94 protein-coding genes and 1 pseudogene are annotated in these 114,585 nt (G+C 71.3%); 46 read left to right on the forward strand and 49 right to left on the reverse strand.

Annotated elements, in window-relative coordinates:
* Positions 1–39 precede the first annotated feature (39 nt).
* From ACFWZ2_RS23715 to ACFWZ2_RS23735, 5 genes are all read right to left on the reverse strand, one after another.
* On the reverse strand, positions 40–597 hold the full coding sequence (locus tag ACFWZ2_RS23715) for a CGNR zinc finger domain-containing protein (protein ID WP_384548727.1): 558 nt from the start codon (positions 595–597) through the stop codon (positions 40–42).
* A 101-nt stretch (positions 598–698) separates the two neighbouring features.
* A complete protein-coding gene (locus tag ACFWZ2_RS23720) occupies positions 699–1,838 on the reverse strand; it encodes a 12-oxophytodienoate reductase (RefSeq protein WP_384548728.1) in 1,140 nt (379 codons plus the stop codon).
* Positions 1,839–1,977: 139 nt separating this feature from the next.
* Positions 1,978–3,036, reverse strand: coding sequence for an LLM class flavin-dependent oxidoreductase (locus tag ACFWZ2_RS23725; protein ID WP_384548730.1), 1,059 nt, complete (start codon positions 3,034–3,036; stop codon positions 1,978–1,980).
* Entirely contained in the window at positions 3,036–3,572 is a 537-nt protein-coding gene (locus ACFWZ2_RS23730) for an SRPBCC family protein (RefSeq protein WP_384548732.1), read from the reverse strand. The genes ACFWZ2_RS23725 and ACFWZ2_RS23730 overlap by 1 nt, the downstream gene beginning before the upstream one ends.
* Before the next feature lie 105 nt (positions 3,573–3,677).
* Positions 3,678–4,175, reverse strand: a complete 498-nt coding sequence (locus ACFWZ2_RS23735; protein ID WP_384548734.1) for a winged helix-turn-helix transcriptional regulator — start codon at positions 4,173–4,175, stop codon at positions 3,678–3,680.
* 160 nt (positions 4,176–4,335) lie between these two features.
* Between ACFWZ2_RS23735 and ACFWZ2_RS23740 the strand changes: the two genes are divergently transcribed.
* The 3 genes from ACFWZ2_RS23740 to ACFWZ2_RS23750 all read left to right on the forward strand — a co-directional run bounded on the left by ACFWZ2_RS23740 (position 4,336) and on the right by ACFWZ2_RS23750 (position 7,624).
* Complete coding sequence (locus ACFWZ2_RS23740) at positions 4,336–5,205, forward strand: AAA family ATPase (protein WP_384548736.1); 870 nt, start codon at positions 4,336–4,338, stop codon at positions 5,203–5,205.
* The gene (locus tag ACFWZ2_RS23745) at positions 5,202–6,581 is read left to right on the forward strand and encodes a VWA domain-containing protein (RefSeq protein ID WP_384548738.1); all 1,380 of its coding nucleotides are present in this window, start codon (positions 5,202–5,204) and stop codon (positions 6,579–6,581) included. The genes ACFWZ2_RS23740 and ACFWZ2_RS23745 overlap by 4 nt, the downstream gene beginning before the upstream one ends.
* Before the next feature lie 164 nt (positions 6,582–6,745).
* Positions 6,746–7,624 (forward strand): family 16 glycosylhydrolase, encoded by an 879-nt coding sequence (locus ACFWZ2_RS23750; protein WP_384548739.1) that lies wholly within the window; start codon positions 6,746–6,748, stop codon positions 7,622–7,624.
* 7 nt (positions 7,625–7,631) lie between these two features.
* Here the strand turns inward: ACFWZ2_RS23750 and ACFWZ2_RS23755 are convergent, their stop codons facing one another.
* The 4 genes from ACFWZ2_RS23755 to ACFWZ2_RS23770 all read right to left on the reverse strand — a co-directional run bounded on the left by ACFWZ2_RS23755 (position 7,632) and on the right by ACFWZ2_RS23770 (position 11,811).
* Positions 7,632–8,588 (reverse strand): tellurite resistance/C4-dicarboxylate transporter family protein, encoded by a 957-nt coding sequence (locus tag ACFWZ2_RS23755; RefSeq protein ID WP_384548741.1) that lies wholly within the window; start codon positions 8,586–8,588, stop codon positions 7,632–7,634.
* 91 nt (positions 8,589–8,679) lie between these two features.
* The gene (locus ACFWZ2_RS23760; RefSeq protein WP_384548742.1) at positions 8,680–9,882 is read right to left on the reverse strand and encodes a carboxylesterase family protein; all 1,203 of its coding nucleotides are present in this window, start codon (positions 9,880–9,882) and stop codon (positions 8,680–8,682) included.
* Positions 9,883–9,961: 79 nt separating this feature from the next.
* On the reverse strand, positions 9,962–10,921 hold the full coding sequence (locus ACFWZ2_RS23765) for an anti-sigma factor RsbA family regulatory protein (RefSeq protein ID WP_384548744.1): 960 nt from the start codon (positions 10,919–10,921) through the stop codon (positions 9,962–9,964).
* Positions 10,918–11,811: an MEDS domain-containing protein gene (locus tag ACFWZ2_RS23770; protein ID WP_384548746.1), complete on the reverse strand. Its 894-nt coding sequence runs from the start codon at positions 11,809–11,811 to the stop codon at positions 10,918–10,920. Before ACFWZ2_RS23770 ends, ACFWZ2_RS23765 begins: the two co-directional genes overlap by 4 nt.
* Positions 11,812–11,945: 134 nt before the next feature.
* On the opposite strand from ACFWZ2_RS23770, the gene ACFWZ2_RS23775 reads away from it, so the two are divergent.
* Positions 11,946–14,045, forward strand: a complete 2,100-nt coding sequence (locus ACFWZ2_RS23775) for an ATP-binding protein (protein ID WP_384548747.1) — start codon at positions 11,946–11,948, stop codon at positions 14,043–14,045.
* Here the strand turns inward: ACFWZ2_RS23775 and ACFWZ2_RS23780 are convergent.
* The 4 genes from ACFWZ2_RS23780 to ACFWZ2_RS23795 are packed head-to-tail and all read right to left on the reverse strand — an operon-like array spanning position 13,994 to position 18,828.
* The gene (locus ACFWZ2_RS23780) at positions 13,994–15,145 is read right to left on the reverse strand and encodes an XdhC family protein (RefSeq protein ID WP_384548749.1); all 1,152 of its coding nucleotides are present in this window, start codon (positions 15,143–15,145) and stop codon (positions 13,994–13,996) included. The two genes, ACFWZ2_RS23775 and ACFWZ2_RS23780, sit on opposite strands and share 52 nt — an antisense overlap.
* Before the next feature lie 13 nt (positions 15,146–15,158).
* A complete protein-coding gene (locus ACFWZ2_RS23785) occupies positions 15,159–17,300 on the reverse strand; it encodes a xanthine dehydrogenase family protein molybdopterin-binding subunit (protein ID WP_384548751.1) in 2,142 nt (713 codons plus the stop codon).
* Complete coding sequence (locus ACFWZ2_RS23790) at positions 17,297–18,289, reverse strand: FAD binding domain-containing protein (RefSeq protein ID WP_384548752.1); 993 nt, start codon at positions 18,287–18,289, stop codon at positions 17,297–17,299. The genes ACFWZ2_RS23785 and ACFWZ2_RS23790 overlap by 4 nt, the downstream gene beginning before the upstream one ends.
* Complete coding sequence (locus tag ACFWZ2_RS23795) at positions 18,286–18,828, reverse strand: (2Fe-2S)-binding protein (protein WP_384548754.1); 543 nt, start codon at positions 18,826–18,828, stop codon at positions 18,286–18,288. Before ACFWZ2_RS23795 ends, ACFWZ2_RS23790 begins: the two co-directional genes overlap by 4 nt.
* 358 nt (positions 18,829–19,186) lie before the next feature.
* Between ACFWZ2_RS23795 and ACFWZ2_RS23800 the strand changes: the two genes are divergently transcribed.
* The gene (locus ACFWZ2_RS23800; protein ID WP_384548755.1) at positions 19,187–19,765 is read left to right on the forward strand and encodes a TetR/AcrR family transcriptional regulator; all 579 of its coding nucleotides are present in this window, start codon (positions 19,187–19,189) and stop codon (positions 19,763–19,765) included.
* A gap of 26 nt (positions 19,766–19,791) precedes the next feature.
* On the opposite strand, the gene ACFWZ2_RS23805 is transcribed toward ACFWZ2_RS23800, so the two are convergent.
* A complete protein-coding gene (locus ACFWZ2_RS23805) occupies positions 19,792–20,718 on the reverse strand; it encodes a DNA-binding protein (protein WP_384548757.1) in 927 nt (308 codons plus the stop codon).
* 94 nt (positions 20,719–20,812) lie between these two features.
* On the opposite strand from ACFWZ2_RS23805, the gene ACFWZ2_RS23810 reads away from it, so the two are divergent.
* Together ACFWZ2_RS23810 and ACFWZ2_RS23815 are read left to right on the forward strand one after the other, a co-directional pair.
* Entirely contained in the window at positions 20,813–21,760 is a 948-nt protein-coding gene (locus tag ACFWZ2_RS23810; RefSeq protein ID WP_384548759.1) for a LysR family transcriptional regulator, read from the forward strand.
* Between the two features lie 177 nt (positions 21,761–21,937).
* Positions 21,938–22,633 carry a type 1 glutamine amidotransferase domain-containing protein gene (locus ACFWZ2_RS23815; protein ID WP_384548761.1) on the forward strand — a complete coding sequence of 232 codons (696 nt, stop codon included), beginning with the start codon at positions 21,938–21,940 and terminating at the stop codon, positions 22,631–22,633.
* A gap of 9 nt (positions 22,634–22,642) precedes the next feature.
* Here ACFWZ2_RS23815 and ACFWZ2_RS23820 read toward each other — a convergent pair whose 3' ends face one another.
* Positions 22,643–23,329, reverse strand: a complete 687-nt coding sequence (locus ACFWZ2_RS23820) for a M15 family metallopeptidase (RefSeq protein WP_384548762.1) — start codon at positions 23,327–23,329, stop codon at positions 22,643–22,645.
* A gap of 272 nt (positions 23,330–23,601) precedes the next feature.
* On the reverse strand, positions 23,602–26,652 hold the full coding sequence (locus tag ACFWZ2_RS23825) for a BTAD domain-containing putative transcriptional regulator (RefSeq protein ID WP_384548764.1): 3,051 nt from the start codon (positions 26,650–26,652) through the stop codon (positions 23,602–23,604).
* 189 nt (positions 26,653–26,841) lie between these two features.
* Here ACFWZ2_RS23825 and ACFWZ2_RS23830 point away from each other — a divergent pair, with 189 nt between their 5' ends.
* Positions 26,842–27,462, forward strand: a complete 621-nt coding sequence (locus ACFWZ2_RS23830; protein ID WP_384548766.1) for an L-threonylcarbamoyladenylate synthase — start codon at positions 26,842–26,844, stop codon at positions 27,460–27,462.
* 69 nt (positions 27,463–27,531) lie between these two features.
* On the opposite strand, the gene ACFWZ2_RS23835 is transcribed toward ACFWZ2_RS23830, so the two are convergent.
* The 4 genes from ACFWZ2_RS23835 to ACFWZ2_RS23850 form a co-directional block, all read right to left on the reverse strand.
* Positions 27,532–28,896 (reverse strand): FAD-dependent oxidoreductase, encoded by a 1,365-nt coding sequence (locus ACFWZ2_RS23835; protein ID WP_384548768.1) that lies wholly within the window; start codon positions 28,894–28,896, stop codon positions 27,532–27,534.
* Between the two features lie 209 nt (positions 28,897–29,105).
* Positions 29,106–31,343, reverse strand: coding sequence for a penicillin acylase family protein (locus tag ACFWZ2_RS23840; RefSeq protein WP_384548770.1), 2,238 nt, complete (start codon positions 31,341–31,343; stop codon positions 29,106–29,108).
* 24 nt (positions 31,344–31,367) lie between these two features.
* On the reverse strand, positions 31,368–32,228 hold the full coding sequence (locus ACFWZ2_RS23845) for a geranyl diphosphate 2-C-methyltransferase (RefSeq protein ID WP_384548772.1): 861 nt from the start codon (positions 32,226–32,228) through the stop codon (positions 31,368–31,370).
* A 63-nt stretch (positions 32,229–32,291) separates the two neighbouring features.
* A complete protein-coding gene (locus ACFWZ2_RS23850; protein WP_384548773.1) occupies positions 32,292–33,719 on the reverse strand; it encodes a family 2B encapsulin nanocompartment shell protein in 1,428 nt (475 codons plus the stop codon).
* Positions 33,720–34,159: 440 nt separating this feature from the next.
* On the opposite strand from ACFWZ2_RS23850, the gene ACFWZ2_RS23855 reads away from it, so the two are divergent.
* The 8 genes from ACFWZ2_RS23855 to ACFWZ2_RS23890 all read left to right on the forward strand — a co-directional run bounded on the left by ACFWZ2_RS23855 (position 34,160) and on the right by ACFWZ2_RS23890 (position 44,028).
* Positions 34,160–35,341, forward strand: a complete 1,182-nt coding sequence (locus tag ACFWZ2_RS23855) for a family 2 encapsulin nanocompartment cargo protein terpene cyclase (RefSeq protein ID WP_384548775.1) — start codon at positions 34,160–34,162, stop codon at positions 35,339–35,341.
* Positions 35,342–35,552: 211 nt separating this feature from the next.
* Positions 35,553–36,986 carry an MFS transporter gene (locus tag ACFWZ2_RS23860; protein WP_384548777.1) on the forward strand — a complete coding sequence of 478 codons (1,434 nt, stop codon included), beginning with the start codon at positions 35,553–35,555 and terminating at the stop codon, positions 36,984–36,986.
* 22 nt (positions 36,987–37,008) lie between these two features.
* Positions 37,009–38,580 (forward strand): FGGY family carbohydrate kinase, encoded by a 1,572-nt coding sequence (locus ACFWZ2_RS23865; protein WP_384548779.1) that lies wholly within the window; start codon positions 37,009–37,011, stop codon positions 38,578–38,580.
* Positions 38,581–38,652: 72 nt separating this feature from the next.
* Positions 38,653–40,326, forward strand: a complete 1,674-nt coding sequence (locus tag ACFWZ2_RS23870; RefSeq protein WP_384548781.1) for an FAD-dependent oxidoreductase — start codon at positions 38,653–38,655, stop codon at positions 40,324–40,326.
* On the forward strand, positions 40,323–41,876 hold the full coding sequence (locus ACFWZ2_RS23875; protein WP_384548782.1) for an FAD-binding oxidoreductase: 1,554 nt from the start codon (positions 40,323–40,325) through the stop codon (positions 41,874–41,876). The genes ACFWZ2_RS23870 and ACFWZ2_RS23875 overlap by 4 nt, the downstream gene beginning before the upstream one ends.
* 52 nt (positions 41,877–41,928) lie before the next feature.
* On the forward strand, positions 41,929–42,585 hold the full coding sequence (locus ACFWZ2_RS23880) for a glycerol-3-phosphate responsive antiterminator (RefSeq protein WP_384548784.1): 657 nt from the start codon (positions 41,929–41,931) through the stop codon (positions 42,583–42,585).
* A gap of 4 nt (positions 42,586–42,589) precedes the next feature.
* Positions 42,590–42,892 (forward strand): putative quinol monooxygenase, encoded by a 303-nt coding sequence (locus ACFWZ2_RS23885; protein WP_384548786.1) that lies wholly within the window; start codon positions 42,590–42,592, stop codon positions 42,890–42,892.
* Positions 42,889–44,028 (forward strand): zinc-binding dehydrogenase, encoded by a 1,140-nt coding sequence (locus tag ACFWZ2_RS23890; protein ID WP_384548788.1) that lies wholly within the window; start codon positions 42,889–42,891, stop codon positions 44,026–44,028. Before ACFWZ2_RS23885 ends, ACFWZ2_RS23890 begins: the two co-directional genes overlap by 4 nt.
* Here ACFWZ2_RS23890 and ACFWZ2_RS23895 read toward each other — a convergent pair.
* The 7 genes and pseudogenes from ACFWZ2_RS23895 to ACFWZ2_RS23925 form a co-directional block, all read right to left on the reverse strand.
* Positions 44,018–44,593, reverse strand: coding sequence for a hypothetical protein (locus tag ACFWZ2_RS23895; protein ID WP_384548790.1), 576 nt, complete (start codon positions 44,591–44,593; stop codon positions 44,018–44,020). The genes ACFWZ2_RS23890 and ACFWZ2_RS23895 overlap by 11 nt on opposite strands.
* Positions 44,587–44,787 carry a hypothetical protein gene (locus ACFWZ2_RS23900; RefSeq protein WP_384548792.1) on the reverse strand — a complete coding sequence of 67 codons (201 nt, stop codon included), beginning with the start codon at positions 44,785–44,787 and terminating at the stop codon, positions 44,587–44,589. The genes ACFWZ2_RS23895 and ACFWZ2_RS23900 overlap by 7 nt, the downstream gene beginning before the upstream one ends.
* Positions 44,784–46,062 (reverse strand): annotated as a pseudogene (locus tag ACFWZ2_RS23905) (MFS transporter). Before ACFWZ2_RS23905 ends, ACFWZ2_RS23900 begins: the two are co-directional and overlap by 4 nt.
* 4 nt (positions 46,063–46,066) lie before the next feature.
* Complete coding sequence (locus ACFWZ2_RS23910; protein WP_384548794.1) at positions 46,067–46,942, reverse strand: TauD/TfdA dioxygenase family protein; 876 nt, start codon at positions 46,940–46,942, stop codon at positions 46,067–46,069.
* A gap of 42 nt (positions 46,943–46,984) precedes the next feature.
* Complete coding sequence (locus ACFWZ2_RS23915; RefSeq protein WP_384548796.1) at positions 46,985–47,956, reverse strand: quinone oxidoreductase family protein; 972 nt, start codon at positions 47,954–47,956, stop codon at positions 46,985–46,987.
* A gap of 63 nt (positions 47,957–48,019) precedes the next feature.
* Complete coding sequence (locus ACFWZ2_RS23920) at positions 48,020–49,078, reverse strand: 3-keto-5-aminohexanoate cleavage protein (protein ID WP_384548798.1); 1,059 nt, start codon at positions 49,076–49,078, stop codon at positions 48,020–48,022.
* 171 nt (positions 49,079–49,249) lie between these two features.
* Positions 49,250–50,269: an AraC family transcriptional regulator gene (locus tag ACFWZ2_RS23925; protein ID WP_384548800.1), complete on the reverse strand. Its 1,020-nt coding sequence runs from the start codon at positions 50,267–50,269 to the stop codon at positions 49,250–49,252.
* A gap of 200 nt (positions 50,270–50,469) precedes the next feature.
* On the opposite strand from ACFWZ2_RS23925, the gene ACFWZ2_RS23930 reads away from it, so the two are divergent.
* Complete coding sequence (locus ACFWZ2_RS23930) at positions 50,470–51,957, forward strand: long-chain fatty acid--CoA ligase (protein ID WP_384548802.1); 1,488 nt, start codon at positions 50,470–50,472, stop codon at positions 51,955–51,957.
* A gap of 1 nt (position 51,958) precedes the next feature.
* Here the strand turns inward: ACFWZ2_RS23930 and ACFWZ2_RS23935 are convergent, their stop codons facing one another.
* Together ACFWZ2_RS23935 and cqsA are read right to left on the reverse strand one after the other, a co-directional pair.
* Entirely contained in the window at positions 51,959–53,170 is a 1,212-nt protein-coding gene (locus ACFWZ2_RS23935; RefSeq protein WP_384548804.1) for a glutamate ABC transporter substrate-binding protein, read from the reverse strand.
* A gap of 49 nt (positions 53,171–53,219) precedes the next feature.
* On the reverse strand, positions 53,220–54,464 hold the full coding sequence (gene cqsA / locus ACFWZ2_RS23940; RefSeq protein ID WP_384548806.1) for an alpha-hydroxyketone-type quorum-sensing autoinducer synthase: 1,245 nt from the start codon (positions 54,462–54,464) through the stop codon (positions 53,220–53,222).
* A 240-nt stretch (positions 54,465–54,704) separates the two neighbouring features.
* On the opposite strand from cqsA, the gene ACFWZ2_RS23945 reads away from it, so the two are divergent.
* Positions 54,705–56,018, forward strand: a complete 1,314-nt coding sequence (locus ACFWZ2_RS23945; protein WP_384548808.1) for an urea ABC transporter substrate-binding protein — start codon at positions 54,705–54,707, stop codon at positions 56,016–56,018.
* A 1-nt stretch (position 56,019) separates the two neighbouring features.
* Positions 56,020–56,787 carry a hypothetical protein gene (locus ACFWZ2_RS23950; RefSeq protein WP_384548810.1) on the forward strand — a complete coding sequence of 256 codons (768 nt, stop codon included), beginning with the start codon at positions 56,020–56,022 and terminating at the stop codon, positions 56,785–56,787.
* A 34-nt stretch (positions 56,788–56,821) separates the two neighbouring features.
* On the opposite strand, the gene ACFWZ2_RS23955 is transcribed toward ACFWZ2_RS23950, so the two are convergent.
* Complete coding sequence (locus ACFWZ2_RS23955) at positions 56,822–57,244, reverse strand: YjbQ family protein (RefSeq protein ID WP_384548812.1); 423 nt, start codon at positions 57,242–57,244, stop codon at positions 56,822–56,824.
* A gap of 102 nt (positions 57,245–57,346) precedes the next feature.
* On the opposite strand from ACFWZ2_RS23955, the gene ACFWZ2_RS23960 reads away from it, so the two are divergent.
* From ACFWZ2_RS23960 to ACFWZ2_RS24010, 11 genes are all read left to right on the forward strand, one after another.
* Positions 57,347–57,430: a putative leader peptide gene (locus tag ACFWZ2_RS23960; protein WP_355809829.1), complete on the forward strand. Its 84-nt coding sequence runs from the start codon at positions 57,347–57,349 to the stop codon at positions 57,428–57,430.
* 149 nt (positions 57,431–57,579) lie between these two features.
* Positions 57,580–58,479 carry an ABC transporter permease gene (locus tag ACFWZ2_RS23965; RefSeq protein WP_384548814.1) on the forward strand — a complete coding sequence of 300 codons (900 nt, stop codon included), beginning with the start codon at positions 57,580–57,582 and terminating at the stop codon, positions 58,477–58,479.
* Positions 58,452–59,321, forward strand: a complete 870-nt coding sequence (locus ACFWZ2_RS23970; RefSeq protein WP_384548816.1) for an ABC transporter ATP-binding protein — start codon at positions 58,452–58,454, stop codon at positions 59,319–59,321. The genes ACFWZ2_RS23965 and ACFWZ2_RS23970 overlap by 28 nt, the downstream gene beginning before the upstream one ends.
* A gap of 61 nt (positions 59,322–59,382) precedes the next feature.
* Positions 59,383–60,426 (forward strand): ABC transporter substrate-binding protein, encoded by a 1,044-nt coding sequence (locus tag ACFWZ2_RS23975; protein WP_384548818.1) that lies wholly within the window; start codon positions 59,383–59,385, stop codon positions 60,424–60,426.
* Positions 60,427–60,428: 2 nt separating this feature from the next.
* Positions 60,429–61,637, forward strand: coding sequence for an LLM class flavin-dependent oxidoreductase (locus tag ACFWZ2_RS23980; RefSeq protein WP_384548820.1), 1,209 nt, complete (start codon positions 60,429–60,431; stop codon positions 61,635–61,637).
* Positions 61,638–61,961: 324 nt separating this feature from the next.
* Positions 61,962–63,122, forward strand: coding sequence for an acetyl-CoA carboxylase biotin carboxylase subunit family protein (locus ACFWZ2_RS23985; RefSeq protein WP_384548822.1), 1,161 nt, complete (start codon positions 61,962–61,964; stop codon positions 63,120–63,122).
* Positions 63,123–63,468: 346 nt separating this feature from the next.
* The gene (locus ACFWZ2_RS23990) at positions 63,469–66,210 is read left to right on the forward strand and encodes an alpha/beta fold hydrolase (protein ID WP_384548824.1); all 2,742 of its coding nucleotides are present in this window, start codon (positions 63,469–63,471) and stop codon (positions 66,208–66,210) included.
* 55 nt (positions 66,211–66,265) lie between these two features.
* Entirely contained in the window at positions 66,266–67,246 is a 981-nt protein-coding gene (locus ACFWZ2_RS23995) for an NAD-dependent epimerase/dehydratase family protein (RefSeq protein ID WP_384548826.1), read from the forward strand.
* A 1-nt stretch (position 67,247) separates the two neighbouring features.
* On the forward strand, positions 67,248–69,203 hold the full coding sequence (locus tag ACFWZ2_RS24000) for an aminotransferase class I/II-fold pyridoxal phosphate-dependent enzyme (protein WP_384548828.1): 1,956 nt from the start codon (positions 67,248–67,250) through the stop codon (positions 69,201–69,203).
* Positions 69,204–69,253: 50 nt separating this feature from the next.
* The gene (locus ACFWZ2_RS24005) at positions 69,254–69,715 is read left to right on the forward strand and encodes a hypothetical protein (protein WP_384548830.1); all 462 of its coding nucleotides are present in this window, start codon (positions 69,254–69,256) and stop codon (positions 69,713–69,715) included.
* A 53-nt stretch (positions 69,716–69,768) separates the two neighbouring features.
* Positions 69,769–70,878 carry an NAD(P)-binding domain-containing protein gene (locus ACFWZ2_RS24010; protein WP_384548832.1) on the forward strand — a complete coding sequence of 370 codons (1,110 nt, stop codon included), beginning with the start codon at positions 69,769–69,771 and terminating at the stop codon, positions 70,876–70,878.
* Positions 70,879–70,885: 7 nt separating this feature from the next.
* Here ACFWZ2_RS24010 and ACFWZ2_RS24015 read toward each other — a convergent pair whose 3' ends face one another.
* The 3 genes from ACFWZ2_RS24015 to ACFWZ2_RS24025 all read right to left on the reverse strand — a co-directional run bounded on the left by ACFWZ2_RS24015 (position 70,886) and on the right by ACFWZ2_RS24025 (position 74,982).
* Complete coding sequence (locus ACFWZ2_RS24015) at positions 70,886–72,133, reverse strand: S8 family peptidase (RefSeq protein WP_384548834.1); 1,248 nt, start codon at positions 72,131–72,133, stop codon at positions 70,886–70,888.
* 178 nt (positions 72,134–72,311) lie between these two features.
* The gene (gene mltG, locus ACFWZ2_RS24020) at positions 72,312–73,130 is read right to left on the reverse strand and encodes an endolytic transglycosylase MltG (RefSeq protein ID WP_384548836.1); all 819 of its coding nucleotides are present in this window, start codon (positions 73,128–73,130) and stop codon (positions 72,312–72,314) included.
* A 43-nt stretch (positions 73,131–73,173) separates the two neighbouring features.
* The gene (locus ACFWZ2_RS24025; protein ID WP_384548838.1) at positions 73,174–74,982 is read right to left on the reverse strand and encodes an ABC transporter ATP-binding protein; all 1,809 of its coding nucleotides are present in this window, start codon (positions 74,980–74,982) and stop codon (positions 73,174–73,176) included.
* A gap of 94 nt (positions 74,983–75,076) precedes the next feature.
* On the opposite strand from ACFWZ2_RS24025, the gene ACFWZ2_RS24030 reads away from it, so the two are divergent.
* The 3 genes from ACFWZ2_RS24030 to ACFWZ2_RS24040 all read left to right on the forward strand — a co-directional run bounded on the left by ACFWZ2_RS24030 (position 75,077) and on the right by ACFWZ2_RS24040 (position 80,083).
* The gene (locus tag ACFWZ2_RS24030; protein ID WP_384548840.1) at positions 75,077–75,520 is read left to right on the forward strand and encodes a MarR family winged helix-turn-helix transcriptional regulator; all 444 of its coding nucleotides are present in this window, start codon (positions 75,077–75,079) and stop codon (positions 75,518–75,520) included.
* 46 nt (positions 75,521–75,566) lie between these two features.
* The gene (locus ACFWZ2_RS24035; protein WP_384548842.1) at positions 75,567–78,491 is read left to right on the forward strand and encodes an FAD-binding and (Fe-S)-binding domain-containing protein; all 2,925 of its coding nucleotides are present in this window, start codon (positions 75,567–75,569) and stop codon (positions 78,489–78,491) included.
* 128 nt (positions 78,492–78,619) lie between these two features.
* A complete protein-coding gene (locus ACFWZ2_RS24040) occupies positions 78,620–80,083 on the forward strand; it encodes a Gfo/Idh/MocA family protein (protein WP_384548844.1) in 1,464 nt (487 codons plus the stop codon).
* Here the strand turns inward: ACFWZ2_RS24040 and ACFWZ2_RS24045 are convergent.
* The 3 genes from ACFWZ2_RS24045 to ACFWZ2_RS24055 all read right to left on the reverse strand — a co-directional run bounded on the left by ACFWZ2_RS24045 (position 80,022) and on the right by ACFWZ2_RS24055 (position 84,104).
* A complete protein-coding gene (locus ACFWZ2_RS24045; protein WP_384548846.1) occupies positions 80,022–81,461 on the reverse strand; it encodes a cation:dicarboxylate symporter family transporter in 1,440 nt (479 codons plus the stop codon). The genes ACFWZ2_RS24040 and ACFWZ2_RS24045 overlap by 62 nt on opposite strands.
* A gap of 160 nt (positions 81,462–81,621) precedes the next feature.
* Positions 81,622–83,280 (reverse strand): peptide-N4-asparagine amidase, encoded by a 1,659-nt coding sequence (locus ACFWZ2_RS24050; protein ID WP_384548848.1) that lies wholly within the window; start codon positions 83,278–83,280, stop codon positions 81,622–81,624.
* Positions 83,281–83,360: 80 nt separating this feature from the next.
* Positions 83,361–84,104, reverse strand: coding sequence for a L,D-transpeptidase family protein (locus ACFWZ2_RS24055; RefSeq protein ID WP_384548850.1), 744 nt, complete (start codon positions 84,102–84,104; stop codon positions 83,361–83,363).
* A 254-nt stretch (positions 84,105–84,358) separates the two neighbouring features.
* On the opposite strand from ACFWZ2_RS24055, the gene ACFWZ2_RS24060 reads away from it, so the two are divergent.
* From ACFWZ2_RS24060 to ACFWZ2_RS24075, 4 genes are all read left to right on the forward strand, one after another.
* Complete coding sequence (locus ACFWZ2_RS24060; protein WP_384548852.1) at positions 84,359–86,182, forward strand: ABC transporter transmembrane domain-containing protein; 1,824 nt, start codon at positions 84,359–84,361, stop codon at positions 86,180–86,182.
* Positions 86,179–87,960: an ABC transporter ATP-binding protein gene (locus ACFWZ2_RS24065; protein ID WP_384548854.1), complete on the forward strand. Its 1,782-nt coding sequence runs from the start codon at positions 86,179–86,181 to the stop codon at positions 87,958–87,960. The genes ACFWZ2_RS24060 and ACFWZ2_RS24065 overlap by 4 nt, the downstream gene beginning before the upstream one ends.
* A gap of 60 nt (positions 87,961–88,020) precedes the next feature.
* Positions 88,021–89,913, forward strand: coding sequence for an ABC transporter transmembrane domain-containing protein (locus tag ACFWZ2_RS24070; protein ID WP_384548856.1), 1,893 nt, complete (start codon positions 88,021–88,023; stop codon positions 89,911–89,913).
* A 257-nt stretch (positions 89,914–90,170) separates the two neighbouring features.
* Positions 90,171–91,868, forward strand: a complete 1,698-nt coding sequence (locus ACFWZ2_RS24075; RefSeq protein WP_384548858.1) for an ABC transporter ATP-binding protein — start codon at positions 90,171–90,173, stop codon at positions 91,866–91,868.
* Positions 91,869–91,891: 23 nt separating this feature from the next.
* Here ACFWZ2_RS24075 and ACFWZ2_RS24080 read toward each other — a convergent pair whose 3' ends face one another.
* A complete protein-coding gene (locus ACFWZ2_RS24080) occupies positions 91,892–92,686 on the reverse strand; it encodes a metal-dependent hydrolase (RefSeq protein WP_384548860.1) in 795 nt (264 codons plus the stop codon).
* Between the two features lie 121 nt (positions 92,687–92,807).
* Here ACFWZ2_RS24080 and ACFWZ2_RS24085 point away from each other — a divergent pair, with 121 nt between their 5' ends.
* The 4 genes from ACFWZ2_RS24085 (at position 92,808) to ACFWZ2_RS24100 (ending at position 98,141) form a co-directional block, all read left to right on the forward strand.
* Positions 92,808–95,321 (forward strand): DEAD/DEAH box helicase, encoded by a 2,514-nt coding sequence (locus ACFWZ2_RS24085; protein WP_384548862.1) that lies wholly within the window; start codon positions 92,808–92,810, stop codon positions 95,319–95,321.
* A gap of 46 nt (positions 95,322–95,367) precedes the next feature.
* Positions 95,368–96,270, forward strand: a complete 903-nt coding sequence (locus ACFWZ2_RS24090) for an acyl-CoA thioesterase (protein WP_384548864.1) — start codon at positions 95,368–95,370, stop codon at positions 96,268–96,270.
* 37 nt (positions 96,271–96,307) lie between these two features.
* A complete protein-coding gene (locus tag ACFWZ2_RS24095) occupies positions 96,308–97,489 on the forward strand; it encodes a winged helix DNA-binding domain-containing protein (protein WP_384548906.1) in 1,182 nt (393 codons plus the stop codon).
* A 160-nt stretch (positions 97,490–97,649) separates the two neighbouring features.
* Positions 97,650–98,141 (forward strand): tetratricopeptide repeat protein, encoded by a 492-nt coding sequence (locus ACFWZ2_RS24100; RefSeq protein ID WP_384548866.1) that lies wholly within the window; start codon positions 97,650–97,652, stop codon positions 98,139–98,141.
* Between the two features lie 12 nt (positions 98,142–98,153).
* On the opposite strand, the gene ACFWZ2_RS24105 is transcribed toward ACFWZ2_RS24100, so the two are convergent.
* Together ACFWZ2_RS24105 and ACFWZ2_RS24110 are read right to left on the reverse strand one after the other, a co-directional pair.
* The gene (locus ACFWZ2_RS24105; protein ID WP_384548868.1) at positions 98,154–99,089 is read right to left on the reverse strand and encodes a DUF6397 family protein; all 936 of its coding nucleotides are present in this window, start codon (positions 99,087–99,089) and stop codon (positions 98,154–98,156) included.
* A 109-nt stretch (positions 99,090–99,198) separates the two neighbouring features.
* On the reverse strand, positions 99,199–99,612 hold the full coding sequence (locus ACFWZ2_RS24110; RefSeq protein ID WP_384548870.1) for a roadblock/LC7 domain-containing protein: 414 nt from the start codon (positions 99,610–99,612) through the stop codon (positions 99,199–99,201).
* A gap of 92 nt (positions 99,613–99,704) precedes the next feature.
* On the opposite strand from ACFWZ2_RS24110, the gene ACFWZ2_RS24115 reads away from it, so the two are divergent.
* Entirely contained in the window at positions 99,705–100,133 is a 429-nt protein-coding gene (locus ACFWZ2_RS24115) for a PPOX class F420-dependent oxidoreductase (RefSeq protein WP_384548872.1), read from the forward strand.
* Between the two features lie 4 nt (positions 100,134–100,137).
* On the opposite strand, the gene ACFWZ2_RS24120 is transcribed toward ACFWZ2_RS24115, so the two are convergent.
* The 5 genes from ACFWZ2_RS24120 to ACFWZ2_RS24140 form a co-directional block, all read right to left on the reverse strand.
* Positions 100,138–100,743, reverse strand: a complete 606-nt coding sequence (locus ACFWZ2_RS24120) for an ATP/GTP-binding protein (protein ID WP_384548874.1) — start codon at positions 100,741–100,743, stop codon at positions 100,138–100,140.
* Positions 100,724–101,137, reverse strand: coding sequence for a DUF742 domain-containing protein (locus tag ACFWZ2_RS24125; RefSeq protein ID WP_384548876.1), 414 nt, complete (start codon positions 101,135–101,137; stop codon positions 100,724–100,726). Before ACFWZ2_RS24125 ends, ACFWZ2_RS24120 begins: the two co-directional genes overlap by 20 nt.
* A gap of 19 nt (positions 101,138–101,156) precedes the next feature.
* Positions 101,157–101,591, reverse strand: a complete 435-nt coding sequence (locus ACFWZ2_RS24130) for a roadblock/LC7 domain-containing protein (protein ID WP_384548878.1) — start codon at positions 101,589–101,591, stop codon at positions 101,157–101,159.
* Positions 101,588–104,251 carry a nitrate- and nitrite sensing domain-containing protein gene (locus ACFWZ2_RS24135; protein ID WP_384548880.1) on the reverse strand — a complete coding sequence of 888 codons (2,664 nt, stop codon included), beginning with the start codon at positions 104,249–104,251 and terminating at the stop codon, positions 101,588–101,590. The genes ACFWZ2_RS24130 and ACFWZ2_RS24135 overlap by 4 nt, the downstream gene beginning before the upstream one ends.
* Positions 104,252–104,314: 63 nt before the next feature.
* Positions 104,315–105,088 carry an MHYT domain-containing protein gene (locus ACFWZ2_RS24140; RefSeq protein WP_384548882.1) on the reverse strand — a complete coding sequence of 258 codons (774 nt, stop codon included), beginning with the start codon at positions 105,086–105,088 and terminating at the stop codon, positions 104,315–104,317.
* A gap of 151 nt (positions 105,089–105,239) precedes the next feature.
* Here ACFWZ2_RS24140 and ACFWZ2_RS24145 point away from each other — a divergent pair, with 151 nt between their 5' ends.
* Positions 105,240–105,839, forward strand: a complete 600-nt coding sequence (locus ACFWZ2_RS24145; RefSeq protein ID WP_384548884.1) for a class I SAM-dependent methyltransferase — start codon at positions 105,240–105,242, stop codon at positions 105,837–105,839.
* A gap of 19 nt (positions 105,840–105,858) precedes the next feature.
* Here the strand turns inward: ACFWZ2_RS24145 and ACFWZ2_RS24150 are convergent, their stop codons facing one another.
* Positions 105,859–106,629, reverse strand: coding sequence for an alpha/beta fold hydrolase (locus tag ACFWZ2_RS24150; RefSeq protein ID WP_384548886.1), 771 nt, complete (start codon positions 106,627–106,629; stop codon positions 105,859–105,861).
* A gap of 131 nt (positions 106,630–106,760) precedes the next feature.
* On the opposite strand from ACFWZ2_RS24150, the gene ACFWZ2_RS24155 reads away from it, so the two are divergent.
* Complete coding sequence (locus ACFWZ2_RS24155; protein WP_384548888.1) at positions 106,761–107,297, forward strand: PadR family transcriptional regulator; 537 nt, start codon at positions 106,761–106,763, stop codon at positions 107,295–107,297.
* Here the strand turns inward: ACFWZ2_RS24155 and ACFWZ2_RS24160 are convergent.
* Positions 107,274–108,179, reverse strand: coding sequence for an oxygenase MpaB family protein (locus ACFWZ2_RS24160; RefSeq protein ID WP_384548890.1), 906 nt, complete (start codon positions 108,177–108,179; stop codon positions 107,274–107,276). The genes ACFWZ2_RS24155 and ACFWZ2_RS24160 overlap by 24 nt on opposite strands.
* A 99-nt stretch (positions 108,180–108,278) precedes the next feature.
* Between ACFWZ2_RS24160 and ACFWZ2_RS24165 the strand changes: the two genes are divergently transcribed.
* Positions 108,279–108,575: a hypothetical protein gene (locus ACFWZ2_RS24165; RefSeq protein WP_384548892.1), complete on the forward strand. Its 297-nt coding sequence runs from the start codon at positions 108,279–108,281 to the stop codon at positions 108,573–108,575.
* 128 nt (positions 108,576–108,703) lie between these two features.
* On the forward strand, positions 108,704–109,531 hold the full coding sequence (locus ACFWZ2_RS24170; protein ID WP_384548894.1) for a hypothetical protein: 828 nt from the start codon (positions 108,704–108,706) through the stop codon (positions 109,529–109,531).
* 30 nt (positions 109,532–109,561) lie between these two features.
* Here the strand turns inward: ACFWZ2_RS24170 and ACFWZ2_RS24175 are convergent, their stop codons facing one another.
* From ACFWZ2_RS24175 to ACFWZ2_RS24185, 3 genes are all read right to left on the reverse strand, one after another.
* Positions 109,562–113,026: a hypothetical protein gene (locus ACFWZ2_RS24175; protein ID WP_384548896.1), complete on the reverse strand. Its 3,465-nt coding sequence runs from the start codon at positions 113,024–113,026 to the stop codon at positions 109,562–109,564.
* A gap of 156 nt (positions 113,027–113,182) precedes the next feature.
* Entirely contained in the window at positions 113,183–113,365 is a 183-nt protein-coding gene (locus tag ACFWZ2_RS24180; RefSeq protein WP_384548897.1) for a hypothetical protein, read from the reverse strand.
* Positions 113,366–113,504: 139 nt separating this feature from the next.
* Positions 113,505–114,557, reverse strand: a complete 1,053-nt coding sequence (locus ACFWZ2_RS24185; RefSeq protein WP_384548899.1) for a fatty acid desaturase family protein — start codon at positions 114,555–114,557, stop codon at positions 113,505–113,507.
* Between the last annotated feature and the right edge of the window lie 28 nt (positions 114,558–114,585).

Genomic DNA, 114,585 nt, shown 5'->3' on the forward strand with positions numbered 1-114,585 from the left:
CGCGTCATCTCCTCGCGCCCCTCCCCACGGCCCCGCTCCTCACGCGTCGCGCCCGCGCTGCCGCGCCCGGTACGCCCGCAGGTTCGCGGCGTTCCCACAGGTCTTGACGTCGTGCCAGACGCCGCTGTTGTTCCGCGAGCGGTCGTAGAAGGCGACACGGCAGACCGGGTTGCGGCAGGTCTTGAGGCGGCGCCTGGTGTCGTCCCGCTGCGCCTCGTACACCGCCGCGAGGATCAGGGCGACGAGAAGGTGCGGGCCTGTGCCGCCGCGCGGTTCCAGGCGTACGACGCCGTCCGCGCCCAGCCGCAGTTCGGCCGCCGCCCCGGCCTCGGCGGCGGGTTCCTCCAGGCCGTCGCGGAACGCGCGCAGCTCGCGCAGCCCCTCGGCGCCGATGACCACCGTGGGCACGGCCCGGCCCGTGGCCGCCGCCCACGCGGCAGTGGCCTCGTCCGCCCAGGTCTGCGCGTCGACCGGGTCGACGAGGAGGTCGGGGCGCGGGGGCGTGCCCGCGGAGACGGTGTTAAGCAGGTCCTGGACGAGTGCCAGGCCACCGGGAGCGGGCTCGAGGCGGTACCGCTCGGTCGCGGACCAGGTCATCGTGGATCACTCTCCGGGGTTCGTACGGATCGTGAATCACTCTCCGAGGCGCGTACGGGACGGTCCACTCTTTCACGCCCGTCCGCGCGCCCGTCGGGCCGTCACACCAGGGTGTCGAGCCGCGACGCGTCGTACGGCACCGCTTCGTCGAGGCGGCCGGTGAGCGCCTTGGCGGGCCACTCGGGGTCGGCGACGATGGCGCGGGCGACCGCGACGACGTCGAACTCGTCACGCTCCAGGCGGTCGAGGAGCGGTTCGATGCCGGTGACGCCGGACTGCTGTGTGCGTCCGGGCGCGCCGTTGAACTGCTGCGTGAGGCCGACCGAGCCCACGGTGATCGAGGGCTTGCCGGTGAGCTTCTTCACCCAGCCCGCGAGGTTCAGGTCGCTGCCCTCGAACTCCGGCAGCCAGTAGCGGCGCGTGGAGGCGTGGAAGGCGTCCACGCCCGCCTCGGCGAGCGGGGTGAGCAACTCCTCCAGTTCCTCGGGCCGTTCGACGAGCCGCGCGTCGTAGTGGTCGGTCTTCCACTGCGAGAGGCGGAAGAGTACGGGGAATCCGGGCGAGACCGCGGCCCGCACCGCGGCGGCGATCTCGGCGGCGAAGCGGGCACGCGAGGCGAAGTCGCCGCCGTAGGCGTCGGACCGGGTGTTGGTGCCGTGCCACAGGAAGGTGTCGATCAAATAGCCGTGGGCGCCGTGCAGTTCCACGCCGTCGAAGCCGATGCGCTCGGCCGTCGCCGCGGCGTCGGCGAAGGAGCGGACGACGTCGTCGATGTCGTCGAGCGTCATGGCGCCGCCGTGCGGACGGCCGTCCAGGTCGATGCCCGAGGGGCCCTCGGCGGGGACACCGGGCGGCTCCTCGGTGCGGGCCACGCCGGTGTGCCACAGCTGGGGCATGATCCTGCCGCCCGCGGCGTGCACGCGTTCGGCCACCCGCGCCCAGCCGGCCAGCGCCTCGTCGCCGTGGAAGTGCGGCACGCGGGTGTAGGCGGCGGCCGCCTCGCGCCCGATGTAGGTGCCCTCCGTGACGATCAGACCCGCACCTCCGGCCGCGCGCCGGGCGTAGTAGGCGGCGACGTCCTCGCCGGGCACGCCGCCGGGCGAGAAGCGCCGGGTCACCGCGGCCATCGCGATCCGGTTCCGCAGCGTCAGATCGCCGAGAGAAAAGGGCCTGCCGAGCAGCCGCGCGGCACGGGTGCGGGTGCGCTGCGCGGTGCGGGCGTCGGTGGAGGGGGTCGCCATGACGGGTTCCTCTGTTCTTGAGTACGAGGTCTACGAAATAAGCGTAACCCTTTTACCTCTGTCATAGAAATAGGTGTAGCCACTTAACCTCTGTCGACGTGACGCACCCCCCATCCCCCGACCTCAATGCACCCGCCCCTCACCCCGCCTCCGCCGACACCCCCCGCACCAGATCGATCGCCCTCCCCAAGGTCGCCAGACGCGCGTCGAGCGTCTCCCCCGCCGGATAGAGGCGGACCGTGTCGACGCCCGCGTCGCGCCAGACCCGCAGGCGGTCGCGCACCATGCCCTCGGTGCCGATCAGCGTGGTCGCGAGGACCATCTCGTCGGTGACGAGTCCCGCCGCGCCATCGCGGTCGCCGGACTGCCAGCGCTCGCGGACCTCGGCGGCCCGCTCGGCCCAGCCCTGTCTGCTGTAGGCGTTGTTGTAGTAGTTCGTCGTGGCGGAGCCCATCCCGCCGAGGCTGAAGGCGAGTTCCTTCTTGCGGCCCGCGACCATCGCCCGCAGCGCGTCCTCGTCGTCGGCGAACGCCACTTCCGCGCCCTGACAGACGTCGAGATCGGCGCGGCCGCGCCCGGCCGCCGCGAGGCCCGCGTCCAGGTGGTCGAAGTACGCCTCCTCGGCGCCCTCCGGTACGAAGCTGGTGCCCAGCCAGCCGTCCGCGACCTCACCCGTCAGCCGGAGCATCTTCGGCGAGAGGGTGGCGAGATAGATGGGCAGGTCGTGCTCGGCGCGCATCGACAGGCGCATGGGCCGTGCCTCGCCGCCGGGCAGCGGGACGGTGAACTCCCGCCCCTGGTAAGCGATCTTCTCGCCCGCGACCGCTTGGCGGACGATCTCCACGGTCTCCCGCATGCGGGCGAGCGGGCGCGCGAAGGGCACGCCGTGCAGCCCTTCGATCACCTGCGGGCCCGAGGGGCCGAGGCCCAGCAGGAAGCGCCCTTCGGAGATCTGCGACAGCGTGATGGCGGCCCGGGCGATGGCGACGGGGCTGCGGGTCGCGAGCTGGATGATCCCCGAGCCGAGGAGGAGACGTTCGGTGCGGGCCGCCAAGTAGCCCAGCGGGGAAGGGGCTTCGGAGCCCCACGCCTCGGCCACCCAGCAGATGTCCATGCCGAGCCGCTCGGCCTCGGTGACGAAGTCGACGGTCTCCCGCCAGTTCGCGCCGGACGCCTCGATGGTCGTCGACGTGCGCATCACGCGTCTCCCTTCCGCGGCATCCGTCCGCCCTCGGCCAGGCTCTTGATGGCGTCGACCGTGGCGGTCATGCTCCGCTCGAACTCCCGCAGGCGCACGAACACGATCTTCTGCTCCTTGTCCGGCATCCGGTCGATCGCATGGGAGAGGCCCGAGCGGCCGGGCCCCATCCGCATCCACTGCGTGAGGTCGGTGCCGCCGTCGTCGCGCGCGGCGAGGCTGAACCGCCATACGGCGCTGGGTTGTTCGGGGTCGGACACCGCCCAGGCGAACACCCGGGGCGCCTCGCATTCGACGACGTACGACGTGGTCTCCCACTCCCCCAGGGACGCGTGCCTGCTCCGGCCGGTGAACCGGGCGCCCCGCACCGGACCGGACGCGCCGTCCAGCCAGTCCACCGACTGCAACTCCGTGCTCAGCGCGGGCATCAGCCCGATGTCGCTGACCAGTTCCCACACCCGCTCGGGCGAGGCGGCGATCCGCCCGCGCACCTCGACCGTCGGACCATCCGCATACCGCGCACCCGTCCACTCCATCGTCGACTGCCCTCCATGTGGTCGCTGAGCTTGAGAGTTGCGTAGATGAACTCACTCGTCAAGGGTCGGCCGACACCGGCGTACGCCGAAGGGTGTCGCGGTGGATCAGTCGCCGAACCGCGCCCGCACGTCCGGGCGTTCGGCGAGGCGGGGCGGATAGCCGGGGCCAAGGCGCGGGCGCGTGTTCGCCGCCGTCATCGGCTCCTTGCAGCGGGCGCACACGACTTCGGCGCTGCTCTCGTGGCCGCAGGTGTCGTGGTGGAACACCACCGGCGCGCCCTCGTCGCCGCTCAGCCAGCGGTCGCCCCAGCTGTTCATGGCCGCGAGGACGCCGAAGAAGTCCCGGCCCTTCTCCGTGAGCACATAGTCGTGGCGCACCGGTTCGTGCTGGTAGGGCCGCTTCTCCAGGAGCCCCTCATCCACCAGGCGGCGCAGCCGGTCCGTGAGGGTGTTGCGGGCGATCCCCAGCTCCTGCTGGAACGCGTCGAACCGCTTGATGCCGTAGAACGCCTCCCGCAGCACCAGGGGCGTCCACCAGTCGCCGAGCAGGTCCATCGTGCGGGCGATGGAGCACGGCCAGTTCGCGAAGGAAGTACGCCTCATGGCGCAAGCATACGAAGGTCTCACCATGAGACCCAGCAGTCGGGGACGGGGTCCCGGCACGTGACGTTCGACGCAAACGGCGCCCGGGTGTTGTGGCCGGGGCCGGGACCTGATCGGGTACGAAGGCCGCACGAGCCCGAGGAACCAGGAGAACTCCCCCATGACGACCGGGTACTTCACGTCCGTCGACGACGTCGCGGCCCGACTCGCCGAGACCGGGTATCTGGCCTCGCCCTCGGTCGCCACCACCGTCTTCCTGGCCGACCGGCTCGGCAAGCCGCTGCTCGTGGAGGGCCCCGCCGGCGTCGGCAAGACCGAGCTGGCGAAGGCCGTCGCCGAGGTGGCGGGCGCGCGCCTGGTCCGGCTCCAGTGCTACGAGGGCGTCGACGAGTCCCGCGCGCTCTACGAGTGGAACCACGCCAAGCAGCTCCTGCGCATCACCGCGGGGCGCGACGAGTCGTGGGACGAGACGCGCACGGACATCTTCAGCGAGGAGTTCCTGCTCTCGCGGCCGCTCCTGACCGCGATCCGCGGCGCGGAGGCGAAGGTCCTCCTGATCGACGAGACCGACAAGGCCGACGTCGAGGTCGAGGGCCTGCTCCTGGAAGTGCTCAGCGACTTCCAGGTGACGGTTCCCGAGCTCGGCACCATCAGCGCGGAGCGCCGGCCCTTCGTCGTCCTGACGTCCAACGCGAGCCGCGAGCTGTCCGAGGCGCTGCGCCGCCGCTGCCTGTTCCTGCACATCGGTTTCCCCGACGAGGAGTTGGAGCGCCGGATCGTCCGGATGAAGGTGCCAGGACTCGACGAGGCGCTCGCCGCTTCGGTGGTGCGGATGGTCGGCGCGCTGCGCGCGATGGACCTCAGGAAGGTGCCGTCGGTCGCCGAGACGATCGACTGGGCGCGGACGCTGCTCGCGCTCGGCGCCGACACCCTCGACGAGACGGTCGTACGCGAGAGCCTCGGGGTCGTCCTCAAGCACCAGGACGACGTCCTGAAGGCGGCCGCCAAGCTGGACCTGGACGCCGTGTGACGGCGCTCCCCGACCGGGTCACGGGCCTGGTCCACGCGCTGCGTTCGCACGGCATCCGCATCGGCACCGGGGAGACCGTCGACGCCGCGGCCGCGCTCCGGGCGCTGGGCCTCGCCGACCGGGAGCGGGTGCGTGAGGGCCTCGCCGCGGCGCTGCTCCACCAGGAGAGCCAGCGGGTGGTCTTCGACCCGGTCTTCGATCTGTTCTTTCCGCTCGGCGTCGGCGGCCCCGACGGTTCGGACACGCACCGGGCACCGGCCGGGCGCGGCAGCGACCGCGACGCGCTGCGCGACCGGCTCGTCGAGGCGCTCGTCGCCGACGACGCGGCGCTCATGGGGCAGTTGGCCGCCGAGGCGGTGGACGGCTTCGGCGGGTACGGCTCGTCGTCGGGCTCGGACGGCTGGTCGTCGCAGCAGACCCTGGACCGGGTGCGGCCCGAGACGCTGCTCGCGCGCGTCCTCGCCGCCATCCGTGCGGGCTCGGCCGACGAGGGCGCGTTCACCGAGCGCCTGGAGGCCGACGAGATCCGGCGCCGCATCGAGGGGTTCCGGGAGCGGGTGCGTACCGAGGCGCGGCGCCGGGTCGCCGAGCGGCGCGGCACGGAGGACATCGCCCGGCGCATCGTGGCCACCACCGCCGAGCGGGTCGACTTCCTCCTCGCGGGCCGTGCCCATCTGGACGAACTGCGCAGGGCGGTGCACCCGTTGGCGCGCAAGCTCGCGACCCGTCTTGCCGCGCGGCGCAGGCGGGCCGCGCACGGAACCATCGATCTGCGCCGGACCCTGCGCGGTTCGCTCTCGACGGGCGGCGTGCCCATGCGGCCCGTGCTGCGGCGGCGCAGGCCCGCGCGCCCCGAGCTGGTGCTGCTCTGTGACGTGTCCGGTTCGGTGGCGGGCTTCGCGAACTTCACGATGCTCCTGGTCCAGGCGCTGCACGACCAGTTCAGCAAGGTGCGGGTGTTCGCCTTCGTCAACCGTGTCGACGAGGTGACGGGCCTGCTCTCGCACGGCGCGGCGGATCCCGCGGGCCTGGGCGGCCGCATCCTCGGCGAGGCCACCGTGACGGGATGGCACGGCAGCAGCGACTACGGCACCTCGCTGGGCGAGTTCGCCGAGCGGTACCTCGACGCGGTCGGCCCGCGCTCCACGGTGTTCGTCCTGGGCGACGCCCGTACGAACATGAGCGACCCGAACCTGCCCGCCCTGCGGCACATCGCCGAACGGGCCCGGCAGGTGTACTGGCTCAACCCGGAGCAGCGCGCCCAGTGGTCGACCGGGGACTCCGCGGCGTACGCCTATGCGGAGCTGGTCGAGATGCACGAGTGCCGCAACGCGCTCCAGCTCAGTGCCCTGATCGCGCGCCTGCTGCCCGTCTGAGCCCGGCCCCACCCTCAACAACGGTTTCCGCGGCCCCTCTTGACGTACCGTCAGGGCGCCTCCACGATGACCCGTCGAGAAAGCGGTTTCTGCCGCGCCCTCCTCCCCCTTCCCGTGGATCCCCGCCCCATCCAGTGGAAGCGGCTTCCCTGAGAGGTGACGCCATGCGCGACCGATCCCCCGCCCGCGTCCGCCGTCGCGCGGCCCTCGGGCTGCTCTGCGCCTGCGCCCTGGCCGCGGCCGTCCCCGCCCGCGCCGCCGGAACGGCGGATCCCGGCCCGTCCCTGGTCGATCCCGCGACGCCGCAGAATGTCCGGCCGCTCGGCGCCGACGCCCAAACGCTGGTCTTCAGCGACGAGTTCGACGGCGCCACGGTCAGCACGGCGCGCTGGACGGCCCGCGACCAGGAACGGTCCGGCGCCGCGCCCGGCGACCGGTGGTGGTACAAGCCCGCCAACGTACGCACCGACAACAAGGGCGCGCTCGCCATCGACGTCGGACAACTCGCCCCGAACGAGTTCTCCGGCGGACGCATCGACAGCCAGGGCAAGTTCACCTACACCCACGGCACGCTGGAGGCCCGCGTCCACACCCCGGTGAAGACCAACGGGCACCTGGCGGCCGTCTGGCTGCAGGCCGACGCGGGGCTCACCCCGGGCGGCGCGGTCGACGGCACGGCCCGGGACGGCGCCGAGATCGACATCACGGAGACCAACTACCAGGCCGACAAGTACTCGGCGACCCTGCACTGGGACGGCTACGGCGCGGACCACCAGTCCTCGTCCACGGTCGCCGCCGCGCCGGGCCTGCACAGCACCTGGTACCACACGTTCGGCCTCAAGTGGACGGCCACACAACTGCAGTTCCTCTACGACGGCACCGTCGTCCGCACGGTCACCGACCCCCGCCTCATCAGCCAGGTCAAGGAGTTCCCGATCCTCTCGCACGAGGTCCTCGACAACTGGGCCGACGGCTCGGTGCACGACGAGGTCTTCGACTGGAACTCCACGATGTACGTCGACTACATCCGCGTCTGGCAGTAGTCCGCCCTCAGTCGGCGCGCCGCCGCCGGAACGCCGCGACCGAGCCCGCCATCCCCACGAAGACGTACAGCCAGCCCGCCACCGCGACCCACACGAGCACCTCGCCGGGGCCCGTCAGCCAGGAGATGTCCGCGGCGCTCCCCGCCGAGAGCGTCGCGGCCGCCGTCATGCCCATCGGGAAGACGGTGGCCCAGCGGCGGACGTCGTAGGCCGGGCGCGGCCAGCGCGCCTCGGCGAACAGGAGGACGACGTACCAGCCGACGTCGAGGGCGAGCACGAGGAGTGTCACCGCGCGCAGCGCCTCGTGGAAGGCGCCGGTGAACGCGGGGGCGGCGATCAGTTTGGTGCCGGCGAGCGCCGAGATCGCCAGGGCGCCGCCCGCCACCCACTGGTCCCCCGCCCCCGTGCGCACGTTCGTCGGGTCGAAGCGGGCGAAGGCCGCGGCGTAGAGGAGAAGGCCCAGGCAGAAGAAGCCCAGCGCGACGGCCGAGAGCCAGTCCGTGGGGCCGGTGAGGGCCAGGCTGCCGGACAGCACCGCGATGCCCTCGGTGGCGACGCAGACAAGGAAGACCGCTCCGGGCATGCGGCGCCCCCAGTGCCGTACGACGGCCGGGAGCAGCACCAGCCACAGCGCGGCCGCCACGGCGAGCAGCACGAAGGCGAGCGGCTCCAGGCCGAGGAGTGCGAGGCGGGTGCCCAGCACGCAGGTCGCGGCGACTGCGGTGAGTGCGGGCGGGGTGTCCGCCTCCGCCTCCCACCGGGACCGCTGGCCGATGAGCCGCACCGTGAAGTCCGCGGCGAGCCCCAGCCAGGCCGCGACCGCGAGCGCCAGGGCCGCCCGCGACAGCGTCTCGTGCCCGATGAGATGCAGTCCGACGGAGATGATCCCGGTCGCCATCACCGCGGACCCGGCCGCGGGCGGCAGCTCCGCCCACCAGGCGGCCGCGCGGGCCCCGTGCGTCATCGGTGCGGTGCAGTGGGGGGCATGGGCCCAGGATCGGGGCTGGGGAGTGCGGGCGCCGGTGGGGAGGGGCCGATCGGGGCAGGCCGCCCCCCTACATCGGGCCCGGGCCGATCACCAGCGGGGCCGGGGCAGGGCAGGGTGTGCCCGTGCGGGCGAAGGTCAGCCAGGTCTCCCGGGTCGCCGTGCCGAGTGCGGCGACCTCCTCCCAGGGGGCGTCGCCCAGCATGGGTGAGCCGCGCCAGGCCTCGCGGGTGCCGAAGAGCAGGGGCAGTTCGAGGCAGTGCGTGGCGCCGAAGGGGGATCCGGCGGGGCGCCAGTCGAGGCGGTAGGTGTGGGCGCGGGCTCCGGCCCGGGCCAGGCGGGCCCCGAACTGGGCGAGGGGCTTCTCGTAGACGCGGCGGGTTTGCTCGGCCGGGTCGTCGCCCTCGCCGGGGAAGGCCGTCATGTCGTCGGCGTTCCAGCCGTAGAGGACGTCGAGGCCGCGGACGTTCTCGTCGAAGGCCGTGTCCGGGCCGCGCAGCGGGTCCGTGCCGGCCACCGGGATGAACGCCGGTTCCATCGGGCTGCCCGAGCGCCGCAGGTTGGCGAGGGCCGTCTCGCGCTGCGCGGCGAGCAGCTCGGGGACATCGGCCGTGCGCGGGTCGGTGCCGAGTGCGGCGGCGAAGGTGCGGCCGATGTCGAGGGAGTCCTTGCGGGGGCGTGAGGTGAGGCCGAGCGGTGTGCTCTGCAGGATGGCCCTGCGGAACAGGCCGCGGGCTTCCGGCAGCTCCATCAGGAGCCGGACGGAGATGCCGCCCGCGGACTGGCCGAGGATCGTGACGTTGCCGGGGTCGCCGCCGTGGTCCGCGATGTGCGTGCTCACCCAGCGCAGCGCCTCCACCTGGTCGCACAGGCCGAGGTTGCCCTCGCTGACACCGTCGAGGCAGAGGTAACCGAGTGCGCCGAGGCGGTAGTTGACGGAGACGACGACCACGTCGCCCTGGGCGGCGAGGGCGCCGCCGTCGTACCAGTCCATGAGGCCCGCGCCGCTGCTGAAGCCGCCGCCGTGGAACCACACGAGCACCGGCCGGGCCCCCGCGTCGCGCCCCGGTGTGGCGATGGAGAGGTTCAGGCAGTCCTCGCCCTGGGGGTGGATGTCGTGCGGTGCTCCCATCAACGGATCCAGGCGCGAGGGCAGTTGGGGGCAGATCTCACCGGTCGACGGGCGGGTGTCCCCCGCGGGCACCGGGCGTGGCCGGGCGAAGCGTTCCGCCGTGGCGTAGCGGATCGGTCCGGTCCGAATCGGTTCGGTCATACGACTGCACCCTCCATGACGAGTAGGCACATACGCCTCCTCCGGAGGACATCATCTCCGGCACCCGCGGGACAAGCGCTCAGCGGCGGAAGTACATCCGCACGACCGCCCCTCGGACATCGAGCCGCTCGGTGACCAGATCGCACAACTGCCGTACGACCCACAGCCCATGGCCCGTGGCGGCGCAGGGGTCCGGTGGTACGTGCCCGAGGAAGCCCGCGTCCTCGGCGGAGACGGTGGCCGCGCCGCCGGTGTCGGCGACCTCGCAGACCACCCAGTCGGCGTCGCGCCACAGGCGCAGCACGCCTCGACCGCCGCCGAAGCGGACGGCGTTGACCACCACCTCGTGGACGGCGGCGGCCATGTCGCGCGCACGGTCCTCGGTCAGGCCGCCGCGCCGCGCGAACTCGGCGGCCGCGAGGCGCGCCGCCACCGACTCGCCCCGGGCGAAGGGGACTTCACGGACGGAGCCCGGCGGCGGCACGGGGTCGCCGCCGAGCGCGTCGCATTCGGCGACGAAGTCCGCGGGATCCGCGTAGCCGCCGCTGGAGCGCTGCCCGTCGGAGCCGAAGGCGAGTTCCGGATGGGTGCGCCGGATCCCGGCGAGCACGTCGGCGGGCACCGTGCGGGTGTCGTACGGGCACAGGATCCAGTGCCCGGAGTCCGCGAACGCCACGTTCACCAGGGATTCGTAGCGGACCCACTCCTGCGTCTCGAAGGGCGTGCGCCCCGTCCACACCGGTTCGCCGACGGCGCGGACGCGGCGGGCGCCGCCCCGCGCGCGCTCCGTGCAGTAGTCGTGGTAGCGGCCCAGGGTGCGCGAGGGGTAGCCGTACCAGTCGAGGGCGTCGACGTAGTCGACCTCCTTCTCCGCGCCGCCGAGGGCGTCCCTGAGCAGGCCGATGTTGCCCCGGCTCACGACCGCGAGGACCGCGTCGCCCGCCGCGAGGCCGTCACGGACGAAGTCCAGTGTCCCGGCGAGGAATTCCTCGTCCGAGTCGTAGCACAGCGCCTGATGGACGAAGCCGGTGCGCGTCATGATTCCCCGCCCTCCCTTCCCATGTCCAGGCCGGGAATGCGGTCCCAGCCGGTGACACGCATCACCCGGCGCACATGCGGGGCGACGCCGTCCAGGACGAGGCCGCCCCCCATCGCGTACAGGCCGAGTCCGGTGAAGACGAGCAGGCGCAGCGCGCACACATCGATGAAGGTCAGTTCGCGCAGGTCGAGCCGGGTGCGGTGGGGTGCGGCCGAGCGGTCGGCGGCCCGCTCGGCCTCGCCGCGCAGGGCGCGGGCGACCGCCGTGATGTTGCTGTCGTCCACCTCGCCGCGCAGCGCGAGCCCGGGAGGCGTGAACGTCCGGGTGATGCGCAGGAGTTCGTCCTGCCAGACGTGGTCGGCGACGGCCCTGCCGTGGTGCAGGGCGTCGAGCGGGGCCAGTTCGTGCCGGTCGAAGGCCCGGCGGTCGTACTGGCACAGGCCGAGCACGGGCAGCGCCTGGAAGACGGGGTCGAGCAGCCGCTCCGTGTCGCACAGGCCCTTGGGGGTGCCCGCGTCCTGGTCCGGCGGGACCTCCAGGGCGACCCGCAGCCCCAGGAAGCCGTCGGCCACCGCCTGTTCGGCCTCGCGGCGCACCACCTCGTCGAGATCCCACAGGCCACCGGCCGTACCGAGCCGGGAGTTCACCTTCAGCCTGCTCGCGGCCAGTTCCTCCGCGACGTCGCAGCCCGGGCTCCGCAGGAAGCCGAGGAGTTCACGGGGCGGTGCGTCGGACGCCGTCAGGAGCAGGCCGCGGTGGCCGTTGGCGAGGCCGTCGAGGAGGAACGCGGCGAGCACCGTCTCGCGCTCCTCGTCCGTGCCGTAGCCGAGGAGGAGATGGTCCCCCGGCCGCATCTGCCCCACGGCCAGCATGGCCGGAGCGGTGTCCATCCTTATGCACCTCTCTCCGTACGACACATGCCGCGCCGCTACCGGACGTGGCTGGACGACTACACGTTACGCATCGGAGCGGCCTGCCGGAACGGGCTATGGTGATCTGCGTCACGTGCACAACTAGGGGGAGCATGGCGGCATCAGTGCGCAAGGACCATGCCCGCAGCGGCAATCTGCCGACGGAGGCGAACGCCTTCATCGGCCGGGGCGCGGAACTCGCCCGCATCGACGGGCTGTTGGGGAGCGCCCGTCTGGTGACCGTGACCGGCCCCGGCGGGGTCGGCAAGTCCCGGCTCGCGCTGCGCGCCGCCCATGAGGCGCACGCCGGATTTCCCGGCGGCGCCTGGCTGGTCGAACTCTCCCCGCTCACCGACGCGTCGCTGCTTCCGCACGCCGTGATGGAGGCGCTGCGGCGGCCCGATCAGACCGTCCGCCCTTTGAGGGATGTGCTGGTCGAGAAGTTGACGGGCGCCCCCGTGCTGCTGCTCCTCGACACCTGTGAGCACATCCTGGCCCCCTGTGCGCGGCTGGTGTCGGAACTGCTCGCGCGCGTCCCGGAGTTGCGGATCATCGCCACCAGCAGACAGCCGCTCGCCGTGCCCGGTGAGCATGTCCTCACGCTCGACCCGCTGCCCCTGGAACCGGCCGACGAGGGCGCGGACAGTGCGGCCGTGTCGCTCTTCACGGCCAGGGCGGGCGCGGCGGTGCCCGAGTTCCGGGTGACCGAGGCCAACCGGGCTCAGATCGCCGCCATTTGCGCCCGCCTCGACGGCATCCCGCTCGCCCTCGAACTGGCCGCCGTACGCCTGCGCGGCATGCCCCTCAGCCGTTTACTGGAGGGCCTCGACTCCCGCTTCGACCTGCTCACCGCCCGCACGGAGCCGCTGCTCGCCCGGCACCAGACGCTGCGGACGGCGATCGGCTGGAGTCACGAGCTGTGCACGCCGCTGGAGCGGCTGCTGTGGGCCAGGCTGTCGGTGTTCGCGGGCAGCTGGGACCTGGAGGCCGCCGAAATCGTCTGCCACGGCGGCCCGTTGGAGACCGAGAGCGTGCTGGAACTGCTCTCCTGGCTGACCGAGAAGTCCATCGTCATGCAGGAGCCGGACGGCGCGGGCCTGCGGTTCCGGATGCTCGACACCCTGCGCGACTTCGGCGCCCAGTGGCTGGACGGGCTCGGCGAGACGGAGGCCGTGCGGCGCCGTCACCGCGACTACTACCGGTGGCTCGCCCGGCGCGGCGAGGCCGAGTGGCTGGGCTCCGCGCAGCGGGCGTGGGCCGAGCGGATGCGTGCGGAACACGCCAATCTGCGGCTGGCCCTTGAGGAGTGCCTCGCCGACCCGGACGCCTCGTGCGCCCTGGAACTCGCGGGCACCCTCTGGTTCTTCTGGTTCGCCTGCGGATACGCCGAGGAGGGCCGCGCCTATCTGGCACGCGCCCTGCGCCGCGGCGAGGGGACCGGCGCCGAGCGGGTGCTCGCCCTGTGGGCGCAGCGTCTCATCACCCTCACGCCCGACGACCTGGACGCCGCCGAGCAGGTCGCCGCCGCCTATGCGCGCCTCGCCGCCGAGCGCGGACTGCCCGATTCCTGCGCCCAGTTGCCGCTGGGCGGCGCGAGCCTCGCGGTGCGCGGGGAGTCCGCGCGTTCGGCGATCCTGCACGGCCCGTCGGGCCAGGCACCGACGGGCGGCGGGGGCGCCGCCTTCTTCCGGCTCACCGCACTGGCCGTCCAGGCCTATCTCCTGGCCGCCCAGGGCGCGTTCGAGCGGGTCGCCACCGTCGCCGGGCGGCTGCGGGCCGAGTGCGACAAGTGCGGTGAGCTGTGGATGCGGTCCTGGGGCGACTACTTCCTCGCGCTCGCCCGGCTCGGCCTTGGGGACGCGAACGCGGCGGCCGCCCATGCCCGCAGGGCGCTCACCGCGAAGTGGCGCGTCCACGACCGGCTCGGCACCGCGGCCGCCATGGACCTCCTGAGCGCCGCCGAGTCCGGCCGGGGAAGGACCGAGTGGGCCGCGCAACTGCTCGGCATGAGCGCCCAGTTGTGGGACGCGGCCGGGCTCCCCGAGCTCGGCCGCGCCTCCCACACCGGCTTCCGCGACCACCACGAGCGGCGGCTCAGGAAGACCCTGGGCGACTCCCACTGCGCCCGGCTGCTCGCCGACGGCCGGGAGTTCACCACCGATCAGGCCATCGCGCTGGTCCGTACCGACCAGCCGCCGGACGCGTCGTGGTGAATCGGGGTCCGTGAGCCGGTCAGCGGCACGCCGGAGCCGCCCTGCCGCGCCGCGACGATCTCCGCCGCGATGGACAGGGCCGTCTCCTCGGGCGTACGGGCGCCGAGGTCGAGGCCGATCGGCGAGCGCAGCCTGGCCAGTTCGTCCGGGGTGGCACCGGCCTCGCGGAGCCTGCGGCCGCGGTCCTCGTGGGTGCGGCGCGAACCCATCGCGCCGACGAACGCCACGGGCAGCCGCAGCGCGTCCACCAGCAGCGGCACATCGAACTTGGCGTCGTGCGTGAGCACGCACAGGACCGTGCGGCCGTCGGTGACGGTGCCCCGCAGATAGCGGTGCGGCCAGTCGACGACGACCTCGTCGGCGTCGGGGAAGCGGGCCCGTGTCGCGAAGACGGGGCGGGCGTCGCACACCGTGACGTGGTAGCCGAGGAACTTGCCCATGCGGACCAGGGCCGCGGCGAAGTCCACCGCACCGAAGACGATCATCCGGGGCGGCGGCACGCTCGACTCGACGAGGACCGTCAGGGCGCTCCCGCACCGCGAGCCGCTCTCCGAGACGGCGAACTCCCCGGTGCGTCCCACCGCGAGCAGGCCGCCGCTCTCCCCCGCCGCCGAGCGGTCGAGGTCCGGGTGTCCGCCCAGGCTTCCTTCGTACGTTCCGTCGGCGGCCACCAGGAGCGGCCTGCCGAGCAGTTCGGCCGGGCCGCGGAAGACCCGGGCCAGGGCCGTCGTGCCGCCCCGGGCCGCGGCCGCGAGGGCGGCGGCGAACACCGCCCTGTCCGGTGCGTCCGCGGCCACCGGAGCGACCAGCACCTCGATGACGCCGCCGCAGGTCAGACCGACCGCGAAGGCGTCCTCGTCGCTGTAGCCGAACCGCTCGACGGTGGCCTCGCCGTCCTGCAGGGCCTGCACGCACAGGTCGTACACGGCCCCTTCCACACAGCCGCCGGAGACCGACCCGATGACCGTGCCCTCGCCGTCGACGGCGAGGGCGGCGCCGATGCCGCGCGGTGCGCTGCCGCCGATGGCCACGACCGTGGCGACGGCGAAGTCCCGCCCCTCCTGGACCCAGCGGTTCAGGTCGTCGGCGATGTCAAGCACGTGGTTCGCCTCCTCATGCGCTCTCCCCCGGCCCCTCGCCCGCCAGCAGGACCCGGTCGGGGCGGATCGGCAGGGTCCTGTGCCGTACGCCCGTCGCGTGCCAGACCGCGTTGGCGATCGCCGCGGCGGCGCCGACGATGCCGATCTCGCCGATGCCCTTGATGCCGACGGGGTCGTTCGGGTCGGGGACCTCCACCCAGTCCGCCTCGATGCGCGGCACGTCGGCGTGCGCGGCGAAGTGGTACCCCGCGAAGTCGGGGTTGGCGAGGGCGCCCGTCGTGCGGTCCCTGATCGCCTCCTCGTGCAGGGCCATGGACAGGCCGCCCGTCATGCCGCCGATGAACTGGCTGCGCGCGGTCAGCGGGTTGATGATCCGGCCCGCCGCGAAGATGCCGAGCATCCGCCGCACGCGGACCTCACCGCTGCTGACGTCCACCGCGACCTCGGCGAACTGGGCGCCGTGGGAGTGGTGTTCGCGCGCGGCCTGGCCCGCGACGGCCTCCGTGGTGTCGGAGCGCACGGTGACGCCCTCCGCGGGCAGCTCGGCGCCGGGCACGAGGATCTCGCGCAGTTCGCGTGCCGCGGCGAGCACCGCCCAGGACCAGGACCGGGTGCCCATCGAGCCGCCCCCGAGCCAGGCGTTGCCGAAGTCGCTGTCCGCGATCCGTACCCGCACCCGGGCCGCGTCGACGTCCAGCGCGTCGGCGGCGACCTGGGCCAGCGCCGTCCGCGCGCCGGTCCCGACGTCGGACGCGGCGATGCGCACGGTGAAGCTGCCGTCGGCCTCCGCGGTGAGTGCCGCCTGCGAGGGGAAGGCGCCCACGAAGAATCCCGCACCCGCGGTGCCGGTGCCGAGCAGCCAGCGTCCCTCGCGGCGCAGGCCGGGGCGCGGGTCGCGGTCGGCCCAGCCGAACCGGCGCGCGCCCTCGTGGAAGCACGCCATCAGGCCGCGGGCCTCGACGGGCAGGCCGGAGACGGGCCCGACCTCCGGTTCGTTGCGGGCCCGCAGTTCGATCGGGTCGAGGCCGCACTTCCAGGCGAGTTCGTCGACCGCCGACTCCAGCGCGAAGGATCCGGGTGCCTCGCCGGGCGCGCGCATGAAGTTCGGCGTGGGCACGTCGAGCTTCACCACGCTGTTGACGGTGCGGTGCGCGTCCGCGTCGTACATGGAACGCCCGAAGTTGGCGCTCGCCTCGATGAATTCGTCCAGCTGCGACGTGCGCGAGAGGGAGGTGTGGTCCAGGACCCGCAGCCGCCCCTCGGCGTCGGCGCCGAGCCTGACACGCTGCGCCGTCGGGCTGCGGTGGCCGACCAGGGAGTACATCTGACGGCGGGTCAGCGCGATCCGGACCGGGCGTCCGATGACGGTCGTCGCCATCACGGCGAGCACGAGGTGCGCGCGCATCTGCCCCTTGGAGCCGAAGGCGCCGCCGACGTGTTCGGCGCGCACGCGCACCGCCGACGGGTCCAGGGAGAAGAGCTTGGCGAGGTCGTTCGCCGTGACGAACGTGCCCTGGCTGGAGTCGACGATCTCCAGGCGTCCGTTGTCCCAGCGCGCCATGGCCGCGTGCGGCTCCATCGCGCTGTGGTGCTGCTCCGGGGTCTCGTACTGCTCGTCCACCACCACGGCGGAGGCGGCCAGTTCGCCCTCCACGTCGCCCTTCTCGGTGCGCGCGGGGCCGACGGGCGTCGCGTCCGGCGTGTAGCTGTCCGGGTGGCCGGCGGCGAAGCCGACGTCGTGCGGCTCGGTGTCGTAGCGGACCACGAGCGCGTCGGCCGCTTCCCTGGCCTGTTCGGAGGTCTCAGCCACGACGAGCGCCACCGGCCAGCCGGCGTACGGCACCCGGTCGTGCTGGAGCATCTGGGCGCTCGCGTCGGGTCCGAGCGTGCCCACGAAGCCCTCTTCGAGACGCGGCGCGTTCTGGTGGTGCAGGACCGCGATCACTCCGGGCATCTGCCGTACGGGGGCGTCCTCCACGGCGAGGATGCGGCCCCGCGTGACGGTGGACAACACCACCCAGCCGTGGGCGAGTTCGGCGTGGGGCACCTCTCCGGCGTAGCGGGCCGCCCCGGTGACCTTGGCAAGACCCTCCCGCCGGGTCTGCGCGGTGCCGACGGCCTTGCTCGCCGCGGCGACTCCGGTGCTGGTGGTCATCGGGCGGCCTCCTCGGTCAGTTCGGTGAGCACGGCCACGACGAGGTTGCGCATCAGCGTCACCTTGTAGCCGTTGTGGGGCAGCGTCCGCGCCGCGGCCAGTTCGGCGTCCGCGGCGGCGGCGAACGCGTCGGCGCTCACCGGCCCGCCGGTCAGCGCCCGTTCGGCCGCCCGGGCCCGCCACGGCCTGGACGCGACCGCCCCGAAGGCGATGCGCACCTCTCGTACGACACCGTCCCGCACGTCGACGGCCGCGGCGATCGAGCCGATGGCGAACGCGTACGAGGCGCGCTCGCGCACCTTGCGGTAGCGGGAGACGGCGGCGACGGGCGCGGGCGGCAGGGTGACGCCGGTGATCAGTGCGCCGGACGGCAGCGCGGTCTCCAGGTGCGGCGCGTCACCCACCGGCAGATAGAAGTCGGCGAACGGCAGCTCGCCCGGTCCGTCCGCCGTCTGGTAGGTGACGACGGCGTCGAACGCCGCGAGCGCCACCGCCATGTCGGAGGGGTGGACCGCCACGCAGTGCGTACTGGCGCCGAGGATGGCGTGGTTGTGGTGCTCGCCCTCGACGGCGGAGCAGCCGCTGCCGGGGGTGCGCTTGTTGCAGGGCCTCGCCAGGTCGGTGAAGTAGCCGCAGCGGGTGCGCTGGAGGAGGTTCCCGCCGACCGTGGCCATGTTGCGCAGCTGTCCGGATGCGCCCGCGAGGACGGCCTGCGCGAGCGCCGGGTAGCGGCGGCGGATCTCGGGGTGGGCGGCGAGGTCGCTGTTGGTGACGGTCGCGCCGATGCGCAGGCCGCCGTCCTCCGTGGACTCGATGCGGTCCAGGGGCAGTTCGCGGACGTCGACGAGCAGTCCGGGGCGTTCCACGCCGGACTTCATCAGGTCGACGAGGTTGGTGCCGCCCCCGAGGTAACGCGCGTCGGGGTCGGTGCCGAGCAGGGCGACCGCGCCGGGCACGTCGTGGGCGCGCTCGTATCCGAAGTCCCTCATGCCACGCCCTCCTCGGTGTTCGCGGCGCGCGCGACGGCCTGCACGATGGACACATAGGCGCCGCAGCGGCAGAGGTTGCCGCTCATGCGCTCGCGGATCTCCTCGGCGGTGAGCTCGGGCACGCCCGCCTCGGGGCGCACGTCGTCGGTGGCGGCGCTCGGCCAGCCCGCCGCGTGCTCGGCGATCACTCCGAGGGCCGAACAGATCTGCCCCGGCGTGCAGTAGCCGCACTGGAAGCCGTCGAGGTCGAGGAACGCCTGCTGCACGGGGTGCAGCGTGTCGCCGTCCGCGACGCCCTCGATGGTGGTGATCTCGCGCCCGTCGGCGGCGACCGCGAGCTGCAGGCAGGAGACGGCGCGGCGGCCGTCGATCAGCACCGTGCAGGCGCCGCACTGGCCTTGGTCGCAGCCCTTCTTGGTGCCGGTGAGGTCGAGGTGCTCGCGCAGCGCGTCGAGCAGGGTGGTGCGGTGGTCGACGGACAGTGAATGCTTCTCGCCGTTGATGTTCAGGATCACGGCACTGGACGTCGATGGAGCCATGAGCAGCCTTCTTTCGCGTATCGCGTCGAACGAGGCGGTCCCGGCGGGGAGTACGGGAGGGGTGTGCCGAGCGGTGGTGAGGTGGCTCCGCACCAGGCAGTGACGCTGTTCCTGGTGGCTGTGGTGCCGCTATGGTGGCTCAAACGGACAGGTGTCCGTTAGCTTCAAAACTTAACGGACAGTTGTCCGCTTAGCAAGGACGATCCAGCGCGTACCGCTCGGCACTTCGGGCCCTACGACCGGGAGTTCGGGCCGCGCGCCGGTAACGCGGGCCACGCACCCAGGAGTTCGGAGCCTACGCCGGGGTATCCGGGTCGTACGAGCGGGGATTCGGGCCGTGCGCCCGGGAGGAGGTCGAGTGCGGCACCACAAGGGCGCGCCTCTGCGCTCGGACGCACAGCGCAACCGCGAGCGCATCCTCGAAGTGGCTCTCGCGGAGCTGACCGCGGCGGGCGACACCCCGCTGAGCGCCATCGCGAAGAAGGCCGGCGTCGGACAGGGCACGTTCTACCGCAACTTCCCGCACCGCGAGGCACTCGTCCTTGAGGTCTACCGTTACGAAGTGCAGCAAGTCGCCGACTGCGCCGCCCAGTTGCTGTGCACCCGCCCACCGGACCAGGCGCTGCGCGAGTGGATGGACCGGCTCGCCCAGTACGCCATGGCCAAGGCCGGTCTCGCCGACGCGATGCGCAGGGCCACCAGCGCCCGGGGCAGCCTGGCCGGGGTCGGCCACGGACCGGTGACCGAGGCCCTCACCCTGCTCCTGCGGGCGAACGAGGAAGCGGGCACCATCCGCCCCGGCATGACCCCGGACGACTTCCTGCTCGCCATCGCGGGCCTGTGGCAGATCGATCCGCACGGCGACTGGCAGCCGCGGGCCCGGCGCCTCCTCGACCTCGTCATGGACGGACTGCGGGCCGGCGCTCCGGGGCGCTGAGCGGACCGGCCGCGGGTGTGCGGCGGTCACCGCCCGAGCAGTTCCCCCAAGTGGACCGCCGCGTCGCGCAGCGCCACCGGGACATCGGCGCGGCCCCGCAGCCGTGCGGCGGTCCCGGCGAGCGTCTCGGTCGTCCGCACGGACCCGATGCGGGCGGCACGCGGCGCGACCTCCGCGATCAGCGCCTCGGCGTCACGCCACGCCCCCGCGCCCGCCAGGGCCGAGAGCAGCTGTGCGGTGAACAGGTCGCGGTAGGCGGGTCCCGGCACCGCGACGGCCCCGCGGAGCAGCTCGACCGCGCGGTCCCACCGGTGCGTGCGCGCGAGCACCCAGCCCTCGTGACCGAGGAGTTCGGTCTCGTCGATCCACCAGGCCCAGGGCGGATCGTGGCGCGACATGCCGTCGAGGAACCGGCTCCGGGCGCGCGAGATCAGCTCCACCGGTTCACGGTCGCCGCCGAGCCCGGCGACCGCGTGCGCCCTGCGGATCAGTACGAGCGCGTCGACCCTGGCGGGCAGCGCGCGCGGCCCGGTCACGCGCCGGGCGCTCTCCAGCGCGGCCCGGGGGCGGCCGGTGTGGGCCTGGAGCATGCTGTGGTTCAGGAGGACGAGGCGGGCCGTCCAGGTGTCGCCGCAGAGTTCGGCGAGCGCCAGCGCCCGGGCGTTCGCACGGCGCGCCCCGTCGTAGTGGCCCGCGTCGAAGAGGATCCAGCCGATGACCTCGCTCAACTCGGCGAGCGCGGCGAGCAGTTCACGGTCGCTGCCGTGCAGTTGCCCTGGCTCGGCGGACAGTTCGGGGACGCGGCGCGCGGCCTCGCGGACGGCGGGCAGCGCGGCGGTCGCACCGTGCGCGGCGTCGAGGGCGAGGAGCCGCTGCATGACGCGTACGACGAAGGGGGCCGAGGTGCGGGTCACCTCGTCTCGCTCGCCCCTCTCCTCCCTCGCCGTCGCCAATGCCTCTCCTCCAGTCGGCCCCGCGGTCGCATGTGGCGTACGCACGAGGTATCACGCGGCGCACGAGACATAGAGGCTACGTAGGATTCGCGCCATGGTCCATAAGAATTCCGATGGGCAGACGCCCCGGCAGACCGCCGCCGCGCCGCAGGCCGACCTGAACCTCCTGCGCACGTTCCTGGCCGTGTACCGCTCGGGTTCCTTCACCGCGGCGGCACGGCTCCTCGGTCTCTCGCAGCCCACGGTGACCACACAGATCCGGGCCCTGGAACGGCAGTCGGGGCGGGAGCTGTTCGAGCGGCTGCCGCGCGGCGTCGCCCCGACGCCGGTCGCCGACGAGCTGGCGGGCCGCGTCGCCGCGCCCCTCGACTCCCTCGCGGCCGCCACCGGGCAGGACTCCCCGGACGATGACACCACCGGCGAACCGGTCCATCTGGCGGGCCCTGCCGAGCTGTTGTGCACACGGGTGCTGCCCGCCCTCGCCCCGCTCGTCGCCGAAGGGCTGCGGCTGCGGGTGAGCACGGGCCTGACCGATCCGCTCCTGGCCGAGCTGCGCGCGGGCCGGCACGACCTGGTCGTCGCCACCACGCGCCCGCGCGGCAGATCCCTGTCCGCCACGCCCCTGATGGACGAGGAGTTCGTCCTGATCGCCGCGCCCGGCTGGGCGCGGCGCGTCACGGAGCGGCCGGACGCGGATGTCGCCGCCGCGCTGCACGGCGTGCCGCTGATCACGTACGCCGAGGACCTGCCGATCGCCCGCCGCTACTGGCGGCACGTCTTCGGCAGGCGCCTCGGCGGCCGGGCCGCGGTCACCGTGCCCGATCTGCGGGGCGTCCTCGCGGCGGTCGAGGCGGGCGCGGGATACACCGTGCTCCCCCGGTACCTCTGCCTGGACGCGCTCGCCTCCGGCGCCCTCGTACTGCTGCACGACCCCGAGGACCCGCCCATCAACACCGGCTACCTCGTGCAGCGGCCCGGCGTCACCCCGGCCCCGGTGACCCGGGTCCGCGACCGGCTGCTGCGGGCGGGCCGCTCCTGGTGAGGGACTCGGGGCGCCCCCGATGACGGACCCGGGCGCGGCGTGTTCCCCGGTTGCCATCGGATGTCGTATGTCTGACATCGCCCGCCTCATTGGCCGGGCGCGGCGCTCCGCCCCTAGGTTCGAGACGCGGCCCCGGCCACGGGCCGCACCGGCCAGTCCCTGGGAGATGAGAGCACCATGTCGAAGATCCTCTATGTCGTGACCGGCGCCGACCACTGGACCCTGGCCGATGGGTCCGCGCACCCCACGGGCTTCTGGGCCGAGGAGGCCGTCACCCCCTACGAGGCGTTCAAGGCCGCCGGGCACGACGTCGTCGTCGCCACGCCCGGCGGTGTCGTGCCCACCGTCGACCCCGGCTCCCTCACCCCGGAGTTCAACGGCGGCCAGGAGGGCGCCGACCGGGTCGCGGCCGGGCTCGCCGCGTTCACCGAGCTCCAGCACCCCCTCAAGCTGTCCGAGGTGAACCTGGACGACTACGCCGCGGTGTTCTGCCCCGGCGGCCACGGCCCCATGGAGGACCTCTCCGTGTCCGCCGAGTCCGGCGACCTCCTCACCCGCGCCCTGGACTCGGGCAGGCCGCTCGGTGTGGTCTGCCACGCCCCCGCCGCCCTGCTCGCCGCCACCCGGGCCGACGGCTCCGCCACCTTCGCCGGGTATCGCGTGACCGCCTTCACCAATGCCGAGGAGGGCCTGGCGGGCTTCGCCGAGCGGGCGAAGTGGCTGCTCCAGGACCGTCTCGTCGCGGCGGGCGTGGACTTCCAGGAGGGCGAGCCCTGGGCGCCGCACGTGGTCGTGGACCGCAATCTCGTCACCGGCCAGAACCCCGCGTCCGCCGCCCCGCTGGCCGCCGCGCTCCTCCAGAAGCTGTCCTGAGCCGAGGAGTCAATCGCCCGGCCGCGGCAGACAGGGCCGCGCCCCTTCGAAGACCGTCGGCCCGTACTGGGCGGTGGGAGCCCGGGTCGCATAGGCCCAGTAGCGGTCGCCGTACGACCAGTGCCACCACTCCGTGGGGTAGTTGACCAGGCCCGCCGTGGACAGGGCGGCGCAGAGGGTACGGCGGTTGCGGCGGGCGGCGGCGGACACGCGGGCGGCATCCGTGTAGCAGGCTCCGTCGCTCTCCTCGGGGCTGGCGTTCACCGGTGTGCCGAGGTCGAGTTCGGCACCTGTCGCGGTGCACAGGGTGACGTCGACCGCGGCGCCCGCGACGTGCGGCCCCACTTCGGGCGGTGACAGGGAGCGGCTCGTCTGCCGGTGGAGATGCTCGTCCGACCAGTCGGGGTTGGCGTGCCGGAGCTCGGCCGCGTAGTCCTCGAAGTACTTGATCTGCAGGGCGAGCGGCCGGTAGCCCTCGGTGACCAGGAGGCGCAGGCCATCGGGCAGCAGCCGGGCGGCGCGGGCCAGGCGCCAGGCGACGCCCTCGCGCAGCTGTGCGTAGGCCCCGGCCGCGTCGGCGAGGCGGTCGTCGACGTCCACGAAGGGCAGCTGGCGCAGATCGACGAGTGCCTCACCGCAGTCGTGGACCGGGATGTCGACGACTCGGGGGTCGTTCATGAGGATGATCGGCGGCAAGCTCGGCCCCTTTGTTCATGACAGGACGGGCAGGCACAGCTCCGGGGGCGGGCTGCCGCCCGCCCCCGGAGTCCCCCTTCTTTGCAGTGGCCGCACACGAAGTACGGCCCATACGGCCGACTGGCTCGGACGTATGGGCCGTGTGAGGCAACAGTGGCCTATCCCCCGTTGCTGCCGACCCGTTGGTGCCGCCGACATCTCGATGCTGCCCCAGGCCGCTGCAAGTTCTCTGCAAATCCACCTCAAGTGGGCCACCACCCGTTCCAGGCAGGTCAGTTGCCCGGTTCGTCCCGTTCCCGTGCCTCGTACGCGATGAAGACCTCCCGCGCCTCGTCCCGCAGCGCCCGCGCCCCCTCCGGGTCTCCCGCCGCCTCCCGGGTGGTGGCGAGGTCGCGCAGGGTGCGGGCCCGGGGCAGCGGCAGCTCCAGGGCCGCCCAGCGCTCCGCGGCCTCGACCAGGAGCTGTTCGGCGGCGTCCAGGCGCCCCGCGGCCAGCTCGCACTCGCCGAGCGTGCGCAGGGTCAGCGCCTCGCCGAAGCGGTCGTGGTGCGCGCGGCAGACGGAGAGGACGCCCCGCAGCTCGTCGGCCGCCTCCTCCCAACGCCCCCTACGGAAGCGGCATTTGGCCCGTGCCTGCACCGCGTACGCCGCCATGAGCGGGTCCCCGATGGCGTTCAGGAGCCGCATCGCGCGGTCGGAGAGGTCCTCCGCCTCGGCGTACGCGCCGAGCGCGCGGTGCACGAGGCCGATCGAGCGCAGCGTGAGCGCCTCGCCGCGGCGGCTGCCGAGGCTGCGGTAGGCCCTCAGCGACTCGTCGAGCAGCACGAACGCCGCCTCGGTCTCGCCGAGTTCGAGGTGGACGGTGCCCGCGAAGCGGCAGGAGAGCCCGAGACCCGGGTCGTCGCCGAGCGCCCGGAACCCCTCGACCGCCTGGGTGAGCGCGTCGAGCGCGGCGCGCAGGCCGCCCGACTCGCGCAGGGCGCTGCCGAGTCCGGCGAGGGCGGCGGCCCGGCCCCGGGTGTCGCCGAGTTCGGTGCACAGACGCGCGGCCTGCCGGAAGTAGTCCTGCGACTCGGTGAAGCGGTCCTGTTCGTAGCGGAGCTGGCCGAGGCCGATGAGCAGCAGGGCCTCGCCGGAGCGGTCCTCGGCGCGGCGGGCGGCGGCGAGGGCGGCGTCGTGGCTGCGCCACCAGGCCTCGAAGCGGTTGCCGACGGCGTACGCGGAGGAGCAGAGGGCCGCCGCGGCCTCGCAGGCCAGGGTGTGCAGGTCATAGGCGGCCGCGCGCTCCACGGCGGCGGCGAACGCGTCGGCCTCGGCCTCGAACCAGGCGGGCGGATCGGCGAGCGCACGCCGGGTGGCCTCAGGTCCGACGGGCCGCACGAGGTGGCGCAGGCTGTCGGACGCCGCACCGACGGGCCCGCCGGAGTCCAGGAAACCGCGGTGCAGTTCGACGGCGCCGGACGGGGTGGCCGACGCGACGCGGCCGGTGAGCCAGAGTCCGGCGCCGAGGGCCCGGCCGATGGCGGCGGCGCGCACGGCGGGCGGGTCCTCGGCCTCGGCGCGTTCGGCCGCGTAGACCCGCACCAGGTCGTGCGGCCGGAAGCGGGGCTGACCTGCCCGGTCGACGCCGGTGCAGTGCAGCAGCTGGGCGTCGATGAGCTGCTCCACGACCTGGTCCGCCGCGGCCTCCGTGACGTCGAGCAGTGCGGCGATCACCCAGGCGGCGACGTCGGGCGCGGCGAGCAGGCCGAGGCGGCGCAGGGCGGTGCGGGCCGGGGAGTCCAGGGACCGGTAGCTCAGGCCGAGTCCGGCCCGTACTTCGAGGTCGCCGACGGCGAGTTCGTCCAGGCGGCGGCGTTCGTCGGCGAGCCGGTCGGCGAGGGTCCTCGCGGTCCAGTACCGGCGGGTCGCGAGGCGGGCCCCGGCGATCCTGATGGCCAGCGGCAGCCCTCCGCACAGTTCGACGATGCGCCGGGCGGCCGCGGGCTCGGCGTGCACCCGCGACTCCCCCGCGACCCGGGCGAGCAGCCTGCTGCCCTGCTCCGTCTCCAGCACGTCGAGGTCGGTGCGGTGGGTGCAGGGCAGGCCGCCGAGCCGGGACCGCGCGGTGATCAGCACCCCGCAGGTGGCGCTGCCGGGGAGCAGCGGGCGCACCTGTGACTCGCTGCCCGCGTCGTCGAGTACGAGGAGCATGCGGCGGCCCGCGACGAGGCTGCGGAAGAGGTCCCTCCGTTCGGCGTCCCCCTCGGGCGGGTTCGCCCCGAGCGCGCGCAGCAGCCGCCCCAGCACCTCGCCGGGCGTGACGGGGTCGGTGGCGCCGCGCAGTTCGGCGTAGAGCTGCCCGTCCGGGTAGACGTCGGCGACGCGGTGGGCCGCCGTGACGCCGAGCACCGACTTGCCCACGCCGCCGGGGCCCGACACCACGACGACGGGCATGGCCTCCCGGCTCCCCGTCAGCGCGGCCCGCACCTCGCGCACCTGCGCGTCGCGCCCGGTGAAGTCGCCGATGGCGGGCGGCAGCAGGGCGGGCGCCCTTGCGGCACCCGTGGGGGCGCCCGGGGTGTCCTCCGCCGCGGGCAGCAGCCCCTCGTCGGCCCGCAGGATCGCCTCGTACATCCCCTGGAGCCTGGGCCCCGGGTCGATGCCCAGCTCTTCGGCGAGTACGTCGCGGCCCTCCGTGTACACCGCGAGCGCGTCCGCCTGACGGCCCAACCGGTAGAGGGCGAGCATCAGTTGACCGCGCAGCCGCTCCCGCGTGGGGTGCATGGCGACCAGTGCGGTGAGCTCGGCGACCAGTTCCATCTCGTGTCCCGTCTGGGCCAGGTCCGCCGCGATGCGCTCCTCCAGGGCTGCCTGCCGCGCCTCCTCCAACTGGTCGGCCATGGCGCGCAGCGTCTCGCCGATGCCGCCGAGCGCGGGCCCGCGCCACAGGTCGAGCGCCTCGCTGAGCAGCCGTGCGGCCCCGGCGTGATCCCCGGCTGCGGCCGCCTGCCTGCCCTGGCCCGTCAGACGCTCGAACGCGGCACGGTCGACGAGGGAGGCGTCGGCGTGGATGAGATAGCCGGGCGGCCTGGTCTCGATGGCCTCGGCGGACAGCGCGCGGCGCAGCGCGGAGACGTACGACTGGATCAGGGAGCGTGCCGTGTCCGGCGGGCTGTCGCCCCAGATGACGTCGATCAGGGTGTCGGCGGACACGACCTTGCCCGGTTCGAGGAGCAGCGCCGCGAGCAGCGCGCGCGGCTTGGGGCCGCCCAGACTGAGGCGGCGGCCCGCCCGCCACGCCTCGACCGGGCCCAGCAAGCGGTAGTCGGTGTCCCTGTCCACGCCCATCTCCATGGGTCCTTGCCCCGTGCCGCCCCCGCCCTTCCTGCCTGTCGGCCCCCGCCCCGGACCGACTGGCATGTTACGTCCGCGAGCAGTCAACTCGTGCACGTGCAAAGGGAATCAAGCCACCGCTCAGCGCGCCGCACCCCGCTCCCGGCCCGCGGGACGCTGATCGCATAGGCTCGGCGGATGGCGAAGTACTTCGACGTGCACCCCGAGAACCCGCAGCGCCGCATCATCGGCAACGTAGTGGACAGCATCCGGTCCGGCGCGCTCGTCGCCTATCCGACGGATTCCTGTTTCGCGCTGGGCTGCCAGCTGGGCAACCGTGAGGGGATCGGCCGCATCCGCTCGATCCGTGACCTCGACGAACGGCACCATTTCACGCTCGTATGCGAGAACTTCGCACAGCTCGGCCAGTTCGTGTACGTCGACAACGACGTGTTCCGCGCGATCAAGGCCGCGACGCCGGGCAGCTACACGTTCATCCTGCCCGCGACGAAGGAAGTGCCGCGCCAGCTCCTGCACCCGAAGAAGAAAACGGTGGGTGTCCGCATCCCCGACCACACGGTGACGCAGGCGCTCCTCGCCGAACTCGGCGAGCCGCTGCTTTCCAGCACGCTGCTGCTCCCCGACGAGGAGGAGCCGCTGACCCAGGGCTGGGAGATCAAGGAGCGCCTCGACCACGTGGTGGACGCGGTCGTCGACTCGGGCGACTGCGGCACCGAGCCGACGACGGTCATCGACTTCTCCGGCGGCACGGCCGAGATCGTACGCAGGGGCGCGGGCGACACCACGCCGTTCGAGTAGACGCGAGAGGGCCGCGGGGCGCCTGTGCGCCGCCGCGGCCCTCCCCTTATATGCCTCTACTCGTACGTGTTACGCGCCGCTCGCGTCGAGCATGTCCTCGCGCTCGACGATCTTCACGCGCTCGCGGCCCTGCGGCTCGCCGAGCGCCTTCTCCGCGGCGTCCAGGCGGTACCAGCCGTCCCACGTGGTGAAGCGGACGTTCCGCTCGCCGAGGAAGGCGTCGACGGCCTCCGGGTCGGGCGAGCCGGGCGTGTGCAGGCGGCCGTTGGCGTGGTCGTCCAGGAGGCTGGCGACCGTCTCGTTGGCGTCGCCCTTGGTGTGGCCGATCAGGCCCACGGGACCGCGCCGGATCCAGCCCGTGACGTACGTCGACTGGAGGTGCTCGCCGGACTCCTCGATGACGCGGCCGCCCTCGTCGGGGACCGTGCCGGACGCGACGTCCCAGGGCAGCTTGGGCAGCTCGTCGGAGAGGTAGCCCACCGCGCGGTAGACCGCGCCGAGGTCCCAGTCCTTGAACTCGCCGGTGCCCTTGACGTTGCCGGTGCCGTCGAGGGCGGTGCGCTCGGTGCGCAGGCCGACGACCTTGCCGTCCTCGCCGAGGATCTCGGCCGGCGACTCGAAGAAGTGCAGGAAGAGCTTGTGCGGCCGGTCGCCGACGTCGCGGATCGCCCAGTTCTCCAGGGTCTTGGCGACCATGTCGGCCTGCTTGTTGCCGCGGCGCGTCGCGATCGAGCCGTCGTCGTAGTCGATGTCCTCGGGGTCGACGATGACCTCGATGTTCGGGGAGTGGTCGAGCTCCCGCAGCTCCATGGGGCTGAACTTGGCCTGCGCGGGGCCGCGGCGGCCGAAGACGTGGACCTCAATGGCCTTGTTCGCCTTGAGACCGTCGTAGACGTTGGCGGGGATCTCCGTCGGCAGCAGTTCGTCGGCCGTCTTGGCCAGCACGCGCGCCACGTCGAGCGCGACGTTGCCGACGCCGAGGACGGCGACCTTCTCCGCATCGAGCGGCCAGGTCCGCGGGACGTCCGGGTGCCCGTCGTACCAGGAGACGAAGTCCGCGGCGCCGTGCGAGCCCTCGAGGTCGATGCCGGGTATGTCGAGCGCGCGGTCGGCGGTGGCGCCGGTGGAGAAGATCACCCCGTCGTAGAAGTCGCGCAGCTCGTCCAGGCTGATGTCGCCCGGGTAGTCGACGTTGCCGAAGAGGCGGATCTGCGGCTTGTCGAGCACCTGGTGCAGGGCCGTGATGATGCCCTTGATGCGCGGGTGGTCGGGGGCGACGCCGTAGCGGATGAGGCCGAAGGGGGCGGGCATCCGCTCGAAGAGGTCGATGGACACACCGGGCTCGACGGCAACTGCGGATTTCAGCAGCGCGTCGGCGGCGTAGATCCCGGCGGGGCCGGCTCCGACAATGGCTACCCGCAGGGGGCGAGGCATGTTCAGGTTCCCTTCGAGCGGTGGCAGTACGCGCATGGTGGTAGCGGCACTCAACGGGAAGCCTAAACTAAGGCAAGCCTAAGTCAGTAGGCGGGTCCGATCTATGACCCCATAAGTCTCACTTATGGGCAGCCGCCGCGTTCCACCAGGCGTATGCAGGCGGCAAGGCACACGTCCGCGACCTGGCGAAGCCCCGCGCATCGCGCTGACTACCACCTGCCCGGCCGGTACCTCCGCTCGACATGCCCCTCCAGTTCGTCGGGATGGAAGTAGACGGGCCGCAGGTCGCCGTGTGCGTAGCGTTTCGACTGGTCGTCGAAGTGCGGTGAGTCGGGGTGACCGCTGGTGCCGCCCGCCGTTATCGCCCAGGCGCGCAGCCGTGGTCCGAACTCCACCACTGCCACGAAGCTGTTGCCGCTGGTGCCGTAGTAGCGCTTCGTTCCCGGGTGGCGCATCGCTCCGAACGACGCGAGTGAGCCCCATCGCGACGAGGTGAAGGGGACGGGGATGCTCGGCTTGTCGTCGCTGAACTCCTGGCCGATCGAGCCGTCGTTGCGCTGGTAGCGGTTGATGTCGCCCCACGGCACCTGCCAGCCGCCGAAGTCCCGCGTCAGCTGGTCCACCGCCGTCCGGAGCGCCCCGAGCCGCTGCCCGTCGGTCGCTCGCCCGGCCATGTAGTCCCAGACCGACATACCGGCTTCCACGGCCGACTCGGAGGTGAGCGCCCACAGCGCATCGCCCCAGAACACGGCGAGCGACGTGGCGGCCGACCGCTCGGCCCAGCGGTGGTCCCAGCGGCGCAGCACGGCGATGGGCCCGGCCAGCTGGGCCTTCTGCGCGCTGCCGTCGGGGAGTTGGGCCCATGCGGCGACGAGCCCCGGCAGCAGGCGTGCGAAGGCGGTGAGGTAGGGATCGAAGGCGGCCTCGATCAGCCTCCGCGGGGTGAAGTCGTCGCGCGCGGAGAGGACCCGGATCGCCTGCGGCCCGCGCGGGTTCTCCCCGACCCGGTCGAAGTAGCGCGGGTAGTCGGCCGCGTCGGGGCTGTCCGCACCCGCCGCGGTCCAGGGCCAGTTGTTCGTGTTGAACACCCAGCCGTTCCTCGGGTTCACGGCCTGCGGCATGCTCGCCAGGCTGTGCAGGCCGTGCCAGTCGGTCGCGGGATCGCTGCCGTCGACGGGCTCGGCGAAGTCGAAGCGGTCGTCGCGCACCGGCATGAACTGTGGCATCAGGAAGGCGATGGTGCCCTTCGAGTCGGCGAAGAGCGTGTTGTTCGAGCTGTTCGCCCTGAGCCCCGCAACCCGCAGATAGCCCGCGTAGTCCCGCGTCTTGGTGCGCAGGAAGCTCTGCTTGAGCGCGTCGAGCGGCTTGTTCATCAGTGCGCACGCGATCCACTTGCCGTCCGCTTCGCGCACGATCGGGCCGTGGTGTGTGGCGAAGGTGGTGAAGCCGCGCTCGTCCCGTCCGCCGTCCTCGGTCCTGCAGGACAACGTGATCGTCTTCGTCGTCACGGGGCGCAGCTCATCGCCGTAGCGGTAGCGGCGGCGACCGTCCGGCCCTGTGACGATCCGCTCGGCGAACTCGTCGACGTTGTCGACGCCGCTCGTCGTGTGCATCCACCCCGTGTGCGCGTTGAAGCCCTGGTAGACGAAGAACTGTCCCCAGGTGGCGGCACCGTAGACATTGAGCCCCTCGCCGCTGGTCACATGCTGCTCGGAACGGAAGAAGAAGCTGGTGTGCGGGTTGATCAGCAGCAGCGCACGGCCGTCCCTGGTACGGCTCGGCGCGATCGCCATGCCGTTCGATCCCGTGGGTTCGCGCGGCGGAAGACCTCGCTCCTCATCGGTCATCGGCACCGCCCGCCCGCCGTAGAAGGCTTCGAGCCGGCTGAGCCGCACCGATGCGATGTCACCGCCGATGCTGCCTTCCGAGAAGCTCAACGGCATCCACGGCTCGAACCGCTTCAGCACGCTCGGACGCACCTCGGGATGGGTCGCGAGGTAGTAGTTCAGCCCGTCGGCCCAGGCCCGCAGCAGCGCGCGCAGCCAGGCCGGGGCCGTGGCGTACACCTTCTTGAGGGACACGGGGTCGAGGAACAGCCGCTGGCGCAGGTCCTGCCAGATCGCGCTCTCGCCCTCGGCCTCGGCGAGACGGCCGAGGGCGACCAGATAGTTGCGTTCGATCCGTGGGAAGTCGTCCTCGGCCTGGGCGTACATCATCCCGAACACGGCGTCGGCGTCGCTCTCGCCCACCACATGCGCGACGCCCCAGTCGTCGCGGCTGATCGTCACGCGCGCCGCATGCCCGCGCCAGCGGGCCGCGTCGCGGAGCGACTGCTCCGGTCCCGCGAACGCCGCGCCGCAGGGCACGCCCGCTGCGACGGCGGCGAGCCCGGCCGCTCCGCCCAGGACGCGGCGTCGGCTCACCCCGGTGTTCCGCACGTGGCCCATGCCCCGCTCCACCACGGCGGCGGGTCAGATGCGGTCGGCGGCGATGAGCAGGTAGTGGAAGCTGCCCTCGCGGTACGCGGTCAGGAAGGGCTCCTCGATGCCGGTGGCGAGCGAGGACTCGGCCCGCAGTTCCCAGTAGGGGATGGTCGCGGCCGTGAGGTCGACGACATTGATGGGGACGAGGTTGTTGGCGGCGAGCGCCTTGAAGTACGCGCTGCGGGGGTGGATGTTGCAGGTGTAGTGCTCGTCGATCCGGCTGACGGCCTTGGAGCGGCCGCCGGTGACGTCGTTGTAGCAGCCGGTGATGCAGACATAGCGTCCGCCGTGCGCCAGCAGCCGGGAGTACTCGGAGAAGAGCTGGAACAGGTCCACGTACATGGTGGACTCGTTGTTCCAGATCCCCTGGAAGGCACCGGACGGGAAGCCCGTGTCCAGCATGTTGCGGAAGTGGTAGCCCACCTTCGCGTCCACGCCGCGCTTACGGGCCTGGGCGTTGGCGAAATCGACCTGGGACTCGGAGATGGACACCCCCTCGACCTGGCAGCCGAAACGCTGGTTGGCCATGATGCTGGTGCCGCCGCGGCCGCAGCCGGAGTCGAGCAGGCGATGGCCGGGCTCGACGGCCCCCAGGTGATCCAGGAGCACGTCCGCCTGCGCCGACTCCAGGCGGTGCATCTCCTCGATGATGCGCTCGTCCCGGGTCTCCTCGGGCCCTTCGAGGACCGAGGGGTCGTAGTCGCCCGTCCCGTAGTGGTGGTGGTAGAGGCCGTCGACATCGCCGAGGCGCAGATTGACCGGGTCCTTCTCGTTGTTCCAGTACTCCGCGACGGCCTGCTGGTAGGCGGTGCGCAGGACGCGGGCAGGGGCATCCGGGGTCATCGTCATCGTGAGAGCTCCTTACGACGTGCCGGGGGTCCGAGGTGGGGGAAGGGCGGATGCCGGCCGGTGTCAGGCGGGCGTGCGGGAGACCTCGACGTTCTCCAGGACGCCGAGCGCGTCGGGCACCAGGACGGCGGCCGAGTGATAGGCGCTGACCAGGTAGGAGATGACGGCCTGGTCGTTGATGCCCATGAACCGCACGTTCAGACCCGGCTCGTACTCGTCGGGGATGCCGGTCTGGCGCAGTCCGACCACGCCCTCGGCCTCCTCGCCGGTGCGCATCGCCAGGATCGAGGTGGCGCCCTCGGCGGAGACCTCCAGCTTCCCCAAGGGGTAGATCGGCACACCGCGCCAGGCGGGGACGCGGTGGCCGCCGACGTCCACGGCGTCGAAGTAGATGCCGCGCTTGTTGCACTCGCGGCCGAACGCGGCGATGGCGCGCGGGTGCGCGAAGAACGCCTTGGTCTGCCGCCGCATGCTCAGCAGTTCGTCGAAGTCGTCCGGTGTGGGCGGCCCCGAATGGGTGGAGATGCGCTGGCCGTGGTCGGCGTTGTGGAGGAGCCCGAACTCCCGGTTGTTGACCAGCTCGTGCTCCTGGCGCTCGCGCAGCGCCTCGATGGTCAGCCGCAGCTGCTGTTCGACCTGGTTCATCGGGTCGTTGTAGAGGTCGGCGACCCTGCTGTGCACCTTGAGGACCGTCTGCGCGACGCTCAACTCGTACTGGCGGGGCTCCAGTTCGTAGTCCACGAACGTGCCGGGCAGTACGGGCTCACCGGCGTGCCCGGCGGCGAGCGCGACGTCGGCCTCGCCGCGCCTGTTCTGCGGCCGCTCGCCCTCGGCCTGGCGCGCCCGCACATGGGACCGCAGCCCCTCGTGCTGCCCCGCGATCTCCTCGTACGCCTGCCGGGGCAGCACCAGGACGGTGCACGCGGTCACCGCGCGGGTGGTGAACTCCCAGTCGCCGGGCTCCTCCCCGACCACCTGCCCGCCGAAGAAGCCGCCGTCGGCGACGCTGCCGAGCCGGGTCTCCTCGCCGTACTTGCCGGTGCCGATCTTCTCCGCCTTGCCGTGCACCATCAGATAGACGTGGTCGGCGGGCCGCCCCGCCTCGGCGAGGACCTGGCCCGGCTCGAACTCCTGCTGCTGGAACCGATCGGCCAGCGCCCGCAGCGCCTCGGGGTCGTCGAAGCCGCGCAGCAGCGGCAGCTCCCCCAGTTCCGCGGGGACGACCCGGGCGTCGGCGCCCTCCTGCACGAAGGTCACCCGGCCGTCACCCACCGCGTACACCAGGCGCCGGTTGACCCGGTACGTGCCGCCGCCCACCTCCACCCAGGGCAGTGTCCGCAGCAGCCAGCGGGAGCTGATGCCCTGCATCTGCGGAACGGTCTTGGTGGTGGTCGTCAGATTGCGCGCGGCCGCGATGCCCAGGCTCAACTGCGCCTGTCCCGCGCTCTGTTCAGGCTGCTCCGGCTGTTCCGGCGACGCTGCGGTCGTCATCCTGGTCCCCTCCAACGGCATTGGGGTGCTCACGGCACGACAGACTCATGCGGCGATCCCGCCGCAGGAGTTGCGCGCCGCAAGTGAAGCAGCGCGCGTCGACGGCGGTCGAGGGTGACCATCTCCGCATCCCATGCGTTTGCGCCACCTGCCCCGCACCCCGGCCACCCTGCACAAACGGCCCGCGGCGGCCCGTGGGAGCGGCATCCACCGCCGCCGAGGACGGCCGGATTCCGATGAACCGCCCCCGATCGCCCGAAGCCATGTGGAATTGGCCGCGTGGACACCTCAATTCCCGCTATGAGCAGGGTTGTTCTGGGCAGGGCGGAGGGCGGCGCCGATGCCGGGGAGGGCCGGGACGCCCTTGTCCCCCTCTCCGGGGCCGTGCTATCCCTGCGTCGACGGCCGAGCCGATCCTTTCCCCGTGGACGGAGTTGCGGATGAACGCGCCCAATCCCGGTACGCCCGAGCCACCCGCCGACGCTGCCGGCTCCCCCCACCTGCTGACACGCCTCCTTTCCGGGCCGTCCGGACTCGGAACCGGCTCCCTGCGCCTCGCACCCGTGCCGGTCGCGGAACCGGACATATCGCTGCCCGCCGACCCTGAATCGCCCTCCGACGCCTCCGCGCCAGAGCCGCCGCCGGCCTCGCAGCGGATCGAGGGGCTCTACTGCCCGCCCGCCGTACGGGACGATCGCGCGCTGGCCGACGAGGTCAACGACCGGCTCGTCGAGTGGGCCGAGCAAGAGGTGGGCCTCTACCCGGACACCGAACACCGGGAGGCGCTCGTCGGCTTCGACCCGGGGCGTTCGGTGGTCCTGTGCCACCCGGACGCGCCGGGCATCGACCACCTCATGGCCGCCGCCCGGCTGCTGGTCGGCGAGAACGCCGTGGACGACTACTTCTGCGAAGCGGAGTACGGCGGCAGCGCGGACCGGCGCGGCGCGGCGCTCGCCGTCGCCCAGTCCGCGATCGATCCCCCGCACAACACCCCGCGCTACGAGGCCGATTGGCGGTCCGGAGTGGAATCCCATCCGGCGCTGCGCTCGATGCGCTCGGCCATGGACCACTTCCGCGCCCTGGCCACCCCGGCGCAGGCGCACCGTTTCCGGCACGACATCGCCAGTCTCTACCTCGGGTACAACGCCGAGGGCGACTGCATCTCCCAGCACCGCACCCCCGCGGTGTGGGAGTACCTGGTGCAGCGGCAGTTCAACAGCTTCCGTCCGTGCCTGACCCTCACCGACGCGGTCGGCGGCTACGAGCTGCCCGCCCACCTCTTCGCGGACCCCGCCGTGCAGCGCGCCGTCGCCCTGTCCTCGAACGCCTCGACCATCTGCAACGACCTGTACTCGCTGCGCAAGGAGCAGCAGAGCGAGCGCTTCCACTACAGCCTGCCCACCGTGATCGCCGCCGAGGAGGACTGCTCCATCGAGGACGCCTTCCAGCAGGCGATCGAGGTCCACAACGACGTCGTCCATCTCTTCGAGGAGCAGGCCGCCGCACTCTCCGCCACCGATCCGCTTCTCGCCCGCTTCATGACCGGCCTGACGAACTGGGTGGGCGGCAACCACGAATGGCACGCCGGGAACGTCGGCACCCGGTACGCGACGTCACCCTGACGGGGGCAACCTGCCGGCAACCCTTGACGTTTCTCCGGACTCGTTCTTAACCTCTCGGTGTAGTTCGTAGTTCGCACCCTTGCAGTTCCCGTGCTGCGGCGCTTTCCGCAGCGTTTTGACAGGCATAGACACAGACCACCTGTCGGTGGTCTCGTCATGCCTTTTTCCATGCTCCCCGTGCCACCGATGGGTCCTCCTCAAAGGCGGATTCATGGCACAACGTCCGAGCGTCAAAGGCGTCGCCGACGTCGTTGCGCTCATCGATGGGCTGGGAAAGATCACCGGCCGGGCGCAGGTCATCTGGTTTCTCGTGTTCGGCGGGCTTTTCCTCGACGCCTACTCGAACGCCGCGCTGAGCGCCGGTCTGGGGCCGATGACGTCCCAGATGGAACTCACCAGCACCCAGGTCTCGATCCTCACGGCCACCGCCCCGGCCCTGGCGATCGTCTTCAACCCGGTCGGCGGCTGGCTCGCCACCCGGATCGGCCGCGTCCCCCCGCTGCTCATCGCCAAGGTGTTCGCCATCGCGGGCGCCCTGCTCGCCGCCTTCGCCGGTGACTTCACCGTCGTCTGGCTCGGCCGGGTCCTGGTGGGCGTCGCGTACGGCATCGACTTCGCCGTCGCCATGGCACTGCTCGCCGAGTACACGCCCGCGAAACTGGGCGGCCGCCTCAACCTGTGGCAGGCCGTCTGGTACGTCGCGACCACCACCAACCTCGCGCTCGCCCTCGTCTTCTTCCACCTGGACGTCGGCGCGGACATCTGGCGCTGGTCGGTCGGCTCGGCCGCGGTCGTCGCCGTGACGCTGCTGATCGGTCAGTGGCTGATGCTGCGGGAGAGCCCCACCTGGCTGGCGAGCAAGGGCCGCCTCGACGAGGCCGTCGCCAACCTGGACACGATCTACGGCATCAAGGCCGTCGCCGGGCAGCCCGACGAGGCGACCCGCGCCGCCGCCGAGGCGCCCGCCGTCGGCTTCCGTCAGGCCGGACTGCTCTTCAAAGGCGCGTACCTGCCGCGCACGGTCCTCTCCTCCGTCATCTCGCTCGGGCAGTCCATGCAGTACTTCGCGGTCGGCTGGTACCTCCCGCTGATCAGCCTGACGATCTTCGGCGAGAGCTTCGAGAAGGCGACGATCGGCTCGATGGTCTTCAACGCCTTCGGCATCGCGGGCGGCCTCCTCTCCGCCTACTTCGGCCGCCGCCTCGGACTGCGGCTCAGCTCCGCCGCCGGATTCGCCGGGGTCTTCGTGGCGCTGCTCGCGATGGGGCTGACCTTCGAGAGGGTGCCCACGGCCGTCGCGTTCCTGCTGCCGGTCCTCTTCATCCTCTGCCACTCCGCGGGCCCCGGCGCCAACGGCAAGTCCATCGCCGCGCTCTCGTACAGCAGCGACGTCCGGGCGCTCGGCACCGGTGTCACCGGGATGGTGGGCAGCTTCGGCAGCGTCATCGGGCTGTATGTGTTCCCGCAGATCAAGGACGCGCTCGGGCTCGCCGACACCTTCCTCGTGCTCTCCGTCGTGCCGCTGCTCGGCCTGATCACCTGCCTGGCGATCAAGTGGGACCCGACGAAGGCCGCGTCGCCCGACGAGGCCGCGGGGCAGGACAGGACCGCCGCCACGCGGACGGGCTCACCGGCTCACCCGTAAGGCTCGCAATGAAAGGGCTGCCATGACGCAGACGTTCCCCGGCGCCGCCGCACGGCGCGGTGTGCTGTCCATCGACGAGGGCACCACGGGCACCCGGGCCGGAGTGGTCCTCGACTCCGGCGCCGCCCACGAGGTGTTCTACCGGCCGATCAAGGTCAGCCACCCGGACGACCTCTCGGTCGAGCAGGACCCGATGGAGATCTGGACCGCCACCGTCGAGGTGGCCCGCCGCGCCGTCGGCCGGGCGCACGAGGAAGGCATCGAGATCACCGCGGTGGCGCTCGCCACCCAGCGGGCCACCGCGCTGCTGTGGGACCGGGTGACCGGGCGGCCGCTGCTGCCCGCCGTGGTGTGGCAGGACCGGCGGTACGCGGCCGAACTCACCGCGTACGAGACGGACTGGGACGCCGCCCTGCTGGCCCGCCAGGGCCGCCCGGTCGGCGCTCGCGCCCCCTTCCTGTGGGCCGCCCGGCAGATCGCCACGCACCCGGAGGTGGCCGCCGCGCACCACGCGGGGCGGCTGCTCTTCGGCACCGTCGACACCTGGCTGATCTGGCGGCTCACCGGCGGCGCCGTACACGCCACGACGCCGACGAACGCCGCGTCCACCGGCGGCTATCTCCTGGCACGGCACGCCTGGGACGAGGAGTGGATCGGCCACCTCGGCTTCCCCCTCGACCTGCTGCCCGAGCTCCGCTCCGACGACGCGGGATTCGGCACCACCGACCCGGCCGCCCTCGGCATCGCCGTACCGCTGGCCGCCGCCATGGGCGACCAGCACGCCGCACTCGTCGCGCTCGGCGGCCTCTCCGCGGGCCAGGGCATGTGCATGTACGGGACCGGCGCCTTCGTCGACGCGGCGACCGGCACCACGCCCGCCCTGCCCCGTCCCGACATCTCCGGGGTGCTCGCCCAGCCCGGACGGCGGCAGGGCGACGTCAGCCACTACAGCCTGGAGGCGTACACCTCCACGGTGGGTTCGGCGCTGCACTGGCTCTGCGACGACCTGGGGCTCTTCGCCTCGCCGAAGGAACTCGGCGACGAGGCGGCCCTGGTCCCCCGCCGCCCCGGCCGCACCCCGCGTTTCGTCCCCGCGCTCGCCGGAGTCCGTACGCCGGTCTGGCACCCGGAGGCCACCGCGGCCCTCACCGGGCTCACCCTCGCCACCACTCGCGCCGACCTCGCCCGCGCCGTGCTCGACGGGATCGCGCACTCGGTGTGCGACCTGATCGACGGGGTCGCCGACACCATGGGCGCACCGTTCACCCGGCTCCGGGTCGGCGGCGGCGTCTCCGGCAGCGATCCGCTCCTGCAGATCCAGGCCGACCTGACCGGGCTGCCCCTCGAACGGGTCGCCGACTCCGCCACCGCGAGCCTGCGGGGCACCGCGTATCTCGCCGGTGTCGCCCAGGGCCTGTGGTCCTCGCTCGAAGAGGTCGTCGAGGCACAGCCGCTCGGCCGGATCTTCGAGCCCGCGATTCCGGCGGCCGAGCGCGCCGCTGAGCGGTCCGCCTGGCGCAATGTGCTCATCGCCCACCTCGGCGACCCCGCGCTGCTCCCCCTGAAGGACCCCGAACCTGACACCCCCCGCTGACGGCCCCGCCGTCGCCCCGGCGTCCCGTGCCGACCACGCGGCCGCCGCATTGGAACACCAGGAGTTGATGTTGTGATCACCATGCCCGCAAGGAAGCCGCGGCGCGGCGCGGCGGCGACCCGCCGCACGCCCCTGCTGCTCGACCGGAAGGACCTCAAGCACCGGCTTGCCGACGACACGTACGACGTGCTCGTCATAGGCGGCGGCGTCACCGGGGCGTACGCCGTGCTCGACGCGGCATCGCGCGGGCTGCGCGCGGCGCTGGTCGAGAAGGACGACTTCGCCTCCGGCACGTCGTCGAAGTCCTCGAAGATGGTGCACGGCGGCCTGCGCTACATCGAGCAGGGCAACGTCAATCTCGTACGCCACTCGCTCCTGGAGCGGCACCGCTTCCGCAGGAACGCCCCGCACCTGGTGCACCGGCTGCCGTTCCTCTTCCCGATCCTGGAGAAGGAGGGCATCTTCGACGCCCGCCTCGCCAAGGGCTTCGAGGGTCTGCTGTGGACGTACGACCTGGTCGGCGGCTGGCGGATCGGCAAGCTGCACCAGCGGCTCACCGTTCCCGAGGTCCTCGCCCAGGCGCCGACGCTGCGCGCGGAGCACCTCAAGGGCGGTCTCATGTACTTCGACGCCCGCACCGATGACGCCCGCCTCGTCCTGACCATCGTGCGGACCGCGGCCGCGCTCGGTGCGACGGTCCTCAACGGCGTCAGGGCCGAGGGCCTGCTGATGCAGTCGGGCACAGTGGCCGGTGCCCGGGTCGCGGCGGACGGCGACACCTTCGACATCCGTGCGCGGGCCGTCGTCAACGCCACCGGCGTATGGACCGACGAGCTGGACGCGAAGGCGGACGACGGCCACCGGCCGCAGGTCAGGCCCGCCAAGGGCGTGCACATCGTGGTCCCTTGGGACAAGGTGCGGATCAACTGCACGGTCACCGTGCCGATTCCGGGCCGGGCGCGCCGCGCGACCTGCACCCGCTGGGGCAACAGCGTCGTGCTCGGCACCACCGACGAGGACTACCAGGGCTCCCCCGACGATGTGCACTGCACCCGCCAGGAGATGGACTTCCTGCTCGAGGGCGCCAACACCGCCTTCGAGGGGAAGCTCACCCCGGACGACGTGGTCGGCTCCATCGGCGGTCTGCGCCCGCTGGTCGGCGGCAAGGAGGGCGCGACCCTCGACATGCGCCGCGACCACCACATCACGGTCGGCCGCACCGGCATGGTGACGGTGACCGGCGGCAAGCTCACCACCAGCAGGCACATGGGCGAACTCGTCGTCGACAAGGTGATGACGGTCCTCGGCCGCAAGGCGAAGAGCCGCACCGCGCACCTGCCGCTGCTCGGCGGCGCCGGTTACGACGCCGAGGCCGTCGCGGCGTCCGGGGGCATCGCCGCGCACCTCGGCGAGCGCTTCGGCACCGAGGCCCGCTTCGTCGGCGACCTGATCCAGGACGACCCGGCGCTCGCCGAGCCGGTCGTCGCGGGACTCCCGTACACCAGGGCCGAGGTGGTGTACGCGGCCCGCGCCGAGCTGGCCCGCTCCGTCGACGACGTGCTCTCGCGCCGCACCCGCGCCCGGCTCTTCGCCAGGGACGCGTCCGTCGAGGCCGCCGAGGCCGTCGGCGCGATCCTCGGCCAGGAACTGAACCTCCCGGAGGCCGAGGTGGAGCGCTCGGTCTCCGAGTACCTCACGGCCGTCCGGCACGAAAAGTCCGTACTCCTCGAAGGGGCAGCAGCATGATCAGCCGTCAGACCATCACCCACCCGTTCAACCGGGGCAACTACACGATCGGCGCCCCCAGCTTCGCCAAGTGGGCGCGGAACACCCCGGTCGGGGACGGCGACGCCGCCCTCCAGGTGAACCCGGTCGAGGTGCCCGGGAGCGTGATAGCGGCGCTGCGCGAGGCCGCGCACGCCGTGCACACCGCCCGCGAAGAGGTCGTCACCCGCACCCGTGACTGGTGGGCGGGCTCGATGATCGGCGAGACCGAGGGCCGTCCCGCGACGCCGGACGCGGTGGTCGTCGAGGCGGCCGACGCCGACCAGGTCGCGGCCGTGCTGCGGATCTGCCACGAGGCAGGCATCCCTGTCACCCCGTCAGCGGGCCGCTCCAACGTCACCGGTGCGGCGCTCCCCGTCTTCGGCGGCGTCGTCCTCGACGTCTGCGGCATGAACGAGATCACCGGCTTCGACGCCGAGTCGCACATCGTGGACGTCCAGGCAGGCATGTTCGGCGACCTCTTCGAGAAGCAGCTCCAGGAGGAGTACGGCGTCACCACCGGCCACTGGCCCTCCGCGTTCGCCGTCTCCACGGTCGGCGGCTGGATCGCCTGCCGCGGCGCCGGTCAGCTCTCCACCCGGTACGGCAAGATCGAGGACATGGTCGTCGGCGTGGACGTCGTGCACGCCGACGGCACGCGCGCCACGTACGGCGACTACGCCCGCGCCGCGGTGGGCCCGGACCTGCGTCAGCTGTTCGTCGGCTCCGAGGGCACGCTCGGCGTCATCGTCTCGGCGCGGCTGCGCGTCCACCCGCTGCCGGAGTACGCCGATGCCGTCGTGTACGGCTTCACGACGTTCGCCGACGGTCTGGACGCCTGCCGCAAGATCATGCAGCGCGGTGCGACCCCGGCCGTCCTGCGGCTCTACGACACCCTGGAGTCGGGCACCCACTTCGGCCACCCCGACACCAACCTCCTGCTCGTCGCCGACGAGGGGGACCCGGCCATCGTCGACGCCTCCATCAGCGTGGCGGCCGAGGTCTGCGAGGCGTACGGACCCGAGCTGGACAGCCAGGCGGTCTTCGAGCGCTGGCTGGACGAGCGGATGCTGGTCGGCAAGTCCGCCGACGGCTTCACGCCGGGACCCGGCTTCGTCGCCGACACCCTGGAGATGGCCGCGTCCTGGACCGATCTGCCGGTGATCTACGAGGAGGTGGTCGCCGCCATCCAGTCGGTGCCCGGCACCCTGGCCGCCTCGGCCCACCAGTCCCACGCGTACACCGACGGCGCCTGCGTCTACTTCTCGCTGCGCGGCGACGTGGCACCCGAGTCGCGCCGCGCCTGGTACCGCTCGGTGTGGGACGCGGCGAACGCCGTACTGATCAAGCACGCGGCGGCGCTCAGCCACCACCACGGCTGCGGTCTGCTGCGCGGCCCCTACCTGGCGGAATCCCTCGGCGCCGGCTTCGTGACCTTCGTCGCGGTGAAGGAGGCCCTGGACCCGGCAGGCATCCTCAACCCTGGCAAGCTGGGCCTCCCCAGCCGATTCGGTACGTCTCCGCTGCACTGATGCCCGTACCTGCGCAGCCACGAACCCCTTCCTCCCCAGGCAGGTCCTTGCCATGACCCGTTCCCCTTCCCGGTCCTGCGCCCCGGTCGACCCCCGGCTCACCGCGGCGTTCGCCGAGGTGCCGGTCGTCGCGTCGGTCGTCGGCACCCAGCCGCTGCGGCAGTTCCTGACCGCACCGGCCAAGGTGTGCATCCTCGCGTCGTTCGCGGTGGGGCAACTGCCCCAGGTCGTACCGGCGCTGGGCCGGGCGGGGAAGACCGTGTTCGTGAACGTGGACAGCAGCCCCGGTCTCGCCCAGGACCGGGGCGCCCTCGAGTTCATCAAGAACATGGGCGCGCACGGCGTGGTCAGCACCCGGCTCTCCCTCATCGAGAAGGGCCGCCCGCTCGGCCTCCTGACGATGATGAAGGTGTTCGTCACCGACCGGTCCAATCTGCGGCGTTCCACGGACGCGATCTCGCGCGGCGCACCGGACCTGGTCGAGATCATGCCCGCCCCGATCGTCGCCCGGATGAGCGCGCAGGCACAGCGCGCGATGTCCCCTTCGGTCGCCGCGGGCTTCGTGGAGACCCCCGCGGACGTCGCGCTGGCGCTGGCCCTCGGGTCGACCGCCGCCGCCACGTCCGACCCCCGCCTCTGGAGTCTGCGCAGGGACCAGCTGCCGCCGGTCCCGCCCGCTCTGCTGAAGAGGCCCGCACCTCAGGAGTAACCCCATGACGTTTGTGGTCATAGCCCGCTACCGCACCAGCCCCGGTGCGGAGCACACCGTCCTGCCCCTGCTCGACACGATGGCCGCCGCCTCCCGCAAGGAGCCGGGCAACCTCGCCTACCGCGTCCACCAGGGCACCGCGGACCCGCGCACGATCGTCCTGTACGAGGAGTACGCCTCCGAGGCGGACTTCACCGCGCACTGCGCGAGCCCGCACTTCCAGGAGATCGTGCTCGGCACGGTCGTCCCGCTCCTGGAGAGCCGCGACGTGCTGCGCTGCACCCCGCGTCCGGAGGTGGACGCGTGAAGACCCGTGCGGCGGTGCTGCGCCGGACCTCGACCGCCCGCCCGTACTCCGGCACCCGGCCGGTCGAGGTGGAGGAACTGGAACTCGGCGCCCCGCGCGAGGGCGAGGTCCTTGTCCGCATCGCCGCCGCCTCGCTCTGCCACTCGGACCTCTCGGTGGTCAACGGCGACCGGGTCCGCCCGCTGCCGATGGCCCTGGGGCACGAGGCGGTGGGGGTCGTCCAGGACACCGGCCCCGGCGTCGGCCGGGTCTCCCCCGGTGACCATGTGGCGCTGGTCTTCGTGCCGAGCTGCGGCTTCTGCGACGACTGCGCGGCGGGGCGGCCCGCCCTGTGCGCCCAGGCCTCGGCGTCGAACGGTTCCGGCGCGCTGCTGCACGGCCCGTCCCTGCTGACCGACGCATCCGGCAGCCCGGTCCACCACCAGCTCGGCGTCTCCGCGTTCTCCGAACACGCGGTGCTCGCCCAGGAGTCGGTGGTGCCGATCCCCAAGGACATCCCGTTCGCGGTCGCTTCGATGTTCGGCTGCGCGGTGCTCACGGGCGCGGGCGCGGTGATCAACACGGCGGCCCTGCGTCCGGGCCAGTCGGCGGTGGTCTACGGCCTGGGCGGCGTGGGGCTCTCCGCGGTCCTCGGTGCGCGCGCCGCGGGAGCGTACCCCGTCATCGCGGTCGACCCGGTGCGGGAGAAGCGCGAGCTGGCGCTGCGGCTGGGGGCGACCCATGCGTACGCCCCCGAGGACGCGGTGCGCGAGATCCGTGAACTGACCTCAGGCGGCGCCGAGTTGGCGGTGGAGGCGGTGGGCAGCCCGAAGGTGATGGCGGAGTGTCTGGCCGTCGTGGCCCGGGGCGGCAAGGTCGTCTCGGTGGGCCTCGCCGCGCCCGACCGGATGCTGGAGGTCCCTGCCCTGGCGTTCGCGGGCGAGGGCAAGTCCCTCCTCGGCTCGTACATGGGTGACGCGGTGCCGCGCCGCGACATCCCGAGGTTCCTCGGCCTGTGGCGGGCGGGTCTGATGCCCGTGGAACGCATGCTCAGCGGCACGCTCCCGCTCACCGGCATCAACACGGCGCTGGAGGAGCTGGCTTCGGGCCGGGCGATCCGTCAGGTCATCGACACCTCAGGCCTGCTCACCGCCTGACGCCCAGCGTGGCGGCGTAGTCCGCGAACCAGTCCAGCATGTCGGGGCGGAGCACGGCGCCCGCCGTGCTGACGTCGGTGACGCGTTCGCCCTGGAGGATGCGTTTGACCGGGACCTCCAGCTTCTTGCCCGTGAGGGTGCGGGGCACGGCGTCGACGGGGACGACGACGTCCGGGACATGGCGTGGCGACAGGCTCCGACTGATCGCCGCGACGATCTCGTCGCGCAGGGCGTCGTCGAACCGCTCCCCTTGCGCGGGCACGACGAACAGGGGCAAGTAGTAGCTGCCGTCGGGCAGTTCGGCGCCGATGACGAGGCTGTCCGCGATCCGCGGGAGCCGTTCGACGACGGCGTACAGGTCGGCCGAGCCCATCCGCACGCCCATGCGGTTGAGCGTGGCGTCGGAGCGTCCCGCCACCACGACGGAGAGGTCGGCGTCCACGGTCACCCAGTCGCCGTGGCGCCACACCCCCGGATACATGTCGAAGTAGGTGCCCCTGTACCGCTCGTGGCCGGGATCGTCGACGAAGCGCAGCGGCATCGACGGCAGGGGCGCCGTCACCACCAGCTCGCCCTGCTCCCCGGTACGTGGCTGTCCCGTGCCGTCACCTGAGCGTCGCGCCTGAGTCGGGCGTCCGTCAGGGGCGGCACGGTCACGGCGTCGGCGATGCGGGTGGCGAGCACCGTCTGCCAGTGGTCGGGCACGTGATCACGCAGGCCGGGCACGAGCACGACCGTGGGCCTGGGGGTGCGGTTCATGTCGGGAGCTCCGTTTTCCTGAGGGCCGGTGCCGGGGCCAGGGTCGAGACCGGGACGAGGCCCTTGGCGTAGTGGCGTCTGCCGAGGGCGAAGGCGAGGCCCGCGGCGAGCGAGACGAGCGGGACGACGCCGAGTGCGGCGTCCAGGCCGATCCGGTCGGCGAGCATGCCGGTCACCGCGGGGCCCGGCGCCAGGCCGATGAGGCTGTTGGCGAGGGTGAGCGTGGCCATGGCCGTCGCCGCGACGGCGGCCGGGGTCAGGCTCGCCACCATGGCGGCGGCGGGGCCCGCCGTGGCGTTGGAGAGCAGGGTGCCGATGCCGACGAGGACGATTTGCGGTGCGCCGGGCGGCAGTTGGAACCCTGCCGTGAGCAGGGTCAGGGATCCGGCGCTGCAGATGATGGCGACGGACCATTTCAGGTGGGGGTTGCGGCGGCCGAGCCGGTCGCAGACGAGGCCGCCGCCGATCATGCCGATCCCGGTGATGAGGGCGAAGACTCCGGCGGCGAGCCCGGCCTTGGCGGGCGCGAGGCCGTAGTACCGGTCGAGGAAGCTCGGCATCCAGGCCAGCAGCGCCATCGCGATGAACATCTGCAGCCCGCTGCCGACGTAGGCGCACAGCACGGAGACGGAGGAGACGAGGCGCGGCAGCAGCGACCGCAGTGGGCCCTCCGCTCCCGCCGGGGCCCCGCGTTCGGCACCGGCCGCCGCCAGCTTCCGCTCCGTGACGACGACGCCGTACACCGCGGCCAGGACGAGTCCGAACAGTCCCATGACGCCGAACGTCCAGCGCCAGCCCAGGTGTTGGGCCACGACGCCGCCGATCGACACACCCAGCACCGATCCGAAGGCGCCGCCCGCGATGAACGCGCCGGAGAGCGTGGCCCGCAGGCCCACCGGAAACACGCTGAGCACCACCGCGATGCCGACGCTCCCGTACGCCGCCTCTCCCACGCCGACCATGAAGCGGCCCAGGAAACATCTGCCCGTAACTCGCGGAGACCGCGCAGCCCAGGGTCGCGAGGCTCCACACGACCGCGGCGAGGACCAGGCTCCTGACCCGGCCCCAGCGGTCGGCGAGCAGGGACAGCGGAACGGTCAGCACACCGACCATCAGGGCGACGATGCCGCTCAGGGAGCCCAACTGGGCGTCCGAGAGCAGCCAGTCGGCCTTCAGCAGCGGAAACACCGCGTTCAGGACCTGCCGCGACATGTAGTCGGACAGCAGGAGCCCGAAGCTGAGGGCGAACACCAGCCACGCGTAGCCGCGGGTCATCGGCTCAGGCCGGCCGGTCACCGGTGATCCCCGCGCGCTCCATCTTGCGGACGGCGGGCCAGTAGTCCTGGACGGCGTAGTGCTGCGTGGAGCGGTTGTCCCAGATGGCGACGCTGTTCTCGGTCCAGCGCCAGCGGACCTGGTACTCGGGGACGGCGGCCTGGCTGATCAGATAGTTGAGCAGGAGGTTCGCGCCGGGGGCGTGGTCCTGGCCGAAGCGGACGTTCTCGGGGGTGTGGTGGTTGACGAAGTGCGTGGTGAAGGCGTTGACGAAGAGGATCTTCTCGCCGGTCTCCGGGTGGGTGCGCACCACCGGGTGCTCCGGGTCCGGATAGCGGGCCTTGAGCTGGTGGCGCTGTTCCATCGGCATGACCGCGCCGAAGCTCGCCTCGATGCTGTGCCGGGCCCGCAGCCCTGCGATCCGGGTGCGGATGTGCTCGGGAAGCCTGCGGTAGGCCTCGGCCATGTTCACCCAGATCGTGTCGCCGCCCACCTCGGGGGTCTCCACACAGCGCAGTACGGCACCCAGGGGCGGGCAGTCGCGCCAGGTCGCGTCGCAGTGCAGGGCGTTCTCGTAGTGCTCGGGCCTGCTGTCCAGGTCCTTGTAGATGCGGACGAGACCCGGGTGGTCGGGGTCGCTGCCGAGGACCGGGTGGTCCTCCAGCGGGCCGAGGCGGGCGGCGAAGGCAACGTGATCGGCGCGCGTGAGGTCCTGGTCACGCAGGAACAGCACCTTGTGGCGGAGCAGGAGTTGCTTGATCTCGGCGAACAGGGCGTCGTCGTGGGCGGCCTCGCCGAGCTGGACGCCGTGCAGTTCGGCGCCGATGGTACAGGTCAGGGGTTCGGCCTGGATCCGGGTTCGGGTGGAGGTCTGCGTCATTGCACTCTCCTGGGAAGGGGGTTCAACACATGGGGGGACTGCTCAGGGGATGAGGACCGACGAGCCGGTGGTGCGACCGGCCTCCAGCGCGCGGTGCGCCGCCACCGCGTCGTCGAGGGCGAAGCGCTGGTTGACGCGGATGCCGATGCGTCCGGCGGCGACATGGCCGAAGAGCTCGGTGGCGAGCGCGTCCCGTTCGGAGGGTTCGGCGATGTAGTCGGCGAGCGCGGGCCGGGTCACGAACAGCGAGCCGTGGATGACGAGTTGCATCGCGTCGAGCGGCGGCACTCCGGAGGAGGTGCCGAAGCAGACGAGCAGGCCACGGCGGCGCAGCGAGGCCATGGACGCGGCGACGGTGTCCTTGCCGATGCTGTCGAGGACGAGGGGGACGCCCTCCCCGCCGGTCAGTTCGCGCACGCGCGCGGCGACGTCCTCCTGCCGGTACAGGACGGTGTGGTCGCAGCCGTGGGCGCGGGCGAGCGCGGCCTTCTCCTCGGTGGAGGCGGTGCCGATGACGGTGAGGCCGAGCAGCTTCGCCCACTGGCAGACGATCAGGCCGACGCCGCCCGCCGCGGCGTGCAGCAGGATCGTGTCCCCCGGCGTGAGCGGGTGGATGCGGCGCAGCAGATACGCGGCCGTGAGCCCGCGCATCGTCATGGCGGCCGCGGTCTCGCAGTCGATCGCGTGGGGCAGGCGGATCAACGAGTCGGCGGGCATGACCCGTTCGGTGCTGTAGGCGCCGAGCGGGCTTCCGGTGTACGTGACGCGGTCGCCCTCGGCGACGTGGGTGACGCCCGCGCCGACGGCCTCGACGACACCGGCGCCCTCGACGCCGAGCCCGGCGGGCAGCGGGGCCGGGTACAGGCCCGTACGGAAGTAGGTGTCGGCGAAGTTGAGGCCGACGGCCTCGTGCCGGACGCGGACCTCGCCGGGCCCCGGGTCACCGACGGTGATCGGTTCGCGGCGCAGGACGTCGGGGCCGCCGGTCTCGTGGAAGCGGATGGCGTAGGCCACGGGGTGCTCTCTTCGTTCGCGCTAAGGGGCTCTCGTACTACGGGGCGTTCGTGCGACGGGGCGTCAGCGGTCGGTGTCGCGGAGCATGAACCCCCGCTGTCCGGGGCGCCTGTTGGGCACCATGCCGAGCCGGGCGAGGGTCTCGTCGGTGTCCGCGTAGTACTCCCCGATGTGGTAGATCGCCTTGGCCTCCGCGCCGTTCGCGACGTCGCGGCCGAGGGCGTCGGCGATCTGCACCATCTGCTCGACCTGTCGTACGGAACTCATGCGCTCGCCCTTGCGGGCCCAGAGGTTGTCCTCGTTGCCCACGCGGACGTGCACGCCCAGGGCGATGCCGATCGCGTTCATGGGGGCGACGGCGCGCATCGACGACTCGATGGTGAGGACCGCGCCGTCGGGGACGCGGCGTACGAACTCGATGAGGTCGGCGGGGTGGCGTCCGGCGAACCCGCCGCCGATGGCCACGTAGTTGAGGACCAGGGGGCCCGTGTGGACACCGCTGCGGATCAGGCGCTCGACGGTTTCCAGCTGCGCGAGGGTGGCGAGCTGGAAGTGCGGCTGGATGCCGTTCGCGTGCAGGCGCTCGAGGTGCTCCAGGTAGAAGTCGGGACCGGCCTCGACGACCATGTCGCGGTAGGCCTGGTAGTAGTCGGGCTTGGCGATGGAGGTGCCGGCCAGGTCGTCGTCCGACATGATCTCGACGATGTTCATCTGGCTGGTGTTGATGGCGATCGTCACCTGGTCGGGGCGCGGGGTGAGTTCGGCGAGCAGGTGGCGGGTGTCGTAGCTCAGCCACTTCGCCTCGGCGCCCTCGTCCTCGGGGGCGAACGAGATGGACCCCCCGATCTGCAGGACCATGTCCGGGACGGCCTCGCGCAGCCGTCCGATCAGTTCGTTGAACATGGACATGCGCTTGGAGCCGTGCCCGTCCAGTTCGCGTACGTGGATGTGGAGCACGGTGGCACCGGCGTTGCGGCAGTCGACGGCAGCCTGGACGTGCTCGTCCATGGTCAGGGGGAGGTCGTCGGCGTCGCCGGGGAGCCACTCCGGCCCGTAGGGGGCGGCCTGGATCACCAGCTTCTGCTGGTTCTCGGGCAGCAAGGAGTCATCGAGGAAGTGCATGGGTCATCTCCTGGTGCGCGGACGTGGCGGGCCGTCGACCGTCTGCAGACGTCGGCCCAACTCGCGGTCGCCGCAAGGGAGTTGCTCGAAGGAGCCGTGATGTCCGTTGCGGTACCGCCACGTTAAGAGCGGGTTACGCGCCGCGCTTCACGGGAGGTGACAGAAGACTTGTCACTTGGGGACAGGGCCCATGTCCGTCCGGCGGGCGCGCCAGTCACGCGCGCTGGTGCCGAACTGGTCGCGGAACCAGCGGGAGAAGGCGCTGGGGGCGGAGAAGCCGAGCAGCCCCGAGATCTCCGTCAGGGAGCGCCGGGGGTTCGCCACCAGCTGCTCGGCCAGCTGGGTGCGCGTGGCATTGACGAGCGAGGAGAACGTCTCGCCCGCCGCGGCCAGATGCCGGTGCACGGTCCTGCGGTCGACGCCGAGGCTCCGCGCGACCTGTTCGATCGAGCAGCGTCCGGTGGGCAGCAGGACCTCGATCAGCTCGTGCACCCGGTCCAGCTCGGTGGCCTCCGAGGGGACCGCGATGGATTCGAAGTACTGCCGGGCGTAGCCGCGCAGCAGGGGGTCCGACATCGCGTTGGGGGTGTCGAGTTCGCTGGCGTAGAAGACGATTCCGTTGAATTCCCGGTCGAATTCCACCACGGGACCGAAATGGTTCCGGTGCGCGGCGATGTCGTACGGGGCCCGATGCGTGAAGCACACGGACACCGGCTGCCAGCGGGCGCCGAGGAAGACCCGCAGAAATCCGTGGAAGGCGCCGACGGCCAGCTCGACGGCCTGCCGGGCCGGGCGCGCGTCGCCGACCTCCAGGCTCACCTTGACGGTGGCGAGTCCGTTCGCCTCGCTGAGGCGGCTGCGCAGCATTTCGTTGTACATGCGCTCGTGGCGGATCAGGAGCTGGGCCGCGCTGCGGGCATCGGGCTCCTCGCGCAGGACGAGGCTGATGGGCCCGAGGTTCGAGAAGCGGCGGCGCTCGGCGAGTTGCAGGCCGAAGTCCTCGCGGCCTGCGGCTTCCGCGGAGAGTTCGAGGAGTTCGGTGACGGCGGCGCCGGAGATCCACCGGTCCTGGACGGCGAGTCCCACCGGGTCGATGCCGACGCGTTTCATGAGGGCACGCGGGTCGATGCCGAGTGACTGGCTGAGCTCTACGTAGCCGCTCAGTGCTGCGTTGCGGACCAGCGGCTTCATCGGGCGCTCCAAGGCTCTGTCCCCAACGGCTCTGTCCCCAACAGGTAAGCCATCCGCCCCGCCAGGTCAAGCGCTGTGCCGGGCCATCACCTAGCGTGGCACCACCGCGGGGCCCGCACAGAATGCCCGGCGGGAGACACCTTGGCGAGGTCCCCGTGGAGTTCTCCCCGCAGTGCAGAACCACGACGACAAGGAACCGCATGACCGACCCGACCGACCTGTGCGCGCTCCTCGCCCGATCCGTCCGGTCGCACGCCGTCAGGACCGCCGTGCGGCAGGGCGGTGACCTGCTGACGTACGCCCAACTCGACGACATGGCGGCCCGGTTCGCCGCGCTGCTGCACGCCAAGGGGGTACGGGCGGGCGACCGCGTGGCGGTGGCGCTGCCCAACGTCCTCCACTTCCCCGTCGTGTACTACGGCATCCTGCGCGCCGGTGGCGTGGTGGTCCCGATGAATCCCCTGCTGAAGTCGGGGGAAATGGCGTTCGTGCTGCGCGACTGCGGGGCCCGGCTCGTGGTGGCCTCTCCGGCCTGCGCGGACGAGACCACGCCCGCGGTGGCGCAGGCCGGTGCGGAGTGCCTGGTCGCGGACGCCGCGGCCTTCGCCGCGCTGTCGCGCTCGACCGCTCCGGTGACCGGTTCGGCCGGTGGCGCCCGCGACGACACCGCGGTGATCCTGTACACCTCCGGCACCACAGGGACTCCCAAGGGGGCGGAGCTGACGCACGGAAACCTCGTGAGCAACGCGCTGACCACGGCGCGGACCCTGCTGCGCGTGGGGCCCGACGACGTCCTCTTCGGCGGCCTCCCGCTGTTCCACGCGTTCGGGCAGACCTGCGCCCTCAACTCCGCGGTCGCGGCGGGCTCCTGTCTGACGCTGCTGCCGCGCTTCGACGCGGCCGGAGCCCTGGCGACGCTGCGCCGCGACGAGGTGACCGTCTTCCTCGGCGTACCCACGATGTACACCGCACTCCTCCAGAACGGCATCGGGCAGCCCCTGCCGCGGCTGCGTCTCGCGGTGTCGGGCGGCGCCTCGCTGCCCGTCGAGCTGCTGCACACCGCCGAGCGGGACCTGGGCGTCACCGTCCTGGAGGGCTACGGCCTCTCGGAGACGTCTCCGGTCGCCTGCTTCAACCCGCCGGACCGGCCCCGCAAGGCCGGTTCCATCGGGCTCCCCGTGCACGGGGTCGAACTGCGGCTCGTCGCCGACGACGGTTCCGCCGTCGCCACCGGCCAGGTCGGCGAACTCGCGATCCGCGGCGAGAACGTCATGAAGGGCTACTGGAACCGGCCCGACGCCACCGCCCGGGCCTTCCAGGACGGCTGGTTCCTCAGCGGCGACCTCGCCCGCGTCGACGACGACGGCTACTACTTCATCGTCGACCGCAAGAAGGACCTCGTCATCCGCGGCGGCTACAACGTCTATCCGCGCGAGATCGAGGAGGTCCTCTACCAGCACCCGGACGTCGCCGAAGCAGCGGTGGTCGGCGTCCCCGACCCGGCACTCGGCGAGGAGATGGCCGCGGTCCTGGTCCTGCGCCCCGGCGCACACACCTCCCCGGACGAGCTGCGCTCCTACGTCAAGGAGCGGGTGGCGGCCTACAAGTACCCGCGGATCGTACGGATCATCGACGCACTGCCCAAGGGGGCCACGGGCAAGATCCTCAAGCGGGACATCGTGCTCTGAGTCATTGCTCCACGAAGTCCGCGGACAGGGCGCACAGCTTCCAGCCGTCCTTGGTCCTGCTCATCGTGCCGTTGTAGTCGATGTCCTTGACGTAGTGGCGGTACTTGGCGGGTACGCCCGTGAACGTCTCGTGGACGAGCATGGTGGCGCTGGTCGGGCTGGTCTGTGCGATGCCGACGATGGTGTTGTGGAAGCGCACGTTCTTCTTCCAGGGGCCCAGGTTCGGGTCGTAGGCGGGGGTGAACTCGGACACGAGCTTGTCCACGTTGCCCTTGATGCGGTCGCAGATGAGGGCGTCGACCTCGTCCCACTTCTCGGCGTTGGCGCCGTCGATCAGTCGGCGGGTGGCCAGGACGAGGGCGGGGTCGGCACTGCCGGAGGCCGGTGTGCCGACGGGGGTGTCGGGGGCGTTGAAGACCGGCGGCGGTGCGGGCAGCTCGTAACCGGCGGGAACGTGCCGCCGCAGCGAGCGGCGCCAGCTGCCGTCCTTGATCATCTGCTGGATCGCGGTCGTGATCTTCTGCTGGAGTGCGGCATCGCCCTTCTTCAGGCCGACTCCGTAACGCTCGCGCGTGAAGCGGTGGCCGACCACGCGCAGCTTGCCCGGATGCTGCGCCGCGTATCCGGCGAGGATGACGTCGTCGGTGGTGACCGCGTCCGCCTGGCGGGCGAGCAGCGCGTCGACGCACGCCGAGTAGGTCTCGCGGCTGATCAGGCGCGCCTCCGCGGCGAAGTCCCGCTTGATCTTCGCGGCCGATGTGGACCCGCTGGCGGTGCACACCGTACGGCCGTTGAGGGAGTCGGGGCCGGTGATGCCGCGGGGGTCGGAGCGCACCAGCAGGTCCTGGCCGGTGATGAAGTACGGCCCCGCGAAGGTGACGCGCTGTTTGCGCTCGGCGGTGATCGAGTAGCTGGCGACCGCGAAGTCGACGGCGCCGCTCTCGATCAACTCCTCACGGCGGTCGGACGGGGCCTGCTTCCAGGAGATGTGGTCAGGGGTGACCCCCAGCGACTTGGCGATGTACGTGGCCACGTCCACATCGAAACCTTCGGGTGCCCGGCCCGGGCGGCGCACCGCGAGTCCGGGCTGGTCGTACTTGATGCCGATCGTCAGGTGTCGGGGAGCGGGTGCCGGGTCGGCCGGGGCGGGTGCCGCGCTCAGGGCGAGTCCTGCGGCGGCGGCGAGGCCGAGCACGACAGCGGTCTGGGGCATACGGGCTCTCATGAGGGCTCCAGGGAAAGGGAATTGACGAGGGAACGGGCTACGCCGTCAGACCCTTGGGCCAGATGGTGGCGTAGGTGTCGCGGATGTCGTGGCAGGCGGCCACGAGGCGGGTGACGTCGTCGTCGGTGAGTGCGGAGTGCAGCGAGAACCGCACGAGGGTGCGGTTGTGGGGGACGGCGGGGGCGAAGAACATCGAGCCGAACACGCCGCGTTCCTCCAGGAGGTCGCGGACCTGGATGCCGCCGAGATCGGGTCCGGTCTGCAGGGACACGATCTGGCTCGCGGAACCCTGCAGGTCGTAGCCGAGCGCGCCGATCTCCCCGCGTACGTGCGCGGAGACCTCCCGCAGCCGGGTGCGCCGCCAGTCGTCGGCGCGGACGGCGTCGAGGGCGGCGGCGAGCCCGGCCACGTCGTGCGGAAGCAGGGTCGAGCTGAAGATCGCCGGGTACGACGCGAAGCGGAAGTAGTCGACGAACTGCGGGTCACCGCAGGCGACGAAGCCGGCCCGGCCAGCGAACGTCTTGGACAGACTGGCGACCTGGAAGTGCACCCGGTGGGCGAGCCCGAGCTGCGCCGTCAGGCCCTCGCCGTGTGCGCCGTGGGTGCCCAGGGAGTGGGACTCATCGACGACGAGGACGCAGCCGTTCTCCTCGGCGGCGTCGCAGATCTCCCCGAGCGGGCAGAGGCTGCCGTTGGAGCTGTAGACCGAGTCGACGCAGACCACTCCGGGCCCGTGCTCGGCGATCTTCCGGCGCAGATGTGCGGGGTCGTTGTGCCGGAACCCGTATACGGGTGCTCCGGCGTCGCGCGCGCCCTGCCACAGCGACATGTGGGCGAGCAGGTCGATGTAGACGGGCGTGGTGCGGTCGGCGATCGACTGCAGCAGGCCGAGATTGGCGTCCCAGCCGGACTGGCACAGGATCCCGGCGGACATGCCGAGGTGTACGGCTAGGGCGTGTTCCAGGCGGAGTTGAGGGTGGTCGCCGTGGAGCAGGACGCCGGAGGCGAGGATGCCGGTGCCCACGTCGGCGAGGCAGTCGGCCATCGCCTTGGCGATGCGCGGGTCGGCGGCGAGCGCCAGGTAGTCGTTGCTGGTGAGCAGGACGGAGTCCGGACCCGGGGTCCGGCCCCGCGTGATGATCTGGCCGCCCCACGTTCCGCGCACGCGTTCCTCGTGGAAGCGCACGACGCGCTCGCGCAGGGCGGCGGGCAGGACGGAAGCCGGGGGCGGTGCGGTGGTCTGGGGGGTGGCGAGGGCGCCTGAGTGTGCGGCCGAAACCATGCTCTGGAGGCTAGGCCGGACACCAGGCAAAAGGTCTCTGCACGGCGACACGTCAGGGTGATCGGCGAGGCGTGGAAGTGATCTTCCGGTGGGACAAGCGTCCGGTCCGCTGATGCGGTCACCGGCCGATGGGCCCGCCCGGTGGACCATGGGCCGCCGGGTCCGGCGCGCCCTGCCCCGGGAGCGTGCCGGTGTGAGAGAACGTCACGGTTCCCGGCTCCTCCCGGAGAGGCACAGCACGTGCACAGGCCCACGCGTCGGACGTACGCCACCACGGCGGCCGGTGCTCTCGTCGTCGCGCTCGTGACCTGCGCGCTGCTCCTCGCGCACCGGCCGCAGCAGTCGCGGGCGGACGATCCCATCAAGGTCGGGGTGCTGCACTCCCTCACCGGCAGCGTCGCCATCGCCGAGCGGCCCATCAACGACGCCACCCTGCTGGCCATCGACGAACTCAACCAGCAGGGCGGCCTGTTGGGACGCACCATCCAGCCGGTCATCGTGGACGGCCGCTCCGACTGGCCCACCTTCGGCGCGGGCGCCGAGCGGCTGCTCACGCAGGACCGGGTGAGCGCGGTCTTCGGCTGCTACACCTCGGCCAGCCGCAAACAGGTCGTCCCGATCTTCGAGAAGCACGACGGCGCGCTGTTCTACCCGACCTTCTACGAAGGCATCGAGTCCTCCCCGAACGTCGTCTACACCGGGGCCGCCCCGAACCAGCAGAGCATCCCCGGGGTGAAGTGGTTCATGGAGAACCGCGGCCGCAAGATCTTCCTCGTCGGCTCCGACTACATCTATCCGCGCGCCACGAACGCCGTCCTCAAGGCGCAGATCGCCTACCTCGGCGGGAAGGTGATCGGCGAGCGCTACATTCCCCTCGGTTCGTCGGACACCGCCGCCACGGTCCGCGCGATCACCGCGGCCCGGCCCGAGGTCATCGTCAGCACCATGGTCGGGGACAGCAACATCCCCTTCTTCAAGGAGCTGCGCGCCGCCGGGATCACTCCGCGTACCGTGCCCATCCTGAACCTGGTGATCGGGGAGGTGGAGCTGCAGTCGTTCGACGCCCGCACCATGGCCGGGGACTACGTCGCGCTCAACTACTTCCAGAGCCTCGACAATCCCGCCAACCGCCGCTTCGTGGCCGCCTTCAAGCACCGCTATGGGGCGAGCCGGGCGATCTCCGACCAGATGGAGGCCGCCTACACCAGCGTCCACCTGTGGGCACAGGCCGTCCGCAAGGCCGGCACCGCCGAACCGACCGCCGTACTCAAGGCGGTACGCGGGCAGTCCTACGACGCCCCCGGAGGACAGGTCTTCGTCGACGAGCAGAATCTGCACACCTGGAAGACCGCCCGCATCGGACAGATCCGCCCCGACGGCCAGGTCGATGTCGTCTGGGCCTCCGAGGCCCTGATCCACCCCATGCCGTACAGCATCTTCCGCACCACGCGGCACTGGCAGGACCTGGTGTCCTCGCTCTACACCCGCTGGGGCCGCAGCTGGCAGGCTCCGCCGCCCGAAAGCCCCGCCCCGCCTACCCCCAAGGGTGGTTGACGTGCCCCTCTGGCTCCAGGGACTGCTCGCAGTCGGCCTCGCGGTCGCCCTCGCGCACATGACGCTCTTCGCGGTGGGCCGTCTCTTCCCCGCCGACGAGAAGCGCTCCGTGGACAACACCATCATCAGTGCGGCGCTCGGCACGATCGGCGGCGCCTACGCCCTGCTTCTCTCCTTCACGATCTCGGTGGTCTGGCACAACTACGCCGACACCCAGGCGATCGTGGCCCGCGAGGCGAACGCCGTGGCCGACCTGGAGCGCATGTCCCGCGGCTTCTCCCTGCCCGTCCAGCGCGAGGTCCAGGACGCCTCCCGTACGTACATGAGGCTCACCGTCGACGAGGAGTGGCAGCTCCTCGCCCAGGGCCGCTCCAGCGTCCGCGCAGACGCGAGCCTGGTCGAACTCTGGCACGTCTACACGGAGATGCCGGACGCCGAGCGGTCCTCGTCGCTGTACTCGCAGTCCCTGACACGCCTCAACGAGATCGGCGACAACCGCCGCATGCGCCTCCTGACCGCCACCGAGTCGATCCCGACGGTGATCGTGTTCCTGCTGTACGCGGGCGCGGCGGTGACGATGACGCTGACCTGTCTCTACTCGATGAAGAGCAGACGCCTGCACCGCGTCCTGCTCACCTTCCTGGCCGCGATCCTCTCCTTCGGCCTGTTCCTGATCAGCTCCCTGGACCAGCCCTTCGGCACCAAGCTCCCGGTCTCCCCGGAACCGCTCAGATACGTGCTCGCGCACATGCAGCAACTGGAGTACTGACAGGCAGGGCCTGCAGTCGTCACTCCCCGGGCACCTATCCGAGGAACGACAGACGGACCTGACGGCGCGGATTGTCCTTGTTCGTGTCGACCAGGCACACCGACTGCCACGTCCCCAGCTCCAGGCTCCCGCCGACGACCGGCAGGGTCGCGTGGGGCGGGACCAGGGCCGGCAGGACGTGGTCGCGGCCGTGGCCGGGGCTGCCGTGGCGGTGCTGCCAGCGGTCGTCGGCGGGGAGCAGGGTGTGCAGCGCGGCGAGGAGGTCGTCGTCGCTGCCCGCGCCCGTCTCCAGGACCGCGATGCCCGCGGTGGCGTGCGGGACGAAGACGTTGAGGAGGCCGTCGCGCCCCGCCGCCACCTCCCGCAGGAAGCGTTCGCAGTCGTGTGTGAGGTCGACGACCGTCTCGGCCGAGCCGGTGTCGATGTGGAGGACCCGGGTGGTGAAGGCATCGGACATGGGACCATCCTCCCCCACCCCGCCTCCCATTCCGTGATACGAGGCGTCCGCCTTTCGAGACGCCATTGACCCTGCGTACGCGATCTGGCTACGTTCTGCGGCATGTTGCGTTCAGCCTTGCTCACCACGCGCGGTCACATCGACCTGCTGCGGGTGGCCTCCTCCGCGTGTCGTCGCGGCTGCTGACGCCCTCTCACCCGCTCTTCTTCTTGCCCGGCCGGTAGGCCCGCTCCCTCGCTCCCACGCGACACCCGTGTGCGTCACGCACCCGGCGTGCGCGCCCGAGCGTCGCCGACGCGCACCGCCCCGGCCCCCTCCCCCGCCGTGGAGCCCTCTTGAGCATCAGCCATGCCCCGCCGCATGCCTCGACCGACATTTCCGATATATCCAAGGATCAGAGTCCTCCCGATGACGCGACCGGTCCGCCCGGACCGGAACTCGTCCCCCTCGTCCCGTCCTCCAGCCGCCGCACCCTCGTCCCCCGCTGGCTGCGCCGCACCTCGGGCCCGCTCCTGCTGCTCGCCCTGTGGCAACTCCTCAGCGCCACCGGCGTGTTGAAGGCCGACGTGCTCGCCTCGCCGGGCACCATCGCACGCGTCGCCGGTGATCTGATCGGGGACGGGTCCCTGCCCTCCGCCATGGGCGTCTCGCTGCAGCGCGTCGCGGTCGGGCTGCTGTTCGGCACCGTCGTCGGCACCGCCCTCGCCCTGGTCTCCGGACTCTTCAGGATCGGCGAGGACCTCGTCGACGCCAGCGTGCAGATGCTGCGGACGGTGCCGTTCGTCGGGCTCATCCCGCTGTTCATCATCTGGTTCGGCATCGGCGAGGCACCCAAGATCGCCATCATCACCCTGGGCGTCTCCTTCCCCCTCTATCTCAACGTGTACGCGGGGATCCGGGGCGTGGACTCCCAGCTGATCGAGGCCGGGGAATCGCTCGGCCTCTCGCGCTGGGGCCTCGTGAGGCACGTCATCCTGCCCGGGGCGCTGCCCGGCGCCATGACGGGACTGCGCTACTCGCTGGGCATCGCCTGGCTCGCCCTCGTCTTCGCCGAGCAGATCAACGCCGACGCGGGCATCGGCTTCCTGATGGTCCAGGCCCGCGACTTCCTGCGCACCGACGTGATCGTCGTCTGCCTGATCGTCTACGCCTTCCTCGGCCTGATCGCCGACTTCATCGTCCGCACCCTCGAAAGGCTGCTGCTGCAATGGCGACCGACGTTCACCGGCCGGTGACCACCGCCGGGGCCACCACCCCTTCCGCCGTACGCGTCGACGGGCTGACCCGCGCCTTCGACGGCCGCGCCGTGATCGACCGGCTGCATCTCGACGTCAGGCCGGGCGAGTTCGTGGCCCTGCTCGGGCGCAGCGGCTGCGGAAAGTCCACGCTGCTTCGCATCCTCGCCGGGCTCGACCGCGACATCGAGGGCACCGTGCTCGTGCCGCGCCGCAAGGCCGTCGCCTTCCAGTCCCCGCGCCTGATGCCGTGGAAGCGGGTGTGGCGCAATGTGCTGCTCGGGCTGCCCGGCAAACCCCAACGGGACGTCGCGGAACAGGCGTTGGCGGAGGTCGGCCTCAAGCACCGCACGAACGCCTGGCCCAAGACGCTCTCCGGCGGCGAGGCCCAGCGCGCCTCGCTGGCCCGCGCCCTGGTGCGCGAGCCCGATCTGCTGCTGCTCGACGAGCCGTTCGGCGCGCTCGACGCGCTCACCCGCATCAAGGCGCAGCGCCTGGTCGACGAGTTGTGGCAGCGCCGCGGCTGCGCGGTGCTGCTCGTCACGCACGACGTGGAGGAGGCCGTGCTCCTCGCCGACCGGGTGCTCGTCATGGACAACGGCGTCATCGCGTACGAGAAGGAGATCGATCTGGACCGGCCGCGCGGCATCGCCGACCCCAGGTTCGCCGAGATCCGCGCGGATCTGCTGCATCGCCTGGGCGTGGAGGCGCCCGACGCCGCGGCACCGGCATCGGCTCCGTCTCCGTCTCCGTCTCCGGCGAAGGGACCCGCAACCGACGCCACGACGGACAACGGCTCCGACTCCAACTCCGTCGACGCGCCCACACACTCCGCCGCCTAGCCCCCTACCCCCCTCCCCGCTGCTCCCCTCCCCTCTCATGAACGGATCGCACACCACAGCCATGCGACGACCACGCCTCGCCCCAGCCGCCCTGCTCCTTCCCCTGGCCCTGCTGCTCGCCGCCTGCTCCGGCATCTCGTCCGCCGACTCCTCGTCGGGCGGTGGTGGCTCGATCGACGGCAAGGGGTCGCTCACCCTCAACGTCGGTGACCAGAAGGGGGGTTCGGAGGCGGTGCTGCGCGCGGCCGGGGAGCTCGACGACCTCACGTACAAGATTCACTGGTCGACATTCACCTCGGGGCCGCCCCTCCTCGAAGCCATCAACGCCAAGGCCGTGGACCTCGGTGCGGTCGGCAACACGCCGCCGGTCTTCGCGGCCGGCGCGGACTCGAAGATCTCCGTGGTGGCGGCGAGCCACGGCACGGCGACCGGCGAGGCGATCCTCGTCCCGAACGGCTCGCCCCTGAAGAAGACCGCCGACCTCAAGGGCAAGTCGGTGGCGGTGGCGCAGGGTTCGTCGGCCCACTACCAGCTCGTCGCGTCCCTCAAGGAGGCCGGGCTCGACTTCAAGGACATCAAGGTCAAGTATCTGCAGCCCGCCGACGCGCTCGCCGCGTTCACCGGCGGCAAGGTGGACGCCTGGGCCGTCTGGGACCCGTACACCTCGCAGATCCTGCAGCCGGGGAAGGGCCGGGTGCTGACCGACGGCGAGGGCGTGGTGAACGGTCTCAGCTTCCAGGTGGCGGCGCCGGGCGCCCTGAAGGACAAGAAGAAGTCCGCGGCGATCGCCGACTACCTCAAGCGGCTGCGCAGGGCTCAGGCCTGGGTCTACAAGCACCCGGAGGAGTGGGCGAAGGTCTGGGCGAAGGACACGGGCCTGCCGTACGAGGTCGCGCTCGCGTCGGTCAAGCGCAGCCACGGCACGCGCGTCCCGGTGGCGGTGGACAAGAACGTGATCACGTCCGAGCAGGACATCGCGGACACGTTCACCGAGCTCAAGCTGATCCCCCGCCGCGTCGACTTCGGCGACTACGTCGACACCCGCTTCAACGGCGGCCTGCCGCCCTCCACCACCGCGCCGCGCACCTACCGCAAGGAGAACTGAGCATGACCGTCCACCTGCACTGGTTCCTGCCGACCGGCGGCGACGGCCGCACCCTCGTCGACCGGCACGCCTACACCGACGGCGGCATCACCCGTTCCCGCGTCACTCCGGTGAGCGGTGTGCGGGCGCCCGACATCGAGTATCTCGCCCAGATCGCCAAGGCCGCCGAGCAGCTGGGCTTCGAGGCGGTGCTCACGCCGACCGGGACGTGGTGCGAGGACGCGTGGCTGACGACGGTGGCGCTCGCCCAGCACACGGAGCGGCTCAAGTTCCTCGTCGCGTTCCGTCCCGGCGTCATATCCCCGGTGCTCGCCGCGCAGATGGCGGCGACGTACCAGCGCATCACGCGTGGTCGGCTGCTCCTCAACGTGGTCACGGGCGGCGACTCGACCGAACAGCGCCGGTTCGGCGACCACTTGGACCACGATCGCCGCTATGCCCGCACCGACGAGTTCCTCTCGGTCGTACGAGGGGTGTGGAGCGGTCGCCCCTACGACTTCGACGGCGAGCACTACCAGGTGGAGGGCGGTCTGACGGCGCTGCCGCCCGACCCGTTGCCGGAGATCTTCTTCGGTGGCTCGTCGGCGGCCGCGGGGCCCGTCGCGGCGCGGCACTCGGATGTGTATCTCACCTGGGGCGAGCCGCCGGAGCAGGTCAAGCAGAAGATCGACTGGATCCGCGGGCTCGCGGAGCGGGAGGGGCGCACGGTCCGCTTCGGCATCCGGCTGCACACGATCTCCCGCGACTCGTCGGCCGAGGCGTGGGCGACCGCGAACCGGCTGCTCGACGATCTCGACCCGGACACCATCGCCGCCGCTCAGGAGGCGCTGGGCCGCAGTGAATCGGTGGGCCAGCAGCGGATGCTGGCGCTGCACGGCGGCTCCCGCGACAAGCTGGAGATCGCGCCCAACCTGTGGGCGGGCGTCGGCCTGGTGCGCGGCGGCGCGGGCACGGCGCTGGTCGGCAGCCACGCGGAGGTCGCCGACCGGATCGAGGAGTACCACGCGCTGGGCGTGGAGCACTTCGTACTGTCCGGCTACCCGCATCTGGAGGAGGCGTACTGGTTCGGCGAGGGCGTCATCCCGGACCTGGCGCACCGCGGGCTCCTGTCGCGCATTCCGGTCTCGCCCCTGGGCGGGGTGCCCGCGGCGAACGGGCGTCCGGCGTCCGCTCCGGGCGGCGCGCCGCTGCTGGTGGCCGGCGGACGCTGACGACGAACGGTTCCGGGCAGGCCCCAACTGCCCGGAACCGGGCCCATATTCCCCATGTAGCGTCCCATTTATGAACAGCGTGGTGAATACACCCTGATAAACGGAAACGCCGTATGCGATTGCGGACCCGGCCATCACAAAGCGTAACGTGTGGTCCAGCTCACACCAACAGCTGTAAAAGATCTTGATTGGGCATATCCACATCCCAGTTTCCCTGTGACACGATGCCAATGCGTTGGCACTGACCACCCGACTCGGGTGGTTGCAGTACGGCAAGTTGCTTCTCCAAAGTTTTGGGCTAGCCGTAATTCGGGGGAACCAAGCATGCCCGCAATGATTGTCATCGGATACCGGGACGACCTCGACCGGGCGCTGCGGAACAGAGGATTGAATCCCTTCTATATCGTGCAGTCGCCCGCGATCCCGCCCCAGGGCATCGACTTCACCGTCGTCACCGATATCGAGAACGCCCATGAGATTCTGCGCGCGGCACTCGCCGCGCGCATCGACGATGTCGCAGGTGTGCTCAGCGTCCATGAGATGGGCGTATTCGGGGCCGCCTATCTGCGACAGCAGCTGAACCTTCCAGGGAACTCGGATTCGAGGAAGGTTCTCGACTTCCGGGACAAGTACCTCCAGAAGAACGCCTTGCCGCCCCACATCAGGCGGGCCCGCTGCCGCTATGTGCCGCCCGGCACTTCATATGCGGACCTGGCCGCCGAGTTCGGGGACGTCTTCGTCATCAAGCCCGCGAACGGCGGCGGTTCTCTGCGTACGACGGTCGTGCGCTCCCCGGAGTTGTACGAACAGGCCCTGGGCCCCTTTCCCGACCGGTCGGACGTCGCGGTCGTCGCCGAATCCTTCATCGACGCCCCGGAGTTCTACGTCGACGGCGTCTGGGGCGAAGGGCGGCTTCAATGGTCGACCCTGGTCCGCTACCGCGCCTCGCCGCTGAGCGCCGCCCAGGGCGGCATCATGGCCGCGTACATCCTGGACAGGAGGCTGCACACGGCACTGTTCCAGCAGGCGGAGGCGCTCACGGAGCAGGTGCTCTCCAGTCTTGAGGCACCCGACTGCGTGTTCCATCTCGAAATCTTCGACGAGGCGGACGGGTTGACGTTCGGCGAGTGCGCCCTGCGGCTCTCCGGCGGCCTTTCTCCCCGGTGCAACGAATTGACGTTCGGGGTCAACCTCTTCGACATCGAGATCAGCCTCGCGCTCGGCGAGGGAGTTCCGCACATCCAGGCCGCGCAAACACCGGAACGCTTCCACGCGCACATCCTCCTCCGTTCATCGAGCAACGGCGGGGTGACCCGGGCCGATTTCGAGCGCAACTTCACCATCGACGAGATGGATTACCGCTCGTCGCCCGGTACCCGGGTGGGGCCCTACGGCATGGTCGGCTACGCCATCGTCTCCGACACGGACGAGGCGACGCTGCAGAAGAAGGTCGATGACATCGTGAGATTCAACGAGGCCTGCTGAGACGGTCGGCCCTTGACGCCTTGTCTCCTCGGCTGACGCCGGACTTCCTCGAACCAGTCCTGGCCGCCCTCTCCCTCATTTACCGACCACCGGGCCGTGCCGTAACGGACCGCGGCATCCCCCGGATTCACGCGGTCTCCCCTCACCCCGTCGTCGCCTCTCAGAACCGGAACATGCCAGACCCCGCATCCCGATGATGACGGATCGCCCGGCATCACATCCTTGGGCATGTTCATGGCCTTCGGCCGACGGCGCACCCACCGCGCGGAATCGAAGCAATCGCCCTCTCCCTTTCCCCGCTCTTTCCCTGCTTCTCCATCCTTTTCGATCGGAGGTCTTCGCCCCTATGCCGGATCACCGTTCTCTTTCGACGCTTCCGCACCTGCTGGAGCGCGCGGCCCGTGACACGTCACGAGGCATCACGTTCATCGGCGGCTCCTTCGTGCCGTACACCGAGCTGCGGGAGTGCGCAGGCCGGATCTCTCAAGGGCTGCGCGACTGCGGCACCTCGCCGGGCGACCGTGCGCTGATCGTCGCCGATGACCCCGAGAGCTTCTTCCGCGCCTTCTGGGGGTGCGTCCTCGCCGGTGTCGTGGCGTGTCCCGTCGCCCTGCCGGCCGACCCCGGCCGCCTGCACGCCCAACTGGAGTATCTGCGCGGCCTCTTGGACGACCCGTTGGTGGTCGTGTCCAAGGCGTCCCACGGAGACCTGCCGGACGTCGGGCTGCGCACGGCCACCGTGGAGGAGCTGAGCCACGCCTCGCCCGCGCGGATCCAGCCCCCCGGGCCCGCGTCCGACGACCTCGCCCTGCTGATGCTCACCTCCGGGTCCACCGGATCCAGCAAGGCCGTCCGGCTCACCCACGCCAATCTCCTCGCGGCGCAGGCAGGCAAGGCCGGGGCGCTCGAACTGGGGCCCGCCGACACCACGTTGAACTGGATCTCGACCGATCACATCGCCGCGATCGAGGCCCATCTGCTGCCGATGCTCACCGGCGCCGACCAGGTCATGACGGTCCCCGCGACCGTCCTTGCCGACCCCGTGGAGTTCCTCAGGATGCTCACGGCGCACCGGGTCAGGCTGACGTTCACCCCCAACTTCCTGTTCGGGCAGATCAATCAGGCGCTCGCCGGACGGCCCCTCTCACGGCAGGAGGTGGACCTTTCGCAGGTGCGGTACGTCATTTCGGGCGGCGAGGCCACGGTGACCGCGACCGCACGGGACTTCCTCGCCGCGCTCGCGCCGTACGGGCTGCGCGAGGACGCGATCGTGCCCGCGTTCGGGATGACCGAGACCTGCGCGGGCAGCGTGTTCAACCGCGACTTCGCCACCCGCGACGGGCGCACGGAGTTCCCTCCGCTGGGCCGCCCCGTGCAGGGCCTGCACATCCGCATAGCCGACGACAACGACACGGTCCTCGCCTCCACGGACCGGCCGGGCGTGACCGAGCCCGGAGAGGTGCAGCTGCGCGGCACGATGGTCACGTCCGGGTACTTCGCCAACGAGCGTGCCACCGCGCAGGCGTTCACCGCCGACGGCTGGTTCCGCACCGGCGACCTGGGCCACCTTGACGCCGAAGGGCGCCTCACGCTGGTCGGCCGTACCAAGGACTCCATCATCGTCAATGGCGTCAACTACTACAGCCACGACCTCGAAACCGTCCTCGACGAGCTCGGCGAGGTGCGGCGCGGGCAGGTCGCCGCCTTCCCCGTCCGGCCCGAAGGCGCCGATTCCGAACAGCTCGCCATCGCCTTCGTGCCCGCGGGCGATGCCGCCGACGACCTGACCGTGTACCAGGCGATCGTGGCGATCCGCAGCTCGACGGTGATGCACTGGGGGTTCCGGCCCCAACTCGTCCTGCCCGTCACCGTGTCGGACATCCCCCGCGGCAACCTCGGCAAGGTCCAGCGGTCCCGGCTGCGCGCGGCCGTCGAGGCGGGCGCCCTCGATGCGGCGGCCCGCAGGGCGGACGAGGTGAGCACCCGGTTCCTCGGCGGGTACGTGGCGCCGGAGGGAGACACCGAGACCGCGCTCGCCGCCATCTACGCCCGCGCACTGGGCATCGCGAAGGTGCCGGTGACCGCCAGCTTCTTCGATCTGGGCGGCACCTCCCTCGACGTACTGCGCCTCAAGCTGGAGATCCAGAACGGGTTCGGCATCGACGACGTACCGATGTCGACGCTCCTTCAGGCGCCGTCCGTCCGCGCGCTGGCCGCCCGGCTCACCGCAGGGCAGGACACCGACGGCGACTCCGCCTACGATCCGCTCGTGCCCCTTCAAGTCACCGGCGAGGGAACGCCGTTGTTCTGCGTCCACCCCGGACTCGGCGAGGTCCTCGTCTTCATCAATCTCGCCAAGTACTTCACCGGGGAGCGGCCGTTCTACGCGCTGCGGGCGCGCGGGTTCGGGCAGGGCGAGACGCACTTCGCGTCGTTCGACGAGATGGTCTCCACCTATGTGGACGCGATCCGGCGGGTGCAGCCCAGGGGGCCCTATGCTGTCGCCGGGTACTCGTACGGCGGCGCCGTCGCCTTCGAGATCGCGAAACGCCTGGAGGCCGACGGCGACGAGGTCGGGTTCGTCGGCGTCTTCAACCTGCCGCCGAGCATCTCGGGCCGCATGAACGAGATCACCTTCACCGACGGCGCGATCAACCTCGCGCTGTTCCTCGAACTCATCGACGCCGCCGACATCGAGGCCCTGACCGCACGGCTGCGCCCCCTGCCCGAAGCCGACCAGCTGGCCCACCTCATCGAGAACGCACCCCAGCGGCGACTGACCGAACTGGACCTCACCGTCGAGCGGTTCACCGCCTGGGTGCACCTGGCCCAGAACATGGTGCACCTGGGCCGCACCTACGAACCGTCGGGAACGGTCGCCCAGGCGCACGTCTTCTACTGCACACCCCTCAAGGGCACCAAGCAGGAATGGCTGGACAACCAGCTGCGGCACTGGGACGACTTCACACGCCGCCCCACCACGTTCATCGAGGTCGACGGGGAGCACTACACCCTGATGAGCCCGCAGCACGTGCGGACCTTCCAGACCACACTGCGCCGCGAACTGGACCGCGCACTGGGCCAGTAGGCCCCGTAGCACCCCGCCAGGACGGACACACTCGGCTAAGGACGGAAACCAACGTATGCAAGGCAAGAAGATTCTCGTCACCGGAGGCACCGGCCAGGTCGCACGGCCCGTCGCCGAAGCGCTCGCCCCCGACAACGAAGTGTGGTGCCTGGGCCGGTTCGGCGACCGGGCCGCGCGCAAGGACCTGGAGGAGCGCGGCGCCCACACCTTCACCTGGGACATGGCCGCCGGTGAACTGGACGGCCTGCCGGACGACTTCACCCATGTGCTGCACTCCGCGGTGCACCGGGGCGACGGCACGGACTTCGACACGACCGCACGCGTCAACGCCGCCGGCACCGCCCGGCTGATGACGCACTGCGCCACGGCCGAGGCGTTCCTGTACGTCTCCTCCGGGGTGGTCTACAACCGGGCCGACCGCACCCATCGGTACCGCGAGACCGACCCGCTCGGCGGCGCGGCGCCCTGGCTGCCGACGTACCCCGTCGCGAAGCTGTCCGCGGAGGGCGTGGTGCGGGGCCTGAGCGAGGCACTCGCGCTGCCGTCCGTGATCGCCCGGCTCAACATCGCCTACGGGGTGCACGGCCACGGCGGCGTACCCATGATCCTGTTCAACCAGATGCGCGAGGGACGGGCCTGCGCGGTGCCCCGGGAGGGGCAGAACTACTGCAATCTCCTGCACGTCGACGACCTCGTCCGCCAGGTGCCGTTGCTGTGGGAGGCCGCGCGGGCGCCCGCGCGCGTCCTGAACTGGGGCGGTGACGAGGAGGTCGGCATCACCGACCTCCTGGAGTACATGTCGGCGCTCACGGGTGTACCGGTCCGGCTCGACCGCGGCGACCTCAGCCGGGAGACGGCCGTCTTCGACCACTCCGCCCGCCGCGCCCTGATCGGCGACTGCACCGTCGGCTGGCAGGCCGGAATCGCCCGCACCATGGCCGAGTTGTTCGAGGAGTACCGCGACCGCATCGAGGAGTACGTCGACGCGCACGCGGCCGGGACGTCCCTCGCCCAGCCCGCCGGCGATCGGGGTTAGCATGCGCAGGCCCGTGGACATCGACGCGCTCCAGCGGGTGCTGTGCGCGGCACTCGGCACCGACGCACCCGTGGGCGCACCGGCCCAACTCCTCCAGGACATCGGCGCGTTCACCGCTCTGGACCCCGCGGTGGCCGACCGCCCCACCCTCGTCGGCGGCGCGGCGCTGCACGGCCCGACGAGCCCGGCCCCCACGCCCCAGGCCCTCGACGCGCTCGTCCGGCGTGCCCAGGCGCTGGACGTACCCCAGATCCTCGTGCCCCACGTGCGCCGCACCGACGACACGGGCGCGCTGCGGGCGGCCGGTTTCGTGCCCGTCGCCGCCGACAGCGAGTGCGTCGTGCGGCTCACCGAGGACGTGGACGGACTCCTGCGCGCCCGCGTCGGGCCCGACCGGCTCCGCGAGCTGCGCGCCCGCCACGACGAGGTGTCCCGTGACGTCACCTGGCAGCGGATCCCGCTGGGCGAGCTCGCGGCACATCCCTCGGCGGGCGACGCCTTCGCCGGACTGCACGGGCGCGCTGCCGGGGGCCGCCACCATCCGTACGACGCCGACGCCCTCGACGCACTGGCGCGGAGCCCGCTGGCGGACCGCACCGAACTGCTCGTGCGCCGCCGCGAGGACACCGTCGTCCAGGTCGCGCTCCTGGTGGAGGCGCACAACGGCCAAGGGGTCTACCTCCTCGCGCACGCCGTCGACCCCGACGATCCCGGGGCGCGCAACGACCTCTACGCGGCGACCGTGTACCGCCTGTGCCACGACGCCCGGCACTCCGGACTCGGGTGGGTCCACCTCGGACCGGGGGACGCCGCCCGCCAACGGCGCCTGGGAGCCGACCTGTTCGTCCCCCTCGACCACTGGCTGCGCGCCCCGGGCCTGCCACCCACGGACGCAGAAGGCGAGCCTGCGCTGTCGCGCTTCGCGACGGAGCCCGTCACGACCGTGCCGGTCCCCGGCCCGGCCCGCTTCCGCCGCCAGCCGCGGTTCGACACGATCGACCTGTCGAGCAACACCAACCCGTTCCTGGGCGCCGACGGAATCTATCCGCACCTCGACACGACCGAACTCGCCGAGACCTATCTGTCGACGATCGCGCAGCTCCCCGGCCACGAGGGCGTCGGCAAGCTGAGCGCCGAGCATCTGCTGTTCTCCAGCGGGTCGGTCGACGGCGCCATGCTGCTCCTCGTGGCGCTCGCCTCGCCCGGCGAGACCGTCTGCGTCACACCGCCCACCTTCCCGCTGTACGCCCACTTCGCCCGCGTCCTGCGCCTGCCCGTCGTCGACGTCCCGCTGGGCGGCGACGATCTCTCCGGCCTCGACACCGAGCGGATCCTGGCCGCCGACCCGCGGGTGACCTTCCTGTGCGATCCGAACAACCCCGCGGGAACCAGGCTCGAACGGGCACAGGTGCTCGACCTCGTGACGCGCACCCGCGGCCTCGTGGTGATCGACGAGGCGTACGCCGAGTTCAGCGACAGCCCCTCGTACGCCGGTCTGGTCGCCCGGCACGACAACCTCATCGTGCTCAGGACCCTCTCGAAGGGCTGGAGACTCGCGGGCGCGCGCTGCGGGATCGCCCTGGCCGAGCCCGGCCTCGTCGACGCGCTGCGCAGGGTGCAGGTGCCCTTCGGGTTCACCGACGCGTCCCAGCGGGCCGCGCGGGACCGGCTCACCAACTCCCACGAGGCGCTCGACAGCATCCGGCGCATCCGTGCCGAACGCGACCGGACGGCCGCGGCGCTCGCCGAACATCCCGCGGTGGAGCGGGTGTTCCCCTCCGAGACCAACTTCCTGCTGGTCCGCCTGCACAAGCACGAGCGCGTGATGGAGCAGTTCCGCGCCGCGGGGATCGTCGTCGCCGACACCGGCCATGTCGTCCCCGGCACCTGCCGCGTCTCGATCGGCGACCGCCGCGCGAACGACACGCTGCTCCAGGCCCTCTCCGCGGAGACGTGAGGGCACGCCGTCCGTCCGGCAGGCACACCCCACCCGAAAGGAACCCGTTCGTGGGCCACGATTCCCCCGCCGACCGCCCCTTCACCAGCACCGTCGTCGCCGAAGGGTTCAACCGCTGGAGTCCCCCGCTGCACCAGGAGTTCGCCGACAACACCCACAACGACCGGATCGGCCAGACACTCCTCAAGGAAACCGATCTGGTCCGCGTCTGGGAGACCCACCTGGGCCCCGGCGAGCGCATCCCCGTCCACCGGCACGTACTCGACTACGCCTGGACGGCACTCACCGACGGCCGTGCCCGCCAGCACTCCGGCGACGGCGCCAGCCGCGAGATCTCCTTCGTCCGCGGGCACACCCTCCATTTCCGTCTCTCCGAAGGACGCCACCATCTGCACGACCTCAAGAACATCGGCGACGAGGTCCTGTCGTTCCTGACGGTCGAGACGAAGGCCACCGAGCCGAAGGCCGCCGGGTCGGAGGGCGGCGGGTCGGAGGGCGGCGGGCGGGCCTGACATCCCTTGGCCGGTGCGGGAAGATCTCCGACCCCGACGTGGTTAGTAGAAACGTGAACGACATCGGGGTACAAGACGCGGCCGCCCGAGCGGCGGTACAGGACGTGGACGTCGTCGTCATCGGCGCCGGGCAGGCGGGCCTGTCCAGCGCCCACCACCTGCGACGGGTCGGCCTCGAGCCGGACCGCGACTTCGTGGTCCTCGACCACGCGCCCCGGCCCGGCGGCGCCTGGCAGTTCCGCTGGCCCTCCCTGACGTACGCCAAGGTGCACGGCATGCACGCGCTCCCCGGCATGGAGCTGACGGACGCGGACCCCTCGCGCCCGTCGTCGGAGGTCATCGGGGAGTACTTCGAGAAGTACGAGCGCCGCTTCGACCTGCGGGTACGGCGGCCCGTCGACGTGCACAAGGTCCGCGAGGGCGACGGCGGACGGCTGCTCGTCGAGACCTCGGCGGGCACCTGGTCGACCCGCGCGCTGATCAACGCGACGGGCACCTGGGACCGGCCGTTCTGGCCGCGCTACCCCGGCCAGGAGACGTTCCGCGGGCGGCAGTTGCACACCGCGATCTACCCGGGGCCCGAGGCGTTCACGGGACAGCGGGTGATCGTCGTGGGCGGCGGCGCGTCCGGCACCCAGCATCTGATGGAGATCGCCCCGTACGCGGCCGCGACCACCTGGGTCACCCGGCGCGAGCCGGTGTTCCGCGAGGGCCCCTTCACCGAGGACTGGGGGCGCTCGGCGGTCGCGATGGTCGAGGACCGCGTACGCCAGGGGCTTCCGCCGCGCAGCGTGGTGTCGGTGACGGGGCTGCCCGTGAACGACGCGATCCGGCAGGCACGGGCCGACGGGGTCCTCGACCGGCTCCCGATGTTCGACCGGATCACGCCGAGCGGCGTCGAGTGGGACGACGGGCGCCGCGTCGACGCGGACGTCATCCTCTGGGCGACGGGTTTCCGCCCCGCCATCGAGCACCTCGCGCCGCTGCGGCTGCGCGAGTCGGGCGGCGGCATCCGGATGGACGGCACGAGGGCCGCCGCCGACCCACGCGTCCACCTCGTCGGATATGGCCCCTCCGCCTCGACCGTCGGCGCCAATCGCGCGGGCCGCGCGGCGGTGCGCGAGATCCAGCGGCTGCTGGCGGGGGCGCCGGTCGCGGCGTGAGACTGACCTAGGGCACGTACAAGGTGTAGAGCAGCCGGTCGGGCATGACCGGCGGGGTGCCCTGCAGCACGCCCGTGGTGGCGTGGTCCACGAGCCCCCGCTTCACTTGCGCCGGTGTGTCCGTGGGCCGGAAGCCCAGATGGAGTGCGGCCGCACCGGCCGCGTGCGCGGTGGCCATCGACGTGCCGCTGAGCGTCGCGGTGGCGGTGTCGCTGCCGTTCCAGGCCGAGGGGATCTGGGCGCCGGGCGCGAACAGGGAGACGCAACGGCCGTAGTTGGAGGAGGACGTCACGCGGTCGTTGCGGTCGCTGCCGCCGACGCTGATCGTCTCGGCCACCCGGGACGGCGAGCTGGCACAGGCGCCGCCCTCCTGCCCGGAGCTGCCCGCCGACACGGTGTACGTGACCCCGGAGCGGATGGAGTTGCGCACGGCCGTGTCGAGGACCTCACTCGCCCCGCCGCCGAGGCTCATGTTCGCCACCGAGGGCCCGGACGCGTTCTTCGTCACCCAGTCGACGCCCGCGACGACCCCTGAAGTGGTGCCGGAACCCTGGCAGTTGAGCACCCGCACCGCCACCAGCTTGGCCTTCTTGGCCACTCCGTACGTCGTGCCCGCGGCGACGCCGCCCACGTGGGTGCCGTGCCCGTTGCAGTCGTTGCCGTTCTGGCCGTCCCCCACGGTGTCGACGCCGACCGAGGCGCGGCCGCCGAACTCCGTGTGGGTGGTGCGCAGTCCGGTGTCGATGACGTACACGCTCACGCCGGGCGCAGTGGTGCGGTACGTGTACGTGGTGGACAGCGGGAGGCGCCGCTGGTCGATCCGGTCGAGGCCCCAGGGCGCGTTCGGCTGGGTCGTGTCGGCCGCCGCGGCATCGACCGTGACCCGGGTGTCCTGGTGGACGGCCGCGACGCGCGGATCGGCGGTCATCCGTGCCGCCTGCTCCCGGCTCATCCGCGCGGAGAAGCCGTGCAGCGCCGACCGGTACACATGGCCGAGCCGGGCCCCTTCGGCCCGGCCCACCAGCTCCCGCGCCACGGCGGGCACGCCGGTCCCGGTGGCCGTCGCACGCTCCTTCAGTACGACGATCCAGCTGTCCGGCACGGCGACCTCGGAGCCGCGCGCGAGCCGCAGCTCCCCGGCGGAACCGCCGGACGAGGCATGGCCTGCGGGGGTGACGCCGAGCTGGAGTCCTGCGGCTATCAGCGCGGCGGGCAGCAGCACCGCTGCCGTCCGCCGGCGGGAGGGCATTCTCATTCCCGGTGCACCTGAACCTTTCGTCGACCGGTTGACCGGTTGGCCAGGGATGGGGTCGGGTCATGTGCGGTGCGCTGTGCGGTCGTTGCCCGTGGTGCGATGCGGAGCGCATGCCAGAGTCTCGCGCCGCTCGACGCGGCACAAGAGTCCGGTCCGGTCGCGCCGGTGAGCGGAGCGGCTAGCTCTTTCCGCTCTTGTTGAACTCGGCGACGTTCTTCTGATGCGTCTCGAAGCTCGACGTGAACCGCGTGTCCCCCGGCTTCACCGTGACGAAGTACAGCCAGTCCCCCGGTGTCGGACTCGTCGCCGCGCGCATCGCCTCTTCGCCGGGGTTGCCGATCGGTGTGGGCGGCAGGCCCATGCGCGCGTAGGTGTTGTACGGGCTCTTGATCTTCGTGTCGCGGTCGCTGGTGGCCAGCGTCGAGCGGTTCAGGGCGTAGTTGATGGTGGAGTCCATCTGCAGGGGCATGCCCTGGTCGAGGCGGTTGTAGATGACCCGGGCCACCTTGCCCATGTCCGCCTTGGTGCCGGCCTCCGCCTCGATCATGCTGGCGATGGTGACGGTCTGGTAGACGTTCACCGCGTTCCGGTCGGCGCCCGCCGTGACCCGGCTGCCGCCGAATTTCTTCGTGGCCGTATTCACCATGTACGACAGGACGGAGGCCGGGGTCGACTGGGAACTGATCGGATACGTGGCCGGGAACAGATACCCCTCGGGGTTGCCGCCCGCGTCGCTGGGAAGTCTGAGGTCGGCCTTGGGGATCGCCTTTTTCGTGGTGCCCGTAGGCACCTTGAGCGCGTTGTCCACGGCCTCGTACACCTGGCCCGAGCGCCAGCCTTCGGGGATGGTCAGCGACTCGGGCCGTGCGTCGTCGTCCGGGAGCAGCAGCGGCACCGCCACGGCGGTGGCCGCCGCGACGGCTCCGGTCGCGATCAGGGCGATCCGGCCCCGCCGCGTCAGTCGAATCGTGCCCCGTCGCGGAGTCTTGGTCTGCATGCGGGCACGGTAACCCGCAGATCTGTGCATTCCCGGCATATCGTCATGTCGCGGGCTCCAGTTGGGCGTCTCTGCGGACGAGGGCGGCGTAACGGCCGTCGCGCTCCAGGAGCTCCTCGTGGGTGCCGCGCTCGGCGGTGCGCCCGCCGTCCAGGACCACGATCTGGTCGGCGCCGCGGACGGTGGAGAGCCGGTGGGCGATGGTGAGCGTGGTCCGGTTCGCGGACAGGGCGTCGATGGCTTCCTGCACGGCCCGCTCGGTGCGGGTGTCCAGGGCGCTGGTCGCCTCGTCGAGGATGAGGACGGGCGGATCCCGCAGGATCGTGCGCGCGATGGCGAGGCGCTGCTTCTCGCCGCCGGAGAAGCGGTGGCCGCGCTCGCCGACCACGGTGTCGTACCCGTCCGGGAGGGACGCGATGTGGTCGTGGATCTGCGCCGCGCGGGCCGCGGCGATCAGCTCCTCGTCGGTGGCGTCGGGCTTGGCGAAGCGGAGGTTCTCGGCGACCGAGGCGTGGAAGAGGTACGTCTCCTGGGAGACGACGCCGACGGCGCGCGCGAGGGTGTCGAAGTCCAGGTCGCGCACGTCGACGCCGTCGAGCGTGACGCGGCCGCCCGTCACGTCGTACAGCCGGGGCACGAGGTGGCTCAGGGTCGACTTGCCGGAGCCGGTGGGACCGACCACGGCGAGGCTGCCGCCCGCGGGTATCGCGATGTCGATGCCCTGGAGGGTGGGTCCCGACTTCTCGTCGTAGCGGAACTCGACGTCCTCGAAGCGGACCTCGCCCTTGATGGTGTCGAGGCGGACGGGACGCTCGGGCTCGGTGATGTCGATGGGCAGGTCCAGGTACTCGAAGATGCGCTGGAAGAGCGCGAGCGAGGTCTGGATCTGCACGCCGGTGGAGAGCAGGCTGACGGTCGGCCGGAACAGGCCCTGCTGGAGCGAGACGAAGGCGACGAGGGTGCCGATCGAGACCGTCGGGCCACCCATCTGGAAGGCGATGCCCGCGCTCCAGTAGATGACGGCGGGCATGGCGGCCATGACGATCGAGATGACGGCCATGCGCCAGCGGCCCGCCATGTTCGAGCGGATCTCCAGGTCGACCAGCTGCTCGGACTCGGCGGCGAAGGACCGGGTGAGCGAGTCGGAGCGGCCCATGGTGCGGCCGAGGACGATGCCGCTCACGGAGAGGGATTCGGTGACGGTGGCCGCCATCGCGGCCATCTGCTTCTGGCGCTGCGTGGCGATCTTCTTGCGCTCGCGGCCGACGCGGCGGCTGATCCACACGAAGACGGGGAGCAGCAGCAGCGAGACGACGGTGAGGCGCCAGTCCAGGGCGAGCATGGCGACGACGGTCGCGATCACGCTCGTGAGGTTCGAGACCAGCGACGTGGCGGTGGAGGTGACGGTCGCCTGCATGCCGCCGATGTCGTTGGCGATGCGGGACTGGACCTCGCCCGTGCGGGTGCGGGTGAAGAAGGCCAGGGACATGCTCTGCAGCCGGCCGTAGACGGCGGTGCGCAGGTCATGCATGACACGCTGGCCGACGGATGTGCTGATCAGGGTCTGCAGAACGCCGAAGACGCTCGTGACGACCGCGCTGAGGATCATGCCGAGCGCGAGCAGGCTCAGCAGGCCCGTGCGCCCCTGCGGGATCGCGGTGTCGAGGATCTCCTTCAGCAGGAAGGGGGTCGCGACCGAGACGAGGGACGCGGCGCAGACAAGGAGGCCCACGATCGCGAGACGGCCTCGGTAGGGACGGAAGAGGCGGAGGATGCGGCGCATCTGGCGCGGCTGCTCCTCCTCGCCGGGGGCAGGGGGCTGCGGCGTCCAGGTGGGTTCGTCGTGACGCATGGGCTCCTTCGGGATCTCGGGCGACAATGACTCAGGGAGCATAGCTCACTGTTACCTATACTCACAATGCACAAGGTCCTGATAATGTTCCCGCATGAACACCCCGGACCCCGACGGCCTGCTCGCCGAACAGTTGCTGCGGCTGACCCGCAGGCTGCAGCGGATCCAGAAGCGCCATCTGGTGCCGATCGGCATCACCCCCGCCCAGTCCCGCCTGCTGCGCACCCTCGCGCACTACGAGACCCCGCCCCGCATGGCCGACCTCGCCGCCCGCCTCGAAGTGGTCCCGCGCGCCGTGACGACCCTGGTCGACGGCCTGGAGGGCGCCGATCTCGTACGGCGCGCGCCCGACCCCACCAACCGCCGGGTGATCCGCATCGAGCTCACCGACGCCGGACTCAAGGCCCTCGGGGAGCTGCGCAGCGCGCGCCGGGCCGCCGCAGAGGACATCCTTGCTCCATTGGACGCCGAGCAGCGCGCACAGCTGGGCGGCCTGCTGAACGCACTGTTCGACGTGCCGGACGTCCGCCGCTGCTGACACCGCGGACCGCCCGGCAGGCCACCGCAACCGCCGAGGAGAGCTCATGCCCCTGCTGGAGCCCGAGCCGGACGCCCTGCGCCCCCACCCGATGTCGCGCGCGCAGGACCCGTCACCCGACCGGGTGGCGGACGTGCGGGCCTCGGGCACACCGGACCCGCTGCGCACCGAACTGACCGCGCTGCTCGGCGCGGACAAGGTCCTGACGAAGGTCTCCGACCTGGTGCGGTACGCCTCGGACGCGAGCCCCTACCGGTTCCTGCCGCAGGTCGTGGTCGTCCCCGAGGACATCGACGACGTGTCGGCGATCCTGTCGTACGCGCACGGCAAGGGGCGCGAGGTCGTCTTCCGTGCGGCCGGCACCTCGCTGAACGGCCAGGCCCAGGGCGAGGACATCCTCGTCGACGTGCGCAAGCACTGGGCGGGCATCGAGGTCATCGGCGAGGGCGAGCGGGCGCGCATCGGCCCCGGCACCACGGTCGTGCGCGCCAACGCCACGCTGTCCCGGTTCGGCCGGGTCCTCGGCCCCGATCCGGCGAGCGCCATCGCCTGCACCATCGGCGGCGTCGTCGCGAACAACGCGTCGGGTATGACGGCGGGCACCACCCGCAACTCCTACCGCACGGTCGCCTCGCTGACCTTCGTACTGCCCTCAGGGACGGTCGTCGACACGGCGGAGCCCGACGCGGACGAGCAGCTCGCGCACGCCGAACCCGCCCTCTGCGCGGGCCTGTCGGCCATCAAGCGGGAGATCGAGGCGGACGCCGAACTCACCGCCCGCATCCGCGCCAAGTACCAGATCAAGAACACCAACGGCTACCGCCTCGACGCCTTCCTCGACGGCACGACGCCCGTGGAGATCCTGCGCGGCCTGATGGTCGGCTCCGAGGGCACCTTCGGCTTCATCTCCGAGGTCGTCTTCGACACGCTGCCGCTGGACCGGCACACGACCAGCGCTCTGCTCTTCTTCCCCTCACTGCCCGCTGCCGCCGCTGCCGTGCCGCTGTTCAACGCGGCGGGCGCGCTCGCCGTCGAGCTGATGGACGGCAACACCCTGCGCGCCTCGGTCAGCGTGCAGGGCGTGCCCGCCGACTGGGCCGGGCTCCCGAAGTCGACCGCCGCGCTCCTGGTGGAGTTCCGCGCACCGGACGAGGCCGCGCAGGAGGCGTACGAAGCGGCCGCGGCCAAGGCCCTCGAAGGGCTCGAACTGGTCGCGCCCGTCCCCTCGGTGACCAACGCCTTCACCCGTGACGCGAAGACGATCGGCGGCTACTGGAAGGCGCGCAAGGCGTTCGTCACGGCCGTCGGCGGTTCCCGCCCCTCCGGGACGACGCTGATCACCGAGGACTTCGCGGTGCCTCCGGGACAACTCGCCGAGGCGTGCGAGGCGTTGCTCGACCTCCAGACGCGGCACGGCTTCGACGCCGCTGTCGCGGGCCACGCGGCGCACGGCAACCTCCACTTCCTGCTCGCCTTCGACGCGGCCAAGCCGGCCGACGTGGACCGCTACGCCGCCTTCATGGACGACTTCTGCCGCCTGACCGTCGAGCGCTTCGACGGCTCCCTGAAGGCCGAGCACGCCACGGGCCGCAACATCGCGCCCTTCCTGGAGCTCGAATGGGGCCCGAAGGCGACCGAGTTGATGTGGCGCACGAAGCAGGTCATCGACCCGGACGGGGTCCTCGCGCCGCGCATCGTCCTCGACCGCGACCCCAAGGCCCATCTGCGCGGTCTCAAGACCATCCCCAAGGTGGAGCCGATCGCCGACCCGTGCATCGAGTGCGGCTTCTGCGAACCGACGTGCCCCAGCGAGGACTTGACCACGACACCGCGCCAGCGCATCGTGCTGCGCCGCGAGATGATGCGCCAGGCCGCGGGCTCCCCCGTCGAGGACGGCCTCGTCGAGGCGTACGGCTACGACGCCGTGGACACCTGCGCGGGCGACTCGACCTGCAAGCTGGCCTGCCCGGTCGGCATCGACACGGGCGCCCTGATGAAGGAGTTCCGGCACGCCCGGCACTCGGCACGCGAGGAGAAGGCCGCGGCCCTCGCGGCCAAGAACTTCAAGGCGGTCGAGGCGTCCGCGCGGCTCGCGGTGGCCGCCGCCGACCGGATCAGCGACCGGCTCCTCACCGCGGTGACCCGCACCGCCCGCAAGGCCGTGCGCCCCGACCTCGTACCGGAGTGGCTGCCGCAGATCGCGGGGGCCGCGTCCCGCAAGCTGCCGCGTACCGCGCGCGTGGGCGCGTCGGCGGTCTACTACCCGGCGTGCGTCAACCGCATCTTCGGCGGTCCCGGTGACCGCTCCCTGGCCGAGGCCGTCGTCGCCGTCTCCACGCGCGCGGGGAAGCCAGTTTGGATTCCGGACGATGTCGCGGGGACGTGCTGCGCGACGATCTGGCACTCCAAGGGGTACGACGCGGGGAACACGGTCATGGCCAATCGCATCGTCGAGGCGGCCTGGGGCTGGACGGCGGGCGGGCGGCTTCCGCTGGTCGTCGACGCCTCGTCGTGCACGCTCGGCATCGCGCACGAGGTGGTGCCCTATCTGACCGACGACAACCGCCAGTTGCACCAGGAGCTGACGGTCGTCGACTCGATCGTGTGGGCCGCCGACGTGCTGCTCCCCCATCTGACCGTGCACCGCACGATCGGCTCCGCCGTGCTGCACCCCACCTGCTCCATGCGGCACCTCGGCGACGAGGCGCAGCTGCGCGCCGTCGCCGAGGCCTGCGCGGACGAGGTCGTCGTGCCGGACGACGCGGGGTGCTGCGCCTTCGCGGGCGACCGGGGCATGCTCCACAAGGAGCTCACCGAGTCGGCCACCCGCAAGGAGGCCGCGGAGGTCACCGCCCGCCCCTTCGACGCGCACCTCTCGGCGAACCGCATGTGCGAGGTCGGCATGGACCATGCGACGGGCCGCGGCTACTGCTCCGTACTCCTGGAGCTCGAGCGCGCCACCCGTCCCTGACGGCACACCGCCCCCGGAACCGCCGCGAGAAATCCAACTCCCCGTCCACTACAGCCTCTTGCTTCTCGCCCGCACCCCCATCAGGGTGGCTTCCGCCCAGTGGTAGAGACCACGACGACGGAGGTCCGATGCACGACGAGAACGCGACACCGGTCCCGGACGAATCCACCGACACCACCGCCGACGGCCACTCCCGGCGTGCGGTGCTCCGCACGGCAGGTCTCGCGGGCGCGGGGCTGGGGATCGGCGCCTTCACCGCGGGAAACGCCCGGGCGGACGCCCCGGGGACGGCTCCCGCGACGGCCGACGCGGCTTCTCCCGCGCAGGCACAGGCGCCCGCCCGCAAGGGCGACACCATGATCGGGGTGCCGTTCGAGCGGCGCTCCACGGTGCGGGTCGGCATCATCGGGCTCGGCAACCGCGGCGGCAGCATGATCGACCTGTTCCTCGCGCTCCCCGGCGTACGCGTCGTCGCGCTCTGCGACCCGGTCAAGGAGAAGACCGCGGCCGCCGCGAAGAAGGTCACCGCCGCGGGGCAGCCCGCCCCGGCGACGTACACCAAGGGCGAGCACGACTACGAGAACCTGTGCAAGCGCGGTGACATCGACTTCGTGTACGTCGCGTCCCCCTGGGACTTCCACTTCGACATGGCCAAGTCCGCCATGCTGAACGGCAAGCACGTCGGCGTGGAGTGTCCGATCGCCCTGCAGCTCGACCAGCTCTGGGAGTTGGTCGATCTGTCGGAGCGGACCCGCAGACACTGCATGCAGTTGGAGAACTGCTGTTACGGCAAGAACGAGATGCGTGTCCTCCGCATGGCGCACGCGGGCAAGTTCGGTGACCTGCTGCACGCGGCGGGCGCCTACAACCACGATCTGCGCGGCCTGATGTTCGACCCCGACTACTACGAGGGGCCCTGGCGCCGCCTGTGGCACACCCGGCTGCGCGGCGACCTCTACCCCAACCACGGCTTCGGCCCGACCGCCAACTACATGGACGTCAACCGAGGCGACCGCGTCACGCACATCTCCAGCTTCGGCACGCCCTCCCTCGGACTCGCCGAGTACCGCAAGGCGCACATGCCGGCGGGCGACCCGAGCTGGAAGGAGACGTACATCGAGAGCGACCGCACCATCAGCCTCGTCCAGACGGCGAAGGGCCGGGTCATCCGCCTGGAGCACGACGTCTCCACTCCCCACCCCTACAGCCGCATCAACAGCCTCGGCGGCACGAGGGGCGTCTTCGAGGACTATCCCGAGCGCATCTACATCGAGCCCGACCACACGAATGACGAGTGGGGCGACTTCGCCAAGTACGCCGACTTCGACCACTGGTTGTGGAAGGAGCACGCCAACCCGCCGGGCGGGCACGGCGGCATGGACTACATCATGATCTTCCGCCTGATGCAGACCATGCAGCTCGGCCTCGTCCCGGACTTCGACGTGTACGACGCCGCGACATGGACGTCGCCCGTGCCGCTGAGTCACCTGTCGATCAAGGCGAAGGGCGCGCCGCAGGAGATCCCGGACTTCACTCGCGGGCTGTGGAAGAAGGCGCGTCCGGGAATCGACTCGGAGAAGCCGAAGGCGTAGCGGGCCTCAGGGACTTGGGGGTGGTCCCGGTGACGGCATCCACGTCATCGGGCCCCTCCGGGCCTTCAGCCTGCTCCGGTACGAACGCGATCTCGCCGCCGAGCACCTTCTTCGCCCGCTCCGTGTCGAGGGCGCCCTCCCAGCGGGAGACCACGAAGACGGCCACGCAGTTGCCGAGGAGGTTCGTGGCGACGCGCATGGCGTCCATGATCCGGTCCACGCCGAGGAGCAGCGCGACCGCTCCGGCCGGGATGACCCCGAGCGCGGAGGCCGTCGCGGACAGCGCGAGGAACGCCGAACCCGGCACGCCCGCCATGCCCTTGCTGGTCAGCATGAGGACCAGGACGACGGTGATCTGCTGACCGACGGTCAGGTCCACGCCGACGGCCTGCGCGATGAACAACGTACCGACGGAGAGATAGATCGACGCGCCGTCGAGGTTGAAGGAGTACCCGGTCGGCAAGACGAGGCCGACGGCGTCGTCCCGGCAGCCCGCCTGGCGCAGCTTCTGCATCATGCGCGGCATCACGGTCTCGCTGGACGCGGTGCCGAGCGCCAGCAGCATCTCCTCGCGCGTGTAGCGGACGAACTTCCACAGACTCAGGCCGGTCAGCGCCTTGAGGGCGACGCCGAGCAGGACGAGGAAGATCAGGGCCACCCCGTAACAGACACCGATGAGCTTGCCGTACGTCGACAGGGCGCCGAGGCCGTACTCCCCCACCAAGTGCGCGGTCGCGCCGAACACGGCGAGTGGTGCCAGCTTCATGATGAACCCGACGATCGCGAAGACGATCTCCTGTCCTTGCTCGATGGCGGGCAGGATCGCGGGCACCTTGGTCTGGCCGAGGTGCAGCAGCGCCGCGCCCACCAGGCAGGACAGCACGAGGACTTGGAGCAGCGAGTTCTCGGCGAAGGCGCCGACCGCGCTGTCGGGGAGCGAGTGCAGGATGAATTCGCTGGTCGAGGGGAGTTCGCCGCCGCCGGTCTTCGCGTCGACGGCGGAGGCGTCGAGTGTGTCGGGGTCGACGTTCATGCCGACGCCCGGGCCCGCGAGGTTGCCCGCGAGAAGGCCGACGACGAGGGCGACCGTGGTCGCGACCTCGAACCAGATGAGGGCCTTGAGCCCGATGCGGCCGAAGGCCTTGAGATCTCCGGCCTTGGTGATGCCTGCGACGACCACGCAGAAGACGAGCGGCGCGATCATGGCCTTGATGAGTCGTACGAAGCCGTCGCCGAGCGGTTGGACGGCCGTGCCCGCGTGGGGCCACAGCCGTCCGACGAGGACTCCGATCACCAGCGCGCAGGCGACCTGCGCGAACAGTGAGGTGCGCAATGTACGTGCTACGCGTCGCGGCAGGGACGGTACGGACTGCGGCACGGGCACTCCTGTGAGGCGTAAGTGACTTTTGGTATGCGGAAGTTGACTTCCGCCTTCCGCGAGCCGTCACTATTGCGGAGTGCCCGCCTCCGCAGAAGACCCCGGTGTCACATCGGGGTAAATCTTGGATCTTGCTCCAAAAGGGCTCGGGAGCAGGCGGTCAGCAGCGGAGCCTGTCCTCCGTCAGGATCCCCTGGACCGTGCCGAGCGTGCGGTCGTGGCAACCGCCGTCACCGACCAGCCGGTAGCGCTCGCGCGAGGTGCCCACGGCGTGCCGCTCCTCGCGGGGGACGTTCGCGGTGTACGTCGCGTCGCCCTCGTAACGGTCGTCGAGCACCGACCGGTTGGCGCGCCGGTCGCCGCGCGTCGTGACGCTCTCGGCACGGTCGCCGAGGGAGATCTCGGTGCGCAGCCGGTCACCGGCGCCGAGGGTAGTGGTGCCGTCCATCGTGTACGTCCGGTCGGTGCGCACGGCACGGCCGCCCGTCGTGACCTTCTCGTCGTCGGTCCAGGTGGCCTTGAGCGCGTCCAGCGACTCGCCCTCGGTCCAGCGGTGGACGGAGGTGGTGGAGACGGTGCGCGTGACGGTCGTCGCGACCCGGCCGTGCGAGGTGTCCAGGTAGCCGGAGACGCTGAGCCGGTGGCCGCCCTCGGTGTCGAGGCGGTGCTCCTTCGTGGGCGAACCGGGCGTGTACGTCGTCTCGTTGGCGAGGTCGCCCTCCTGGTGACGGGTCAGCCTGCCCGTGACGCGGTCACTCTTCTCGTCCTGCCAGACGAGGACGTTGGCCGGGGTGCTCCAGCCGGTCTGCGCCTTGGGCACGCCGACGACGGAGACCTCCACGCGGTGCGGGCGCCCGTCGTTGAGCAGCCCCGCGAAGGGCGTCAGGTCGTACTCGATGGGCTTGATGTCGAAGGCACGGGGGCCCGGAATCACGTACCACAGGAAGGGGTTGGACCAGCCGCCGGTCCAGACGGTCGGGAACGGCGCGGCGATACCGGCGAGTTGCCCGTCCACCTTGACCTGCACCTCGCGATAGGGCCCGGCGTCCGCCTTGCACGAGTAGGGCGCGGCGTCCGGCACGGTCAGGTACCAGTACTCCTCGCAGCCGCCACCGGAACCGGTGGCGTACACCTCGGCGACGATGCGCTCGCTGTTGCTCGGGGTGGTGAGGGTGTCGTCCTGGAGGGGCAGGACGCGGTCGGGGGCCTCGGTCTGCGGCGAATCCCCGGAGGACTGCTTCGCGGTCTTCTTCTCCGCCGCGTAGAACGTGAGGGTGGTCTTGACGTCGATGACACCGGTGTACGTCTCGTTGACGACGTTCCCGATCAGCATCTCGACCGGCTGGTCGGCGCGCAGGGTCGCGCTGTAGCGCGTGACGTCCTTCTCCACGGACCAGGCGATGCCGTCGGGGGACGGCTCGGGCGTGGACGTACGGAAGACCTCGATCCCGCCGATGCGGAGGTAGCCGAGGCGGTCGTACTGCCGCCCCTTGACCTTGCCGTCCATCCGCAGGACCACCTTGCTCCAGCGGTCCCCGCACCCGGCCGGAGGCGCGTAGTCACCCTTGTACGGCGTGAAGTCCCTGAACCGGGCTTCGGCGACCGTGACTTGGCAGGACTTGGTGTGCGGCTTCCGGACCGGCGGCGCGGCCGTGACCGGGTCGTGCCAGTCGGTGCCGAATTCGGCCGGGGGCGTGGCGGTGGTGGGCAGGGGGCCGGCGGGCGTGGCGGCTGCGGCTGCCGCCGTGGGGCCCGGCCCCAGGAGTGCGCTCGCCGCGAGGGCCGCTCCGGCGAGCATGGACATGACGCTTCTTCTCATGGGGGATTTCTATGGGCAGGCGACGATCACCGCAATGCCCCTGCGGCTGGGCCGCCTTGAGGGTCAGGCCGCCTTGAGCGTCAGCCCGCCTTGAGGTTCGCCTTGTCACCCATCACCACGACCGGATGCAGCTTCGGGTCGAGCGTACGGAGCAGATACTCCATCCCCGACTTCGAGAGGCTCACGCACCCCGACGTACCGCTGCCGTGGTCCATGTGTACCCACATGCTGCCGCCCTTCGACCTGCCCTGCGGGCGCGTCGGATCGCTCGGCGGGGTGCCCTTGACCCGGTTGTAGTCGATGGCGATGACGTAGTCGAAGTCATGCCAGTACGGCTTCGGCCAGTAGTGCGGCGCCTGCATGGAGGTGCTCTGGGAGTACGACAGCTTCGCCCCCGGGTCCGGGAGCACACCACCCGCGTCGGTGAGCGTGAACACGCCGACCGGGCTGCGCTTGTCGTCCTCCCGGTGGTTGGTGGTCCAGCCCTTCCTGCCGTTGTGGCCGGACCAGCTGCGGGTCTTCTCCCAGGTGGCGTCCTTCGGCCCGGACTTCGTATAAAGAACGATCGAGGACTTCGCGGAGTCCTCGCCCTCGCCGTAGACCGCGAGGACCTGCTGGGAGTTCTTGGGGATCTTCGACTGGAACCGGTCCCCCACATCGGGGATGCGCTTCGGATCCACGGCCCGCGCATGGGTGTTCTTGCCCTGTCCAGGATCGGCGTCGTCCTGCTTCTTCGCCGAGTCGTCCCCGCTGCCGCAGGACGTCACCAGGACACCGCAGGCCGCCATCACGACCGCCGCTCGCACCGCTCCGGCTATTCGCATCAGCCCATGGTCGCACCCGGTGTGCGATGCACCTGTCCGGAGCCTCCTCGCTCGTGGAGATCGGGCCGATTCTTTACCGTCGGGCGGAAAATCGTTTGCTTCGGCCCACCGTCCGAGGCGAACCTTTCACGTCTTGTCACCGCCGTCCGCCCGGCTCCCGCCGGGCCGACTGCTGCCCTCCAGCACCCTCAAGCACTCTTCGTTGCCCTTCACTGCCCTTCACTGCCCTCCGCTGCTCCGAGTTCTGGGACGTCATGCAGATTCGCGATCTTCCATATTCCGACCCCGGTGTTCCGGATGCCCGGTCGGGGCCTCGCTTCCTGCTGTGGCTCGGCCGGAACCAGCTCGGCGGCCAGCTCAGATCCTTCTCCTGGGGCCTGCTGCACTTCGGCTCCATCGCCGTCCTGCCGTATCTGGTCGGCATCGCCGTCGAGGCCGTGGTCGACCGTTCCGGCGAGCGGCTCGCCCTCGCGGGCGCGCTGATCGTCGCCTTCGGCATCGCCGTCGCGGTGGGCGACATGATGCTGCACCGCACCGCGGTCACCAACTGGATCACCGCCGCCGCCCGCGTGCAGCAGCTCCTCGCCCGCAAGACCGCGCTGCTCGGCTCCGCGCTCACCCGGCGCGTGGCCGCCGGTGAGGTCGTCGCGGTCTCCACCGGGGACGTCGAGAAGATCGGCTGGTTCGTGGAGGCGCTCTCCCGATTCGCCGCCGCCGCGTTCACGGTCGTCCTCGTCACCGTCGGACTCGTCGTCTACCAGCCCGCACTCGGCGTCGTCGTCGCGGTCGGCATTCCGGTGCTCGCGGTCGCCGTACTCCCCCTGCTGCCCCGCGCCACCCGCCGGGCCGACTTCCAGCGGGAGAAGGCGGGCCGCGCCACCGAACTGGCGTCGGACACCGTCGCGGGCCTGCGGGTGCTGCGCGGCATCGGCGGCGAGGAACTCTTCCTCGACCGCTACCGCCGCGCGTCCCAGGAGGTCCGCACGGCCGCGGTACGCAGCGCCCGGATGTGGGCCACGATCTCCGCCATCCAGGTCCTGATGCCGGGTCTCCTGCTGATCGCGATCGTCTGGCACGGCATCCATCTCGCCCGCGAGGGCCGCATCACCATCGGCGAACTCGTCACCACCTACAGCGCGGTGATGATGCTCAGCTATCCGCTGCGGCACTTCGAGGAGATCGCCATGGCGTACTCCTTCTCCCGCCCCTCCGCCAAGCGGGCGGCACGGGTCCTGTCATTGGAGCGCACCACGCAGCCCACGGGTACGTCGACCTCATCCGCCACCGAACCGTCGGCAGCGGACAGCGCCACGCCCGCCGGTGACCTGTACGACCCGGCGACCGGACTCCTCGCCCCCGCCGGTCGGCTGACCGCCGTGGTCTGCGGCGACCCGGACGAAGCGGGTCGGCTCGCCGAACGTCTCGGTGGGCACCCCGCCTTCGACGGCGCGGCCGATCTGCCCTCCGTACGTCTCGGTGACGTTCCGCTCGACGAGGTGTCGCTGACCACCGCACGCACCGCCGTACTCGTCCAGGACAAGGACCCCGTTCTGCTCTCCGGGACCCTCAGCGCACTCCTGGACGTACCGTCGTCGGGAGCCGTCAGCCCCGACGATGCTCTCGCCGCGGCCCAGTGCTCCGACGTCCTCGACGCGCTGGCGCAGGCGTCGGTGGACGACGACCCGATGGCCGCCCACCTCACGGAGCGCGGCCGCTCCCTCTCCGGAGGCCAGCGCCAACGCCTCGCCCTGGCGCGCTCCTTGGTCACCGACCCCGAGGCTCTGGTGCTCGACGAGCCGACGTCCGCCGTCGACTCCCACACCGAGGCACGGGTCGCCGACGGTATTCGGCGGTTGCGCCAGGGACGCACGACCGTGGTCCTCACCTCGTCGCCGCTCATCCTCGACCGCGCCGAACGTGTCGTCTTCCTGGACGACGGCGAGGTCGCCGCGGTGGGAGAACACCGCGAGCTGGTGCACAGCGAGCCCCGGTACCGCGCCGTCGTGACCCGCGAGACGGACGACGACCGCGTCGCCATGGACGCCCTTTCAGATCTCGACATCGAGGAGACGGCATGATCGGCCTGGCGCCACCGGAGTACGACCCGGCGGCCCCCACCACGGCGGAGACCCTGCCCGTCGGCGCGCCCGCGACCGTACGCGGCTATGTGCGCGAACTGTTCCAGCGCCACCGCCGGGCCTTCATCCTGCTCATGGTGGTGAACACCCTCGCCGTGGTCGCCTCCATGGCCGGTCCCTATCTGCTCGGCGACCTCGTCGAGAAGGTCTCCACCGGCGCCGAGGACCTCCATCTGGAGTTCACCATCGGCCTGTTCGCGCTCGCACTCCTCGTGCAGGCCGTCTTCGTGCGGCAGGTCCGGCTGCGCGGCGCGATGCTCGGCGAGCGCATGCTGGCGGATCTGCGCGAGGACTTCCTCGTCCGGTCCGTCGGCCTGCCGCCGGGCGTCCTGGAGCGGGCCGGGACGGGCGACCTGCTCTCCCGGATCACCACGGACATCGACCGCCTCGCCAACGCCATGCGCGAGGCCGTACCGCAGCTCGCGATCGGCGTGGTGTGGGTGGTGCTGCTCCTCGGCGGACTCGCCATCACCGCACCGCCGCTGGCACCTGCCGTCCTCGTCGCCGTGCCACTGCTGGTCGTCGGCTGCCGCTGGTACTTCAAGCGGGCACCGGCCGCCTACCGCTCGGAGGCCGCCGGATACGCCGCCGTGGCCGCCGCCCTCGCCGAGACCGTGGACGCGGGCCGCACCATCGAGGCCCACCGCCTCGACCAGCGCCGCATCGACCTGTCGGAACGTCGCATCAAGGAGTGGACCGCCTGGGAGCGGTACACGCTCTATCTGCGGTCGGTGCTGTTCCCCGCGATCAACTTCACCCACACCACCGTGCTCTGCTCGACGCTGATGATCGGCGGGGTCTTCGTCCTCCAGGGCTGGATCGCGGTGGGCCAGCTGACCACCGGCGTGCTCATCGCGCAGATGCTCGTCGACCCGCTGGGCATCATTCTGCGCTGGTACGACGAGCTGCAGGTGGCCCAGGTGTCCCTGGCCCGCCTGGTCGGCGTACGGGACATCGAACCGGACGCCGGCGATGCCTCCGTGACACCGGAGGGCCGCGAAGTGCTCGCGGACGACGTGCACTTCAGCTACCGCACGGGCGTGGATGTGCTGCGGGAGGTCTCCCTCTCCGTCGAACCCGGCTCGCGGGTCGCCCTGGTCGGCCCGTCCGGCGCGGGCAAGTCGACACTGGGCAGGCTGCTCGCCGGGATCTACGGGCCGCGCACAGGCCGCATCACGCTGGGCGGAGCCGAGCTGTCGGACATGCCCGCCGAGGAGGTGCGCGCGCATGTGGCCCTGGTCAACCAGGAGCACCACGTCTTCGTGGGCTCGCTGCGCGACAACCTCCGGCTCGCCAGAACCGGGGCACGCGACGCCGAACTGTGGGCGGCACTCGGCGCGGTCGACGCTGCCGACTGGGCACGGGCCCTCGCCGAGGGGCTCGACACCGAGGTCGGCTCCGGCGGGTTCGCGCTGACTCCCGCGCAGGCCCAGCAGATCGCGCTGGCACGGCTGGTCCTCGCCGACCCGCACACGCTCGTCCTCGACGAGGCGACCTCGCTCCTCGACCCGCGCGCGGCACGCCACTTGGAGCGCTCGCTCGCCCGCGTCCTCGACGGCCGCACGGTCGTGGCCATCGCCCACCGGTTGCACACCGCGCACGACGCGGATGTCATCGCGGTGGTCGAGCACGGCCGGATCAGTGAACTGGGCGGCCACGACCAGCTGGTGGCGGCCGACGGGGCGTACGCGGCGCTGTGGCGGTCCTGGCACGGATAGGGAGGTCACCGGGCCGGGCCTGCCCGGTGGCCCCGAGTCCGTGGTGGTTAGGGTTCGTGAATGGCTGCATCGCGCACGAATCCCGGCACTCCCGATCGTCGTAGCGCTGCCCGGTACCTCTGGTGGGTGACCGCCGCCCAGCCTCAACGGATCGCCACAGGCGCCCTGTTCGGCACCGTATGGATGATCTGCCTGACTCTGCCTCCGTACATCCTGTCGCGCGCCATTGATGACGGTCTGCGGCCGGGAGACCGGGGCGCGCTGGTGGGTTGGAGCATGGCGCTGTTCGGCATCGGCGTCCTCAACGCCTGGCTGGCGATCATGCGGCATCGCACGATGACCCGGGTCCGGCTCGACGCCTACTTCCGCACGGTCCGAGTCGTCGTCGACCAGGCCACCCGGCTCGGCGCCGGACTGTCCCGCCGCGTCTCGACCGGCGAGGTCGTCACGATCGGGCACTCCGATGTGGGCGTGATCAGCCAGACCCTCACCGCCACGGGTCCGGGTGTCGGCGCGGTGATCGCCTACGTCGTGGTGGCCGCTCTGCTCCTGTCCGTCTCCGTGCTCCTCGCCGTGGTGGTGCTCGTCGGCGTGCCGCTGCTCGCCGTGCTGGTCGGTCCGCTGCTGGGGCGGTTGCAGGGCGCCGAGACCGCGTACCGCGAACGGCAGGGCGCACTCGCCGCCGTGCTCGGCGACCTCGCCGGCGGACTGCGGATCCTCAACGGCCTGGGCGGCAAGGGCGTCTTCGCGGCCCGCTACCGCGAAGGCTCGCGCAAACTGCGGGACGAGGGCTACCGCGTCGGCTCTGCGATGAGCTGGATCCAGGCCTTCGGACTCGGCCTCCCCGCCCTGTTCCTCGCCGCCGTGACGTGGCTCGCCGCACGCATGGCGGCTCAAGGAACCATCACCGTCGGCGAATTGGTGGCCGTGTACGGCTACGTCGCCGTCCTCGTGGTGCCCGTGGCCTCCCTGATCGAGAGCGGCTACGACATCAGTCGTGGCCTGGTATCGGCGGGGCGGGTCGTCGCGTTCCTGAACCTGGAGCCGGATCCGGAGATCGTGGGGCCCGTCGGCGATCGCGGCGACACGGCGCCCACTGGATCGGCCGATCGGCACGGCGATGAGGTGGACGGGCCCGCGAAGCCTGCCGTGCTGCGCGACCCATGGTCCGGTGTGGAGGTCGCGCCCGGCCTCATGACGGCGCTGGTCAGCGCCCGCACCTCGGAGTGCACCGACATCGTCGACCGGCTCGGCCGGTTCGCCCCGACCGACGCCACGTGGGGCGCGGTCCGGCTCGACGCCGTCGCACTGGACCAGGTCCGTGCACGCATCCTCGTCGCGGACAACGAAGCCGACCTCTTCGCCGGGACCCTGCGCTCGGCGATCGCCGGCCGCGGGGATCCCGACGACGACGCGCTCGCACACGCCGTCGACGCGGCCATGGCCAGGGACATCGTGCTCGGCCTGCCCAACGGACTCGACTCCTCCCTCGACGCCCAGGGCCGCAACCTCTCCGGCGGCCAACGTCAGCGCGTCCGCCTGGCGCGAGCCCTCCTCGCCCACCCGGAGGTACTCATGCTGCTCGAACCCACGTCTGCGGTCGACGCCCACACGGAGGCGAAGATGGCATCCGGACTGCGCACGGCCCGCGCCGGTCGCACCACTCTCATCACCAGCACCTCTCCCCTGCTCCTCGACCAGGCAGACGTCGTCCACTACCTCGTCGACGGCCGTCTCGCCGCCACCGGCCGCCACGCCGACCTGCTCACCGAACAGCCCGGCTACCGGCTCCTGGTGTCGCGCGGTACCGAGGGTGAGGGCGGCGCCGAGGGCGAGGAGCCTGATGTCCTTGAGGCTCCTGACGTGCCTGACGAAGGCGGTGAGCCGGGTGAGAAAAGGTACCGCTCGGGATGCCGTCCCGACGCCGAGCCCACTCACGAGGCCCTCCGATGACCGAGTCCCGTCGAACGGCCCGGTCCCGGGCCCGATCCCTTCGGACGGCGCTGTCCCGCCGCGTCACCCGATCCCGTGGTGAGGCACGGCCCACTGGGACGGACGGGACCAGCGCGAAGACAGAGCCCCACGCCGAGCCCTCGCCGTCGCCGGCACCGCCGTCGTCGCCGCCCGGCCACCTGCCCGTCGCAGGCCCCCGCCAGGTCCGCCGCGCCGCGTTCCATCTCATCCGGCAGGACGCCCGCGCGTTCACCGCCATGATCGTCTTCAACGCGCTTGCCGCCGCCGCGGGACTCATCGGCCCCTGGCTCCTGGGCCGCATCATCAACACCGTCAAGGACGGCGGCAGCGTCTCCACCGTGGACCGACTCGCCCTCGGCATCCTCGCCGGGGCCGTCGCCCAGCTCCTGCTGGCCCGCCACGCCCGCTACCTGGGCCACCGCTTCGGCGAGCGAACCCTGGCCCGTATCCGCGAGCAGTTCGTCGACCGGGCACTGGCCCTGCCGGCCTCGGTCGTGGAGCGCGCAGGGGCGGGAGACCTGACCGCGCGCGGCACCACCGATGTCGCGACGGCCGGCCAGACGCTGCGCGACACAGGGCCCGATGTCTTCGTGGCGGCGGTCCAGGCCCTGTTCATCCTCGGCGCGGTCTTCCTGCTCGACCCGCTGCTCGGCGCCTGCGGCGTGCTCGGCCTCATCGGCATCTGGTTCGCCACCCGCTGGTACCTGCGCCGTGCGCACACCGCCTACCTCGGTCAGGGAGCGGCCCACTCCGACCTGGCCGAGGTGCTCGCCGCCACTGCCTCCGGAGCCCGCACCGTGGAAGCCTTCGGCCTGCGGGAACGTCGTATCGCGGAGAGCGAGCGGCAGATCGGGCGGTGCGAGGAGGCTCGTGACCGGACGCTCTTCCTGCGCACCGTCCTCTTCCCCTCCATCGACATCTCGTACGCCGTCCCGGTGGTCGTCGTCCTGCTCGTCGGCGGTGTGCTGCACGACCGCGGCGCGGTCAGCCTGGGCACCGTGGTGGCCTGCGCCCTGTACCTGCGGCAGCTTTCCCAGCCGCTGGACACGATCCTGCAGCAGGTCGAGAACCTGCAGAGCAGCAGTGCCTCCTTCGCCAAGGTCGAGGGCCTGGCCGCGGCTTCCACGGGCCCGGCGGCCCCCGACTCCACTGCCGACGTCCCCGCTGCCCGCCGTCCGGTCGGCGTCCCCGCGGACGACCGGATCGACGTCGACGGTGTCTGCTTCTCGTACGGCGAAGGTCCCGAGGTCCTGCACGGCGTCGACCTGTCGGTCCGCCCCGGTGAACGCCTCGCCATCGTCGGCCCCTCCGGTGCGGGCAAGACCACCCTGAGTCGGCTGCTCGCGGGCATCGACGCACCAGTGAAGGGCACGGTGACCGTCGGCCGGGTCCCGGTCGCCGACCTGCCACCCGACCGCCTCCGCCGCCAGGTCGTCCTGGTCACGCAGGAGCATCACGTGTTCCTCGGGACCGTCCGCGACAACCTGCGGATCGCCGCGGAGTCCGCGACGGACACCGAACTGCGGGCCGCCCTCGCCACGGTCGGCGCCGACTGGGCGGACGGCCTCGAGAACGGTCTGGACACCGAGCTGGGCCCCGGCGGCCGGACGCTGCACGGCGCGCAGGCCCAGCAACTCGCGCTGGCCCGTGTCGTGCTCGCCGACCCGCACACCCTGATCCTCGACGAGGCCACCGCGCTGCTCGACCCGACGACGGCCCGCCACACGGAACGTGCCCTGGCCGCCGTCCTCCACGGCCGGACCGTCATCGCCATCGCCCACCGGCTGCAGACGGCCCATGACGCCGACCGTGTCGCGGTCATGGAAGGCGGTCGGGTGACGGAGCTGGGCACCCACGACGATCTGGTGGCGGCCGGCGGCGCCTACGCCGCACTCTGGCACTCCTGGCACGGCGAGCGCACGGCAGCCACCTGAATCGGGGCTGGTGCGGCCGCGCCTCAGATGAAGTTGAGCGCGGCCGCGCCGCCCACTCCGCCGAGCAGCATGAACACCGGCATCAGCACCTTGAGCTCGATCCAGCTGCCGGCCCGGAAACGCATCGCCTTCGGCGGCCCGATCGGGTACCACCGCTTGCGGCCGATGGGGATGGGCCACAGGATCGGGCATCCGGAAACGGTCAGCGAGTCCCCGATGTCGTGCACCAGCGCGCCGAGCACGATCGGCAGCCCCAGCCACAGGTACTCCTGGCCGGGCTCCGTGAACAACCAGTCCGCGCCGTTGCCCGGCTTGTCGAGCACTCCGGCAAGGATCCACGCGCTCGTCGCGGCGAGCAGCCAGACCAGCACGTCGCTGCTCGACCCGCGGGCCGCCCGCCACAGCAGTCCTTCGATGGCGAGCACCATATGGACGAAGAGGATGCCCAGCACCGCCCAGCGCCCACCGAAGATCGCCAGGGCCGAGGCGCCGCCTCCTATCAGCACCGCCCACAGCCAGGTGTGCGTGAGCGTCCGGTGGCCGCCTGAGCGGCGCGGGTCGCCCTGCTTCCGCGTCGCCTTGTAGACGGCGTAGGAGAGTTTGTCGACGATCTCGCACAGGCCCCGGGAGACGGGGCCGAAGGCACGCGAGATGGTGGCCGACTTGTGGTCGAGGTCGGGTGCGAGCGCCGCCCCGGCGCAGATCAGTGCCCCCACCAGGAGGACCGGCCAGGGCATCGTGTGCCCGGCGGCCGCCGAGGCCGCGCCGACACCGAGCCAGGCCGCCGCTCCCGACAGTGAGTGTGCCGGTCCCATCATTGTTCTTGCCCGCCCCATTTCCGTTGAACTGACGCCCCGTTGGCGACACAGCGTAGCGTTCGTGATCTTCGTAGGGACCTCCGGTTCCCTGATCGGGTGAGAAGGAAGGCAAGATGGGGGTGTGACCCTTATCGATCAGCTGCCGCCGGATGCCGACCCCGATGCCCTCTTCGAAGCCTTCTCGTCGTGGGCCGAGGACCAGGGCATCACTCTCTACCCGGCCCAGGAGGAGGCGCTGATCGAGGTGGTCTCCGGGGCCAACGTGATCTTGTCCACCCCGACGGGCTCCGGCAAGAGCCTGGTCGCCGCGGGCGCCCACTTCACGGCCCTGGCCCAGGACAAAGTCACCTTTTACACGGCGCCCATCAAGGCACTGGTGTCGGAGAAGTTCTTCGACCTGTGCAAGCTCTTCGGCACCGAGAACGTCGGCATGCTCACCGGCGACGCGTCCGTCAACGCCGACGCCCCCGTCATCTGCTGCACGGCCGAGGTCCTCGCCTCCATCGCGCTGCGTGACGGCAAGGATGCCGACATCGGCCAGGTCGTCATGGACGAGTTCCACTTCTACGCCGAGCCTGACCGCGGCTGGGCGTGGCAGATCCCGCTGCTCGAACTGCCCCAGGCGCAGTTCATCCTCATGTCGGCGACGCTCGGCGACGTCTCCATGTTCGAGAAGGACCTGACACGCCGCACGGGCCGCCCCACCTCGGTCGTGCGCTCCGCGACGCGCCCGGTCCCGCTGTCGTACGAGTACCGCCTGACGCCGATCACCGAGACGCTCACCGAGCTTCTGGAGACCAAGCAGGCTCCGGTCTACATCGTGCACTTCACGCAGGCTCAGGCCGTCGAGCGCGCGCAGTCGCTGATGAGCATCAACATGTGCACGCGCGAGGAGAAGGACAAGATCGCCGATCTCATCGGCAGCTTCCGCTTCACCACCAAGTTCGGCCGCAACCTCTCCCGTTACGTACGCCATGGGATCGGCGTGCACCACGCGGGCATGCTGCCCAAGTACCGGCGCCTGGTGGAGAAGCTCGCCCAGGCCGGTCTCCTGAAGGTCATCTGCGGCACGGACACACTGGGCGTCGGAGTCAACGTCCCCATCCGCACGGTGCTGTTCACCGCGCTCACCAAGTACGACGGCAACCGCGTCCGCACCCTGCGCGCGCGGGAGTTCCACCAGATCGCCGGGCGCGCCGGACGGGCGGGCTTCGACACGGCGGGCTTCGTGGTGGCTCAGGCGCCCGAGCACGTCATCGAGAACGAGAAGGCGCTGGCCAAGGCCGGTGACGATGCGAAGAAGCGCCGCAAGGTGGTCCGCAAGAAGGCTCCCGAGGGCTTTGTCGCCTGGTCGGAGGGCACCTTCGAGAAGCTGATCGCCTCGGAGCCCGAGCCGCTGACCTCCCGCTTCCGGGTCACGCACACCATGCTGCTCTCCGTCATCGCCCGCCCCGGCAACGCCTTCGAGGCTATGCGTCACCTCCTCGAGGACAACCACGAGCCGCGCAAGCAGCAGCTGCGCCACATCCGTCGGGCCATCGCCATCTACCGCTCGCTGCTCGACGGCGGTGTCGTGGAGAAGCTGGACGAGCCGGACGCCACCGGCCGCATCGTCCGGCTGACCGTGGACCTGCAGCAGGACTTCGCGCTGAACCAGCCGCTGTCGACGTTCGCCCTCGCCGCCTTCGAGGTGCTCGACCCGGAGTCCCCTTCGTACGCCCTCGACATGGTGTCCGTCGTGGAGTCCACCCTCGACGACCCGCGCCAGATCCTCGCCGCCCAGCAGAACAAGGCGCGTGGCGAGGCCGTGGCGCTGATGAAGGCGGACGGCGTCGAGTACGAGGACCGGATGGAGCGGCTCCAGGACATCACGTACCCGAAGCCCCTGGAGGAGCTGCTCTTCCACGCGTACAACACGTACCGCACCAGCCACCCGTGGGTCGGCGACCACCCGCTCTCCCCGAAGTCCGTCATCCGCGACATGTACGAACGGGCGCTCTCCTTCACCGAGTTCACGTCCTTCTACGAACTCGCCCGCACCGAAGGCATCGTGCTGCGCTACCTCGCCAGCGCGTACAAGGCCCTGGAGCACACCATCCCGGACGACCTCAAGTCCGAGGACCTCGAGGACCTGATCGCCTGGCTCGGCGAGATGGTCCGTCAGGTGGACTCCAGCCTCCTCGACGAGTGGGAGCAGCTGGCCAACCCCGAGGTCATGACGGCGGAGGAGGCCCAGGAGAAGGCCGACCAGGTCAAGCCGGTCACGGCGAACGCCCGCGCCTTCCGTGTCCTGGTGCGCAACGCGCTGTTCCGCCGGGTGGAGCTGGCCGCCCTCGACCACGTGGAGGAGCTGGGCGAGCTGGACGGCGAATCCGGCTGGGACGCGGACGCCTGGGGTGAGGCCATGGACAAGTACTGGGACGAGTACGAAGATCTCGGCACCGGCCCCGACGCGCGTGGTCCCAAGCTGTTGCTCATCGAGGAGGATCCGGAACACGGTCTGTGGCGCGTCCGCCAGACGTTCGCCGACCCGAACGGCGACCATGACTGGGGCATCAGCGCGGAGGTCGATCTCGCGGCCTCCGACGAGGAGGGCCGCGCCGTCGTCCGGGTCACGGACGTCGGGCAGCTCTGAGCGCCCCGAGGATCCGTTTGCCCCGGACAGGAGTCGAGGAACCGTCATGAACAACCCCGCCGACCGCCTTGTCGATCTGCTCGACCTGGAGCAGATCGAGCTCAACATCTTCCGCGGCCGCAGCCCGGAGGAGTCCCTCCAGCGGGTGTTCGGCGGGCAGGTCGCCGGGCAGGCCCTGGTGGCGGCGGGCCGCACCACCGAGGGCGACCGCCCGGTGCATTCGCTGCATGCGTACTTCCTGCGCCCGGGGCGCCCCGGCGTGCCGATCGTGTACCAGGTGGAACGAGTCAGGGACGGGCGGTCCTTCACCACACGCCGCGTCACCGCCGTCCAGCAGGGTCGCACCATCTTCAATCTCACCGCCTCCTTCCATCAGCCCGAACAGGGCGCCTTCGAACACCAACTGCCGCCGCGCATCACGGCCCCGTCACCTGAGTCACTGCCGACGGTCGCCGAGGAGATCAAGGAGCACCTCGGCGCGCTGCCCGAGCAGTTGGAGCGCATGGCCCGGCGTCAGCCCTTCGACATCCGTTACGTCGACCGGCTGCGCTGGACCGAAGAGGAGATCAAGGACGCCGAGCCGCGCAGCGCGGTGTGGATGCGTGCCGTCGGTCCGCTGGGCGACGACCCGCTCGTGCACACCTGCGCGCTCACCTACGCGAGCGACATGACGCTCCTCGACGCCGTCCGCATCCCGGTGGAGCCGCTCTGGGGCCGGCGCGGCTTTGACATGGCATCGCTGGATCACGCCATGTGGTTCCACCGCCCCTTCCGCGCGGACGAGTGGTTCCTCTACGACCAGGAGTCCCCCATCGCGACGGGGGGCCGCGGCCTCGCGCGAGGCCGCATCTACGACACGCAGGGCCAGCTCTTGGTCTCCGTCGTACAGGAAGGGCTCTTCCGTCCTTACGGAGAACGCCACATGGATGCCCCCACCACAAGCGCGTGAGCGACACGGAGCCCTTGCAGGAGGCACGGTGCGACGCATCGACGTGGCGGAACGACGGGCGCGTCTGGCCCTGCGCCACCGGCTGACCCCGGACACCAGGACGGACGATCCGACCGAGACGGCACGATCTTTGCTGGCGCTGCACGGGACCGATCCGTCGTCCGTGTACGTGGGCGCGTGGGCCCGCATGAAGGACGGCCGGGTGTCCGATGTGGAACGGGCCCTGTACGAAGACCGGTCGCTGATCCGGTTCATGGGGATGCGTCGTACGGTCTTCGTCACGTCCTTGGACGTCGCGCCCGTGCTGCAGGCGGCATGCTCCCGTGCCGTCGCCGCCCGCGAGCGCCGTCTGCTGCTGAGCATGCTGGCCGAGTCCGGGGTCGCTTCCGATGCCTCCGGGGTCACGGCTTGGCTGGCCCAGACCGAGGACGTGGCGCTGCGGGCCCTCAAGGAACGAGGCGAAGCGACGGCGGCCGAGTTGGCGAGCGATGACCCGCGGCTGAGCACTGAGCTGGTCATGGCACGCGGCAAGCGTTATGAGGGGCGGCAGAAGGTGGCCAGCAGGCTCCTCCTGATCCTTGCCGCCGAGGGGCATGTGGTGCGTGGACGCCCTCGTGGTTCGTGGACTTCGCACCAGTACCGCTGGGCACCACTCACCGACTGGATTCCCGGCGGCCTCGCGCACTGGGAGACCCAGGACGCCGAGACCGAACTCGCACGACGCTGGCTGCGCACCTTCGGCCCGGCCACGGCGGACGACCTGCGCTGGTGGGCCGGGTGGACCAAGACCCAGACGAAGCGGGCGCTGACCGAACTGTGTCCCGTCGAGGTCGACTTGGACGGAACGCCGGGACTGCTCCTCCCCGACGACCTGGACGAGACCTCTCGGCCCGAGCCCTGGGCCGCCCTGCTGCCTGCACTGGATTCCACCCCGATGGGCTGGCAGAACCGCGGCTGGTTTCTCGGTGAGCATGGTCCGCGGCTCTTCGACCGCAACGGCAACATCGGCCCGTCCGTGTGGTGGAACGGCCGTATCGTCGGCGGCTGGGCCCAGGACGGCGTCGGCGAGATCGTGTGCCGGTTCCTCGAGGATGTCGGAGCGGATGCACGGACCGCGGTCGAAACCGAGGCCGAGCGTCTCGCCCCACGCTTGGAGGGCGTGCGCCTCACGGCTCGCGCCCGGGGCCGCACCTGGCTCGAGGAGGAGCTGGCCGGTTGACGCCCGCGTGGCGGGCTTCGGACAGGACGACATGGACATCTGATCTGTGCCTCCGTTCTGCATCTGAAGGAGTGAGACCGCCTGTGAGACTGGAGCGCCGAAGTCGATGCGCGCGGCGGTGACGACGCACGCGAGGAGTGAAGGGGACGGGGCATTGGACATGGACAGAGACACAACGCTTGCGGAGACCGTACGGCTCCGTGAGGCGGGTCGGCGCGACGAGGCAAGGGAGCAGCTGGTCGCTCTCGCCGAACGCTTTCCCCGTGACGCCGAGGTGGCGTACCAGGCCGCGTGGGTGCACGACACACTCGGCCTGGAGGCTGAGGCGGTGCCGTATTACGAGCGTGCTCTCGAAGAGGCGGGGCTGTCGGAGGACGACCGCCGGGGAGCCCTCCTGGGTCTGGGCAGCACCTACCGGATCCTGGGGCGCTACGAGGATGCCGTCGCCACTCTGGCCGGCGCCGCGGCCGACTTCCCCGACGACGGTGCACTCAAGACGTTCCTGGCCATGGCTCTGTACAACACCGGTCGGACGCACGATGCGATGGAGATGCTCCTGACGCTGCTCGCCTCCACGAGTAGCGCCCCGGGAATCTCGGACTACCGGCCCGCCATCGAGCACTACGCCAAGGACCTCGACGCGACCATGTGACGCCGCCGCGGGCTACGCCCGCCTGCGGCGCAGCCACTTGCGCAGGCCGCGCGCCTCCGGCGTCGAAGCGTCGGCGGGGGCGGGGGCGGGAGTATCGTGCCGCTCCTCCAATTCCGGGGTGTGGGGCGCCGGTTGAGGCGAGGGCCTTGGTGCGGGGCGCGGTGCCGGACGCTGCGCGCGGGCCTTCATGAGACCCGTCAGCAGGTTGGAGCGGAGCCATCGGATCTCGTCGGGGTCGTCCGCTGTCGTGATGCTTTCCACGATCCGCGCCGACGGCGAGTCCGGCGCGCTCTGTGTGCGCGGTGCGGGCTTGAGCCGGTTGAGGTAGGCGCGTTCGTAGGGATCCCTGACGATCTCCGCGATCTGTACCGGGTCGAGCAGCGAGGCCGTGGCCGCGGCGCGTTCCCACGGATCTTTGGACTGCCGCAGCAGGAACCCCGCGTGCCGGCCGCGCCAGTTGCGCGCACGCAGGTCCTGGCCCTCTTCGAGCCGGGCTCGCATTGGCTCCGGGATGCGCCCGGTGAGCAGGCCGGAGTTGTACTCGGCTTGGGCGAACCGCCGTAGGTCTTCGGCGAGATAGAGCCAGACGACGGCGCGATACCGGTTGAGGTAGAACTTCACCGGTGTCAGCACGCCCGCGCGGGCGAGCCGGGTGAAACGCGCTGTGGTGATGTCCATCAGCGCCGCACCCTCGGTGGTGCCCACGGCTCTGACGCTTTCGCGCAATGCCTCGGGGAATCCTTCGCTCCCGCGCACGCGATCGATCTCCTCGCGGGTGACGCGGCGCTGGCCGCCGGCCGTTTCCGCGACGGTGCGGATCCGCCCCAGCATCACGGCGAGCTCGAACTCGCCGCGTTTCAGCCCCAGTTCCCTCGCGGCGCGGCTCGGCGCGGACGAGTGCGGTGCGGGCTTCGCCGCGGCAGACGGCGTGATGATGTCGCTTGTCATGGTGGTTCTCCCCCGTGAGACGTGATTGCTCTCGGGAAAAATCGTAGCTCGATCACCGCGATCCCGCTGAGCCTGTGGATAACTCTTGACGTGGCGGCGTCAGCGCAGGTCAGAGGTCCACTATCGGCGTGCGTTCGGGGTGCCTCGCGCCCACGCCCAGGTGCTCGCCGACACGGTTCACGAGCAGGGTCATCTCATACGCGACCTGGCCGATGTCGGCCTCCGCGGAGCTCAGGACGCAGAGGCAACTGCCGTCGCCCGCCGCTGTGACGAACAAGACCGCGTCATCGAACTCGATCATCGTCTGGCGCACATTGCCCGCGTTGAACTGGCGTCCGGACCCCTTGGCCAGGCTGTGCAGTCCCGAGGAAACCGCCGCCAGATGCTCCGCGTCCTCGCGCTTCAGATCGGAACTGGCCCCCGTCACCAGACCGTCGTTCGACAGCACCAGCGCGTGCCGTACGTGCTCCATTCGCTGCGTCAGGTCGTCCAGCAGCCAACCGAGCCCCGTGCTCTGCCCCATGTTCCCGTCTCCCCGAGTCCGCTCCCCCTGGCTGGAGGATCTGACCTGCCAGCCTTCCCCACGACCGGCGCCCCGGCAAGCATGATGGGGACATGGCACAGAAGATGACCGATGACCAGTGGCGGGCCTTCGTCTCCCACGGGACCCGCACCGGCAAGCTGTCGACCGTCCGGGCCGACGGCAGCCCGCACATCGCACCGATCTGGTTTCTGCTCGACGGGGACGACCTGGTGTTCAACACCGGCAAGGACACGGTGAAGGGAAGGAACCTGGCACGCGACGGACGCGTCGCCCTCTGCGTGGACGACGACCAGCCGCCGTTCGCCTTCGTCGTCCTGCAGGGCCGCGCCGAACTCAGTGAGGACATCGAGCAGGTCCGGCACTGGGCGACCCGGCTCGGCGCGCGCTACATGGGCGAGGAGCGGGCCGAGGAGTTCGGCAAGCGCAATGGCGTCCCCGGAGAACTTCTGGTGCGGGTGCGGATCGACAAGGTGCTCGCGTACGCCGCGGTCTCCGACTGAGAGCTCAACCCACCGTGTCGAGCAGCCGGGCGGTATGCATCCGCCCGGCGTACTCGACCAGTCGGATCAGCACCTCCTTCCCCGAATCGCGGTCCCGTGCGTCGCACAGCACCACCGGAGTTCCGCGGTCGAGGTCCAAGGCTCGTGACACTTCATGCGCGCCGTACGTACGCGCGTTCGCGAAGCAGTTGACTGCCACGACGAACGGGATGCGCCGGTGCTCGAAGTAGTCCACGGCGGGGAAGCAGTCCTCGAGCCGCCTGGTGTCCGCGAGGACGACGGCTCCCAGAGCGCCCTGGGACAGCTCGTCCCACAGGAACCAGAAGCGGTCCTGTCCGGGCGTGCCGAACAGGTACAGCGACAGGCCCGACCTGATGGTGATGCGGCCGAAGTCCATGGCCACGGTCGTCGTGGTCTTGCGGTCGACGCCGTCGGTGTCGTCCACCGACTGGCCCGCCTCGCTGAGCAGTTCTTCGGTGCGCAGCGGACGGATCTCGCTGACCGCGCCGACCAGGGTGGTCTTGCCCACCCCGAAGCCGCCCGCGACCAGAATCTTCAGCGCCATGGGGGCGGTGTCGCCGCCGGTGGCGTCAGAGTGCTCGGAGCCCATCGATCACCTCACGGAGGATCTTTTCGTCGGGTAGCTGTGCGGGCGGCACCGGTCGGTCGACCTTGACGCAGCCGCTCTCCAGCAGGTCGCCGAGGAGCACCCTGACGACGCCCACGGGCAGGTCGGCGTCTGCGGCGAGCTCGGCGACGGACTGCGTCTCGGTGCGGCACAGTTCGATCAGGGCCCGGTGTTCGGGCCCGAGCGCGGTGTCGTCCCCGGGGCCGGGAGCGTTGCCGTCGAGCGTCACGAGTGCGATCAGGTCGAAGCGCACCCCGCTCGGTCCTGGTCTGGTCCGCCCGCCCGTCATCGCGTAGGGGCGTACGAGGGGTCCGGCTTCGTTGTCGTACCACTGGCTGCCCGGCTGGTTCGGGATTCCCCTCGGTTCCTCGGTCATTGCTGCTGACCGCCCTCGGTCATCCGGCGGCCGGCGGCCGCGTGACGACGCGCGCCGGGGTGTAGAGGTGCTCGCCCACCCGCTTGACCAGGCGTGCCATCTCGTACGCCACGAGTCCGATGTCGGCCGTCACGGAGCTGAGGACGGCGAGGCAGGAGCCGTCGCCCGCGGCCGCCACGAACAGGAAGGCGTCATCCATCTCGACCATCGTCTGGCGCACTCCCCCGGCACCGAAGTGACGGCCTGCCCCTTTGGCGAGGCTGTGGAATCCCGATGCGACGGCGGCCAGGTGTTCGGCGTCCTCGCGGGTGAGGGCGGTCGACGCGCCGACGGGCAGGCCGTCGTTGGACAGCACCACCGCGTGTCGCACCTCGCCGACGCGCAGCACCAAGTCGTCCAGCAGCCAGTCGAGTTCGCCGGTCCGCCCGGCGGTGACGCTCTGTTCCTGGATCATGTGTGGTCTCCTTCGCTGCTGTCACGACCTGGTGCGGGCCTTGAGGTGTCGGGGACCGTGCCGACGATGCCCGGGAGCGGGCCGCCGCCGCGTGCCCAGCCGTCGCGGTAGGCGGTCATGCGGGCGCGCACCTGGTCAGGCCTGCGCTCGTCCTCCGCCCCTGCACCCGTCATGCCTGCCCCTTCCACCGGCTGGCGCTCGCGCAGTTGAGGGGCGAGGCTCGCCTGGCGTACACGGCGGGGCAGTTCCTCCGCGGCTGTCCGGGCATCGCCGTGCTGCATGTCCGTTCCCTGTATGTCAGTGGCTTGGGCGTCGGCGCCCACGACGTCGAACGCTCCACCGCCGTACGGTCCGGACTCCGATGGAGCTTGGTTGCCTGGGGGAATGACGTCCCGGGTCCGGTGCGGCCGCAGCGTGGTGACGCCGGGCGGCGTGGGCGCATCCACCGCGGCGGCAAGCGCCGGGCGGGGTGCCGGGGCATGCACGGAGTTGCCGTTCACACGGTGGCCCGTCGCCCCCTCCACGCGCGCGTGCTCCGTCCCGAGGAATCGTCCGCGTTCCACTGTGGCGGCCTGCGTGCTCTCCGCCGTCCCGCTGTGCAACAGCGCGGTGGGGAGCAGCACCACAGCGGTGGTCCCTCCGTAGGGCGACGTACGCAGGTGCACCTTGATGTGGTGGCGTGCTGCGAGCCTGCTGACTACGAAGAGGCCGAGTTGATCGCTGTCGAACAGATCGAGCGCCTCGGACTGCTCGATGCGTCGGTTGGCCTCGGCGAGCATCTCCGGTCCCATGCCGAGCCCGCGGTCCTCGATCTCCAGGGCGTAGCCGTTGCCGACCGGTTCGCCGTTGACGCGGACCTTGGTATGGGGTGGTGAGAACTGCGCGGCGTTCTCGACGAGTTCCGCCAGGAGGTGGGTCAGGTCGGCGACTGCGGTGCCGAGGACTGAGGCCCCGGGCAGTTGGCGTACCTCCACGCGTGCGTAGTCCTCGACTTCGGAGACCGCCGCACGGACCACGTTGGTCAGCGACACGGGCAAGCGCCAGGCACGGCCCGGTGCGGCCCCGGAGAGGATGATCAGGCTCTCCGCGTGCCGCCGCATGCGGGTCGTCAGGTGGTCGAGCCGGAAGAGGTCGCTGAGCTCGCTGGGGTCCTCGGCCCTGCGTTCCATGCTGTCCAGGAGGCCGAGTTGGCGGTGTACGAGGACCTGGCTCCTGCGGGCCAGGTTGACGAAGACTCCGGAGATGCCGCTGGCCAGCTCGGCGCGCTCGATCGCCGCGCGCAGGGCCGCCCGGTGGACGGTGCCCAGCGCCTCGGACACCTGCCCGGTCTCGTCCTCCGCGGGCGGTCCCGGCGGCGCCTCGGCGTTGATGTCGATCTCTTCTCCTGCGCGCAGTCGGTGCATGGCGTGCGGGAGTTTGCGGCGGGCGATCTCCAGGGCACCGTTGCGCAGGCTGACCAGCTCGACGACGAGCCCCCGACCGATGCGTACGGAGATGACCAGTGAGGCAGCGACGGCGGCTAGCCCCAGGAGGACGGCGGCGCCTGCGGGCGTGAGCACTCCGTGAGTGAGCGGGTCCGCTCGGTTCGCGGCACTGTGGCGCGCGCCGTCCACGACGGCGTGGACCTTGTCCCGCACCTCTCCGTAGGCCTCGTCCCACGCCGCTGCCGGGGCAGCTCCGATCGCTTTCCGGCCGGGTTGCGCCACGAGCACCCTGTCCTCGACAGTGCGTACGTCGTCGTACGCACTCCCCTGCTCAAGGCTGCGCCAGGCGGCTCGTTCGGGCCCGCGCAGGTCCGCTACCGCCGTATCGGTCAGGGTCCTGCGGGTGTCGACGGACCCGGTGAACAGTCGCAGCCGCTGGCCCTCCAAGGAACCGTCGAGCCGGGCCCCGGCAAGCACGGCGTCCTCGCGTGCCAGCATTTCGCCGGCCCGCGAGAATTCGAGCAGCACGCGCGCGTTGGAGCCGGGTTCGCTCTCCTGCATGCCGGTGAGCGCGCCGCATACCCCGAAGGCCTGCGAGATCGTCTTGGTGTACTGGCCGTATGCCGTGTCCCAGCCCGTGCGGCGGTCGAGCACCTCGGACCGTAGGGCGCGCAGCCTTTCGGCTCCGTCCAGGAACGTTTCGAGGCGATCGGTGGCCCTGTCGGGAAGGCCCGCTCCGTCAGCGACGGTTCGACGGTCACCGAGGCGCAGCTTCGCCACCGCGCGGTCGGTGCGCGCGCCCTGCTTCTTAAGTGCCTCGCCACGGTCGGTGTCCGGTTCTGTCGCGTAGCGCACGGCGGTGACACGTTCGGCCTGGAGCGAGGTGATCGCCGCTTCCACGGGCGTTCGGACGGTGGCGTCGACGTGTTGCTGCTGTCGCAGGCGTGCCACGTCCTGGGCCGTGGTGACGGTCGCGTACCCCCATAGGGCGAGCAGGGAGACCACGGGCACCATCAGCAGGCACACGATCTTGGCGCGCACGGTGCGGGGCCGCAGTCGCCAATGCCCCGCGCGCGTGGGCGTCCGTTCCGCCGACGGTTCGGCGATGTGGTCCTCTCCTTCGGGGTGTTCGTCGGCAGGCGGGCCGGCATGGGCGCGCCGTCCCCGTACCGGGGGCACCGGCTGGGGCGGGGTGGCGTCGTCGGCGGGATCGGAGGTGCTTCGGGGTGTGCGCATGGCCTCCTCGCTCGGATGGGTTCGGGGCGTGCCGACCGGCCGTCACCGGCCCGGTGCCGACCGCTATCGGGCGGCGCTCTCGGCCGGCCGCTGAGCCGACACGGAGGCCTCGCGCTCGCTCGCTGTCGGCGACAGTGCGACGAAGGCGGAGGTCAGGAAGAGATAGGACCCGAGGCCGACGGCAAGGGGGAAGATGAACTGCATCGTCGTGGCCCCGGGAAGTGCTGCTTCGGAGGGAGTGACCCGGACGCTCACGGCGAGCATTCCGGTGTAGTGCATGCTGCTCACCGCCCCGCCCATGACGAGCGACGCGACGGCGACCGCGAGCGGCGACTTGATGTTGAGGCCCGCCCACAGGGCGGCGGTCGCCGCGACCACCGCGATCACTACGGACAACCCGACGAGCACGGGGTCGTACCGCACATCACCGTGCAGGCGCAGTGCCGCCATGCCCAGGTAGTGCATGCTCGCGACGCCCACTCCTGTGGTGAGTCCGCCGAGCGCGAGCGCCCGCCCCCGGTCACGGCCGTACCCGACGGCGAAGACTCCTGCGCCGACGACGACCATCGCGACCAAGAGGCTCAGGACGGTCAGCGGCACGTTGTAGTGGATCTCGGTGCCGGTGACTCCGAAGCCGAGCATCGCGACGAAGTGCATCGTCCAGATGCCGGTGCCGATGGCGGAGGCCGCGGTGATGAGCCAGTTCCGGCGTGCGCGCCCCGACGCGCCCAGCGCGCGGACGGTGCAGCGCAGCCCCAGGGCGGCGCCGATGCAGGCCATCGCGTACGACAGCACGGGGGTCAGCCAGCCGAAGGTGGCGTGGTCCAGGTGTCCCATGGCCCCGGGACGCTAGTCCTGCCAGGGGCGCACTACGGGGGCGCATTTCGAAAGGTGCTGGAAGATGACAGAGAGGAGTTCCTGAACGATCGCGTCATGCTCGAACGAGTGCACCCAACGTGCGTGCGGTTCTTGCGGGATCATGGTGCGCATGGATGACGAGCGCACACGGGTACAGGAATTCTTCACGGCGCGCGCCGCCGACTGGGACGCCCGGTTCCCCGATGACGGCCCCGCCTATCGGGCCGCGGTCGCCGAGCTCGGGCTGCGGCCCGGCTCCCACGTGCTCGACGCGGGCTGCGGCACCGGCCGCGCCCTGCCCGCCCTCAGGGGCGCCGTAGGTCCCTCGGGGGTCGTCCTCGGAGTGGATCTGACGCCGGCCATGCTGGAGGCCGCGACACGGGCGGGCAGGCACCGCGACGGGCAGCTCCTGCTCGCCGACGTGGCGAGCCTGCCGCTGCGTGCGGCGTCGCTGGACGCGGTGTTCGGCGCCGGCCTGATCGCGCATCTGCCCAACCCGGAGGAGAACCTGCGGGAGTTGAGGCGGGCGGTACGGCCTGGTGGGCTCCTCGCTCTCTTCCACCCCATCGGCCGGGCGGCACTCGCCGCGCGTCAGGGGCGACAGCTCACTCCGGGCGACCTGCGGGCGGAGGCCAACCTGGGTCCACTTCTTGCCGGTTCAGGCTGGCGTATGACCACGTATGTCGACGAGGACGCCCGGTTCCTCGCCCTGGCGGTACGTCAGGACTGATCCGCCCGGCCCCCGTTGCTCACGGGGCATGACTGGAGTGTCCGGCGACCACAGCGGCGAACGCGTCCGCGTTGTCGAACATGACGTTGTGCCCGGCGTGCGCAACGGTGACGACGCGCACCCCGGCCGCCACCAAGTCGCCCTCTCCGGAGAGTTCGCCGCTGAGCGCACCTTGTACGTAGACACGGTCGACCGTCAGATCCATGAGCATGCGGCGCATCGTGGGGCGTGTGCCCGCGATGAGGCCGTGCGCGCTTCTGTGCAGGGCCAGGGGATCGGCGAGACGCATGGTCGCCGCCCATGAGGGCCCCACCTTTTCGAGCACGCGCGCGTGGCCGCCGCCGCTGACGAACTCTTCCTCCTCGTATGCGGCGATGCCGCTGCTGCCCGCCGTCAGGGGCGGGTTCGGGTCGAGGTTGGCCTCCGTGAGGACGAGTCTCGACACCAGGTCGGGCCGCCGGTGCGCCAGCACGATGGCGACGGAGCCGCCCATGCTGTGTCCGACGATCTCGGCCTCCGTCACCCGTGCCTCGTCGAGCACCGCGGCCAGTGCGTCGGCGTGCTCCTCCAGGGTGTATCCGAAGTCGGCGGGACGGTCGCTGATGCCATGCCCCGGAAGGTCCACGAACAGCGAGCGGCGGCCCGTCAGTTCGGGATGGGCGGCGATGTGCGCGTGGTAGACCGTCGATGCGGCCCCGAGCCCGTGGACGTACACCCGAGCCGGATCGGCCCCGTCGACTTCCGTCCACCGCACACGACTGCCCCGCGCGTCGAACTGTGCCTCTCGCATCTGCGTGCCCCGTCCCGTCATGTCCATCGCCTCGCCCCTCGCGAGCCCAGCAGCGACAATACATCGTCACCGATGTATTACGAAGTCGAGGTACACCGGACACGCAGGAGTGATGCGGCAGAATGCACATCATGCTCGAACTGGCCATCCTCGGATTCCTCTACGACGCCCCGCTGCACGGCTATGAACTGCGCAAGCGCATCACCGCCCTGACCGGACACGTGCGCCCTGTTCCGGAGAGCACGCTGTATCCCGCCATCAAGCGGCTCGAGAAGGCGGGCCTCATCGCCCGCGAGACACAGCCGGGCTCGGGGGCGGCCCCTCGTCATGTCCTGAGCCTCACCCCGGAGGGCAGGCAGGAACTGCGCAAGCGCCTGTCGGAGCCGGCCCAGGGCGACATCACCGATCAGAACCGCTGGTTCACGCTCCTGGCCTTCCTGCGTCATCTGGACGACGCGGCGGCACAGGCCGAGGTGCTCAAGCGCCGACTGGCCTTCCTGGAGGAGCCGGCGAGCTTCTTCTACGACGAAAGCGGCAGCCCGCTGCGCGCGGAGGAGTTCGACGACCCCTTCCGGCGCGGCATGCTCACGATCGCCCGCGCGACGAGCCGGGCCGAACTCGCCTGGCTGCGCACGACCTTGACGTCACTCGACGGAACTGCCCGCTGACCTGTCCTGGTGCGGCACGGGACATCCCCGTACGCCAGGAAGGGGGAACGTGCCGAGCTCGGACACCTCGTACCCGTCCGGGTACCCCTTGATCTCCCAGTTCTGCCGTGCGTAGTGGGGCGCCTTGCGCGGTGGCATCAGGCGTACGGCACGCCCTCGTAGCCTCACGGCACTGCTGACCAGCGAGCGGGTGACGGGACCGGGCCGTTCGTACCGGAAGGCCCGCAGCAAAGGCTCATCGAGCAGTGCCAGGGTGGCGGTGCGCAACAGGGGCGCCACGGCGCGCGGGTACCAGGAGACCATGAGGTCCAACGTCGCGTCGGACACCTCACGTGCGCCTTGATCCCAGCCGAAGTTGGCCTCTTCGTAGGCATCGAGGCAGTTTTCGAACTCTTCGTAGGAGTCGGGAATCTCCTTGATGCCCATGTGCTGCCCGAGCGTGCGGTAGTACGTGGCGGCGGCGACCGTCTCGTGACGCGAGAACCTGCGCCAGCCGTACGCGTCGATCCATCGCTTCGGCATCACCACGAACGTGCACAGGACGTAGCGCATGTCGTCGTCGCTGATGTCGTAGCTGCGGTGCATCTGGTTGATGCGGCGGATGGCCGTGCGGCCCTCGTCGTTGCCGAAGCCGTGCTCCACGACGGTGTCCAGCAGGAGTGCCGTGTCGTCGTAGCGCTTTTGCGTACGGTCCGTCAGTTCCGCGGTCTGCGCGAGGAGTCGGCCGATGCTGGGCACGGCATAGGTGCGATAGAGGGCGAGTTCGAGTGCGCGGGTGAAGTCCCACGGGAACTCGTACGTCGCGGTGAGTCGGTAGATCGCAAGGAAGTCCTTCTCCGGGTCCATGCGCCGGATCTGTTCGAGTCGCTCGTAGCGCTTCACCGTGCGGTCCCCCTTCTGTCACCGGACCTCTAACTCTACGTTGGAGAGCGGCAGACAAAGGATCAGCGGCACAAGCCGCGTCGGGGGATGATGGCCCACATGTTCGACGCAATCCGCAGGCTCTGGCGCAAGGGCGAATCGACAGGCAGCCGCGAGGCGGTGCGCACGGAGAGCAAGCGCCCGCACAACCTCTTCGAAGCAGCCGCCGTCTATGTGGCGGCCAGTGCCGATGACGACCAGGACACGATGGACGAGGCCAGGGGATGGGTGTCTCCGGAGGCACTGTCGTTCGGCGTCAGTGAGCTCGCGTGCCGCGCCGTCATCGCGCTCGCCCGGGAGCGCGACGAGTCGCCGAACGACGTGGCCCGTACGCTCCTTGGGCTGCCTGCCGCCTGAGTCGGTCACCCCTTCGTAGCCGTCGATCACGGCAGCCCATCGATGAATTTCCTGGTCATCGACCCCTCGACGATCTCTGGGGCGAGTGGTTAGGGTGCGCCGACGGATGAAGCGATGGGGAGGCTGGCATGGCCGGGACGGACGACGCTGTCGCCGCCGATGACGACGCGCTGTACGTACTGACGGCGGTGCTGCTGACGCCCGCGAAGTTTCCCAGCGTGCTGGGCGACGACTATCCCGAGGCGTGCACGCGGCTCGGCCTCGCGCCGCTCGCCACCGGGTACGGGCTGGTGCTCGGCCAGGACGGCCAGGGCGCCCGGTGGACCGTCGTCGTCGACGACGTGTCCCTCGTGGCCGTGGCGATCGCCTCCTGGGACTGCGGCATGGAGTACGACCTGTCGCCGGACGAGCACTCGGTGGTCACCGCGCTGCCGGGCTGGCCGCTTGCGGTCGCCGTCGCGGCCCCCGGTGTGCCCGCTCCGCACGACCCCGACCCGGCGCCCGAGGACGGCGACCGCGCACCCCTCGCGCCGCCGGAGTCCGGCACCTGGGGACCCGCCCAACGACGCCTCGGCGCCGACGAGATAGCGCTCCAGTGGGCGACGTGGCGGGACCAGATCGACGACGCCGACTTCGCGACGGACGGTCCGCCAGGAGACTCCCCCGCTGTCACCGAGGCGAGGGAACCGCTCACCGGCGTCCGGCGCGTTCTGGCGGAAGCCCGGGCGTATGTGACCAATCCACCGCCCCTGGGCAGGGTGCGGTCGTCCTTCGCCTCGGGTGACGCGCGGACCCTGCGTGCCGACGGCCCTGGCTGGTCCATGGTCGCCAGGACCGACGACATCGCGTTCGTGCTGCTCGACGACGAGCCGGGTGAGGTGCTGCCGGTCGGCCGCGGACCGGAGCTTCCCGCGCTCCTGGAGGCGCTCGACAAGATGGCGGTCCGTCCCGCCTGAGCCGGACCGGACCCGCGCCCGTGGGCCGGGTCAGCGGCTCGTTTCGACGTCGACGAGGAGCGCGGCCAAGGCCGTGTCGTGGTCCTCGTGTTCACGCAGCCCGGCCAGTTCGTCCTGCCAGGCCACGTCCCAGGAGCTCTCCCGGCCACCCGCACGCACCAGTTCCAGGGCCAAGGCGCCCGTCACGGGGGTGCCTCGCTCGCGGAGCATGCGGGCCGCGGTGAGCAGTGCCTCACGCGCGTGTGGCCGACGCATGTCCAGGTACCGCTCGCTCGCCGGGGCCAAGCGTCCAGGACGCTCTTCGAGAAGGTCAATCAGCAGCTGCCACCGCTGTGCGTCGTACCGCCCGAGCCGTGTGGCCACGAGCGCCGTCTCCCACAGCAGGTGTGCCGCCTGTGGGCGCAGCCCCGCTCTCCGGAGCGTCTGGGCAAGGGCGTCGGCGACTTGGAGGGTCACGGTCGTGCCCTGCCGGGCGCGCACGATCGCGCTCAGCACCACTAGACGGCGCAGAGCGTCGACTCTGCCCTGTGGAGCCTCCGTGTCGGCTCTGGCCTGTGGGTCCCCCGTGTCCGCGCGGTCGCCCAATTGCCGAAAGGCGCGGTTCAGGATGTCCCTGGCGACGGGTCCGGTCGGGAACCGCACCAACTGCCGCACCGCCGCGTCCCATTCGCGGTGCGTACGGTTCTCGTCGACGGCGACGTCGGCCACGGCACGCATCGCGTCGCCCGAGTCCGGGGCGAGCCACCCGGGCAGTGCCTGACACGCGGCTCTGACGGTGTCCGCGTCGCCCTGCCTGACCAGCCGTGTGAGGAAGCCCCGGTAGGGCTCGGCCATTGAGTGGGGCACCGGCCCCGGACCCGGGCCCGGGTGAATCACCGCTTCACGCACGGCCGGTTCGCCTCCGCATCGTGCCAGGCGGTCGGCGACTTCTGGACGGTCGATCGCGGAGAGGAGGCCGCGGGCCAGGACGGCCCGTACGTCACGGTGCTGGTGTGGTGCGTCCCAGGCGGCCAGCAGGGCGTCATGAGCCGCGGCGCCGGTGAGCGTACCGAGCCCGCGGGCCGCCTCCTTGCGCGATCCGACCGGGACGTCTGCGGCCCGGGCCACTGGGGCGAGCATGCCGACAGCTCGACGGTCCGGTACGGCTTCCAGGAGGTGCCGGACGGACGACATGGCGGCACGGCCCCGCACACCGCCGGTCGCTGCGTGCCGCAGAAGCAGGTCCAGGAAGGGCTGATGCGCGGGTGATACGCCGGTGAGCTCAGTGGAATCGGTGAAGTTGGCGGCAATGACATCGCCGAGTGCTCCCAGTGCGGCAGCGGCGACGGGCTGCGGCGCGTCGTCCGCAAGGCGCGTGATCAGAGCCGGGTCGCGCAGGCGGGCCGCCGCGTCGGCCCTGGTACACAAGGGGGCCGACTCGTCGAGGGCCACGCGCGCGTGGTGCTCGTCCCAGCGCTTGCGCTGTCCCGGCAGCCAGCGATGTGTGACGCCCTGCGGAAGGTTGGGGACCCAGGCCGCGGCCCGGGGTCGTACGCGGCCCGTCAGGCCCCTCCGTGCGGCAGCCAGGACGACGTCGAGCAGGTCGGTACGACGGGACGCGACGGTGCGCAGGACGAGGGGAACCGCCGCGAACGAGGCGTCGAGGCCGATCAGTTCGGCGCAGCGTGCCTCCCGGATTCGTGCCGGTGTCACCCAGGCCTCGGCCGCGCGCGCCGCGACGTGCGGATCCTCGTGCTCCAGGGCGGTGCGGCGCGCCAGAGCATCCAGCTCCGGCAGGGCGGTGAGGTGCGGCGCGAGCAGTTCGGCGAGGTAGACGCCCCTGCCGGGACGCGTCCGCGCCTCCTGGCCGAGCGACGCCCAAAGGGACTGCGCCTCGCTCTCCGCCAGGCACAGCGCGGCGACGGGGCCACGGCGCCGGGAATCGGCGACGACCTGACAGAGCAACTGCGCCAGATATGCAGCACGTTCAGGGCTGCCCTGTGTCGCGGCGCTCTCCGTGGTGCGTCGGAGCAGCTGCTCGGCGGCGGCCAGCGTGCGGTCTGTCGAGTCCCTGGACTGCACGGTGGTCAGTGCCGCGTCCCGGAGCACGCGTTCGGGCAGTGCGGCGAGCATGCGGGGCGGCGCGCCACCCAGCTGCCTCAGGGCACGGTGGCGTACTTCTTCCTGGTCGTGCCAGGCCCGCTCGCAGTCGACAGCGATACGTGCGAACTCGGTTGGATCGCCTTCCAGTTCCGCGCAGGCAAGGAGTGCGGGCCAGCCCAGCATGCGGTGGTGGATGCGGTGCCGCCCCGCGATCTCGCGCAGCAGCGGTTCGCCCGAGGCCAGGGGAAGGGCCACGGCGAGGTGGCTCACGGCCCGTTCTCGTCGCAACCAGCGCTCCGCCCAGGGCAGGACCATCTCAGCCCTGTCCGCGGGTTCGAGCGCTGCCAGGGTGGTCACAGGAAGGCTTCGTACGGAGCGCAGCCGTTCGGCGCGTTCCTCCAGCAGGCGTCGTCGTTCCGGGGCGGGCAACAGTGCCAGCAGTCCGTCCGGGGCGACCTCTTGGCGCTCCGGATAGCGCATCCGGGGTCGATTCGCCGGGCAGCGGCGAGCCAGGTCCTGCTGGTCGGCGAGGTTCAGTTCACGAACGGCTCGGCGCACTGAGGGCGGCAAGGGTCCGGCCGGCAGCCCGAGTTCGGCGAGTTCGCCGTCCGGTCCCGGCGGTGTGGCGCGCAGGATCTCTAGGACGCGGCCGGGTCGGCGCAGCAGGGAGCGTGCGGCTCGGTCGGTGAGCAGTTCGCGTGCCTGCTCCAGAAGGACGAGCCCAGCCTCCGGGTCCCGCTCAGCTGCCAGGCTCGCCACGGCCCGGCTCTGACGTGTGAAGGAGTATCGGGCGTTGCCCGCCTTGCTCCGGCTGCGGGAGACGAGTAGGTCCACGACGGCCAGCGGGGCGGTTCGGGCCAGGGCATTGAGTACACCCATGGGTGGGTCGAGCCGGGCGAGCCAGGCGGCGACGGTCGCCGGTGGGCACGCGGGAAGGAGTTGCGATGCGTCCCGGCTGCCGTATCGCTCGTACACCTCGGGCAGCAGACGCCCGGCGAGGGCGCTGCGACCGCTGAGCCGCAGCACGCGATACGTCTCGTGGCGTTCCGCGCGGGTCTCGCTCAATGCGAGACGTTCCAGGGCCTGTTCCGGTACCGGAAGCCTGATGGCGGCCGAGAGGGCCCGGCGGCGCAGCAGGGGATCGGTCAGGGCGTGGGAAATGGTGGGCAGATCGCGTCGGGCGACGGCGAGGAAGAGGGCGGTGTGCCGTTCGCCCTCGTCACCGGCGTCGAGTGTGTGATGGAGGGTTGCGTACGCCGCTGGGGTCAGAGTGCGGCCGTAGCGCGCGAGGGCGGTCATCCGTGCCGGGAAAGGCAGGGGCGCGAAGTGGGCCGTGAGCCAGGCCGACGTCAGGGGGACGGGCGTGGGCTCGGGCGATGAGGACGGCGTCTGGGACGCCTCGTATCCGGCCATCAGCGATCACCGAGGGATCGCTGGGCCTCCTTTCGGAAGGTCATGCCGTCATGGTCACGGGCGAGGCACCGGTGGCGCAACGGCTTTTCCGATCCGCTCGCGGAACGGCCCTGGGCAGGACCGCGAGCGGACAGAGCCCCTTGCGCCGGTGGTGCCTCAGTGCCCTATTTCCTTGCGCGTGACCCGGCGCAACCTGCGCCGCTGGCTGGGGTCGAGCGTCAGATAGGCCGCTGCGGGTACTCCGAGCACGATCAGGAGTGCGGCCCACCACGGCAGCCAGATCAGCAGAATGATCCCGGCCGCCACACCTCCTGCGGCGATCTTCGCGTTCCTCGACATGTGTGTCGCCTCCTTCGTGGCTCCTGCCGCTCTCTGTCTTAGAAAACGTGATCGGGCCTCCCACAGTTCCGGGCCACGACCCTGAGAGACCCCTGAGCCGTGACCCTTACTGGTTTCTGAGCCGCGCGCGCCCCATCGACTATTCGACGCGGAGGGGCTCCCCGACCTCGTACATGTGGCGCAGGACCTGGCGGTAAGAGTCGACGAATCCGGCTTCCGTGTACGACATGCCCACCGCCGCGCAGTGGGCGCGCACGAGAGGTTGGGCGAGCCGCAGGTGGGGGCGGGGCATGCTCGGGAACAGGTGGTGCTCGATCTGATAGTTGAGCCCGCCGAGGAACCAGTCGGTCACGAGGCTGCCGCGGATGTTGCGCGAGGTGAGGACCTGACGGCGCAGGTGGCCCCAGCGCTCGCCGTCCGGATCGGGCATTTCCATGCCCTTGTGGTTGGGTGCGAAGGCGAGTCCCAGGTGCAGGCCGAAGAGCGCCTGGTGGATGGCGGCGAAGGCGATGGCGTGGCCGACGGGCATGGCGGTGAGCAGCAGCGCCACATAGCCGACGACATGGGCGACGAGAAGGATCCCTTCCACCACGCGTTCACGCGGGGCCTGCCTGCGCAGGTCCTGGAAGCCGTAGACCTTCATGGCGATGCCCTGGAGCAGCGTCAGAGGGAAGAAGAGCCAGGCCTGATTACGGGTGAGCCAGCGCCGGAACCCCACGCGGACCTTGGCCTGCCTGCTCGTCCACACCAGGACGTCGGCGGCGACATCGGGGTCCTTGTCGACGTGGTTGGGGTTGGCGTGGTGGCGGTTGTGCTTGTCGTTCCACCAGGCCGAGCTCATCCCGAGCAGCAGGTTGCCGTGGATGAGCCCCATGGCGCGGCCGACGGTGCGGTTGCCGGATATCTGCGAGTGGCCCGCGTCGTGGCCGATGAACGCCGTGCGGGCACACAGGACGGACAGGACGGGCGCGAGCAGCAGCACCCACCAGGAGCCGCCCAGGAGGAACATGCCCGTTCCCACCGCCAGCAGTGCCAGGGTGTTGGTCGCGACGGTGCGCGCGTACCAGCCGATGCGGCGGTCCAGGAGGCCTTGCTCCTTGACGGTGCGCAGAAGGGGCGCGAAATCACTTCCGGTGTGCTGCCTGCCGGTGCTGGCTGGGGAGCGTTCCGCGACTGCGGCGGCCTGGGGCATGGTGGGGTCTCCGGTCTCCGTAACAACG

It is taken from the genome of Streptomyces sp. NPDC059002, assembly GCF_042740435.1.
Taxonomy (GTDB): Bacteria; Actinomycetota; Actinomycetes; order Streptomycetales; family Streptomycetaceae; genus Streptomyces.

Coding starts and splice junctions, on each gene's coding strand:
- ACFWZ2_RS23715 (WP_384548727.1), bottom strand. CDS start 597: ATGACCTGGTCCGCGACCGAGCGGTACCGCCTCGAGCCCGCTCCCGGT.
- ACFWZ2_RS23720 (WP_384548728.1), bottom strand. CDS start 1,838: ATGGCGACCCCCTCCACCGACGCCCGCACCGCGCAGCGCACCCGCACC.
- ACFWZ2_RS23725 (WP_384548730.1), bottom strand. CDS start 3,036: ATGCGCACGTCGACGACCATCGAGGCGTCCGGCGCGAACTGGCGGGAG.
- ACFWZ2_RS23730 (WP_384548732.1), bottom strand. CDS start 3,572: ATGGAGTGGACGGGTGCGCGGTATGCGGATGGTCCGACGGTCGAGGTG.
- ACFWZ2_RS23735 (WP_384548734.1), bottom strand. CDS start 4,175: ATGAGGCGTACTTCCTTCGCGAACTGGCCGTGCTCCATCGCCCGCACG.
- ACFWZ2_RS23740 (WP_384548736.1), top strand. CDS start 4,336: ATGACGACCGGGTACTTCACGTCCGTCGACGACGTCGCGGCCCGACTC.
- ACFWZ2_RS23750 (WP_384548739.1), top strand. CDS start 6,746: ATGCGCGACCGATCCCCCGCCCGCGTCCGCCGTCGCGCGGCCCTCGGG.
- ACFWZ2_RS23755 (WP_384548741.1), bottom strand. CDS start 8,588: ATGACGCACGGGGCCCGCGCGGCCGCCTGGTGGGCGGAGCTGCCGCCC.
- ACFWZ2_RS23760 (WP_384548742.1), bottom strand. CDS start 9,882: ATGACCGAACCGATTCGGACCGGACCGATCCGCTACGCCACGGCGGAA.
- ACFWZ2_RS23765 (WP_384548744.1), bottom strand. CDS start 10,921: ATGACGCGCACCGGCTTCGTCCATCAGGCGCTGTGCTACGACTCGGAC.
- ACFWZ2_RS23770 (WP_384548746.1), bottom strand. CDS start 11,811: ATGGACACCGCTCCGGCCATGCTGGCCGTGGGGCAGATGCGGCCGGGG.
- ACFWZ2_RS23775 (WP_384548747.1), top strand. CDS start 11,946: ATGGCGGCATCAGTGCGCAAGGACCATGCCCGCAGCGGCAATCTGCCG.
- ACFWZ2_RS23785 (WP_384548751.1), bottom strand. CDS start 17,300: ATGACCACCAGCACCGGAGTCGCCGCGGCGAGCAAGGCCGTCGGCACC.
- ACFWZ2_RS23790 (WP_384548752.1), bottom strand. CDS start 18,289: ATGAGGGACTTCGGATACGAGCGCGCCCACGACGTGCCCGGCGCGGTC.
- ACFWZ2_RS23795 (WP_384548754.1), bottom strand. CDS start 18,828: ATGGCTCCATCGACGTCCAGTGCCGTGATCCTGAACATCAACGGCGAG.
- ACFWZ2_RS23810 (WP_384548759.1), top strand. CDS start 20,813: ATGGTCCATAAGAATTCCGATGGGCAGACGCCCCGGCAGACCGCCGCC.
- ACFWZ2_RS23815 (WP_384548761.1), top strand. CDS start 21,938: ATGTCGAAGATCCTCTATGTCGTGACCGGCGCCGACCACTGGACCCTG.
- ACFWZ2_RS23830 (WP_384548766.1), top strand. CDS start 26,842: ATGGCGAAGTACTTCGACGTGCACCCCGAGAACCCGCAGCGCCGCATC.
- ACFWZ2_RS23835 (WP_384548768.1), bottom strand. CDS start 28,896: ATGCCTCGCCCCCTGCGGGTAGCCATTGTCGGAGCCGGCCCCGCCGGG.
- ACFWZ2_RS23840 (WP_384548770.1), bottom strand. CDS start 31,343: ATGGGCCACGTGCGGAACACCGGGGTGAGCCGACGCCGCGTCCTGGGC.
- ACFWZ2_RS23845 (WP_384548772.1), bottom strand. CDS start 32,228: ATGACGATGACCCCGGATGCCCCTGCCCGCGTCCTGCGCACCGCCTAC.
- ACFWZ2_RS23850 (WP_384548773.1), bottom strand. CDS start 33,719: ATGACGACCGCAGCGTCGCCGGAACAGCCGGAGCAGCCTGAACAGAGC.
- ACFWZ2_RS23855 (WP_384548775.1), top strand. CDS start 34,160: ATGAACGCGCCCAATCCCGGTACGCCCGAGCCACCCGCCGACGCTGCC.
- ACFWZ2_RS23860 (WP_384548777.1), top strand. CDS start 35,553: ATGGCACAACGTCCGAGCGTCAAAGGCGTCGCCGACGTCGTTGCGCTC.
- ACFWZ2_RS23865 (WP_384548779.1), top strand. CDS start 37,009: ATGACGCAGACGTTCCCCGGCGCCGCCGCACGGCGCGGTGTGCTGTCC.
- ACFWZ2_RS23875 (WP_384548782.1), top strand. CDS start 40,323: ATGATCAGCCGTCAGACCATCACCCACCCGTTCAACCGGGGCAACTAC.
- ACFWZ2_RS23880 (WP_384548784.1), top strand. CDS start 41,929: ATGACCCGTTCCCCTTCCCGGTCCTGCGCCCCGGTCGACCCCCGGCTC.
- ACFWZ2_RS23885 (WP_384548786.1), top strand. CDS start 42,590: ATGACGTTTGTGGTCATAGCCCGCTACCGCACCAGCCCCGGTGCGGAG.
- ACFWZ2_RS23900 (WP_384548792.1), bottom strand. CDS start 44,787: ATGAACCGCACCCCCAGGCCCACGGTCGTGCTCGTGCCCGGCCTGCGT.
- ACFWZ2_RS23910 (WP_384548794.1), bottom strand. CDS start 46,942: ATGACGCAGACCTCCACCCGAACCCGGATCCAGGCCGAACCCCTGACC.
- ACFWZ2_RS23920 (WP_384548798.1), bottom strand. CDS start 49,078: ATGCACTTCCTCGATGACTCCTTGCTGCCCGAGAACCAGCAGAAGCTG.
- ACFWZ2_RS23925 (WP_384548800.1), bottom strand. CDS start 50,269: ATGAAGCCGCTGGTCCGCAACGCAGCACTGAGCGGCTACGTAGAGCTC.
- ACFWZ2_RS23930 (WP_384548802.1), top strand. CDS start 50,470: ATGACCGACCCGACCGACCTGTGCGCGCTCCTCGCCCGATCCGTCCGG.
- ACFWZ2_RS23935 (WP_384548804.1), bottom strand. CDS start 53,170: ATGCCCCAGACCGCTGTCGTGCTCGGCCTCGCCGCCGCCGCAGGACTC.
- cqsA (WP_384548806.1), bottom strand. CDS start 54,464: ATGGTTTCGGCCGCACACTCAGGCGCCCTCGCCACCCCCCAGACCACC.
- ACFWZ2_RS23955 (WP_384548812.1), bottom strand. CDS start 57,244: ATGTCCGATGCCTTCACCACCCGGGTCCTCCACATCGACACCGGCTCG.
- ACFWZ2_RS23960 (WP_355809829.1), top strand. CDS start 57,347: ATGTTGCGTTCAGCCTTGCTCACCACGCGCGGTCACATCGACCTGCTG.
- ACFWZ2_RS23970 (WP_384548816.1), top strand. CDS start 58,452: ATGGCGACCGACGTTCACCGGCCGGTGACCACCGCCGGGGCCACCACC.
- ACFWZ2_RS23975 (WP_384548818.1), top strand. CDS start 59,383: ATGCGACGACCACGCCTCGCCCCAGCCGCCCTGCTCCTTCCCCTGGCC.
- ACFWZ2_RS23980 (WP_384548820.1), top strand. CDS start 60,429: ATGACCGTCCACCTGCACTGGTTCCTGCCGACCGGCGGCGACGGCCGC.
- ACFWZ2_RS23985 (WP_384548822.1), top strand. CDS start 61,962: ATGCCCGCAATGATTGTCATCGGATACCGGGACGACCTCGACCGGGCG.
- ACFWZ2_RS23990 (WP_384548824.1), top strand. CDS start 63,469: ATGCCGGATCACCGTTCTCTTTCGACGCTTCCGCACCTGCTGGAGCGC.
- ACFWZ2_RS23995 (WP_384548826.1), top strand. CDS start 66,266: ATGCAAGGCAAGAAGATTCTCGTCACCGGAGGCACCGGCCAGGTCGCA.
- ACFWZ2_RS24000 (WP_384548828.1), top strand. CDS start 67,248: ATGCGCAGGCCCGTGGACATCGACGCGCTCCAGCGGGTGCTGTGCGCG.
- ACFWZ2_RS24015 (WP_384548834.1), bottom strand. CDS start 72,133: ATGAGAATGCCCTCCCGCCGGCGGACGGCAGCGGTGCTGCTGCCCGCC.
- mltG (WP_384548836.1), bottom strand. CDS start 73,130: ATGCAGACCAAGACTCCGCGACGGGGCACGATTCGACTGACGCGGCGG.
- ACFWZ2_RS24025 (WP_384548838.1), bottom strand. CDS start 74,982: ATGCGTCACGACGAACCCACCTGGACGCCGCAGCCCCCTGCCCCCGGC.
- ACFWZ2_RS24030 (WP_384548840.1), top strand. CDS start 75,077: ATGAACACCCCGGACCCCGACGGCCTGCTCGCCGAACAGTTGCTGCGG.
- ACFWZ2_RS24035 (WP_384548842.1), top strand. CDS start 75,567: ATGCCCCTGCTGGAGCCCGAGCCGGACGCCCTGCGCCCCCACCCGATG.
- ACFWZ2_RS24040 (WP_384548844.1), top strand. CDS start 78,620: ATGCACGACGAGAACGCGACACCGGTCCCGGACGAATCCACCGACACC.
- ACFWZ2_RS24050 (WP_384548848.1), bottom strand. CDS start 83,280: ATGAGAAGAAGCGTCATGTCCATGCTCGCCGGAGCGGCCCTCGCGGCG.
- ACFWZ2_RS24055 (WP_384548850.1), bottom strand. CDS start 84,104: ATGCGAATAGCCGGAGCGGTGCGAGCGGCGGTCGTGATGGCGGCCTGC.
- ACFWZ2_RS24060 (WP_384548852.1), top strand. CDS start 84,359: ATGCAGATTCGCGATCTTCCATATTCCGACCCCGGTGTTCCGGATGCC.
- ACFWZ2_RS24065 (WP_384548854.1), top strand. CDS start 86,179: ATGATCGGCCTGGCGCCACCGGAGTACGACCCGGCGGCCCCCACCACG.
- ACFWZ2_RS24070 (WP_384548856.1), top strand. CDS start 88,021: ATGGCTGCATCGCGCACGAATCCCGGCACTCCCGATCGTCGTAGCGCT.
- ACFWZ2_RS24075 (WP_384548858.1), top strand. CDS start 90,171: ATGATCGTCTTCAACGCGCTTGCCGCCGCCGCGGGACTCATCGGCCCC.
- ACFWZ2_RS24080 (WP_384548860.1), bottom strand. CDS start 92,686: ATGATGGGACCGGCACACTCACTGTCGGGAGCGGCGGCCTGGCTCGGT.
- ACFWZ2_RS24090 (WP_384548864.1), top strand. CDS start 95,368: ATGAACAACCCCGCCGACCGCCTTGTCGATCTGCTCGACCTGGAGCAG.
- ACFWZ2_RS24100 (WP_384548866.1), top strand. CDS start 97,650: ATGGACAGAGACACAACGCTTGCGGAGACCGTACGGCTCCGTGAGGCG.
- ACFWZ2_RS24105 (WP_384548868.1), bottom strand. CDS start 99,089: ATGACAAGCGACATCATCACGCCGTCTGCCGCGGCGAAGCCCGCACCG.
- ACFWZ2_RS24110 (WP_384548870.1), bottom strand. CDS start 99,612: ATGGGGCAGAGCACGGGGCTCGGTTGGCTGCTGGACGACCTGACGCAG.
- ACFWZ2_RS24115 (WP_384548872.1), top strand. CDS start 99,705: ATGGCACAGAAGATGACCGATGACCAGTGGCGGGCCTTCGTCTCCCAC.
- ACFWZ2_RS24120 (WP_384548874.1), bottom strand. CDS start 100,743: ATGGGCTCCGAGCACTCTGACGCCACCGGCGGCGACACCGCCCCCATG.
- ACFWZ2_RS24125 (WP_384548876.1), bottom strand. CDS start 101,137: ATGACCGAGGAACCGAGGGGAATCCCGAACCAGCCGGGCAGCCAGTGG.
- ACFWZ2_RS24130 (WP_384548878.1), bottom strand. CDS start 101,591: ATGATCCAGGAACAGAGCGTCACCGCCGGGCGGACCGGCGAACTCGAC.
- ACFWZ2_RS24135 (WP_384548880.1), bottom strand. CDS start 104,251: ATGCGCACACCCCGAAGCACCTCCGATCCCGCCGACGACGCCACCCCG.
- ACFWZ2_RS24140 (WP_384548882.1), bottom strand. CDS start 105,088: ATGGGACACCTGGACCACGCCACCTTCGGCTGGCTGACCCCCGTGCTG.
- ACFWZ2_RS24145 (WP_384548884.1), top strand. CDS start 105,240: ATGGATGACGAGCGCACACGGGTACAGGAATTCTTCACGGCGCGCGCC.
- ACFWZ2_RS24150 (WP_384548886.1), bottom strand. CDS start 106,629: ATGCGAGAGGCACAGTTCGACGCGCGGGGCAGTCGTGTGCGGTGGACG.
- ACFWZ2_RS24155 (WP_384548888.1), top strand. CDS start 106,761: ATGCTCGAACTGGCCATCCTCGGATTCCTCTACGACGCCCCGCTGCAC.
- ACFWZ2_RS24165 (WP_384548892.1), top strand. CDS start 108,279: ATGTTCGACGCAATCCGCAGGCTCTGGCGCAAGGGCGAATCGACAGGC.
- ACFWZ2_RS24170 (WP_384548894.1), top strand. CDS start 108,704: ATGGCCGGGACGGACGACGCTGTCGCCGCCGATGACGACGCGCTGTAC.
- ACFWZ2_RS24175 (WP_384548896.1), bottom strand. CDS start 113,026: ATGGCCGGATACGAGGCGTCCCAGACGCCGTCCTCATCGCCCGAGCCC.
- ACFWZ2_RS24180 (WP_384548897.1), bottom strand. CDS start 113,365: ATGTCGAGGAACGCGAAGATCGCCGCAGGAGGTGTGGCGGCCGGGATC.
- ACFWZ2_RS24185 (WP_384548899.1), bottom strand. CDS start 114,557: ATGCCCCAGGCCGCCGCAGTCGCGGAACGCTCCCCAGCCAGCACCGGC.